Raw genomic sequence first — 115343 nt, 5'->3', positions numbered from 1 at the left:
CGCTCCAGCTCCTCGATGCGCTCGTCGATGCGCCGGGTCCAGGTGCGGGCGACGACGTTCCACTGGGCGGCGGTGGGCGCGCGGTCCTCCGGCAGGCGGCCCATGGCGCCGCGCGCCTCCTCCAGGGAGAGGCCGACGGCCTGGGCGGCGCGGACGAAGGCGACGCGGCGCAGCGTGGCGCGCGGGTAGCGGCGGCGGCCGCCGGGGGTGCGTTCGGAGCGGATCAGGCCGAGCTCCTCGTAGTAGCGCAGGGCGGACGCGGCGAGGCCGCTGCGGGCGGCCAGTTCGCCGATGGTCATGAGCTCCGTCGGGTCCGTCATGCCCGCAGAGCGTAGCGGTCCGGTCACCCTGGCGAGTGATCGCCCTTGACTTCAAGTCCCCTTGAAGTTGCAGCCTGATCCACATGACCTCGACTTCGGTGGACACCACATACACGTACGACGACCTCGCCGGTCTCATGAGCCTGATGACCGGCGACGAGAAGCACGGCTTCGCGGCGACGTCGACGCTCGACGTCCTGTGGGTCCTGTACGACCGGGTCCTGCGGGTCACCCCGGAGACCGTCGACGCTCCGGAGCGGGACCGCTTCCTGCTCTCGAAGGGCCACGGGCCCATGGCGTACTACGCCGTGCTGGCGGCCAAGGGCTTCCTGCCGGTCGACTGGCTGAGCGGCTTCGGCTCGTACGGCTCGCCGCTGGGCCACCACCCGGACCGGACGCTGGTGCCCGGCGTGGAGATCGCCAGCGGCTCGCTCGGGCACGGGCTGCCGCTCGCGGTCGGCACGGTGCACGGGCTGCGGGCCCGGGGGCTGACCGGGCCCCGGGTCTGGGTGCTGATCGGGGACGGCGAGCTGGACGAGGGCAGCAACCACGAGGCGATCGCCTACGCCGGCGCCACGGGCCTGGACCGGCTGCACACGGTGGTGATCGACAACGGCTCCGCCACCCACGGCTGGCCCGGCGGGATCGCCCCCCGGTTCGCCGCCGCCGGCTGGTCGGCGGTGACCGTGGACGGCCGGGACCACGAGGCGCTGTACGAGGCGTTCACCACGCCGCACCCGGGGCAGCCGCACGTGGTGGTGGCGCGGGTGGAGAAGGTCGCCAGCGTCGAGCCGGCCCGGCACTGAGCCCGCGTCCGGCGCGTCCCCGACCACCGGCCCCGGCCGCACGCCACAGTCAGCGAGCTAGAAAGGGAGGACCGTTCGTGGACACCATGCGCGAACGCTTCGCGACCACCGTCTCCGGAATCCTCGACGCGGACCCCCGCACCGCCGTCGTCCTGGCCGACATCGGCACCGCGGGCTTCGAGAAGGCCGGTGCCGCCCACCCGGACCGGGTGATCAACGTCGGCATCCGCGAACAGCTCCTGGTGGGCCTGGGCGGCGGCCTGGCCCTGGCCGGGCTGCGCCCGATCGTCCACACCTTCGCGAGCTTCCTGGTCGACCGCGCCTTCGAGCAGGTCAAACTGGACTTCGGCCACCAGGGCGTGGGCGGCGTGCTGGTCAGCGCCAACGCCTCGTACGACTGGCCGGCGGGCGGCATGACGCACATGTCACCGGGGGACGTCGCCCTCATCGACACCCTGGACGGCTGGACGCAGCACGTCCCCGGGCACCCCGACGAGGCCGAGACGCTGCTGCGCCGGGCGGTGGCCGCCGGCAACGACAAGGTGTACGTCCGGCTGTCGGCGCAGACCAACGCCGAGCCCCACCCGGTCACGTGCGGCGGCTTCCTGCCGGTGCGCGAGGGGCGCCGCGGGGTGGTGGTGGCCGTCGGCCCCATGCTCGACAACGTCCTCCACGCGGTCGAGGGACTCGACGTCTCCGTCCTCTACGCGACGACCGTCCGGCCGTTCGACGGCGCCGGCCTGCGCTCGGCGGTCGGGGCGGGACCGGCGGACGTCGTGCTCGTCGAGCCGTACCTCGCCGGCACGTCCACGTCCGCGGCGAACGACGCCCTGGGGCACATGCCGCACCGGATCCTCGGCCTCGGCGTCCCGCGCCAGGAGCTGCGCCGGTACGGCTCGCTCGACGAGCACCTGGCCGGGGTGGGCCTGGATCCCCGGTCGCTGCGCCGGCGGGTGACCTCCTTCCTCAACTGACCTTCGTCGAACGGGACTCCGCCAAACGGGACATCGTCAACCGGTCTCCTCGACCGGCCCGTCCTCGTCCCGGACCGCCCTCGGCCCGGCCCCGGCGGAACCGCCCCCGCCGCCGGGCCGAGGTGACCCGAGCGTCAGCGGGGTGTTGACCAATCCCCCACGCACCGTGAAGCATGATCCTTCGCGATGCCACCGTCGCGCCCCGCACAACTCCCTCACCACAGGAGGACAGTTGGACGTCCAGGGACCCCAGGGCACCCGTCCCGCCCACCCGGCACCGCTCAGCAGACGCAGATTCCTCCAGGCCACCGCGGGCACCGCCGCCGCCGTCGGCATGACGGGCACGCTCGCCGGGGAAGCGGCGGCGGCGACGGCCGGGGCGGCGCCCGCCGGAGGGGCGGCCGTCCTCTCCTTCACCGGCGCCACCAACGGCGCGGCCACGCTCTTCGGCGACCGCCTGGTGGCGGAGGTGCAGAACGTCCTGTGGTCGCTGCCGCGCAAGGGCGGCGAGGCCGTGGCGATCACCCCGCCGGACCTGGAGCCGACGCGGCCGGTGCACTCCCCCGACGGCCGGCTGCTGGCGGTCGCCGCGTACCGGGGCGGCGGCTTCCACATCTGGACGCTGCGGCCCGACGGTTCGGGCCTGCGGCAGCTGACCGACGGGCCGTGGGACGACCGGGGCCCGGCCTGGTCGCCCGACGGCACCCGGATCGCCTTCGCGTCGGAGCGGGACGGCGACCCGGTCAAGGGCAGTCCGTACCGGATCTGGACGGTGGACGTCCGCACCGGCGCCCTCACCCGGATCACCGGCCTGCCGGGGCAGGAGGGCCCCGGACAGGACGGCGCCTGGGAGGACTTCGACCCGGCCTGGTCGCCGGACGGCAAGCGGCTGGTGTTCGTCCGCGGCCGCGTGGCCGGCGGCAAGCTCGACGCCCGCACCGTGGCGTCCGTCCCCGCGGACGGGCGCGGCCCGGTCCGTACCGAACGCACCGACCCGACGGCGGCGGCGCAGGTCATGACGCCCGCCGTCGGACCGGGCGGCCGGCTGGCGCACCTGCGCACGACGCCCGCGCCCGCGGCCTCCTGCACCCTGGTCGTGGACGGGGAGCCGGTGGCGGTCGAGGGCGACGTCGAGCCCGTCCCGCCGCGCTGGGTCTCGAAGGACGAGCTGCTGCTCACCGTCGAGGGACAGTTCCGGATCGTGCACGTGGACGGCAGCCGCCGGGTGACGACGATCCCGTTCACCGCCGAGTTGCCGGTGGACCGGCCGCGGTACCGCGTCAAGCGCTACGACCTCGCCGTCGGCGGCTCCGGCACCGTCCGTGCCGTCCACCTGCCCGCGCTGTCCCCGGACGGCCGGAAGGTGGCCTTCGCCGCCCTCAACTCCCTCTGGACGATGGATGTTTCGGGCGGCAGGGCGCCGCGCCGGGTCGTCCGGGCGGACGCCACCCGCTACCTGCTCGCGCCGTCCTGGACGGCCGACGGCAAGGCCCTCGTCTACGCCGACGACCGTGACGGCCTGCTGGCCGTCCGCCGCCACGACCTGGACACCGGCGAGGAGACCGAGCTGGCCGGCGGCGGCCGGGTGAGCCCGGCCCTCTCCCCCGACGGCAAGCGGCTGGCCTGCCTCGACCTCTCCGGCAACCTGCTGGTGCGCGACCTGGAGGCGGGCACCGACCGGGTGCTGGCGGCGCCCATGGGCGGCGGCGGACTGCCCGGCCGGCCGAGCTGGTCGCCCGACGGCCGCCACCTCGCCTACTGCGACCGCAACCGCCTCAACCAGCGCTTCCGCGAGGGCTACAACCTCATCCGCGTCGTGGACACCAGCGACGGCACGTCCCGGCTGCACGCCCTCGCCCCGCACGCCTCCGTCTCCGACCGCTACGACTCGGGCCCGGTCTGGTCCCCCGACGGCCGGTCGATGGCGGTGATCAGCGAGTCCGCGCTGTGGCTGCTGCCCGTCGGGCCCGACGGGACGCCGACGGGCGCGCCGCGCCGGCTCACCGACGAGGCGGCCGACCACCCGTCCTGGTCCGCCGACTCCCGCCACCTCCTCTACCTCTCCGCGGGCCGGCTGCGGCTGCTGGACGTCGAGGGCGGGCGGACCCGCACCGTTCCGGTCCCGCTCGGCTACCGGCGTCCTGCGCCCGCCGACACGGTCGTGCACGCCGGGCGGTTCTGGGACGGCACGGGCGACACGGTCCGCGAGGACGTGGACGTCGTGGTGCGCGACGGCCGGATCGCCGCCGTCGAACCGCACCGGGCGCGGCGCGCGGCCGAGCACCGGATCGACGCGTCGCGGCGCACGGTGATCCCGGGCCTGTGGGACGCGCACACGCACCCCTGGCAGATCACCTACGGCGGCCGGCAGACCGCCCTCCAGCTCGCGTACGGGATCACCACCGCCGTCTCGCTCGGCGGCGCGGCCTACGAACAGGCCCGGATCCGCGAGGCGGTGGCCGCCGGGGAGCTGGCCGGACCACGCCTGCTGACCTGCGGGGAGCTGCTCGACGGGGCGCGCGTGGCGTACAGCATGGGCCGGGCGCACCGCACCCGGGAGGGCCTGCGCCGCTCGCTGTCCCGGGCGGAGGCGCTGGACTGGGACTTCGTGAAGACCTACGTCCGGGCGCCCGGCTGGATCATGGCGGAGTCGGCGCGGTTCGCCCACGAGAAGCTGGGGGTGCGCACCGGTTCCCACCTGTGCTCGCCGGGCGTCCAGCTCGGCCAGGACCTGACGACCCATCTCCAGGCCACGCAGCGGCTGGAGTTCGGGCACGCGACGACGGCGACGGGGCGGGCCTTCGAGGACGTGCGGGAGATCTACACCCGTACGGACTTCCACATGATCGCCACGATCTTCACCTCCGTCCCGCTGCTGGGCGCCGCGCCGGCCCTGGCGGAGGACCCGCGGGTGACGCGGCTGATGCCGCCGTGGGACGTGGAGCTGGTCCGCAAGACGGCCGGCGAGCGGCCCACGGAGGACCAACTGGCCACGCTGCGGCGGGAGGTGGAGGTCTACCGCCGGATCCTGTCCGGCGGCGGCCTGGTCGCCCTCGGCACGGACGCCCCGCTGGTCCCGGTGGGCCTCTCCCTGCACATGGGCCTGCGGGCGCTGCACCGCCACGGCCTCTCGGCGGCCGAGGCGCTGCGCACGGCGACGCTGGTGCCCGCCCGGGTCTTCGGCGCCGAGCGCGACCTGGGCACGCTGGAGCCCGGCAAGCTCGCGGACCTGACGGTGGTCGACGGCGACCCCTTCGAGGACTTCGACGCGCTGGTGCGGACGGAGTCGGTGCTGCGGGCCGGAGTGCCGTTCCGCCAGGCGGAGTTGGTGGCCGCCTACGGCGGGGAGAAGGCGTCCGCCCTGCGCGGCGGAAGCACGACGCACGGCGAGGACTGGCGGGAGGTGGGCCGCAGGCTGCGCCGGGACTCCTGCTGCGACCTGGAGCACTGACCGCTGCGCCGGGCGTCCGGCGGGTCGTCGGCGGGGGCGCCGTGGCCGGTCGCGGCGCCTGCCGCGGGAGCGGCGGGCGCCCCGGCCCCGCGCGTCACCCCTCGGTGACCAGGGCCGGGGCGGCGGCGTCCGCCAGGGGCGGCAGCGCCGGCCAGCCCCCGGCGGGCGTCGCGGCCGCCTCCCGCCACCACGCGTCCGGCGCCAGGCCGTCCGCCGGCTCGAAGGGCTGCCCGGGCCGGGGCACCGCGTACCGGACTCCGGCCCGCCGGGCCGCCACGGCCGTGCGGTCGGCGGGCTCGGCCCAGGGGTGCGGGGCGAGGTTGAAGGTGCCCCAGTGGACGGGGAGCAGGATGCCGCGCCCGGGGTCGCCGCCCTGGAGGTCGAGGTGGGCCCGCAGCCCCTCCTCGGGTGTCATATGGATGTCGGGCCACATGTCCGCGTAGGCCCCGATCTGCACCATCGTGGCGTCGAACGGCCCGTACTGCTCCCCGATGTCCGCGAAGCCGGGGAAGTAGCCGGTGTCGCCGCTGTGGAAGATCCGGTGCTGCGGCCCCGCGACCACCCACGACGCCCACAGCGTGTGCTGGGTGTTGCGCAGCGCCCGCCCGCAGAAGTGCCGGGCGGGGGTGGCGGTGAGGGTGAGGCCGCCGACCAGGGTGGACTCGTGCCAGTCGAGTTCCGCGATCCGCCCGGCCGGGACGCCCCAGTGCTCCAGGTGCGCGCCCACCCCCAGCGGCACCACGAAGACCGCGCGGGTGCGGATCAGGGCGCGGATCGTGGGCATGTCCAGGTGGTCGTAGTGGTCGTGGGAGATCACGACGGCGTCCAGCGGGCCGGTCTCGGCCAGCGGGACGGGCACGGGGTGCAGCCGGCGCGGCCCCGCGAAGGCGAACGGCGAGCAGCGCTCGGACCAGACCGGGTCGAACAGGACGCGGTGGCCGTCGGTCTCGGCCAGCACGCTGGAGTGTCCGAGCCAGGTCAGCCGCAGCCCGGAGGCGGCGGGCCGGGCCAGGTCGGCGACGGTGGTGGGGTGCACGGGAATCGCGCGGGCCGGGGCGCGGCGGACGCGCTCCTCCTTGCGGAAATAGGTGCCGAGGAAGGCCGGCAAGGACCCGGACGGCGTCCCGGAGGCGGCGACGGGGTTGACGAACACCCCGTCCCGGAAGTTCGGCGACCGCCTGACGCGTGCCATCCGCTCCCCCGACGGGTCGGCCCCGAAGGCCGCGGGTCGCAGGGCGTCGAGCGGGGAACGGGGCGGGCGGAAGCCTGTCACGGCACCTCCAAGGCGTCAGCGGTTCCCCCCATTATCCGCCGTCCGTCCTGACGGGCCCGGTCACAGGCCGCTCACCCGCAGCGTCACGTTCAGCCGGCCGGTCAGGCCCAGCCCCGCGGGGGCGGTGCCGGGGAAGGTTCTGGGGACGCCGTGGTAGGCGAGGCGGGAGGGGCCGCCGAAGACGAACAGGTCGCCGCTGCGCAGCTCCACGTCCGTCCAGGGCCGGGTCCTGGTGCGGGGGTTGCCGAAGCGGAAGACGCAGCTGTCGCCCAGGCTGAGCGAGACGACCGGGGCGCCGGACTTCTCGTCGCTGTCGCGGTGCAGGCCCATCTTCGCGCCGGCGGCGTAGAAGTTGACCAGCGCGATGTCGTACGCCTCGTCCCCGCCGTCCGTGCCGTAGGCGCGGGCGACCGCGTCCCGGGCGAGGGTGTCCAGCCAGGCCGGGAACGGTTTGACGGGCGCGCCGTCGCCGTCGACGACGGTGCGGGCGTAGCCGTACGGATACCAGTGCCAGCCCAGGCAGACCGTACGGACGGACATCTCCCCGCCGCTGGGCATGCGGACGGTGCGCAGGCCCGCCGGCGGGCGGGCCCACTCGCGGCAGGCGTCCAGCAGCCGGCGCTGGGCGGGGAGGTCCAGCCAGCCGGGGACGTGCACGGCGCCCGGGGCGACCTCGGCCGACGGGCGGGGGAACAGCTCGTCGTCCATGTGGCCAGCGTAACCGGGCGCCGGAGGGCGCCGCCGGTTCAGTGCTTGACGCCCACCCCGCCGTAGAAGGCGACGCGGGCCAGCTCGGCCCGGGTGGGGGTCTCGCCGTCCGGCCGCCACAGCGGCACCTGGACGAGGCCCGGCTCCAGCAGCTCGTAGCCGTCGAAGAACGGCAGGATCTCCTCGTAGCCGCGCACGGTCAGCTGGGCCGTGGCGTTGCGGTACGCCTCGGCGGCGTCCCCCTCGATGTGCCGGTGGAAGTCGCCGGTGCCGTGGGTGAGGACGAGGTGACTGCCCTTGGGCAGCGCCTCGGTGAGGCGGCGGACGATCCCGGCCGGGTCCTCCTCGTCCTTGACGAAGTGCAGGACGGCGACGAGCAGCAGCGCCACCGGCTCCCCGAAATCGATCAACTCCCGTACGACGGGATGCTCCAGGATGGCCTCCGGCTCGCGTACGTCGGCGAGGACGAATCCGGCGTTCCCGGCGTTCGTCAGCTTCGCGCCCGCGTGGGTCGCCACGATCGGGTCGTTGTCGACGTACGCCACCCTGACGTCCGGCGCGATCTCCCGCGCCACCTCATGGGTGTTGGGGGACGTCGGGATGCCGGTGCCGATGTCGACGATCTGCCGGATGCCCCCGCGCACCACCTCGCGGACGGCCCGCAGCAGGAAGGCGCGGTTGGCGCGGGCGCTGGGCCGGGCGTCGGGGACCATCCCGATCACGCGTTCCGCGGCCTCGCGGTCCACCTCGTAGTTGTCCCAGCCGCCCAGGTAGTAGTCGTACATCCGCGCCGGGTGCGGCCGGCTCGTGTCGATCTGCTCGGGCGGGAAGCCCGTGCCGCCGGTGCCCTGCTCAGTCACGCCGTGTTCCTTTCGCCTTGCCCGTTGGTCCGTTTGATGGCCACCCCGCCGTACAGGCCGGCCCGTGCCGGGTCGTCCGCGGCCGGCGCCCGGCCGTCGGGGCGCCACAGCGGCACCTGGACGACGCCCGGTTCCAGCAGTTCGAACCCGTCGAAGAACGCCGTGATCTCCCGGTGTCCGCGCAGGGTCACCGAGGCCGTCGCGTCGCGGTACGCGGCGTCGGCGGAGCGCGCGGCCCCGCTGGTGAAGTCGCCGGTGCCGTGGGTGAGGACGAGGTGACTGCCCTTGGGCAGCGCCTCGGTGAGGCGGCGGACGATCCCGGCCGGGTCCTCCTCGTCCTTGACGAAGTGCAGGACGGCGACGAGCAGCAGCGCCACCGGCTCCCCGAAATCGATCAACTCCCGTACGACGGGATGCTCCAGGATGGCCTCCGGCTCGCGTACGTCGGCGAGGACGAATCCGGCGTTCCCGGCGTTCGTCAGCTTCGCGCCCGCGTGGGTCGCCACGATCGGGTCGTTGTCGACGTACGCCACCCTGACGTCCGGCGCGATCTCCCGCGCCACCTCATGGGTGTTGGGGGACGTCGGGATGCCGGTGCCGATGTCGACGATCTGCCGGATGCCGCCCCGCACCACCTCTCGGACGGCCCGTCGCAGGAAGGCGCGGTTGGCGCGGGCGGAGGGGCGGGTCTCGGGGGCGAGGGCGAGGAGCCGGTCGGCGGCCTCGCGGTCCACCTCGTAGTTGTCCCAGCCGCCCAGGTAGTAGTCGTACATCCGCGCCGGGTGCGGCCGGCTCGTGTCGATCTGTCCCGGAGTGAACCCCCCGTCGGAACGGCCCGCTCCACCGCTCACGTCCGCGGTCCGCCGTCCGCCCCGGCGAGCAGGAAGTCGGCCTGGCCGGCCTTCGCGCCCCGGATGAACGTCTCGATCTCGCTATGCGTGTAGATCAGCGCGGGGCCCTCGGGGTCCGTGGACTGGCGCAGCGCGACCCGGCCGTCCCTCAGGCGCATCACCTCGACGCAGCTGCCCCCGTTGCCGCCGCTCCACGGCTTGCTCCAGCCCTCGGTCCCGAGATCGGTGGCGGGCATGCCGTTGTAGATGCGATCCATGGTTCAGATCTCCTTACGAATGCCACCCAGGAATGCCTTGGTGGTGTGTGCGGGAGCGGCCTGCGCGCACAGCCGGTCCAGGGCCTCCAGGAAGGCCGAGACGTCGTCGCGCTGGTCGAAGTAGGAGGCGCCGATGAGGTTCTCGGCGTACGCGATGTCCGGAAGCTCCTCGATGGGGAACCGGAAGATGTGGAACGGGCCGTACATCGCCGGGTGCGGCCCGGCGGCGAACGGGATGATCTGGAGCCGTACGTGCGGCAGCGAGGTGACCTCGATCAGCCGCGCGATCTGGGCGCGCATCACCTCCGGGCCGCCGATGGGGCGCCGCAGGACGGTCTCGTCCATCACCACCCACAACAGGGGCGGCTTCTCGCGCGTCAGGAGGTGCTGCCGTTCCCGGCGCACGGCGACGGCGCGCTCGATCTCGGCCTCGGGGGCGTGCGGCTGGCCCGCGCGCAGCACCGCGCGGGCGTAGTCCTCGGTCTGCAACAGGCCCGGGACGTAGTGCGGTTCGTAGGCCCGGATGAGGTTCGCCTCGCCCTCCAGGCTGACGAAGGCGCTGAACCACTCGGGCAGGACGTCGCGGAAGCGGTGCCACCAGCCGGGGCGGTTGGCCTCGCGGGTGAGTGCGAGGAACGCCTCGACCTCGGCGGGGTCGTCCACGCCGTAGATCCGCAGCAGCTTCTCGACGTACGGGACCTTCAGGCCGACCTCGGCCTTCTCCATCCGGCGGATCGTGGCGTGCGTGACGTCCAGGGCGCGGCCCGCCTCCTGGAAGGACAGCCCGGCCGCCTCCCGGAGGTCGTGCAGCCGCTTGCCGAGGACGACGCGCAGCACGGTCGGGGCCCCTGCCGGCCGCGCTTCCCCCACTGGTCCCCTCCAACTGCCGCCCTGTGCGCTGCCCTACGCACCGTCATATGCCCAGCAGTGTGCCACGCGGTGCGCGAAGTCGACAGGTTGTGCTTCCGATTCTGCAAATTACAGACTGAAGCTTGCCACACCTGACTCACATCGCACATAGTTGCGGAGTGGTCCCCTCCCAAGACGCACCTTTGCTGGGGCGCCGCGGCGGCTGCTTCGGCGGGCGCCCGACGGACGCCTACGCCTTTCACTTCCCGGCCCTCAACGCCTCGGTGGCGGAGGCGCGAAGACGAGTCCTCGCCCGGCTGCGGGAGTGGGGTGTCGACGAAACCGCCTGCGAAGACGCGCAGTTGGTCGTCTCGGAGCTCTTCACGAACGCCGTGCGGCACACGGACAGCGACAAGGTCAGCTGCCGGGTGCGCTTCGGCCGCGCCGTCCTCCGGATAGAGGTCGCGGACCACGGCTGCGCCCCCACCGAGCCGCGGGCGCGCTGCAGCGGGGCGGACGAGGAGAGCGGGCGCGGCCTGCTCCTCGTCGGCGCCCTCTCCCAGGCCTGGGGCGTCCGACCCGACGACAACGGCGGCCACGGCCGCGTCGTCTGGGCCGACCTCCCCCACCACACGGCTCTCGCCTCGGGCGTGTAAACCCTGCCCCGGCCCTGCCCTTTCACCCTTTCTCACCACGCCACCGTGCGGGACGGGCCGCGGCTCCGCCACGTTCGTGCTCCGGCTCTCCCGCAGGGGGTGCCCCCTCTGGGGAGCCCGCGGGGCGGTGCTTAGGGGGCCTGGGGCGGAGCCTCGGTCAGAGACCCCGAGGGCGCAGCCCCGGCGGGGCTGGACCGGGCGAAGCCCCCGTGGAGTCCGGGGACGGAGCCCCGCTTGGCGAGCCAGGGGGCCTTGCCCTGGTCGGGGCCCGGGCAAGGCCCCGTTGGGATGCAGGAGGCAAAGCCCCCCAGCCAGGCCCGGGGCGAAGCCCCGATCCGGGGTCCAGGGGGCGAAGCCCCCGGTGGGGCGCAGGGGCGAAGCCCCGCCCCGCGGCGCCGGGATCCGCCCCAGCTTCTGGATCCAGACTGCGGAGCCCTGGTCGCAGGCCCAAGGAGCGCAGCCTCGGTCAGGCCCCCCGAGGGCGCAGCCCCGGTGGACCGCACCGGGCGAAGCCCCGATCCGGGGACCAGGGGGCGAAGCCCCCGGTGGGGCGCAGGGGCGAAGCCCCGCCCCGCGGTGCGGGGGCTCGGCCCCCCGCGCTCCCGTAGGCCCCGCGCGAAGCGCACCCCGCCCTCCCCCCGCACCCCCGCGCGGAGCGCACCCCCACACCCCCGCGCCGAGCGCGTCTCCCGCCCCCGCGCCGGGCGCGGCCCGGGGGGAGGGGCGGAGCCCCTGGGAAACGGGGAAAGGGCGGGGCGGGGAGGAGGAAGGGCTACAGCGGCAGAAGATCCGGCCGCTTCGGCTCGACGTTGTCCCCGGACGACTCCCCCCGAAGCCGCCGCCCGATCCACGGCACGAGATGCTCCCGAGCCCAGTGGATGTTGTCCCGCCGCACCTCCGCCGGCGTCCGCGGATCCTCCGCCGGCCACGGCTGGTCCGGATCGGCCGGCACGCTCAGCCCCAGCACCTGCGCCGCCCGCAGGGCGACCCGCGTGTGCCCGTCGGCCGACAGATGCAGCCGGTCCTCGCTCCAGGCCCGCCGGTCCTGCACGGCCCGCAGCGACCACAGGTCGAGCACGGGACACCCGTGCCGGTCCGCGATGGCCCGCACATGCGCCGTATACGTCGCGATCTTGCCCCGCAGATGCTTGAAGACCGGCATCCCCCGCGTGTCGAACCCGGTGCACACCAGCACCGTCCCCACGGACGCCACGAGATCCGCGACAGCGGCCTCGTACCGCTCGGCCACGTCGTCCGGATCCGACCCCGGCCGCAGGATGTCGTTGCCCCCCGCGCAGAACGTGACCAGGTCCGGCCCCAGCTCCTTCGCCCGCGGCACCTGCTCCTCGACGACCTGGTCGAGGAGCTTGCCGCGCACCGCCAGGTTGGCGTACCGGAAGGCGCCTTCCTCCCGCTCGTCCGCGTCGGCGAGGAGTACGGCCAGTCGGTCGGCCCAGCCGATGAACGAGTCGCCGGGCCCCGGATCGCCGACGCCCTCGGTGAAGCTGTCCCCGACGGCTGCGTACGACCCGATCGCGTTCTTGCCCAATGATTTCGAATCGTCTGCCACGTCAGCACATCATTCCTGCTCGCGAGTGACCTACGCCACCGTAACCAGGGGTTGACGGGCCGTGATGTATCCCACCCCGAAAAGAGAGCACCGCTCGGAATAGGCCACCGCCCATCGGCGTATGGTCCGTTCAACCGCAGGACGAGAACGACGAGAACGAAGACGAGAACGAAGGAGAGCCCGTGACCCAGACGCCGCAGGTCCACGCCGCCGAGCCCCTGCTGGCCAACGTCCTCAACTTCCGCGACCTGGGCGGCCTGCCGGCCGCGGACGGGCGACGGGTCAGGCCCGGCGCCCTGTTCCGCAGCGGCCATCTCGCCCATGCCACCGAGGAGGACGCGGCCTACCTCCACTCGCTGGGCCTGCACACCGTCCTGGACTTCCGCAACGCGGGCGACATCGCCCAGGAGGGCCCGGACGTCGCGCTGCCGGGTGTCCGGAACCTCAACATCCCGATGACGGACCCGGCGGACGGCACGGAGTTCTGGCGCATGGTCCGCGAGGGCGGCCCGGAGCTGCTGCGCACGGCCCTGGGCGAGGGCCGGGCCGCGGCCCGGATGGAGAACACCTACCGGGCGATGATCACGGGCAGGACGGCGGAGCACAGCAGGGTCGTGCACACCCTGGCCGAGGGCGCGGTGCCCGCGCTGATGCACTGCGCGGCGGGCAAGGACCGCGCGGGCCTGGCGATCGCGGTGACGCTGCTGGCGCTGGGCGTGCCGCGGGACGCCGTCGAGGCGGACTACCTGGAGTCCAACGCCCCGCACCGCCGCTACCGGCTGCAGCGCTCGGCCGAGACCTCCCCCGAGGTCCTGGAGCTGCTGTCCCCCCTCTTCGAGGCCCGCGCCGGCTACCTCGCCGCCGCGTTCGACGCCCTCGACGAGCGGTGGGGCTCGACCGAGCGCTACCTCGCGGAGGGACTGGGCCTCACCGACGCGACCCGGGAGCGGCTGCACGGCCTCCTGCTGACGGGCTGACGCACCGGCCGGGGACCGCCGCGCCGGCCGCGGTCCCCGGCCCGCCTCACCGGTTGGCCACGGCCTGCTTGACCAGCGTCCGCCCGAAGTCCCACATCAGCGAGCCGCCCCCGTGCGCGTCGTCCATGACGGCGGTGAAGGCGTCCACGAAGCGGTCGACCTCCCTCTCCCCCACGACCAGCGGCGGGATCAGCTTGATCACCTCCAGGTGGTCGCCCGAGACCTGGGTGAGGATGCGGTGCTTCTGCAGCAGCGGCACCACCACCATCTGCGCGAACAGCCCCTTGCGGGCGGCCTGGAGCATCGTCCAGCGGCCGCGCAGCCCCAGCGACCTGGGCTTCCCGAACTCGATGCCGATCATCAGCCCCCGGCCGCGCACGTCGTGCAGCAGCTCGTACTTGTCGACCAGCGCCGCGAGCCTGGAGCGCAGCAGGTCGCCGGTGACCCGGGCGTTCTCGACGAGCCGCTCGTCCTCCATGACGGCCAGCACCGCGAGCCCCGCCGCCATCGCCTGTGCGTTGGAGCCGAAGCTCGCGGAGTGGACGAGGACCCGGTCCATGGACGAGTAGACCTTCTTGAAGATCCAGTCCTTGCCGAGCGTGGCCCCGACCGGCACGTAGCCGCCGGAGAGCGTCTTGGCCACGCACACCAGGTCCGGCTCGACACCGCTCTCGTGCTGGTAGGCGAAGAACTCCCCGGTGCGCCCGAGGCCCGTCTGCACCTCGTCGGCGATGAGCAGCGCCTTGTGCCGGTGCAGCAGCTCCTGCGCGGCGCGCAGATAGCCGGGCGGCGCCTCGTGGACGCCCTTGCCCTGGACCGGTTCGACGATGAGCGCCGCGACGTCCCCCCGCCGCAACTCCCGTTCCAGCGCCTCCAGATCGCCGAGCGGGACGGCGGTGTCCGGCAGCAGCGGGGCGAAGCCGTCGCGGAAGCCGTCCTCGCCGTTGACGGAGAGCGACCCGGTGGTCAGCCCGTGGAAGGCGTGCACGCAGTACAGCACGCGCGGCTTCCCCGTGGCGTAGCGGGCGAACTTCAGCGCGGTCTCCACCGCCTCCGTCCCGCTGTTGCCGAAGAACACCCGGTCCAGGTGCGGCGTGTGGGCCAGCAGTCTCTCGGCGAGGAGGCCGGGCAGCGGCTGGCAGTCGAAGCGGGTCAGGTCGGCCAGCGAGGCGTCCAGCACGTCGTGCAGCGCCTTGCGGACGACCGGGTGGTGCCGGCCGACGCCCATCACCCCGAAGCCGGCGAGCATGTCGAGGTAGTCCTGCCCGTCGGCGTCCCAGAAGTAGGCGCCCTCGGCCCGCTCGTAGACCTTGTCGAAGCCGATCGTGTGCAGCATGCGCGGCAGTTGGTGGTTGAGGTGCCGGGCGTGCAGCTCGTACCGTTCGCCGCCGCGCTCGGCCAGCAGCCGGGCGAGGTCGAAGCCCTTGGTCTCGTCGGCCGTCGTGTCGTCGACGGTCATGCGTGGTTCTCCTCACATGCGGGGACGGCGGCGCCCCCGCCCTTCCTACGGGCCAGGACCGCGCTGATCCGGCCGGCGATCTCGGCGGGGGTGAGCCCCAGGTCCGCCAGGACCTCGCCGCGCTTGGCGTGCGGCAGGAACTGCTCGGGGATGCCCATCGCCTCCACCGGCAGGTCCACGTCCGCGTCGCGCAGCGCCTGCGCGACGGCCCAGCCGACGCCGCCCGTACGGCTGTTGTCCTCGACGACGGCCACCATCCGGTGCCCGGCGGCGAGCCGGGGCAGCTCCGGGTCGACCGGCTTGACCCAGCACGGGTCCACGACGGTGCAGCCGGTGCCGCGCGCCCGCAGCAACGAGGCCGCCTCCAGGGCGGCTTCGGCCATGGTGCCGACGGCGACCAGCAGCACGTCCGGCTCGTCGGCGCGCACGAGGACGTCCATGCCGCCGACCCGGTCCACGGCCGGGACGTCCTCGCCGACGGTCGCCTTGGGGAACCGTACGACCGTGGGGGCGTCGGAGACGTCCACGGCCTCGCGGAGCTGCGCGCGCAGCCGGGTCGCGTCGCGCGGGGCGGCGATCCGCAGGCCGGGGACGACCTGGAGGATCGACATGTCCCACATGCCGTTGTGGCTGGGCCCGTCCGTACCGGTGACGCCGGCCCGGTCGAGGACGAAGGTGACGCCGCACTTGTGCAGCGCCACGTCCATCAGGACCTGGTCGAACGCCCGGTTGAGGAAGGTCGCGTAGACGGCGAAGACCGGGTGCAGCCCGCCCGTCGCCAGGCCGGCCGCCGACACCGCCGCGTGCTGCTCGGCGATGCCCACGTCCCAGACCCGCTCCGGATACGCCTCGGCGAACTTGGTGAGGCCCACCGGGTGCAGCATCGCGGCGGTCAGCGCCACGACGTCCGGCCGCTCCGCGCCGATGCGCACCATCTCGTCGCCGAACACCGAGGTCCAGGAGGTGCCCGTGGAGGGCGTGAGCGGCTCCCCGGTCAGCGAGTTCATCACGCCGACGGTGTGGAAGCGGTCCGCGTCGTCGTCCAGCGCGGGCTTGTAGCCCCGGCCCTTCTCGGTGCGGCAGTGCACCAGCACCGGCCCGTGGAAGCGCTTGGCCCGGCGCAGCGCCGACTCGACGGCGGCCACGTCGTGCCCGTCTATCGGGCCGACGTACTTGAGCCCCAGGTCCTCGAACATGCCCTGCGGGGCGAAGGCGTCCTTGAAGCCCTTCTTCGCGCCGTGCAGCGACTCGTAGAGGGGCTTGCCCAGCAGCGGCAGCCGCTGGACGGCGTCCTTGCTCCGGGCGAGGAAGCGCTCGTAGCCGTCGGTGGTGCGCAGGGTGGCCAGGTGGTTGGCGAGGCCGCCGATGGTGGGCGCGTAGCTGCGCTCGTTGTCGTTGACGACGATGATCAGCTGCCGGTCCTTGGCGGCGGCGATGTTGTTGAGCGCCTCCCAGGCCATGCCGCCGGTGAGGGCGCCGTCGCCGATGACGGCGACGACGTGCCGGTTCCAGTGGCCGAGCACCTGGTTGGCCTTGGCCAGGCCGTCGGCCCAGCCGAGGACGGTCGAGGCGTGGCTGTTCTCGATGACGTCGTGCTCGGACTCCTCCCGCGAGGGGTAGCCCGAGAGCCCGCCCTTGCTGCGGAGCTTGGAGAAGTCCTGACGCCCCGTCAGGAGCTTGTGGACGTAGGACTGGTGTCCGGTGTCCCACAGGATCCGGTCGGAGGGCGAGTCGAAGGTGCGGTGCAGGGCGATGGTCAGCTCGACCACGCCCAGGTTGGGGCCGAGGTGGCCACCGGTCCGCGCCACGGCGTGGATCAGGAAGTGGCGGATCTCCTCGGCGAGTTCGTCGAGTTCCTCGGCGGCCAGCGCTTTCACGTCGCGCGGACCGCGGATGTTCTCCAGTAACGACACTCCGGCCCCCTCCTGGGCTCCGTCGGCCTTGCTCTGTCGGGCTGTGTTCAGGACCCGCTACGGGGCCACGGTGACGGCGGGTTCACCGGAGGCGACGCCGTCCTTCTCCAGGCGCGCGGCCAGCTTCTGCGCCTCCTCGATGAGGGTCTCGACGATCTTCGATTCGGGGACGGTCTTGATGACCTCGCCCTTCACGAAGATCTGCCCCTTGCCGTTGCCCGAGGCCACCCCGAGGTCCGCCTCGCGCGCCTCGCCCGGGCCGTTGACGACGCAGCCCATGACGGCCACGCGCAGCGGCACCTCCATGCCCTCCAGCCCGGCGGTGACCTCGTCGGCCAGCTTGTAGACGTCCACCTGGGCGCGGCCGCAGGACGGGCAGGAGACGATCTCCAGGCGGCGCTGGCGGAGGTTGAGCGACTCCAGGATCTGGATGCCGACCTTGACCTCCTCCGCCGGCGGGGCGGAGAGCGAGACGCGGATGGTGTCGCCGATGCCCTCCGACAGCAACGCCCCGAACGCCACGGCCGACTTGATCGTCCCCTGGAACGCCGGTCCGGCCTCGGTGACGCCCAGGTGCAGCGGGTAGTCGCACCGGGCGGCGAGCTGGCGGTAGGCGTTGACCATCACGACCGGGTCGTTGTGCTTGACCGAGATCTTGATGTCGCGGAAGCCGTGCTCCTCGAAGAGCGACGCCTCCCACAGCGCCGACTCGACGAGGGCCTCCGGGGTGGCCTTGCCGTACTTCCGCAGCAGGCGCTTGTCGAGGGAGCCGGCGTTCACGCCGATGCGGATCGGGGTGCCGGCCTCGGAGGCCGCCTTCGCGATCTCCTTGACCTTGTCGTCGAACTGCTTGATGTTCCCCGGGTTCACCCGGACCGCCGCGCAGCCCGCGTCGATCGCCGCGAACACGTACTTCGGCTGGAAGTGGATGTCCGCGATCACCGGGATCTGCGACTTCGCCGCGATCACCTTCAGCGCGTCCGCGTCGTCCTGCGTCGGACACGCCACCCGCACGATCTGGCAGCCCGACGCCGTCAGCTCCGCGATCTGCTGCAACGTCGCGCCGATGTCCGACGTCCGCGTCGTCGTCATGGACTGCACGGACACCGGCGCGCCCCCGCCGACGGGCACCGACCCGACCTGGATCCGCCGGCTGACCCTGCGGTCGGCGAGCTTGGCCGGGACGGACGGCACCCCCAACACCACTGGTTCCACGAGGGACATGGCCCGTCAGTCCTTGTTTCCCGCGACGGTCTCGCGCATCGCCCGCAGCGACTCCTTGAGGGAGCCCATGGTGGCCAGGACGGCGGTGGGCTCGTAGCCGCAGTGCGCCATGCAGTTGTCGCAGCGCGGGTCCTTGCCCCGGCCGTACTTGTCCCAGTCGGTCTCCTCGACCAGCTGCCGGTACGTCGGCACGTATCCGTCGCTCATCAGGTAGCAGGGCCGCTGCCAGCCGAAGAGCGAGTAGTTGGGGATGGCCCACGCGGTGCAGGGGAAGTCGGCCTTGCCCTCCAGGAAGTCCAGGAAGAGCGGACTGTGGTTGAGCCTCCAGCGCTTGCGGTTGCCGCCGGCGAAGGCCTTGGCGAACAGCTCCCGGGTCTCCTTGACGCCCAGGAAGTGGTCCTGGTCCGGGGCCTTCTCGTAGGCGTAGGCGGGCGAGATCATCATCTCGTCCACCTTCAGGTCGTCGTTGAGGTAGTTGAGGACCTCGATGATGGTCTGGGGGGTGTCGGTGTTGAAGAAGGTCGAGTTGGTGGTGACCCGGAAGCCGCGCCGCTTGGCCTCCTTGATGGCCGCCACCGCCTCGTCGAACACGCCCTCCTTGGCGACGGATTGGTCGTGCCGCTCCCGCAGGCCGTCGATGTGCACCGCGAACGCGAAGTACGGGGAGGGCTTGAATTTGTCGATCTTCTTACGGAGCAGCATGGCGTTGGTGCAGAGGAAGACGTACTTCCGCCTCGCCACCAACTGCCGCACGATCTCGTCGATCTGGGGGTGCATCAGCGGTTCGCCGCCGGCGATCGACACCATCGGCGCGCCGGACTCCAGGACCGCGCCCACGGCCTGGGCCACGGGCATCCGCTGCTTGAGGACGCCCGCCGGGTGCTGGATCTTGCCGCACCCCTCGCACTTGAGGTTGCACGCGAAGAGCGGTTCCAGTTCGACAATCAAGGGGAACTTGTCGCGCTTGCGCAGCCTTTGTTCGGCGAGATAGGTCCCTACGCGGATGGTCTGTCGGAGCGGCATTGCCATCTGGCTCACCTCCTGGGGAGCAGCAACGATCGGTGCCAAGCAAAAAAGGCCGGCAGGACGGTGCGCAGCACGCGGAATGCCGATATTCCTCCGCGCAGCGTCCCGATCCGGACAAGCTCATGTTCTGGAGCGTCCACGACCACCCGGACGGCCGCAACCGGGCGCGTGCCCGCCCGGACGGCGCTTCTGAGCGTGGCGGCGGACTCCATGTCCACCGCCAGGGCGCCCGCGGCGTGCAGGGCGGATCGTTCCGCCCCGCGCACCACGTGATCGGAACCTACCAGCGGCCCGGTGTGGATCACTCGCCTGGGTACCGCTCGTGCAAGCTCCTTCGCCAGCAGCTCCACGCCGACGCAGTCGGTGCGTCCCTCGCGGTCCCGGGTCTCGTCGGCGACGACGAGGTCCCCCGGGTGCATCCCGGGGGCGAGACCGGCGCAGAAGCCGGTGGCGATCACCGCGGCGTCGGAGAGGGCGGCGCCGCCGCCGTCCCCGCCGAGCGCGCGCGTCACGGCACGGTCCGCCGCCTGCGGGCCCATCCCGGTGCGCAGGATCGTCGCGGCGCCCTGGACACCGCGCAACCCGCCGCGCAGGGCGAGCCGTTCGATGCCGAGCGCACAGGCGATCAGCAGCGGTGCCGGCGGCGGTTCCGTGCCTGGGTCCATCAGCCCTCCAGGTGACCTGCTGCGACGGGGTCCCCGTGCAGGTAGCGGCCGAGGGCCGTGAGCGGGAACACCTGGCGGTACAGGTGGTAGTTGATGGAGAAGTCCCAGGGGAAGCCGGTGCCGGTGAAGTAGGGCTCGTCCCACGAACCGTCCTCGCGCTGGGTGCGGACGAGGTGGTCGATCCCGCGCCGGACGGCCTCGCCGTCCCGCTCGCCGGCGGCCAGCAGGGCCAGCAGGGCCCAGGCGGTCTGCGAGGGGGTGGAGGCGCCGCGGCCGATCCAGTCGCGGTCGCGGTAGGAGCGCAGGTCCTCGCCCCAGCCGCCGTCGTCGTTCTGGACGCTCTCCAGCCAGCCCACCGCGCGGCGGATGGCCGGGTGGGAGACGGGGAGTCCGGCCGTGACGAGGGCGGGGACGACGGCGCCGGTGCCGTAGAGGTAGTTGACGCCCCAGCGGCCGAACCAGGCGCCGTTCTCCTCCTGTTCGGCCAGCAGGTAGGCGATGCCGCGGCGGGCGCGCTCGCCGTGCTGCCGGCCGAGGACGGCCAGCGCCTCGACCACGTGGGCCGTCACGTCGGCGGAGGGCGGGTCGATGACCTCGCCGAAGTCGCAGAACGGCAGCCGGTTGGGGAAGGGGCTGGTGTTGTCCACGTCGAAGGCGCCCCAGGCGCCGTTGCGCGACTGCATGCCCTCGGTCCACCGCATGGCCCGCTCGACGGCGGCCTCGACGCGGCGCGGCTGCGGGTGGCGCACCCGCTTGAGCGCGAGGACCACCTCGGCGGTGTCGTCGATGTCCGGGTAGTTGTCGTTGTGGAACTCGAACGCCCAGCCACCGGAGGGGAGTTCGGGACGGCGCACGGACCAGTCACCGGGCCGGGTGATCTGCTCCTCCAGCATCCAGTCGGCCGCCTTGACCAGCGCCGGGTGGTCCGGCTCCAGCCCGGCGTCGGCGAGCGCGACGGTGGCCAGACAGGTGTCCCACACCGGGGACTGGCACGCCTCGACCATGCGGACGGGCTCGCCGTCCTCCGTCTTGTCCCACACGGTGAAACGGTCCAGCGACGCGAGCCCCGCGCGCAGCACCGGGTGGTCCAGGTCGTAGCCGAGCAGGTGCAGGGCGATGATGGAGTAGACCGCCGGGGGCTGGATGCCGCCCCAGGCGCCGTCGTTCTCCTGGCGCTCGATGATCCAGCGGGAGGCCGCGTTCATCGCCGCGCGGCGCAGCGGGCCGATGCTGACCTTGCGGTAGGCGCGCAGCACCTTGTCCAGGCGCTGGAAGAAGCCGTCCCAGGTGGCCGGGGAGGCCAGCGGGCGGGGCGGGTTGGGCCGGCGCGGGTCGGTGTGCAGCTCGTCGAGCGCGAACGGCGCGGGGCGCACGGGGCGGTGGGCGCCGACGACGGTGAGCGGCACGATGGTCTGCCGGGCCCAGCAGCCGAAGTCGTAGATGTTGAGCGGCAGCCACTTCGGCAAGTACATGATTTCCGGCGGCATTTCGGGGAGGTCGTCCCACCGCCACCAGCCGAAGAGGGCCAGCCAGATGCGGGTGAAGACCCGGCTGGCGGCGATCCCGCCCTGCTCGCGGACCCAGGCCGAGGCGGCGGCCATGTGGGCGTCCTCGGGGGCGTCGCCGGCCAGGCGCAGCGCCACGTACGCCTCGATGGTGGTGGACAGCTCGCCCGGGCCGCCGTGGAAGGTGGCCCAGGTGCCGTCGGGCCGCTGCTGCGCGCGGATGAAGCGGGCGGTGGCGCGGGTGATCCGCTCGTCCTGGATGCCCAGGAACTGACGGAGCAGCAGGTCCTCGGCGTCCATGGTGACGTTCGTCTCCAGGTCGCCCTTCCACCAGCCGCGCTCGTCCTGGCGGGACAACAGGTGCTCCACCGCGCGGGCGGTGGCCCGCTCGGCGGCCTCGCTCCCCGGGGGGCCGGTGAGCGCGGTCGTGCTGCGGCCGGTCGCGGCCGCTCGGGACGGCGCCGTCCCGGCGCCGTCGGTCGTCGCTGTCATGAATTCCCCTAATGCAGTGAGTTGCTTCTCTGCCGTACTGCCGTACCTGGGGTTTCCGTCGGCCGACGCGAGCTGGCGCCGGCCGGCGACCGCGATGGCTAGTGCGTACGAATAAACATCATCTCTTTCGTACTACAACGAAGTCGGACAGGGCGACGAGCTGCGCCCGGACGGCGGAGGGAATGTCAACTCCGTCCAGCGCCTCGATCGCCGTGGCGTGCTGCCGGCGGGCCTCCTGGGAGGTCCACTCCCGGCCGCCGGCCTCCTCGATCAACGCCGCCCGGCTGGCGAATTCTTCCTCGTCGAAGTCGGCCAGTTGGGCGTCGGTGAGCTTGGCGTCCTCGGCGAGGATGCGGGCGAGCCGCTCGGAGGCGGGGCCGCCGGCCGCCAGGGCCGCCACGACCGGGAGGGACTTCTTGCGCTGGCGCAGGTCGCTCCAGGTCTGCTTGCCGGTGGCCTCCGGGTCGCCCCAGATGCCCAGCAGGTCGTCCACCGCCTGGAAGGCGAGGCCCATGTGGTAGCCGTACGCCTCCAGGACGTCGGCCGTGCGGTCGTCGGCGCCGCCGAGGACGGCGCCGATGGAGGCGGCGCAGGCGAGGAGGGCGCCGGTCTTGTTGCCCTCCATCTCCAGGCACTCCGCCACCGTGACCCGCTCGCGGTGCTCGTAGGAGATGTCCTGGGCCTGGCCGTCGATCAGCTTGCGGGTCGCGGTGGTCAGCCGGCGGGTGGCCCGGCCGGCCTCGGCGGTGCCGAGCTCCAGCAGCAGTTCGTTCGCGAGCGCGAAGAGGGCGTCGCCGACGAGGATGGCCTGGGCCGGACCGTGCACCTTCCACACCGTGTCGCGGTGCCGGCGCTGCTCGTCGCCGTCCATCAAGTCGTCGTGCAGCAGCGAGAAGTTGTGCACGAGCTCGACGGCGACGGCCCCGGGCACACCGGTCTCGGGCGCGGCGCCGGCCGCCTCGGCCGACAGCAGGGCCAGGGCCGGGCGGACGGCCTTGCCGCTGTCGCCGTGGGCGGGCCGGCCGTCGGCGTCGATCCAGCCGAAGTGGTAGGCGGCGACGGTGTCCATGGGTGCCGCGAGCCGGTTCACGGCGGCACGCAACACCGGCGTGGCAAGCGTCCGTCCGCGCTCCAACAGGGCGCTGACGTCCCCGGTGTCGCATGCTGGGATCGCCGAAGTCACGGTCTCTCCTCTGGTGATCGTGCTCACGCGCGCCCCGTTCGGGTGACGCACGAATGGGTGGCTCGCTGGGTCAAACCGCCTCCCGCACGGGACGGTCGCCGGCCCGGCCGAGCCCGGAGAGGGCCGCGTCGGCGGCGCTGCGACCGCTGCGCACGGCGCCCTCCATCGTCGCGGGCCAGCCGGTGGCGGTCCACGCGCCGGCCAGAAAGAGGCCCGGCGCGTCGGTGCGGGCGCCCGGCCGCAGCCGGCCGACGCCCGGGGACGGGGCGAACGTCGCGGTCCGCTCCCGGGTCACGAAGAAGTCGCGCACGGCCGCGCCGCGGGCGGCGGGCAACAGCCGCTCCAGCTCGGGCAGATAGCGCGCCCGCAGCTCGGCCACGGGCCGGTCGATGTCGTCCTGCGCGGCCGACTGGGACACCGCCAGGTACTGGCCGTGCCCCGAGCGGGCCGCCAGCCCCGAGGAGTGCGTGCGGTCGAAGACCCACTGCACGGGGCTGCCGAGGGCCGTGAAGAACGGCCGCCGCAGCACCTTGCGGTCGTAGACGACGTGCAGGTTGAGGATCGGCGCGGTGCCGATCCCGAGCAGCCGCGACCGGTCGGCGAGGGCGCCCTCGGGCAGCAGGGCGTGGGCCTCGCGCTGGGGAACGGCGAGGACGACGGTGCCGGCGGCCAGCCGCCCGGCCTCGCCGGGCCCCGCCTCGGTGTCGACCTGCCAGGCCCCGTCCGCGTCCCGGGCGACCCCGGTGACGCGGGTGCGCAGCTCGACCCGTACGCCGGCCTTCTCCAGGGCCGCGCGGGCCCGGACGTCGTGCAGCTCGCCGAGCGGCACGGCCGCCCAGCCGATGTCGGCGGCGCCGGCCTCCGAGAGCAGGCCGGTCTTGAAGACCATGGCGGCCAGCCCCAGCGACGCCCGGTCGGCGGTGGCGTTCAGCGTGGCCACGCCGACGAGGTCCCACAGCGCCTCGACCGTACGGGCCGACTGGCCGTGCCGGTGCAGCCAGGTGGCGAAGTCCACGTCGTCCAGCGCCGGGTCGGCCGGGTCGAGCCCGCGCAGCGCGAGCGCGGCGCGCCCGACGGACGCGCGCTCGGCGGGCGACAGGTGCGGATACGTCGCCAGGCTCGCCGCCAGGTGCAGCGGGACGGGCAGCGCGGTGCGGCGCAGCCGGCCCAGGCGCGGACGGCCCGAGCGGTGCCCGACGTCGAGGACCGGCACGTCGAGCCGGTCCTGCAGGGTGACGAGGTGGTCCGCCGAGATCCGCTCCAGGAAGCCGCGGTAGGCCGTGCAGCAGCGCAGGAAGACGTGCTGGCCGTTGTCGACGGTCAGCTCGCCGCGGCGGAAGGAGAAGGCGAGGCCGCCCAGCCGGGGGCGCCCCTCCAGCAGGGTCACGCGCAGCCCGGCGTCGGCGAGCCGGAGCGCCGCCGTGACACCGGCGAGCCCGCCCCCGATCACCACCGCGGCCGTCCCCTCGGGACGGCCGCCGGCGTCCGCGGAGCGCTCGGTCATGCTCCCACCCCCTTGGTCGATGTCAGGGACGCGTCCATGGCGTGGAGGGTTGCGCCGCTCGTCACGCCGGGTGACCACGGATCCGCGGGGAGCCCGCCGCCGCGGGCCGGGGCCATCAAGCGCGCCCCCTGGCGGTCTGCCGGTGCACGCTGCGCGCGTCGTAACCGGACAGGCCGCGGACGGCCACCAGCGCCTTCTCCCGGCCGGGCAGCGACACCCGGCCGCGCAGGACCGCCTGCGGCGTCCCCGCGATGCGCTCCAGCAGCCGGCGGTAGATGCCGGACATGGCGGCGACGCAGGCGCCGCTGCGCCGGTCGAGCATCGGCAGCAGCCGCATGCCCTCGGCGAACAGCGCGCGGGCGCGCCGCACCTCGAAGGCCACGAGACCCGTGAAGTCGGCGCCGGGCGGCGGCACCGGCGAGCCGAAGCCGGCGGAGCAGCCGAACTTGGCGAGGTCGTCGGAGGGCAGATAGGTACGGCCGTTGGCCGCGTCCTCCCGCACGTCGCGCAGGATGTTGGTGAGCTGGAGCGCCAGGCCCAGCGTGTTGGCGTACTCCGCGGCACGTTCCGTGTCCCGCGCGCCGGGCACGGTGCCGAACACGCCCAGCGAGAGGCGCCCGATGGAGCCCGCGACGCACTGGCAGTAGACCGCCAGGTCGTCCCAGGTCTCGTAGGTCTGGCCGCGAACGTCCATCTGGACGCCGTCGATCAGTTCGTCCAGCGCGCCGAGTGGAAGGGGGAAGCGGCGCGCGGCGTGCGCCAGCGCGACGGCCACCGGGTCGGTGTCGTCCTCGTCGACCTCGCCGTTCCTGATCCTGCCGAGCACCGTGCGCGTCTCCTCCAGCCGGAGCCGCTTGGCCTCGTCGTCCAGCGGGCCGTCGCCGATGTCGTCCACCCGCCGCGAGAACGCGTAGAGCGCCGACATGGCCCGTCGCTTCGCGGTGGGCAGCAGCCTGATGCCGTAGCTGAAGTTGCCGGCCTGCCGTGCGGTGACGGCCTCGCAGTAGCTGTACGCGGCGAGTACCGGCGCGGACGCGTGCGGCGTTCCGGTCACGGTCCCGCTCACCCCTCTCATCGCAGTGTCGCCCCCACCTCGCGCAGCAGGCCGAGCCTGGTGGGCTTGGGCGGTCCGGGAAGTACGTCGTGTCCTGCGGCGGCGACCGCGCGGAGCGCGGCCCTCCCCCCGCCCACGAACCCCGCGAGCAACACCTTCAGCCTGCCTCGGACGCTACCCACCAGGGGGGTGCCTTCATTCAGCAGGTCGTGGGCGCGTTCCGCCTCGTACGCGACCAGGGCGCGCACCGACGCGCCGCCGGTGGGGCGGGCGAGGTCGGCCTCGGTCACCCGGAAGCGCTCCATGTCCTCGGCCGGGAGGTAGACGCGGTCGCGCCCGAGGTCCTCGGCCACGTCCTGGATGTGCTCGACGATCTGCAGCGCGGTGCAGATCGCGTCCGAGCGGCGGATCCGTTCGGGGGTCTCCGTGCCCGTGATGCCGAGGACGAGCCGGCCGACGGGGTTCGCCGACAGCTCGCAGTAGGCCAGGAGGTCCGCGTAGGTGGCGTAGCGGCGCACCTTCTGGTCCTGGCGGTTGGCCTCGATGAGGCCGAGGAAGGGCTCGGGGGTCAGGCCGCAGCGCCGGACGGTGGGCCGCAGTCCGCGCAGCAGCGGATGGCGGGGGCCGGTGCCGCCGTCGAAGACGCGCCGCAGGTCGGCCTCGAAGGCGTCGAGCATGGCGAGTCTGTCGTGCACCTGCTCGCGGTCGAGACCCAGGAGCTCGGCGTCGCGCCCGCCGGGGGCGAGGTCGCCGTCGCCGATGTCGTCGACGAGGCGGGCGTATCCGTAGACGGCCATCAGGTCGTCCCGCCAGCGGCGCGGCAGGAAGAAGGGGGCGACCGGGAAGTTCTCGTGCGCGGCCTTGTCGAGCACGGAACGCGCGTGCGTGTCCGTCCCCGCGGTCATCGCGGGCTGCCCGGACCGAAGACGACGGACGCGCCTCTGATCTGGAGAGGCCCCGCTGCCGATACAGCCATCGCCGTCACATCTCCCGTTCTACACTGCCGACCCAGAACATCCTATTTCGGACACGCCGCTGCGCGACCTCCCGCCCTGGCTCCCCCGGAAGCCGCCCCGGCACGTCATCACGGCGCACCACCCCCACGGTGCGGGGGCCGCCCGAGCACGGTACAGCGTACGCCGTACAGGAGTCCGGCCGTCGCCGAGGTCCGTGCTTGATCCATACAATGCCACGCCGCCCCCGACGCGACCCAGTCAATATGCCAGTTGGTGTCACTTCGCACATCAGGGGAAAATCCGGGGAAGGACCGAGGCCCCCGCCACCGGTGACGGCGGCGGGGGCCTCGGCCGGGACGGGACGCCCGAGGTCAGCGGGCGGTCTCCTTCTCGTACGCCCGGACCACCTCGTCCGTCGGGCCGTCCATCAGCAGCTCGCCGCGCTCCAGCCACAGGACGCGGTCACAAGTGTCGCGGATGGAGCGGTTGTTGTGGCTGACGAGGAAGACGGTGCCGGCCTCCTGGCGCAGCTCGCGCACCCGCGCCTCGGAGCGCTTCTGGAACGCGCGGTCGCCGGTGGCCAGCGCCTCGTCGATCATCAGCACGTCGTGGTCCTTGGCCGCGGCGATGGAGAAGCGCAGCCGGGCCGCCATGCCGGAGGAGTACGTCCGCATCGGCAGGGTGATGAAGTCGCCCTTCTCGTTGATGCCGGAGAAGTCGACGATGCCCTGGTAGCGGCTGCGGATCTCCTCGCGGGACATGCCCATGGCGAGGCCGCCGAGGATGACGTTCCGCTCGCCGGTCAGGTCGTTCATCATCGCGGCGTTGACGCCCAGCAGGGACGGCTGGCCGTCGGTGTAGACCTTGCCGCGCTCGGTGGGCAGCAGCCCGGCGATCGCCTTCAGCAGCGTCGACTTGCCGGAGCCGTTGGAGCCGATGAGGCCGATGGCCTGCCCGCGGTAGGCGGTGAAGCTCACGCCCTTGACCGCGTGCACCTCGCGGACGCCGGCGCCGGGCTTGCGCCGCACCAGGCGGTTGAGGGCGGCGGTCGCGCTGCCGCGGCCGGTGTTGCCGCCGTAGACGCGGTAGACGATGTGGACGTCGTCCGCGATGACGGTGGGGATGCGGGTGTCGTTCTGCTCAGCCACGGCCGTACTGCTCCTCAGCCTTCCAGAAGAACACGAAGCCCCCGACGCCGACGAGCAGCGCCCAGCCCACGCCCAGCGCCCACACGTGCTGCGGGAGGACGATGTGCTTGTGCGCCGCGTGGCCGCTGATCAGGGCGTCGCGCATCAGGTTGATGTAGACGGCGGCCGGGTTGGCGCTCAGCACGTCCACGAGCCAGCCGGGGGCGTGCGTCTTCTTCAGCGCCTCGACGAGGCTGTACATGACGCCGGACGCGTACATCCAGGTGCGCAGGATGAACGGCAGCAGCTGCGCCAGGTCGGGGGTCTTGCTGCCCAGCCGGGCCAGGATCATCGCCAGGCCGGTGTTGAAGACGAACTGGAGGGCCAGCACCGGGACGATCAGCAGCCAGGACGGCTTGGGCATGTGCCCGAACCCGAGCAGGAACGCGAAGAGCACGATCATCGAGAACAGCAGCTGCTGGAGCTGCTGGAGCGCGAAGGAGATCGGCAGCACCGCGCGCGGGAAGTGCAGGGCCCGCACCAGCCCCAGGTTGCCGGAGATGGCGCGCACGCCCGACAGCGCCGAGCTCTGGGTGAAGGTGAAGACGAACACACCCGTCACCAGGAACGGGATGTACGTCGGGATGCCCATGCCCTTGCTCTGCTGCATCAGCAGACCGAAGATCAGGAAGTACACGGTGGCGTTCAGCAGCGGGGTGGCCACCTGCCACACCTGGCCCAGCTTGGCCTGGCTGTACTGGGCCGTCATCTTCGCCCGGGAGAAGGCGACGACGAAGTGCCGCCGGTCCCACAGCTGCCGGGCGTACTCCGGCAGCGACGGACGGGCGCCGCTGACCGACAGGCCGTACTTCTTCGCCAGCTCGGCGGCCGACAGCCCGTCGTCGGGTGATGGTGCAGCACTCATGGCGACCGCACTGCCGTGCGTTGTCTCGCTCACTGTTGACACTTTCGTCCTCAAGGTGCGCTGCCGGGGGCGGTCCCCCGGCAGCGCCCGATGCTCTCAGACAAGAGCTTGTCAGATCACCGGCGGGCGACCCAGTCGGGTCAGTCGCCACACGGTACGCCACTTCATCGGCCGGCGCGGACCGCACGGCGTCGTCCAGCCCTCCTTGAAGCCGCCGAACCAGGCGCGCAGCGCCGGGCCCGAGGGCCTGCGGGCCAGGGTGAGCAGCAGCCACACCCCGAGGTAGACGGGGACCAGCACGGCGGGCAGGTTGCGGCGGGCCAGCCACACCCGGTTGCGGGCGACCATGCGGTGGTAGACCGCGTGCCGGCTGGGGGCGGTGGTCGGGTGGTGCAGGACCATGTCCGCCCGGTAGTCGATCATCCAGCCCGCGTCCAGCGCCCGCCAGGCGAGGTCGGTCTCCTCGTGGGCGTAGAAGAAGTCGTCCGGCAGCAGGCCGGCCTCGGCGAAGACCCGGGTGCGGGCCGCGTTGGCGCCGCCCAGGAAGGTCGTCACGCGCGAGGAGCGCAGCGGGTCGGAGGCGCGCAGCCGCGGGACGTGGCGGCGCTGGGTGACACCGGTGTCGGGATCGGCGATGCGGAAGCTGATGATCCCGAGCTTCGGGTCGGCCTCGAACGCCTCGCGGCACAGCTGGGCCGTGTCCTGGTGGGGCAGCAGCCCGTCGTCGTCGAGGAACAGCAGGACGTCCACGTCGCGGCCGGCCGGGCCGAACGCCTCGATGCCGACGTTGCGGCCCGCCGGGATGCCCACGTTCTCGGGCAGCTCGACGGTGCGGACGGTCAGCCCGGGGACGGACACCTCGGGCAGCGGGGAGCCGTTGCCGACGAGGACGACCTCGATCGGGTCGCCGGTCTGCTTGGCGACGGACTCCAGCAGCGCGCGCAGCTCGTCGGGGCGGTTGCCCATGGTGAGGACGACCGCGCCGACCTTCAGGCCCCCGGCGCTCATCGCAGCCTGCTCGAGGCGAGGATGGACACCAGGTGCAGCAGCGTCTGCAGGACCGCGATGCCGGCGAGGACGGCGGTGCCGAGGCGGGTGAAGAACAGGTCGCCCCGCGCCGCGTCCACCAGCGCGAGCAGCAGGATCAGCAGGGACGCCTCGATGCCGAGGATCAGCCGGTGGAACTTCAGGGCCGCGGCGGCCCTGCGGGCCAGCGCCACACCGGACGAACGCGGCTCGGCGGCCGACTCCTTGACCGGCGGCAGGCCCTGCTGGTGCCGGGCGACGCCGACGAGGTCGGTCTCCGCCTTGATCAGGACGGCGCCGAGCGCGGCGAGGGTGCCGAGGAAGGCCCACAGCCAGTCGATCCGGCCGCCGCCCCACAGGTCGGCGGCGCGCAGGCCCAGGCCGACGAGGACGGCGGCGTCGCACAGGTAGGCGCCGACCCGGTCCAGGTAGACCCCGGACATCGAGTACTGCTTCTTCCAGCGGGCGATCTCGCCGTCGACGCAGTCCAGCAGCAGGTAGAGCTGGACCGCGAGCACGCCGAGCACGGCGCCCGCGATCCCGGGCACCAGCAGGGCCGGGGCCGCGAGGACGCCCGCGACGGTCATCAGATAGGTGAGCTGGTTGGGCGTCACCCTGGTGTTCACCAGGTGCCGGTCCACCCGCAGCGAGATCTCCCGCATGTACAGGCGGCCGGCCCAGTGCTCACCGCTGCGCCGGTCCTTCACACCCACGGGGTGGACGACCGGGCGCAGTTCAGCGACTGACGGTTTCTGCATAGTCGGCGTATGCGTCCCTGATCTGGTCGGTGGAGAGGTCGAGGTGCTCCAGGATGGTGTACCGCCCCGGCCGGGTCTGCGGGGCGAACTCCACGGCGCGGACGAACTCGTCCTCGGTGAAGCCGATGTCGCCGGGCAGCACGGGCAGCTTGTGACGGCGCAGCGCCTCGACCATCAGCGCGGACTCCTCGCGGGCGCCGCGCAGGTGCATCGCGAAGGCGGCGCCGAGGCCGCACTGTTCGCCGTGCGGCGCGGCCCGCCGGGGGTAGAGCAGGTCGAAGGCGTGGTTGATCTCGTGGCAGGCGCCGGAGGCCGGGCGGCTGTCGCCGGCGACGGACATGGCGATGCCGGTGAGGACGAGGCCCTCGGCGAGCACCTGGAGGAAGCCGTCGTCGTCGACGGTGCCGGGGTGGCGCAGCACGGCCTCGCCGGCCTGCCGGGCCAGGGCCGCGGCCAGTCCGTCGATGTCCTCGCCGCGCTCGCGGGCGGCCAGCTCCCAGTCCGCGACGGCGGAGATGTTGGAGATGGCGTCGCCGATGCCGGAGCGCACGTAGCGGCCGGGGGCCCGGCGGATGACGTCCAGGTCGATGACGACGGCGATGGGGTTGGGCACGCCGTACGAGCCGCGGCCCGCGTCGTTGTCGAGGGTGGCGACCGGCGAGCAGAGGCCGTCGTGCGACAGGTTGGTCGCCACGGCGACCAGCGGCAGGCCGATGCGCGCGGCGGCGAACTTCGCACAGTCGATGATCTTGCCGCCGCCGAGGCCGACCACGGCGTCGTAATGGCCGGACTTCATGGCGTCGGCCAGCTTGATGGCGTCGTCCAGCGTGCCGCCGCCGACCTCGTACCACGAGGCGCCGGGCAACGCCGGGGCGAGCCGCTCGCGCAGCGCCGCCCCGGAGCCGCCGCTGATGGCGACGGCCAGCTTGCCGGAGCTGGAGATCCGCTGGTCCGCGAGGACGCTCGCGAGATCGTCCAGGGCTCCGGCGCGGATGTCGACGACGACCGGCGAGGGGATGAGCCTCGTCAGTACTGGCACGCGATCTCCCGGCCCTTGGCGAGGTCGTCGTGGTTGTCGATCTCGACCCACTTGACGTCGCCGATGGGGGCCACGTCGACGGTGAAGCCGCGGTTGACGAGCTCCTGGTAGCCGTCCTCGTAGTAGAGGTCCGGGTCCTTCTCGAAGGTGGCCTTGAGGGCGTCGGCCAGCTCGGCGGCGGCCTCGGGCTCGATGAGGGTGACGCCGATGTACTCGCCGGTGGCGGTCGCCGGGTCCATCAGCTTGGTGATCTTCTGGACGCCCTTGCCGTCCTCGACGACGACCTTCATCTCCTCGTCGGCGAGCTTCTTGACCGTGTCGAGGGCGAGGATGATCTTCTGGCCGTTGCCGCGGGCGGCCAGCAGGGTCTTCTCGACGGAGACCGGGTGGACGGTGTCGCCGTTGGCGAGGATCACGCCGCGGCCGAGGACGTCACGGGCGCACCACAGGGAGTAGGCGTTGTTCCACTCCTCGGCCTTGTCGTTGTCGATCAGGGTGAGCTTGAGGCCGTACTTCTCCTCCAGCGCGGCCTGACGCGCGTACACGGCCTCCTTGCGGTAGCCGACCACGATCGCGACCTCGGTGAGACCGACCTCGGCGAAGTTGGCCAGGGTGAGGTCGAGGACGGTGGTGTCGCCGTCGACCGGCACCAGGGCCTTGGGCAGGGTGTCGGTGTAGGGGCGCAGACGCCGTCCGGCGCCGGCCGCCAGCACGAGGCCGATCATGCGGGTTCTCCTGTTTCGTCGTGTACTGCGGGCGCCCCTGCGGACACCCAGAAGCGGATGCTCTCGATGAGCACCGCGAGCGCGATGAAGGCTGTGAGAGCCGTCAGCGCGATGGTGAAGCCTTGACCCTGCCACAGGACGGCGGCGACGGTGACCGCCAGGACCCGTCCCTCATGGCCACCGATCACCCGGACCAGCCAGTGCGGGGGCGCTCCGGTGCCGCCGCGGATGCGGTACACGGTGTCGTAGTGATGGTAGGCGACCGCGGCCACCAGGCCGAACGCGGCGGGGAGCGCACCGGGGGCGTCCGAGCGCGCGGCGAGCACGAGGACCGTCACGTATTCGGCGGCGCGCAGGACGGGCGGGACCAGCCAGTCGAGGGGGCCCTTGAGGGGCGCGGCGACGGCGAGGCCGGTGACGAGGGCGTAGGCCGCGGCGGCGACGGGCGTCAGCGGGCTGCCGGCGGGCAGCCACCCCAGGGGGACGAGCAGCGCGGCGGTGCCCAGGACGGCGAGGACCGGCGCGGTCACGGCGCCCTTGACGCGGGCGAAGCGGGCGACGGTCCCGGCGACCGGCCCGGAGTCGGTGAGGTCGTACAGCGCCTGCGCCGCCCGGTCGGTGCGGCGGGCCTTGCGGGTGACCGAGCGCAGGACACGGCCGGCGGTGGTGTAGCAGGCGGCGAAGGCGCAGCCGATCAGCAGCACCACGAAGACGACGCGCGGGGTGGTGAGCGCGGTGAGGACCGCTATGAGGGCCCAGCGTTCCCCGATCGGCAGGATGATCATGCGGCGGGCCCACACCGTCCAGCCGACGCTGTCGAGCCGGCCCGAAAGGGCGGCCGTGGGGCTGGTGTTGGCGGTGGCGTCGTGGTTGGCCTCGTTGAAGGCGAAGTCCACGACGTGCCGGCAGGTCTGGAGCACCATCGCGCCCAGGGCCAGCGCCCACACGTCGTGGCCGCCGCGGGCCGCGCCCAGGGCCAGGCCCGCGTAGTAGGCGTACTCCTTGGCCCGGTCGAAGGTGGCGTCGAGCCAGGCGCCGAGGGTGGAGTACTGGAGGGAGTAGCGGGCGAGCTGGCCGTCGGTGCAGTCGAGGACGAAGGACGCGATCAGCAGCAGTCCGGCGGCGACGAACCCGGGGCGGGTGCCGGTGGCCGCGCAGGCCGCGGCGATCAGCGCCGTCAGCAGGGACGCCGTCGTCACCTGATTGGGGGTGAGTCCGCGCCGGGCGCACCAGCGGGCGATGTAGCGCGAGTACGGGCTGATGCAGAAGGTGGTGAAGAACCCGTCGCGGGACTTCACGGCGCTGCGCAGCCGTACGGCCTCGTCGTCGGTGGCGGCGACGGCCGCGTGGGCGCGGGTGCGCGCCGCGGGGTCGGCGGGGACGTCGGCGACGAGGACGCCCAGGTCGGGGCGGTGGACGGCGACGCCCTCGGCCTCCAGGCCGGTGGCCAGGGCGTCCGGCAGGACGGGCACGGACCACGAGGGCGCGGCCGGCTGCGCGCCGACCAGGGCGTCCGCGTACCGGCCGTCGAGCGCGGCGGCGGCGCGCAGCAGCGCGGGCCGGGCCTCGGGCTGCGCGGTGACCGCTCCGTGCACGGCGGCGGCCGGGAAGCGGGGGTCGGTCAGCGCCAGGCGGAGGCTGTGGACGTGGCCCACGAAGCGGTGGTCGACCAGGGCGACGCGGTCGCCGGGGGGCAGGGCCGCCAGGGTGGCGGCCACCGCGGCGGCGCCGTCCGCCACGCGCACGTCGAAGCCCAGGGACCGCAGGTCGGCCTCCAGCGAGGAGCCGGCGGGCGGCAAACCGGTGAGGATGGCGGTCGACAGACGAACTCACTCCTTGGAAGCGGGCCTGGCCGCCTCGGGTGCGCAGGGGTCCGGGCAGCGGTGGTGCCGCGCGGGCCCCGGCGTCGGTGGCGAGCGGCACGTCCGGCAGAGGCTATCGGATCACCCGAAGGCGCCGTTCACCGCAGGTACACCCGGTGGGCCGTCGCCGTAAGGACGTCCGGGGACGCCCGTCCGGTTCCCGGCCGCGGGAGGAACCAGCATGGCGGAGGAGTCCCCTCCCGGACAAAACCGGTCCCCGCTGCCGACTGGTCTAGGGTGCCGTGCATGACATGGCTGATCACAGGCGGGGCCGGGTACATCGGGGCGCACGTCGCCCGGGCGATGACCGGGGCCGGCGAACGGGTGGCCGTCCTGGACGACCTGTCCAACGGCAGCGCGGAGCGCCTGCCCCCCGAGGTGCCCCTGGTGCGCGGCTCGGTCCTGGACCGGGCGGTGCTCGACCGGGCGCTGAAGGAGCTGGACGTCACCGGGGTGGTGCACCTGGCGGCGAAGAAGCAGGTCGGGGAGTCGGTCGAGAAGCCGCTGCTCTACTACCGGGAGAACGTGCACGGGCTGACCGTGCTCCTGGAGGCGGTGGTGGACGCGGGCGTGCGGAGCTTCGTCTTCTCCTCCTCCGCGGCCGTCTACGGCATGCCGGACGTCGACCTCGTCACCGAGGAGACGCCGTGCCTGCCGATCAACCCGTACGGCGAGACGAAGCTGGCGGGCGAGTGGCTCGTGCGGGCGGCGGGGGCCGCGCACGGGATCTCCACGGCCTGCCTGCGCTACTTCAACGTGGCGGGCGCGGCCCGGCCGGAGCTGGCGGACACCGGTGTGTTCAACATCATCCCGATGATGTTCGACCGGATCACCCGCGGGGAGCGTCCGCTGATCTTCGGTGACGACTACGCCACCCCCGACGGGACCTGTGTGCGCGACTACATCCACATCGAGGACCTGGCCACCGCCCACCTCGCCGCGGCCCGCGCGCTGGACGAGCGGCCGGGCCCGGGCGACCTCACGCTGAACGTCGGCACGGGCACCGGGGTGTCGGTGCGCGAGATGGCGGACCTGATCGGCGAGGTCACCGGCCGCGCCGACCTGGAGCCCGAGATCCGCCCGCGCCGCCCGGGCGACCCGGCGCGCGTCGTGGCGGCGAACGGCCTGATCGCCCGGCGGCTCGGCTGGAGCCCGCGGCACGACGTGCGGAGCATGGTCGAATCGGCCTGGGCGGGCTGGTGCCTGCACCATCCCGAGGCCCGCGGAGCCTGACCTCCGCCTCTGCGTCCCCGCAGGTCAGAGGGGATGACAACGGTGTTCGGTGTCGCGTTGCCCGGGACCTGCCGCCCGTAGTTCACTGAGGCTCCGGGCGGCACACGGGAGGCGACATGGGCGCAGGGCACCAGCACGGCCACTCGCACGAGCGGTCCCCGCGGACCGGCACCGCGGGCGCCGCCCACCGCGGCCGGCTGCGCGTCGCGCTGGGGATCACCGTGACCGTCCTCCTGGCGGAGATCGCGGGCAGCGCCCTGACCGGTTCGCTGGCGCTGCTGGCGGACGCCGGGCACATGGCGACGGACGCCGTGGGCGTCTCGATGGCGCTGGTGGCGATCCACTTCGCCAACCGGCCGCCCACCGGGCGGCGCACCTTCGGCTACGCCCGGGCCGAGATCCTCGCGGCGCTGCTCAACTGCCTGCTGCTGCTCGGGGTCGGCGGCTACATCCTCGTCGAGGCGGTCCGGCGGCTGGCCGAGCCGCAGCCGGTGCCGGGCGGGACGACGGTCGTCTTCGGCCTCGTGGGCGTGTTCGCGAATCTGGTGTCGCTGTCCCTGCTGATGCGCGGGCAGAAGGAGAGCCTGAACGTGCGCGGGGCGTTCCTGGAGGTGCTCTCCGACGCGCTCGGCTCGTTCGCCGTGGTGGTCGCCGCCCTGGTGATCATGGCGACCGGCTGGACCCGGGCCGACCCGGTGGCCTCGCTGGTGATCGGCCTGATGATCGTGCCCCGGACGCTGAAGCTGCTGCGCGAGGCGCTGGACGTCCTGCTGGAGGCGGCGCCCCGGAACGTCGACATGGACGAGGTCCGGGCGCACATCACGGCCCTGCCGGGGGTCCGGGGCGTCCACGACCTGCACGTATGGACCATCACCTCCGGGCTGCCGGTGCTCTCGGCCCACGTGGTGGTCGACCGGGCGGCGCTGGACGCGGCGGGGCACGAGCGGATGCTGCACGACCTGCGGGGGTGCCTGGGCACCCACTTCGCGGTGGAGCACTGCACGTTCCAGCTGGAGCCCGGCGGGTACGCGGAACACGAGGCCGGGCTCTGTCACTGACGGGCCGGCCTTCCGTTGGGACACGTCCGCCGTGGCGCCCCCGGCGCCGTACGGCAGACTGAAGACCGAAGACGACACCGAGGATGGTCAATGCCGATCACATCAGCCGAGGGCCGCTCCGCCGACTCCGCCGCAGTCCCCTCCTCCGCCGACGCCGCCGAACCGATCATGCTGGAGCTGGTCGACGAGGACGGCAGAACCATCGGCACGGCCGAGAAGCTGTCCGCCCACGTCTCCCCCGGCCGGCTGCACCGCGCCTTCTCGGTCTTCCTCTTCGACGACGCGGGCCGGCTGCTGCTCCAGCGCCGTGCGCTGGGCAAGTACCACTCCCCCGGGGTGTGGTCGAACACCTGCTGCGGGCACCCGTACCCGGGCGAGCGGCCGTTCGTGGCCGCCGCCCGCCGCACCGCCGAGGAGCTGGGCGTGGCGCCCGCGCTGCTGCGCGAGGCCGGGACCGTCCGCTACAACCATCCCGATCCGCTGTCGGGGCTGGTGGAGCAGGAGTACAACCACCTCTTCGTGGGCCTGGTGCGGGACGGGCTGGACCCGGATCCGGAGGAGGTCGAGGAGACGGCCTTCGTGACCCCCGCCGAGCTGGAGAAGCTCATGGGCGAGGTGACGTTCTCGGCGTGGTTCGCGACGGTCCTGGACGCGGCGCGGCCGGCGGTGCGCGAGCTCATCGGAACGGCGGCGGGCTGGTAGGGGCGGCGGCCTCCCCCGCGGCGCCCTCCCCCGCGGCGGGGCCGTAGGGGAGGGCGGCCCAGACGACCTTGCCGCCGCCGGGCGTGTGCTCGACGTCGCACCGGCCGTCGGCCTCGTCCACCACCGCCTGCACCAGCAACAGCCCCCGGCCGCCGGTGCGTTCCGCGTCGGCGGCCAGGGGCCGGGGCCGGAAGGGGTGGCCGTCCTCGACGGCCACCCGGACCCATCCGGGGGCGAGGGAGACCTCCACGGTGAGCTCCGGGGAGAGCACGGCGGCGTGCCGCACGGCGTTGGTGACCAGCTCGGAGACGATCAGCAGCAGGCCGTCGAGGAGGTCGGGGCACAGCGGCACCCGCTGACGGCGCATCAGGTCGTGGACGCCGTGGCGGGCGCGGGGCACCGAGGAGGGGAGCGCGGGAGCGGTGAACCGCCAGCTTCTGTCGTGCCCGGCGCACTCGGCGGGCTTGCGGGGCGCGGCCCGGCCCGGCTCGGGCGGGATGCCCCCGACGATCTCCATGTCCGATACCAACCCCTCGCCGTGGCTCCACCGCACACGCCGAGTGTTGGGAAGACCACCGTCCGCACCGGAGCGCTGATCAGAACTCGCCGTCAATCGACGCTATTTGACCGTGCGCGTATGCCGCAGTCACTCACGCGACTGTTCCTGGCCGCCCTGATCGCCACTTGACGAACGGTCCGGAACTCGGCCCTCCGGTCGGCGGCTCCCGCCGCCCGTCACCATGCGGACGACCTGGCGCCCGCCGACGCCCGTCGCGATCAGGCCCAGCCCGTCGAAGAGCAGCTCCAGCGAGAAGAACACACCGATGACGTACAGGCTGCTGCGCGGCCAGTCCGCCAGCACCAGGACGCCCAGCAGCAGCCCCAGGAGGCCCTGGAGCAGCATCCAGCCGAACTGCGGCCCGCGCACCACCAGGCTGCCCGCCAGCCGGAACAGCCCTCCGGTGAGGAAGAGCAGCGCGGCGAACATCGTCAGCGTCCCGGCCGCCGCCACAGGATGCCGCAGCACCACCACGCCCGCCGCGATGTTCAGCGCCGCGACGATCACGGCGAGCCAGAAGTAGCCGCTCTCCCGGGACTGCACGGCGTGCAGCAGACCGACGACGCCTCCGATCAGCAGCAGCCAGCCGAAGAGGACCATCGTGGTCAGCGTCGCGAACGCGGTGTAGACGAGACCGACCAGACCGGCGAGGACCAGGATCCCGCCCAGCAGGGCCAGGACGCCGAAGCCCCGGCTCAGCCGTTTCGGCGTGCTCTTGGCGCGTGTCATCAGGGCCTCCTCGCAGCGCCCCCGTCGCGGCCCCCTCCTCCCGAGCATAGGTTCGCCCGCTCCGGACGGCATCCCGCGCCGGGCTAGCATCCGTCGCATGGAGCCCGCACTGCACCTGGACCTCGACGGCGCCGGCACGGCGACGATCCGGATCGCCCACCCCGCCAAGCGCAACGCCATGACCCCCGCCATGTGGCGCTCCCTGCCGCCGCTGCTGGAGCGGTGCGCCGCCGATCCCGCCGTACGCGTGCTGGTGCTGACCGGGGAGGGCGACACGTTCTGCGCGGGCGCGGACATCTCCTCCCTGGCGGGGGCCGACGGGGACGACCCCCGGGACCTGTCCGTGGCCGCCGAGGAGGCGCTCGCGGCGTTCCCCAAGCCGACGCTGGCGGCGGTGCGGGGGCACTGCGTGGGCGGCGGGTGCCAGCTCGCCGCGGCCTGCGACCTGCGGTTCGCGGCGGACGGCGCGGTCTTCGGCGTCACCCCGGCCCGGCTGGGCATCGTCTACGCCGCCTCCTCCACGCGCCGGCTGACGCGGCTCGTGGGCCCCGCGACCGCCAAGTACCTCCTCTTCTCCGGCGAACTCATCGGCACCGAGCGGGCGTTGCGCACCGGACTGGTGGACGAGGTGTGGGCGCCGGACGCGTTGGCGGGGCGGGTGGCGCAGTTCGCCGCCACGCTGGCCTCGCGGTCGCTGCTGACGCAGGTGGCGGCGAAGGAGTTCGCGGACGGGGCCGCGGTGCCGCAGGAGCGCGTCGCGTACTGGGCGGAACAGGGCGGGGCGGAGCTGGCCGAGGGGCGGGCGGCGTTCCTGGAACGGCGCGCGCCCCGGTTCGCCTGGCGCGTGCCCACGTCGGGCTGAGCCCGCCGCCCGGGGCGGTGCGGCCCGCGCTGTCGGCGGCACCTGCCACAATGCAGTCCGCGGCCCGGAGAGCTCGAAGAGAAAGCGGAGCAGGATCGTGACGGCTAACGGTGCGTCGGTCGAAAGCAGGATCGCCGAGGAACTCGGCGTTCGGGAACGGCAGGTGAAGGCGGCCGTCGAGCTGCTCGACGGGGGCGCGACCGTGCCGTTCGTCGCCCGCTACCGCAAGGAGGCGACGGGCGCGCTCGACGACGCGCAGCTGCGCACCCTGGAGGAGCGGCTGCGGTACCTGCGCGAGCTGGAGGACCGCCGGGCGGCGGTCCTGGAGTCCGTGCGGTCGCAGGGCAAGCTGGACGCGGCGCTGGAGGCGCGGATCCGCGAGGCCGACTCCAAGGCCCGCCTGGAGGACATCTACCTGCCCTTCAAGCCCAAGCGGCGCACCAGGGCGCAGATCGCCCGCGAGGCGGGGCTGGAGCCGCTGGCCGACGGGCTGCTGGCCGACCCCGGCACGGAGCCGGCGGCCGCGGCCGCCGCCTTCGTCTCGGCGGACAAGGGGGTCGCCGACGCCGCCGACGCGCTGGAGGGCGCCCGGGCGATCCTCACCGAGCGCTTCGCGGAGGACGCGGACCTCATCGGCGAGCTGCGCGAGCGGATGTGGACGCGCGGGCGCCTCGTCGCGAAGGTGCGCGAGGGCAAGGAGGAGGCCGGCGCGAAGTTCGCCGACTACTTCGACTTCGCCGAGCCCTTCACCGAGCTGCCCTCGCACCGGGTGCTGGCGATGCTGCGCGGCGAGAAGGAGGACGTCCTCGACCTGGTGCTGGAGCCCGAGCAGCCCGGCCCGTCCGGGGAGGCGCCCGCCGGGCCGAGCGCCTACGAGCAGGCCATCGCCCGCCGCTTCGGCATCGCCGACCGGGGACGGCCGGGCGACGGGTGGCTGGCGGAGACGGTCCGCTGGGCCTGGCGCACCCGCGTCCTCGTCCACCTCGGCATCGACCTGCGGCTGCGGCTCCGGCAGGCCGCCGAGGACGAGGCGGTGCGCGTCTTCGCCGCCAACCTGCGGGACCTGCTGCTCGCCGCCCCCGCCGGCACCCGCGCGACGATGGGCCTCGACCCGGGCTTCCGCACGGGCGTGAAGGTCGCCGTCGTCGACGCCACCGGCAAGGTCGCCGCGACCGAGACCATCCACCCGCACGTCCCGCAGAACAAGTGGGACGCCTCGCTGGCCACCCTGGCGCGGCTCGCCCGCGAGCACCGCGTCGAGCTCGTCGCCATCGGCAACGGCACCGCCTCCCGCGAGACGGACCGGCTCGCCGCCGACCTGATGGCGCGCCACCCCGAGCTGGGCCTCACCAAGGTGGTCGTCTCCGAGGCCGGCGCCTCGGTCTACTCCGCCTCCGCCTTCGCCTCCCAGGAGCTGCCCGGGCTCGACGTCTCGCTGCGCGGCGCCGTCTCCATCGCCCGGCGGCTCCAGGACCCGCTGGCCGAGCTCGTCAAGATCGACCCCAAGTCGATCGGCGTCGGCCAGTACCAGCACGACCTGTCCGAGGTGAAGCTCTCCCGCTCCCTCGACGCGGTCGTCGAGGACTGCGTCAACGGCGTCGGCGTCGACGTCAACACCGCGTCCGCGCCGCTCCTTTCGCGCGTCTCCGGCATCAGCGGCACCGTCGCGGAGAACATCGTCGCCCACCGCGACGCCAACGGCCCCTTCCGCTCGCGGAAGGCCCTCAAGGACGTCCCGCGGCTCGGCCCCAAGGCGTACGAGCAGTGCGCCGGCTTCCTCCGCATCCGCGGCGGCGACGACCCGCTGGACGGGTCCAGCGTCCACCCCGAGGCGTATCCGGTGGTCCGGGCGATGGCCCAGCGGACCGGGGGCGACGTCGCCGCCCTCATCGGCGACACCGCCGTGCTGCGCTCCCTGCGCCCGGAGGACTTCGTCAGCGACTCCTTCGGCCTGCCGACCGTGACCGACATCCTGCGCGAGCTGGAGAAGCCGGGCCGCGACCCGCGTCCGGCCTTCCGCACGGCCGCCTTCAAGGAGGGCGTCGAGAAGATCGGCGACCTGGAGCCGGGGATGGTCCTGGAGGGCGTCGTGACGAACGTCGCGGCGTTCGGGGCGTTCGTCGACGTCGGGGTGCACCAGGACGGGCTCGTGCACGTGTCGGCGATGTCGCGGACGTTCGTGAAGGATCCGCGGGATGTGGTGAAGCCGGGGGACATCGTGCGGGTGAAGGTGCTGGAGGTGGATGTGCCTCGGAAGCGGATTTCCTTGACGTTGCGGCTGGATGACGAGGCGCGGGGTGCCCGGGAGTCCCGGGCTCCGCGCTCGCGGGCGCCCCGCCAGCGGCGGGAGGCGCCCTCGCCTGCGGCGGGGGGCGGCGGGGCGATGGCGGACGCGTTGCGGCGGGCCGGGCTCCGCTGAGTTTGTGACCCGAGCGCCGGACGGGCTGGTTCAGCCCGTCCGGCGCTCGAGGACAAACCGCGGCGGAGCCGCGCCAGAAACGGTGAAACGGGGGTGCCCCCTCTGGGGGAGGGGCTGGGGCAACCCCCTTACGCCGGCGCGTACTTCGGCACGCGCGGCTCGAAGAGCCACGGGCCGAGGACGTCCGCGACGTCACGCCCCGTGACCCGCGCGGCATGCGCGAGAAACGCGTCCGTGTCCGCGAACCCACCCCGCCGCGCCTCGTGCCACGTCCGCAGCACGCGGAAGAACCGCGTGTCGCCGACGGCGAGGCGGAGGGCGTGGAGGGCGCAGGCGCCGCGCACGTAGACGCGGTCGTCGAAGAGGTGCCGCCGGCCGGGGTCGGCGATGCGCAGGTTCTGCCGGCGGCCGGCCAGTTCGTCGCGGGCCCGCCGCGCGAGCGTGTCCGCGTCGTCCTCGTCGAGGTGCTCGGACCACAGCCACTCCGCGTAGGTGGCGAACCCCTCGTTGAGCCAGATGTGCTGCCAGTCGCCCAGGCCGACGCTGTTGCCGAACCACTGGTGCGCCGTCTCGTGGGCGACGAGCGTCTCCCAAGTCCGCCGGCCGTCCATGTGGTTGGTGCCGAAGACGGAGAGCGTCTGGTTCTCGACGGGCGCCGCCAGCTCCGCGTCCACGACGACGACCCCGTAGGACTCGAAGGGGTAGTCGCCGAAGAGGTCGGTGAAGACCCGGAGGATGCGCCCCTGGCGGGCCAGGTCGTGCCGGACCTCCTTCGCCGTCCCGGCCGGGCAGGCGATGTGCACCGGCACGGGGGCCCCGGTGTCACGGGGCGTCCAGGTCTCGCGCGCGAACCGCCCGGTGTAGACGGCGGCGAGGTAGCTGGCCATCGGCCCGGGGTGGTGGTAGGTCCAGCGCGCGGACGCGCCGTTCCGCCGGTGCTCGACCAACGAGCCGTTGGCCAGCGCCTGGTGGCCCACGGGGACGGTGATCCCGAAGGTGTAGGACGCCTTGTCGTCGGGCCGGTCGTTGCAGGGGAACCACGAGGGCGCGCCCACCGGCTGGGAGGCGACGAGCGTGCCGTCGTGGTCGTCGCCGGTGCGGTCCCAGCCGATGGGGCCGAACTGCGAGGGGACGGGCCGGGGCCGGCCGCCGTAGCGGATGTCGAGGGCGAAGGGCCGGCCGGCCTCCAGCGTCCGCGGCGTGCTGATCAGCAGCTTGCCGCCCTTGCGCCGGAAGGCGACGGGCCGGTCGTCGAGGCGGGCCTCGTGCACCTCCAGCCGGGCCAGGTCGAGTGCGACCCGGTCGACGGCGCCGTTGGCCACGGCCTCGATGCGGGCGTGGCCGTCGAGCCACCCCGCCCCGGGGTCGTAGCCGAGCTCCAGATCGTAGGCCACGGTCCGGTGGCCGTACGAGCCGTGCCCGGGGAAGTAGGGCTGCGGCCGCTCCCGCCGGGGCCGCCGCCGGGGACCGGAGGCGGCGGCCGCGGCGGCGGTCAACGGGAGCACCGCCCCCGCGAGGAGGGCGCGGCGGCTGCACGCGCTTCGTCCGCTCCCCATGTCACGCGGCGGCTTCCCGCTCCGCCGCGGACGCCGGGGCGGCCGCCGCCGGCCGCTGGCCGGCGATGGGGTTGCCGGCCCAGCGGGTGCCGGCCGGGACGGACTCCCCGCGCATGACGAGCGAGGAGGGGGCGACGGCGGTGTGCGCGCCGACGTGGGTGCCGGGGAGCACGATGCCGTGCGGGCCGAGGGAGGCTCCCTCGGCGAGGTGGACGGTGTCCATGCGCATGATCCGGTCGTGGAAGAGGTGGGTCTGGAGGACGCAGCCCCGGTTGACGCTGACCCCGTCGCCGAGGGAGATGAGGTCGGTCTCCGGCAGCCAGTGGGTGTCGCACCACACGCCCCGGCCGATCTTCACGCCCAGCGTGCGGAGCCACCAGTTGAGCACGGGGGTGCCGGTGAAGGGGCCCGCCAGCCAGGGGACGGCGAGGGATTCCACGAAGGTGTCGTACAGCTCGTTGCGCCACACGAAGGAGCTCCACAGCGGGTGCTCGCCCGTGCGGAAGCGGCCCATCAGCAGCCACTTGGCGGCGGTGGCCAGCAGGGCGGCGGCCACCGAGCAGACGACGAGCAGCGGGATGCCGACGAGCGCGGCGAGCCCCGGCCCGCCGGTGGTGAGGGCCTGCTGCTCGCCGATGAGGACCACGTCGGCGAGCGCGAGGCCGCACATCAGCGGCAGGAGGCGGCAGAGTTCGACGGCCGAGCGGGCCAGGACGAGGCGGCGCGGCGGCTCGAAGGTGCGGCCCGCGTCGGCGGTGGTGGGCACGCGCGGCAGCGGCATGGCGGGGCGGCCCAGCCAGGAGGTGCCGGGTTCGCTGTGCTCGGGGGCGTCGGACAGGACGCCGATCAGGGCGTGGTCGGGGACGGTACGGCCGGGGCCGACGATGCCGGAGTTGCCGACGAAGGCGCGCCGCCCGACCCGGGCGGTGCCCAGCCGCAGCCATCCGCTGCGCAGTTCGTAGGGCGCGACGAGGGTGTCGTCGGCGAGGAACGCCCCGTCGTCGACGGTCAGCAGGGACGGCAGCGGGAGCACGGTGGACAGTTCGGCGCGGCGGCCGACCCTGGCGCCCAGCATCCGCAGCCACACGGGGGTGGCGAGGCTGGCGTAGACGGGGAAGAGGGTGCGGCGGGCGCCGTCGAGCAGGCGGGTGACGAACCAGGCCCGCCAGGCGACGCCGCCGCAGGCCGGGTGGAGGCCCGGGGTGATGCCGCGGCCGAGGACGCGGACGGTGGCCGCGACGACGAGCATCCAGCACAGCGTGGTGACGACGGTGAGCGCCGGGACGGCGAGCAGCACGCGCAGGGCGACGGAGCCGAGGGTGCCGCTGTCCTTGATCAGGTAGTAGGTGGCGACGAGGGCGGGCGCGGCCGCGAGGAGCGGCAGCAGCGGCATGCCGGCCAGGGAGAGGGCGTAGGCGAGGGCCCAGCGGCGGGAGCGCCCGGCGCGGGGCTCGGGCCAGCCGTCGGACGGGCGGACGGGTCCGCCGGCGCGGTGGACGGCTGCGTCGGGACGGGCGGGCGAGCCGACCCAGGTCTGCCCGTCGGGCACGTGGCCGTCGAGGCAGGCGCCGGCGGCGAGTTCGGCGCCGGCGCCGAGGGAGGAGCCGGGCATGAGCATGCTGCGGTGGCCGGCGCGGGAGTCGGCGCCGAGCCGTACGGTGCCGACGTGCAGGGTCTCGCCGTCGATCCACCAGCCGGAGAGGTCGGCCTCGGGCTCGACGCTCGCGCCGTCGCCGAACTCGGCGAGGCCGGTGACGGGCGGCATGGCGTGCAGGGCCACGCCGCGGCCGGCCCGGCAGCCGAGGGCGCGCGCGTACCAGGGGGCCCACGGGGTGCCCATCAGGGAGGGGACGCCGAAGGAGGCGACGACGCGTTCCGCGGTCCACAGCCGCAGGTGCGTCCGGCCGCCGCGGGGGTGGGCGCCGGGGGTGACGCCGCGGGTGAGCAGGCGGGCGGCGGCCGCGCCGATCGCGAACCGGCCCGGGGCGCTGAACAGCAGTGCCCAGGAGGCGATCAGCAGCCACCAGGAGGTGTGGGGCGCCCAGCTGCGCGGGGCGAGGAGGCCGAGGATGTTGTCGGCGGTGGCGAGGCCGGTGAGGAGGCGCAGGCCCTGGACGCCGTAGAGGGCGGTCTGGACGAGGATCTGGGCGGCCCCGGTACGGCGGCGCACGGGCCGGACGGTCCGCCGGGGGCCGGGTTCGGCGGCGGGGGCGTCGAGGGAGTCGATGTGCTCGGCCATGTCGGCGAGGACGGTGTGCCGGTAGAGGCCCGCGACGGAGACGCCGGGGTGGTGCTCGCGCAGGGCCGAGGCCATGCGGGCGGCGGTCAGGCTGGTGCCGCCCATGGTGACGAAGTCGTCGTCCGGGCCTGGCCGGACGCCCAGCAGCTCCTCCCACAGGCCGGCGAGGCGGGCGGCGGTGCCGTGCAGCTCCTCGGTCCGCGCGGTGACGTCGTCGCCGGTGGCGGGCAGGGGCCAGGGCAGGGCGTTGCGGTCGACCTTGCCGGAGGTGCGGGTGGGCAGGCCGGCGACCTCGGCGAGGACGGGGACCAGGGCGGCGGGCAGCCGCTCGGCCAGCCGCTTTCTGGCGTCGGCCCGGTCGAAGCCGGGGCCGGGCACGAGGTAGCCGACGAGGAGCTGGGAGCCGGAGGGGGTGGTGCGCACCGCGGCGGCGGCGCCGCGCACGCCGGGGAGTTCGCCGAGCGCGGCGTCGATCTCGCCGAGCTCGATGCGCCGGCCGCCCAGTTTGACCTGGTCGTCGGCGCGGCCGGCGAAGACGAGACCGGCCTCGTCGGCGCGGACGAGGTCGCCCGTGCGGTAGGCGCGCTCGCTCTCCAGGGCGGCGCAGGGGCGGAAGCGCTCGGCGTCCTTGGCGGGGTCGAGGTAACGGCCGGTGCCGACGCCGGCGATGACCAGCTCGCCCTCGGCGCCGAAGGGGACGGGCTCGTCGTTCTCGTCGACGACGGCGAGGTCCCAGCCGTCGAGCGGCAGGCCGATGCGGACGGGCTCGCCGGGCAGCAGGCGGGCGGCGCAGGCGACGACGGTGGTCTCGGTGGGGCCGTAGGTGTTCCACATCTCGCGGCCGGGGACGGCGAAGCGCTCGACGAGGCCGGGCGGGCAGGCCTCGCCGCCGACGATCAGCAGCCGGACGCGGTCGAGCGACTCCCGGGGCCACAGGGCGGCGAGGGTGGGCACCGTGGAGACGACGGTCACCCCCCGCTCGATCAGCCAGGGGCCCAGCTCGTGGCCCGCGCGGACCAGCGAGCGCGGGGCCGGGACCAGGCAGGCGCCGTGCCGCCAGGCCAGCCACATCTCCTCGCAGGAGGCGTCGAAGGCGACGGACAGCCCGGCGAGGACCCGGTCGCCGGGGCCCAGCGGCTCGTCCCGCAGGAAGAGCGCGGCCTCGGCGTCGGCGAAGGCCGCGGCGCTGCGGTGGGACACCGCGACGCCCTTGGGGGCGCCCGTGGAGCCGGAGGTGAAGATGATCCAGGCGTCGTCCTCGGGCAGCGGGAGGCGGGGCGCGGCCGCCACCGGCGGGCGCTCCCCCGGCGCGAGCGAGCCGTCCGCGACGACGACCCCGCACACGTCCGCCTCGTGGAACACCGTGGCGGCGCGTTCCTCGGGGTCGTCGGCGTCCACGGGCACGTACGCGGCGGAGCAGCGCAGGACGGCGAGGATCGACAGGTAGAGCTCCGCGGTACCGGAGGGGACGCGGACGCCGACCCTGTCCCCCGGTCCGACCCCGGCGGCGCGCAGCCGCCCGGCGCGCTCCTCGACCGCCGCGCACAGCTCGCGGTAGGTGAGCACGCCGTCCTCGGTGTCGAGGGCGGGCGCCTCGGGGTGGGTGGCCGCCGTCGCGTCGAGGACGTCGATCAGGGTGCGTTCGCCGTGGGGCGGTGCGCCCGCATAACGCGCCCGCCCCACCGATGCTGCCAGTGGGGTGGGCGTGGAACTGGAAAGAGTCGGGGACATGGCCTTACGCCTCAATTCGACGTCGGAGATGCGGACGCCCCTCGGACGTCCGCACCCACAGACGTCTCTCCGCACCCACGGGTTCGTATGAAGAGGCCAATGTTCCGTAAACCGAACACCTGGCGGAGCTGCGTCGGGGCGGACTCCTTTCCCACCGTACGTGCCGTTCCTCCGGAAAACCACGGTTTTCCCGGCAGGGGACGGCCCCCGCTCCTTGACGAAGAGTTGACCTGCGGCTGAGGCTGTTTTCGGGAGGAGATTCGCCCGTTCGGGCCTCCAGGAGGAGGCTCCAGGGCCTCAGTGCTCGATAATGCGGCCCGCCTCGACCTCGATCCTGCGGGTGGTGTGCACGGCGTCGAGCATCCGCCGGTCGTGGGTGACGACGAGGAGCGTCCCGGTGTACGAGGCCAGGGCGGACTCCAGCTGCTCGATGGCCGGCAGGTCGAGGTGGTTGGTGGGCTCGTCGAGGACGAGCAGGTTCACGCCCCGCGCCTGGAGCAGGGCGAGCGCGGCCCGCGTCCGCTCGCCCGGCGAGAGCGTCGCGGCGGGGCGCAGCACGTGGCCGGCCTTGAGGCCGAACTTGGCCAGCAGCGTGCGGACGTCGGCGGGGACGAGCTCCGGGACCGCCGCCCCGAAGGCGTCGAGCAGCGTCTCCGTCCCCAGGAACAGCGCCCGGGCCTGGTCGACCTCGCCGACGACCACGCCGGGGCCGAGGGACGCGGTGCCCGCGTCCAGCGGGAGCCTGCCGAGCAGGGCGGCCAGCAGGGTCGACTTGCCCGAGCCGTTGGCGCCCGTCACCGCGACCCGGTCCGCCCAGTCGATCTGGAGGTCCACCGGGCCGAAGGCGAACGTGCCGCGGCGGGCCTCGGCGCCGCGCAGGGTCGCCACCACGGCGCCCGAGCGGGGCGCCGCGGCGATCTCCATCCGCAGCTCCCACTCCTTGCGCGGCTCCTCGACGGTCTCCAGCCGCTCGATCAGCCGCTCCGTCTGCCGGGCCTTCGCCGCCTGCTTCTCCGTGGCCTCCGCGCGGAACTTGCGGCCGATCTTGTCGTTGTCGGTCGACTTGCGGCGGGCGTTGCGGACGCCCTTCTCCATCCAGTTCCGCTGGGTGCGGGCGCGGGCCTCCAGGGCGGCGCGGGTGTCCGCGTACTCCTCGTACGCCTCGCGGGCGTGCCGGCGGGCCCGCGCGCGCTCCTCCAGGTACGCCGCGTAGCCGCCGCCGTAGAGCGTGACCTGCTGCTGCGCGAGGTCGAGCTCCAGCACCTTGTCGACGGTGCGGGTGAGGAACTCGCGGTCATGGCTGACCAGGACCGTGCCGGCGCGCAGCCCGGTGACGAACCGCTCCAGTCGGTCCAGGCCGTCCAGGTCGAGGTCGTTGGTCGGCTCGTCCAGGAGGAAGACGTCGTAGCGGCTGAGGAGGAGGGAGGCGAGGCCGGCGCGGGCGGCCTGGCCGCCGGACAGGCTCGTCATGGGGCGGTCCAGGCCGACGGTGAGGCCGAGTTCGGCGACGACCTCCTCGGCGCGGTCGTCGAGATCGGCGCCGCCGAGGGCCAGCCAGCGCTCCAGGGCCGTCGCGTACGCGTCGTCGGCGCCCTTCGCGCCCTCGACGAGCGCCTCCGTCGCGGCGTCCAGCGCCGCCTGGGCCTCGGCGACGCCGGTCCTGCGCGCCAGGAACGCGCCGACGCTCTCGCCCGGGCGGCGGTCCGGCTCCTGCGGGAGGTAGCCGATGGTGGCGGTGGGCGGGCTGAGGCGGAGGGTGCCGTCGTGTCCGGCGGTACCGCGGCTTGCGGCTCCGCTCGGGCCCGCGTGGGTGCTTTCGCCTTCGGCCGCCGCGGCGGCCGGCAGGCCCGGCCCGCTCGCGGCTGCTCCCGCGCCGGCGAGGAGGCGGAGGAGGGTGGACTTGCCCGCTCCGTTGGCCCCGACGAGGCCGATCACTTCGCCGGGGGCGACGACGAGGTCGAGCCCGGAGAAGAGGGTGCGGTCGCCGTGGCCGGCGGAGAGGTTCTTGGCGACGAGAGTGGCGTTCATGGCGGCCCCGAGCCTACCGGCCCGGCAGGGCCGCCCCCGAAGGGGTTTTCGCCCGGACCCGCCACCGCCACCAGCGAGCCGCCCCCACGAGCCCTGCGCACCGCACGGCGCGCCCCCGCCGCACCGCGGCCACCGGAAGACCACCCCGCACGCCCCCGGCCCCGCCCGCACGCCCCCGAGCCCGCGCCGGGCCCCGGGCAACGTCCCCAACTCCCCTCCCCGGCGGGTACCTTCGGGCCATGGCAAGCGATGTGATCGTGGTGGGATCGGGAGTGATCGGCCTGACCACCGCCGTCCTCCTGGCGGAGCGCGGGGCGCGGGTCGAGGTGTGGACCCGCGAGACGGCGGCGCAGACGACGTCGGCGGTGGCCGGAGGGCTGTGGTGGCCGTACCGGATCGAGCCCGCCGACCGCGTCGCCGCGTGGTCGCTCGCCTCCCTCGCCGTACTGACGGAGCTGGCGCGCGACCCCGGCGGGACGGGCGTCCGGCTGACGGACGGGACGGAGGCGGGTACCTCCGTGGCCGGACTGGGCGCCTGGGCCCGGCAGGTGCCCGGCCTGCGGGACGCCCCGCCGCGGGAGGTCCCCAAGGGCTGGGACCGCGCCGTCCGCGCCCGGCTGCCGCTCGTCGACATGCCCGCCCATCTGGGGTATCTGCAGCGGCGCCTGGGGGAGGCAGGCGGGACCGTCACCCTGCGCCCGGTCAACTCCCTCGCCGACGCGGGCCGGTCCGCGCCCGTCGTCGTCAACTGCGCCGGCCTGGGCGCCGGTCACCTCGCGGCGGACCCGCACGTCCACCCGGTGCAGGGGCAGCTGGTCGTCGTGGAGAACCCGGGCGTGACCGAGTGGTTCGCGGCCGCGACCGACGACCGGGCGGCCGACACGCTCTATCTCCTGCCCCAGCCGTACGGCCTCGTCCTCGGCGGCACGGCGCGCCCCCACGTCTGGGACCGGACGCCGTCACCGGCCGTGGCCCAGGCGCTGATCGCCCGCTGCGCCCGGGTGTGTCCGGGCCTGACGGCGTCCCGGGTGGTGGCGCACCGGGTGGGCCTGCGCCCGGCGCGCCACCGGGTCCGGCTGGAGCCGGACCCGCGACGGCTGCCGGGCGGCGCCCTGTTGGTGCACAACTACGGCCACGGCGGCGCGGGCGTCACGGCCTCCTGGGGCTGCGCGCGGGAGGCCGTGGAGCTCGTGCTCGGCGCTGGCGCCTGAGGGAGGGCCCAGCGCCCCGGGCCCGTACCCACGCCCTCAGGGAAGGCGCGTGAGCGACGGCACCGGCACCCGCACGCCGCGCGGGTGCTCCGGGGCGGGCGACGGCGCGACGGCGGCGCCCGAGGTGGCGCGGACGAAGGCCCGGTAGCCGCCGACGAGCGGCAGGCCGGCCGAGGTCGCGTGGAGGTCGACGGTCAACCGCGGTGTCGTGGAGGCGGGTTCGATCAGCCCGGCGTCCGTGCCCGCGACGATCAGCGCCAGCCGGTGCCCGGCCGGGACGACGTGGTCGGCGGCGGCCAGGTCGAGGGTGATGGTGTAGGGGCGGCCGGGGGTCACGGCCCGGCCGTGCCGGGCGGACGCCCAGTGACCGAGGTCCGCCCAGCCGCGGCTGAAGACGGTGTGGTCGACCCGCTTGACGTCCGCCTCGGTGCGCTGGAAGCAGCCGGTGTCACCCGCCGTGCCGGCGCCCCAGCAGGTGCGGTCGGGCAGGGTCCGGATGCCCTCCCCGTCCCCCGCGTAGTCGCGGACGGCGGCCGGGCCCAGGTCGACGAGAACGGCGGACAGACGGGCGGACGACGTGGACGGCGTCACGCGCAGCCGCACCGCCGACGAGCCGGACAGCCGCAGATCGCGGGTGAGCGGGCGGGTGACGAACCCGGCCTTGTCGGGCGTCGCCCGGTCGGCCGCCGCCGACCAGTCGGCCTCGCTCCGCCGCGGATCGTCGGTGAACCGCGCGGTCGTGCCCGGCGCGGCCTGGCCGAGGCCGAGCGTGCCGACACCGGCGACCGGTCCGGCGGCCGGCCGCAGGGTCGTCGTCCGGGTGCCGGCCGGCGGCCAGACGCGGTCGGTGGTCCACTGGTCGGGCGCGCGCTCGACGTCGGCCATCGGCTCGCGCTCGACGCCGTTGTCGTAGCCCATCAGGTAGTGGTCGAACCAGCGGTGCAGGGTGGGCACCCACGCCTCGCGGCGGAAGTCGAAGGGGTCCACGTGCCCGGCCGTCGACAGCCAGATCTTGCGCTCGACGCCGTGCGCGGCGAGCGCGTCCCACCACTGACCGAGGTGCTTGGTGCGGACGTTGAGGTCCTGCAGGCCGTGCACCGCGAAGACGCTCGCCTTCACCCGTCCCGCGTCGCGGACGTAGTCGCGCTCGCTCCACAGCGGCGTCCAGTCGCCGTTGCGTGGCGCGCCCTCCACGAGCCTGCGCTGGACCGCGGCACAGCGGGCGCGCGCCCCGTCGCTCTCGACGCGGGAGGCGAGCCCGTCGGGGCCGCTGCCGAAGAGGGCGGCTCCCTTGGCGAAGTAGTAGTCGTACCAGGAGGAGATGGCGCCGATCGGGACGATGGTCCGCAGCCCGTCCACGCCGGTGGCGGCCACCGCGTTGGCGACGGTGCCGTCGTAGCTCTTGCCGATCATGCCGACGGCGCCGGTCGACCACCCGGCCGTGACGGGTGTGTCGCCGGTGCGCGAACGGTAGCCGCGCGCCCGGCCGTTGAGCCAGTCGACGACGGCCTTGGCGGACTGGACGTCGGAGCGCCCGCCGACGTCGACGCAGCCGTCGGAGCGGTTGGTGCCGGCGAGGTCGACCAGGACGACGGCGTAGCCGCGGGGCACGAAGTAGTTGTCGTAGTAGAGGGGGAACTGGACGGGATCGCCGTGTTCGTCGTACGTCTTCTTCTGGCTCTCGTTGCCCCGGCCGCAGCACGCGTAGTACGGACTGGCGTCCATGATCACCGGTACGCGGCGGCCCTGTTGGGCGGGTTCGCGGGGCCGGACGATGTCCACGGCGACCCGGTCGGTGCGGCGGGCGGAGGTCCTGACCTCCACCCACACCGACTCGCGGACGGCGCGGTCGTAGGAGTGGACGGGTCTGCTCTCCCCGGCGCGCCCGGGGCCGGACGCGGCGTGCGCGGGACCGGGCGGCGGGAGGAGGACGGCCAGCAGGGCGGTCAGGGCCGTCGCGACGAGGGTGGCCCAGGGTATGCGGGTGTTCCGTGTGGGTTTCGGCACGGGCGGGACAGTACGCGGGCCGGCTCCGGCGCAGAAGGGGTGTGGCGGGAGTTCCGGGTCACGGCCCGCCGCGCGGGGTCAGCGCCGGCCGCCGGGCACGGTGGCGGAGGTGAGGAAGAACGTCACCGCGTAGGTGAAGCGGCCGGTCGCCGCGGCCTCGTCGAAGCGGCGGACGAAGCGGTCGGCGTCGGCCGGGGCGAGATGCCCCTGGTGGGCCGCGGTACGGGCCCAGTCGCGGATGCCGTGGACGTGGTCGACGGTGCGCGGGTCGCGGACGACCAGCGTGTGCGCCTCGGCCGCCACGTCGTCCAGGCCCCGTTCGACGAGCATGGCGGGCTGCTGGTGGGCGAGCGCCCCGCCGCGGACCCCGTCGTCGACGCGCAACGCGAGGACGCGGCGGGCGAGTTCGGGGTCGCCGATGTCGAGCACCTGGGTGCCGTAGTCGAGGGCGGCGAGGACGAGGCGTCCGCCGGGCAGCACGACGCGCAGCATCTCGTCGATGACCCGGCCGGGATCGGCCACGTGCTGGAGGACGAGGTCGGCCCACGCGCCGTCGAAAGTCCCGGCGCGGAACGGCAGATGGTGGGCGTCGGCCACCAGCGCCGCGCCGACGCCGCCCGCGCGGGCCGCTCCGGCCATGGCCAGGGAGAGGTCGGCGGCGACCGTGCGGGCCCCGGTCTCGGCGGCCAGCGCGAGCGCCGTCGTGCCGGGGCCGGCGCCCACGTCGAGGAACAGCCCGCCGGGGCGGGCGTGCAGCAGCGTGCGCAGCCGGCGTTTGTAGGAGGCGTGGAACGGCGAACGGGTGCGCCGCCGCAGGGTGGTGACCAGGTGGGCGGGGTCGGCACTGGCATCCACGTCCGACCAGGGGCGCGACAGCGTTTGTTGGGCCATGTCCGGTGATCGTAGGACTGACGGGCGGCGCGCGGGGCGGTCCCGGCGTCCGATCACCCCGACCGGTGACGGAACGGTCCGCCAGGGCCTTTCGGTGGCCGGATTCGTTCGCTCCATGGGGTGTCCGCCCTCCGCGATGACGGCCGGATGTCAGTCACATGTCCGGATTCGACATGGACATTCCCAGCGGCGCGATGAGTGCATAGGCTGCGAGCGATCTTCCTCTCCCGCGCGGCCGGCGCCACCGGCCGTCCACCCCCTATGAGTTGGAGTGTCCCGTGCGTCCCAGACTCCTCGTCCCCGGCGCCGCTGCCGCCGCCTTCCTGCTGCTCGGGGTCCCCGCCTCGGCGGCCGACGGCACCCCCGGCGCGCCGGGCCTCGGCGACTCCTACTACCCCGACGCCGGCAACGGCGGGTACGACGTCTCCCACTACGACCTGCGGCTGAAGTACCAGCCGGCGACGGACCGGCTGGAGGGCACGGCGACGCTGACCGCCACCACCACGCAGGCGCTGTCCCGCTTCAACCTGGACTTCCTGCTGGACGTCAACGAGGTCCTCGTCAACGGGAAGAAGGCCGCGTTCGCGAGGACCGGGGTCCACGAGCTGGAGATCACCCCGCCCGCCGCCCTGCCGCAGGGCAAACACCTCACCGTCGTGGTCCGTTACAGCGGGACGCCCTCCGCCGTCAAGGTCGGAAAATTCACCGCCTGGCAGCGCACCGCCGACGGCGGGGTCGTCGCCCAGGAGCCGGAGTCGGCCGCCTGGTGGTTCCCGAGCAACGACCACCCGCGCGACAAGGCCACCTTCGACGTCTCCGTCGCCGTCCCCGACGGCACCCAGGCCATCAGCAACGGCGTCCTCGCCTCCCAGACCTCCAAGCTCGGCTGGACGCGCTACAACTGGCGCTCCACGCAGCCCCAGGCGCCGTACCTGACCACGCTGGCCGTCGGCAAGTTCGAGATCACCACGGACACCACGAGCAACGGCCTGCCCGTCGTCAACGCCTACAGCAAGGACCTCGGCGACCTCCTCGCCCCGGCCAAGGCCAGTGTCGAGCGCACCTCCGAGGTCCTCGACTGGGAGAGCTCGGTCTTCGGCCCGTACCCCTTCACGGCGGCCGGCGGCTACGTCCCCAAGGTCCCCACGCGCTTCGCGCTGGAGACCCAGACGCGGCCGTTCTACAGCCCCGCGCCCTTCGCCAACGGCGCCAACGTCTCGCTCGTCGTGCACGAGCTGGCCCACCAGTGGTTCGGCGACAGCGTCTCGGTGAAGAACTGGCGGGACATCTGGGTCAACGAGGGCTTCGCCTCCTACGCGCAGTGGCTGTGGTCGGAGAAGGAGGGCGAGGGCACCGCACAGGAACTCGCCGACTACACCTACGCGCTGTACCCGGCGAACGACCCCTTCTGGACGGTCAGGCCCGGTGACCCGGGCGCGGACAAGCAGTTCGACGGCGCCGTCTACCAGCGCGGGGCCATCGCCCTCCAGGCGTTCCGCAACACCGTCGGCGACAAGGTCTTCTTCGAGACCCTGAAGGGCTGGACGGCGAAGAACCGCTACGGCAACGCGTCCGTCCAGGACTTCGTCGCCTACGCCGAGCAGGTCTCCGGCAAGAAGCTCAAGCCGCTCTTCGACACCTGGCTGTTCACGACGGTGAAGCCGAGTGCCGCGGAGGCGGCGAAGGCGGGCATCGGCAAGCCGGCGGCGAAGGCCCGCGCCCTCGCCGCGGGCAAGCCGGCGCAGCCCAGGTCCTGGAAGCAGATCCGGGACGCGCTCGCCGCGCACCAGCACTGACGCGCCCGCCCGGCCTTCCGGATCCGGTGGTACACCCCTACTGTTGAACACCGGATCCGGGAGAGCGAGGCACCGCGCATGGGCACGGCCACGGACGGCACCGGGCAGCCGGTGTCCCTCACCGTCGACGAACTGGCCGCCCGCGCCGGGGTCACGGTGCGCACCATCCGCTTCTACAGCACCCGCGGTCTCCTCCCGCCGCCCTGCATCGGCCCGCGCCGCGTGGGCCGTTACGGCCCCGCGCACCTCTCCCGGCTGGCGCTCATCGAGGAGTTGCAGCACCAGGGCCTCACGCTGGCCGCCATCGAGCGCTACCTGCACCGCCTGCCGGACGACCTCAGCGCCGACGACCTGGCCATCCACCGCGCCGTCGTGGCCTCCTGGCTGCCCGACGCGGCGGCGGAGGTCACCCGGGCGGATCTGGAGCGGCGCGCGGGCCGCCCGCTGACCGACGACGACGTCGACCGGCTCGTCGCGATGGACGTCCTCCGGCGCGAGGAGGGCGCCGGCGGGGAGGTCCGCTTCCAGGCGGACCCGGGACTGCTCGGCATCGGCGTCCAGTTGCTCGCCGTCCCGATGACGCTGGACACCCTGCACGCCGCCCGGGACGTCCTCCTCGCCCACGCCCGCTCGACGGCGCGCGAGCTCACGCGGCTCTTCCACGAGGAGGTGTGGGGGCCGTACGCGGCGGGCGCCACGGACCCCGGGGAGGTGGAGTCGATGAGGTCGCTCTCGGCCCACATGCCGCCGCTGGTGGTGCAGGCGCTGGTGACGGCGTTCCAGCGGTCCCTGAGGGAGGAGCTGCGGGCGACGTACGGGACGGGCGAGCCCGCCGGCTGAACGGCGCGGCCCTCCGGGCGGGTCCGGCGGGGGCGGTGGCACCACCGCCCGCGCGGAACCGGGGGTTTTCCCCATGGCGCGGCCTCCGCCCGCCCCCGTAGCGTTCCCGGTCGCCGGGCCCGGAGGCCCGGCCGCACACGCACCGCACTCCCCGGGGGAACATCCATGCACCGCACCGTCCGTCTTCTCTCCGCCCTCGCGGTCGCCGGTGCCGCCGTCGCGGGGCTGAGCGCCTGCGACGCGCTGACGCCGTCCCGGACCCTCGCGGACGACGCGACCGTGAGCGGGCGGATCACCTCGGTGCGGGTGGACAACGACTCCGGCGCCGTCCGCGTCCGCGGCACGGCGGGCCTCGGCAAGGTCACCGTCCACCGCGAGGTCGAATACCGCGACGGCCACAAGCCGGAGGGCGCCACGCACCGGGTCGAGAACGGCACGCTCGTGCTGGCTGACTGCGGGGACGAGTGCTCGGTGAGCTACACCGTGGACGTGCCGGCCGGGCTGCCGGTGACCGGGGAGAACAGCAGCGGTGAGGTCAGGCTGTCGAACGTCGGCGCGGTGCGGGTGAAGACCAGTTCCGGCGCCATCGACCTCGACGGGGTCGACGGGGACGTCACCGTCGAGGCGAGCAGCGGCAAGGTCACCGGCCGCGGCCTCAAGGGCGGCAGGACCCGGGCGACCACGTCCAGCGGGGAGATCTCCCTGACCTCCGCCGTCCCGCAGGACGTGACCGCGAAGACGTCCAGCGGGCGCCTCGTCCTCACCGTGCCGGACGCGCGGTACCGGGTGTCGGCCGAGACGACCAGCGGCGGCAAGGACATCGGGGTGTCCCAGGACCCGGCCGGCACGTACCGGCTCGACCTCACCACGACCAGCGGCGGGATCAAGGTCACGAAGAGCTGACGGCCCCGCCGCCCGCCGGGTCCGCGGCGCGGACGAGCTGGCGCAGCGCGCCGTGGAAGACCTCGTGGTCCGTGACGGCGGGGACGATCTCGGCGAGGTGTCCGGTCAGGACCGGGAACTCCGCGGGGTCGAGCGCGGCCAGCGCGGTCCGGGTCACCGCCCGGGCGGCCTCGGGCTCACGGTGGTCGACGAAGGTGGCGCTGCCCAGGGTGAGCAGGTACATCCGCCGGTAGGCGGCGATCGCCTCCGCCGGGCTCATCCCGGCCGCGAGGCTGTCCGCCAGCTGCGGTTCCACCAGCCGCTTCAGCAGCTCGGGGCCGAGCCAGGGGCGGCTGCCGCGCAGGGCCACCAGTCCCGGGTGGGCGGTCAGCACCTCGTACAGCGCCGTGAACCGGGCCTCGGTGGCCGCCGCCCAGTCCGTGCCGGGCGGGATCTCGGGCAGGGCGGCGGCGAGGTGGTCGGTGACCAGGTCGAGCAGCCCGGCCAGGTCGGTGCAGCGGCGCTGGAGCGTGGCGTGCGGGACGCCGAGGCGCGCGGCGAGCGAGCGGAAGCTGAGGGCGCCGGGGCCCTGTTCGTCGACGATCGCGAGGGCGGCCGCGGCGATCCGACCGGGTACCGCGGGGTCCGGGGAGGCCGGGGGTCGGGGCATGCGGGCCAGTGTACGGTACGGTGTATCGGAACACTCGATACGCTGTATCACCCTCGTCCCGGGAGCACCGCAGTGGACCAGCTCACGTACGCCGACGTCACGACCGCGGCGCGCCGGATCGCCGGGCGCGTCCGCCCGGTCGTCCTCGCGCCCCACGATCTGCCGGACGTGCGGCTGGCGTTGGAGTTCCTCCAGTTCACGGGCTCCTTCAAGGCACGCGGCGCACAGAACTTCCTCCGCGCGCACCGCGAGGCGGGCGCCCTGCCCGACACGGGCGTGACCATCGCCTCCGGCGGGAACGCGGGCCTCGCGTGCGCCTGGGCGGCCCGGCAGGAGGGCGTGCCCGCCACGGTGTTCGTGCCCGCCACCGCCCCCGCGGTGAAGGTCGCGGGGCTGCGCGCCCTCGGCGCGGACGTGCGGCAGACCGGCTCGGAGTACGCCGAAGCGCAGGCCGCCTGCGCGGAGTTCGCCGCGGCGACCGGCGCGCTGGCCTCCCACGCGTACGACCACCCGCTGATCGCCGCCGGGGCCGGGACGCTGCTGGACGAGATCCGCGCCGGGTTCCCCGGGCTGGACACGGTGATCGTCGCGGTGGGCGGCGGCGGCCTGTTCGCCGGGGTGGCCACGGCCGCGCGCGAGCACGGCGTCCGCACCGTGGCGGTCGAGCCGGAGGGCTCCCGCGCGCTCCACGCCGCGGTGGAGGCCGGCCGTCCGGTCCCCGTCCCGGTGGACTCGGTCGCGGCCGACGCCCTCGGCGCGCGGCAGGTCTCCGCCGTGGCCCTGGCCGCGGCCGGGCAGGGCGACGTACGCCATGTCCTGGTACCGGACGCCGAGATCGTCCGGGCCCGCCGCCGGCTCTGGACCGGCCACCGCATCGCCGTCGAACCCGCCGGTGCCACCGCCCTGGCCGGGCTCGCCGCCTACCGCCCCGCTCCCGGCGAGCGCGTGGCGGTCGTGCTGTGCGGGGCGAACACGGACCCGGGGGACCTGGTGCGCTGACCCGCCGGACGGGACGGGCGCGCCCCGGCCCACGGGCCGTTCGGGGCCTGGGCCCGGTGCGTTCGGGACCGGATCCCGGTCCGCTCAGGGACAGGTCCAGTCCGTCCCGGGCCGGGCCTCCGCCCGTCCGGGCCCCGCCCCGGAGCCGGAAGCCCCGCCCCCGGCCCCGAAGCGGCCCTAGTCCAGGAAGGGTTCCCCCTTCGCCGCCTTCTCCCGCAGCAGCGGGGACGGCTCGAACCGCTCGCCGTACGCCGCCCGCAGCTCCTCCGCGCGGGCGAGGAAGCCGGCGGGGCCGCCGGTGTAGCCGTTGATGTACTGGAGGGCGCCGCCGGTCCAGCCGGGGAAGCCGATGCCCAGCAGGGAGCCGACGTTGGCGTCGGCGACGGAGGTGAGGACGCCCTCCTCCAGGCAGCGCACCGTGTCCAGCGCCTCGACGAAGAGCATGCGCTCCTTCAGGTCCTCGAACGGGATCTCGCCGGGGGCGAGTCGCTTGCCGAAGTGCTCCGCCAGCCCCGGCCAGAGCCCGGCCCGCTCGCCGTCCACGTAGTCGTAGAAGCCCGCGCCGCCGCTGCGGCCCGTGCGGCCGAACTCCTCGACCATGCGGTCGATCACGGCGTCCGCGGGGTGCGGGGTCCAGGTGCCGCCGGCCGCCTCGGTGGCGCGCCGGGTCTCCTCGCGGATCTTCCGGGGGAGGGTGAGGGTGAGCTCGTCCATGAGCGAGAGCACCTTGGCCGGGTATCCGGCCTGCGCGGCGGCCTGTTCGACGGACGCGGCGGGGATGCCCTCGCCGACCATCGCGACGCCCTCGGTGATGAAGCGGCCGATGACCCGCGAGGTGAAGAAGCCGCGGGAGTCGTTGACGACGATGGGCGTCTTGCGGATCTGCCGCACCAGGTCGAAGGCGCGGGCCAGGGCCTCGTCCCCCGTCCGCTCCCCCTTGATGATCTCCACCAGCGGCATCTTGTCGACGGGCGAGAAGAAGTGCAGGCCGACGAAGCCGTCGGGCCGTTCGACGCCCTCGGCGAGCAGGGTGATGGGGAGGGTGGAGGTGTTGGAGCAGAGCAGCGCGTCCGGCGCCACGACGTGCTGGACCTCCTGGAACACCCGCTGCTTGAGCTCAGGGTCCTCGAAGACCGCCTCGATGACGGCGTCGCAGCCGGCGAGGTCGGCGAGGTCGGCGGTGGGCGTGATGCGGGCGAGGAGTTCGTCCCGCCGGGCCTCGGTCGTCCGTCCCTTGGCCAGCGCCTTGGCGAGCAGTCCCGCCGAATACTCCTTGCCCTTGCGGGCGTTCTCGTCCGAGACGTCCTTGAGGACGACCTCGATGCCCGCCTTGGCGCAGGCGTACGCGATGCCGGCGCCCATCATGCCGGCGCCGAGGACCGCCACCTTGCGCACGGTGCGCGGCGCGTGCCCGGAGGGCCGGCTGCGGCCGGCGTTGACGGCCTGGAGGTCGAAGAAGAAGCCCTGGATCATGTTCTTGGCGGTCTGCCCCGTCGCCAGCTCGATGAAGTACCGCGACTCGACCGTCGACGCGGTCTCGAAGTCGAGCGACGCGCCCTCGACGGCGGCGGCGAGCACGGCGCGCGGCGCGGGGTAGGGGGCGCCCGCGGTCTGCTTGCGCACCGTGGCCGGGAAGGCGGGGAGGCTGGCCGCGAGCGCGGGATGGGAGGGGGTGCCGCCCGGCATCCGGTAGCCCTCCGTGTCCCAGGGCTGCCGGGACACGGGGTGGGCGTCGATGAACGCACGCGCCTTCACGAGGAGTTCGTCCGGCGTGCCGGCGACCTCGTGCACGAGCCCGGCCTCCAGGGCGGCCCTCGGGGGGTACTGCGTGCCCTGGACGAGGACCTTCAGCAGCGCGTCGGTGACGCCGAGGAGGCGGACGGTGCGGGTGACGCCGCCCCCGCCCGGGAGCAGTCCGAGGGTGACCTCGGGCAGGCCGATCTTCGAGCCCTCGGCGTCGAGGGCCACGCGGTGGTGGCAGGCGAGGGCGATCTCGTAACCGCCGCCGAGGGCGGAGCCGTTGATCGCGGCGACGACGGGCTTGCCGAGGGTCTCGATGCGGCGCAGGTCGCGCTTGAGCGCCTCGACGGCGGTGAACGCGCTCTCCGCGTCCTCCGGGCGGATCGCGATCAGCTCCCGCAGATCGCCGCCGGCGAAGAAGGTCTTCTTGGCGGAGGTGATGACGACGCCCCGGATGTCCTCCTGCTCGGCGACGAGCCGGTCGGCCACGGCGGCCAGGGACGTCTGGAAGTCCCGGTTCATGGTGTTGGCGGACTGGCGGGGGTCGTCGAGGGTGAGGGTGACGACGCCTGTGTCGTCCTGGGTCCAGCGGATGGTGCCGGTCATGCTCGTGTCCTCCGTGAGGTGGTGGGTGAGAGGGAGAGGCCCCGGACCCTCCCCCGGAGGGGGCACCACCGTCTCACCGCTTCCCGCCGGGCTCCGCCCGGACCCTGCGGCGAAGCCGCGTCGCCCCCGCGCGGAGCGCAGGGAAACGGTGACAGTGGGGGTGCCCCTCTGGGGGCAGAGGGGCGGGGAGAGGAAACCGCCGCCTCCGGCGACTACACGCGCTCCACGACCGTCGCCACCCCCATCCCCCCGCCCACGCACAGCGTGACCAGCCCGAACCGCCCGCCGGTCCGCTCCAGTTCGTCGATCACCGTGCCGAGCAGCATCGCCCCGGTCGCCCCCAGCGGATGCCCCAGCGCGATGGCGCCGCCGTTCACGTTGACGCGGTCCATGTCCACCCCCATCTCGTCCACGAACCGCAGCACCACCGCCGCGAACGCCTCGTTGACCTCGACGAGGTCGATGTCGTCGATGGTCAGGCCCGCCTTCGCGAGCGCCTTGCGCGTCGCCGGCGCCGGCCCGGTGAGCATGATGGTCGGCTCGGAGCCGGAGACGGCGGCGGAGACGATCCGGGCCCGCGGCACGAGCCCGTACCGCTCCCCCACCTCCCGGCTGCCGATCGCGACGAGCGACGCGCCGTCCACGATCCCGGAGGAGTTCCCCGCGTGGTGCACGTGGTCGATCCTCTCCACCCAGTGGTACTTCTGGAGCGCGACCGCGTCGAAGCCCCCCGCCTCCCCGATCGCCGCGAACGACGGCTTGAGCGAGGCCAGCGTCTCGGGCGTCGTCCCGGGCCGCAGGTGCTCGTCGCGGTCGAGGACGACGAGTCCGGCCCGGTCCCGCACCGGGACGACGGAGCGGTCGAAGCGCCCCTCCTTCCAGGCCGCCGCCGCCCGCTCCTGCGACCGCGCCGCGAAGACGTCGACGTCGTGCCGGCCGAACCCGCCGAGCGTGGCGATGAGATCGGCCCCGATGCCCTGCGGGACGAAGCCCGTCGCGAAGTTGGTCAGGGGGTCGCCGAACCACGCGCCGCCGTCGGACGCCATCGGCACCCGCGACATCGACTCGACGCCCCCGGCGAGCACCAGGTCCTCCCAGCCCGAACGGACCTTCGCGGCCGCCAGGTTGACCGCCTCCAGACCCGACGCACAGAAGCGGTTCTCCTGGACGCCGGCGACGGTGTCGGGGAGCCCGGCCGCGACGGCGGCGATGCGCGCGATGTCGGAGCCCTGCTCGCCGACGGGGCTGACGACGCCGAGGACGATGTCGTCGATCGCCGCCGGGTCCAGCCCGGGGAACCGGCGGAGCAGCTCGTGGATCAGTCCGACGACGAGGTCGATGGGCTTGGTCCCGTGCAGGGACCCGTTCGCCTTGCCGCGCCCGCGCGGGGTGCGGATGGCGTCGTAGACGTACGCTTCGGTGCTCAACTCGGCAGCCTTCCTGGTGAAGAGGGGGGGTCAGGCCAGCAGGGCACGGCCGATGATCTCCTTCATGATCTCGGTCGTGCCACCGTAGATCGTCTGGACCCGGCCGTCGGTGAACGCCCGGGCGACCGGGTACTCGGCCATGTACCCGTACCCCCCGTGCAGTTGCAGACAGCGGTCGGCCACCCGCTTGAACAGCTCGGTGGCCCACCACTTGGCCATCGAGGCGTGGACGGCGTCGAGTTCGCCGGCGTTGTGGTCGACGACGCAGCGGTCGACGAACGTCCGGGTGACCGCGCACTCCGTGGCCATCTCGGCGATCTCGAAGCGGATGTGCTGGAAGCGCGCGATCGGCCCGCCGAACGCCTCGCGCTCCTTGACGTAGCGCCGGGTCTCCGCGAGCAGGTGTTCGGCCGCGGCGGCCGCGCCCACCGCGATGGTCAGCCGCTCCTGGGGCAGGTTGGCCATCAGGTGCCCGAACGCGCCGTGCAGGTCGCCCAGCAGGTTCTCCTTGGGCACGCGGACGTCGTGGAAGAACAGCTCGGCGGTGTCCTGGGCCTTCTGCCCGATCTTGACGAGGTTGCGGCCGCGCTCGAACCCCTCGGCACCGCGCTCGACGACGAACAGGCTCAGCCCCTTGGCCCCGCCCTCCGGGGTGGTCCGGGCGACGACGATCACCAGGTCGGCGAGGATGCCGTTGGAGATGAACGTCTTGGAGCCGTTGAGGACCCAGTGGTCGCCCTTGTCGGCGGCGGACGTCCGGATGCCCTGGAGGTCCGAGCCCGCGCCCGGTTCGGTCATGGCGACGGCGCAGACCGTCCCGCCGTCGCAGAAGCCGGGCAGCCAGCGCCGCTTCTGCTCCTCGGTCGCCAGGGAGGTGAGGTACGGGCCGATGATGTCGTTGTGCAGCGGGACGGCGAACCCGGACGCGCCCGCCCGGGCGAACTCCTCGGCCAGGACGGCGGCGTGGCGGTAGTCGGTGGTGCCCCCGCCGCCGTACTCCCCGGGCACGGCCAGGCCGAGCAGTCCCTGCCGGCCGGCGGCCCGCCACGCCTCGCGCGAGACGACCCCGTCCCGCTCCCACTGCTCGCGGTGCGGGACGAACTCCCGCTCCAGGAACGTCCGCACGGTCGCCCGGAAGGCTTCGTGACCGTCGTCGAAGAGCTGACGCCTCATGACCGGGGCCCTTTCTGGTCGTCCGTGTGATCGCCGTCCTGGTGGTCGCCGAGGCGGGGCACGTCCCAGTCGCGGGCCACCTCCGCCGTGTGCGCTCCCGGCCTCGCGGGCGGCCGCCGCACGCCCGCCGGGGTGGCGGAGAAGCGCGGCGCGGGAGCGGGCTGGACGGTGCCGTCGTGGCGGGTGAAGGTGGCGCGGGCGGCGAGGTGCGGGTGATCCGGGGCCTCGCGGAGCGACAGCACGGGCGCCACACAGGCGTCCGAACCCTCGAACACCTCCGTCCACTCGGCGCGGGTGCGCCGGCGGAAGCGGTCCGCGACGGCGGCCCGCAGCCCCTCCCAGCGGGCGGGGTCCTCCCGCGCGGCGGCCGCCTCCTCCGGCAGCCCCAGCAGCCGCGCGAACTCGGCGTAGAAGCGCGGCTCCAGGGCCCCGACGGCCATGTGCCCGCCGTCGGCGGTGGCGTACGTGCCGTAGAACGGCGCCCCTCCGTCCAGCAGGTTGGACCCGCGCCGGTCCTGCCAGCTCCCGGCCGCCAGCATGCCGTGGAGCATCGCCGTCAGGTGCGCGGTGCCGTCGACGATCGCCGCGTCGACCACCTGCCCCCGGCCCGTGGCCCGGGCGTGCCACAGGGCGGCCAGGACCCCGGTGACGAGGTAGAGGGAGCCGCCCGCGTAGTCGCCCAGCAGGTTCGCGGGGGCGTACGGCGGGCCGTCGGCCGCCCCCGCGAGGCCGAGCGCGCCGGTGACGGCGATGTAACCGATGTCGTGCCCGGCGGTCCCGGCCAGCGGACCCTCCTGCCCCCAGCCGGTCATCCGGCCGTACACCAGGCGGGGGTTGCGCTCCAGACACGCCTCGGGCCCGACCCCGAGCCGCTCGGCGACTCCGGGCCGGTAGCCCTCCAGGAGCACGTCCGCCCGCGCGGCCAGGTCGAGGACGGTCTGCGGGCCGCCGTCCGCCTTGAGGTCCACGAGGACGGAGCGCTTGTTGCGGTTGGTGAGGTCGTGACGCGGCTCGATCCCCAGCCCCGGCCCCCCGGGCCGGTCCACCCGCACGACGTCCGCCCCCAGGTCGCCGAGGAGCATCGCGGCGAACGGGCCGGGCCCGATGCCGGCCAGTTCGACGACACGCAGCCCCGTGAGCGGCCCGCCGGCCCCGCTGTTCCCCATGGTCACCCCTGTGTGACAAGGCCGCTGCGACACCCGCGATGCTAAGAACACGTTCCAGTTTCCACAAGCCCCGCTCAGCCCGCGGGATTTGACGGCCCGCCGTCCAGCACCGCGACCAGTCCCCTGGGGGCGATCGTGCGGTAGCTCTCCTCGACCCAGTCGCAGAGCAGCTCCACGGGGGTGTCGCCCGTGCCCAGCGGCACGGACACCCAGCCGTGCCGCCCGAGCCCGTACCGCGTGGGCGCGGCACCCGGCACGGCGAGGGCGTGACCGCGGGCCTCGTCATCCGCGAGCTTGACCGAGATGCCCTCGTCCCCCAGGAAGACGAAGATCTTCTTGTTGACCTTGACGACGGGGCGGTCGCCCCAGGGGAACTCCTCGACGGCGCCGGGGAGGGAGAGCGCGAAGGAGCGGATTCTGTCACGGGTGGTGGCGCTGTTGTGCATGCGTCACACGGTAAGGGGTGGCGGCTCCGGGGAAGGCGACCCGATCAGGGGGTCAGGGGGCCCTCCGGCACGGCGACGGCGGCCACGAAGCCGCCCCAGGAGGCTTCCGTGAAGGCTATGGGCTTGCGACCGATGTCTTTCGAGTCGCGGACCGGTACGAGGCCGGGAATCTTCCGGGCGGGGACTTCTACGCAGCCCCCGCCGGCTTGGCTGTATGAGCTTTTGCGCCAGCTTCCTATAGAGAGATCACGCTGGACCGACATGGATACAACTCCCCAACTACCTTGGCAATAAAAGACCTTGTCGCATCTTGATCGAGAGCGATCCGATGCAGGTGATCATAGAGGTGGCTGAGGATGGCGATGTCCGCTCGGCCGGCAACGAACAATCCGAAGGCATCGCCCCGAGGGCGCCACGCCCCCATACGACCGTTCGGCTCCTCCCACATGGTCACGAACCCGGCATCCTGAATGTGAGGCCCCACCCCGAAGGGCAACACGCGGACTTCGACGTTCGGGTCGTGCGATCGATCGATCAGGTGGAGCAGTTGTTCCCGCATGACGCGCTCGTTGCCGATCGTTTCGTGCAGGACGGCTTCTCGGAGGACGACGCGGAGTTCCGGAGCGTTCGCCCTCTGCGTGATGGCCCGGAGCTCCCGGCGATAGACCACCTTGTCTTCCAGGCTTCCGCCTCGCTCAGGCATGCCCGCTTCGAGGGACAACCGGGTGTACTCCTCGGTTTCCAGCATCGGAGGCATCCAGTGGGAACAGATCTGCTTGATCTTGACTGCTCGTGAGTGTTTGACCAGGTACTTCCTGACGCGCTCGGAGTCGGGGTTGTCGTCGAGCCCGTCACGGAGCTTGAAGATGCGCCCACGCGCCTCAAGGGCGCTATCGATGCGACGTACAACGTCGCGCCGGGGCACATGACCACCCTTCTCGAAGTGCGCGATCGCCGTATGGTCCATCGCCACCGCCCTGCCGAGCTCGGCCTGAGTCCACCCCTTCGCGAGCCGGTGTTCCCTGATGACCGCGCCGAGCTCCGCTACACGCTGCTGATACAGATCAAGTGGCGCCGGCCCAGGCATAGTCGCGTCCCCCACTTGCCTCTTCGTGATACGCACGTCCTGAACGGGGTTGAGCATAGAGGTGAGGGCAGATGGCAAGCCGGCGGAACCGGGCGCCCGAATCCGCACGGCTGACGCTGTGTTCGATTACTGCTGTCGTGATGCCCGCCCTCTGACGTCACACACGCCGGCGGGCGCGCACATCCGGCCAACCTGGCAGGCCGGTCCACCTCGCAGGGCGGCAGCCCTCAAACCCGTCGCCGGACGGGGAGAGCGAAGGCCCCTCAGAGAAGCCCCGCCTCCACCAGCAACTCCCGCACCGCCCGCTCCCCTTCCTCGCCCAGCGCCCCCAGCGACGGTGCCGTCGCCGCGCAGTCGATGACCCCGAGCAGCCGCAGCGCCGTCTTGAAGCCGCCGATCGCGGACGCCGTCCAGCTCACCCCCTTCCCCGCTTCGACCAGCGCGAACAGGCGTGCCAGCCGGTCCTGTTCGGCCACGGCCGCGTCCCAGCGCCCGGCCCGGGCCTGCCGGTACACCCGCGCGTACCCGGCCGGATCCACGTTCCCCAGCCCCGCCACCACCCCGTCCGCGCCCATCAGCAGCGCCGCGTCGACGGTCAGTTCGGAACCGGTGAGAACCGAGAAGGCGGACTCCAGCCCGCGGCGGCGGCGTTCGACGAGCAGCCGGCGGAGGGCGTTGGTGTCGCCGCTGCTGTCCTTGAGACCGGCGAGAGTGCCCTCCGCGGCAAGGGACAGCAGGACGTCGCCGGGGAGTTTGCTGTGCACGCAGGACGGAATGTCGTAGGCGAGCAGCGGCAGCCCGGACCCGGCGCGGATCCGCCGGTAGTGTTCGGCGGTCTCACCGGGGTGGACGCCGGTGTAGAACGGGGCGGTGGCGACGAGGACGTCCGCGCCCGCCTCCGCCGCGTCCCGCGCGTGCTCCAGCACGCGGGGCGCGGTCATGTCGATGACGCCGGCGAGCACGGGCACCCGCCCGTCCGCCGCCTCGACGACGGTCCGCAGTACCGTCCGCCGCTGCCCGGCGGTCAGATGGGCGGCCTCCCCGCTGGTGCCGAGGGCGAAGAGCGCGGAGGCGCCGCCCGCGAGCAGGTGCTCGACGAGGCGGCGCAGGGAGCCGGTGTCCACGTCACCGCCGGCGGTGAAGGGGGTGCACAGGGGCGGGACGAAACCGGAGAGCCGCACGGGAACCTCCATAGGACAGGGGCAGGGGACGCCCCCCGTTCCTACCGGCCCGCCACCGCGTCCGCCAGGGCCCGGCGGCAGAGTGCGTCCGCCCGCCGCGTCGTCTCCGGCAGCCGGAAGTCCCGCGCCAGCGCCAGGACGTGGGCGCAGGCCCGGTCCAGCCCCACCCGGTGGCCCACGGAGACGAACACCGGCTTGACGCCGGCCCGGGTGCGCAGGGCCCGGCCCACCTCCTCGTCCCCGTCCAGCAGGGGGGAGGAGTCGCCCCGGGCGGGTCCGGGTGGCTCGTAGCGGAAGGTGAAGGGGTTCTTGGCGACGCCGATCGTGGGCAGCCCGGTCAGCACGCCCAAGTGCGCGGCGAGCCCGAAGCGGCGCGGGTGGGCGAGCCCGTAGCCGTCGCAGACCACCAGGCCGGGGTCGGTGTCGAGGCGGCGCAGCGCGGCGAGGACGGTGGGGATCTCGCGGAAGGCGAGCAGGCCGGGCACGTAGGGGAAGGCGATCCGGCCGACGGCGGTGGCCTCGGCCACGACGTCGAGGGTGCGGGCGTCGAGCGCGACGGCGGCCGCGGCGACGAGGTCGCGTTCGTCGTCGTAGGCGACGTCGACGCCGACGGCGGTCAGCGGCGCGCCGGGCGGCGGCCCGGGCTCGTCGAGGACGACGCGTGTGCGCAGTTCGAGCTGGACCGCGAGCGCCTGCGCCTCGGTGGTGGGCCAGTCGGGGGGCAGTTCATGGGACGTGTGGTTCATGACGCGGCCACGGTACGGGACGGGCGCGGCGGGCCCGTAGCCTGTCGATCATGTTCGTTCTGGAGCTGACCTACATCGCGCCCCTCGAGCGCGTGGAAGCCGCGCACGCGGAGCACGTCGCCTGGCTGGACGCGCACTACGCGTCCGGTCTGTTCCTCGCCTCCGGCCGGAAGGTGCCGCGCGACGGCGGGGTGATCCTCGCGACCGGCGTCGACCGGGCGAAGATCGAGGAGATCACGCGCAGCGACCCGTTCTCGGTGGCGGGGGTCTGCGAGTACACGATCACCGAGTTCGTGCCGACGAAGACGGCCCCGGCCCTGGACGCGTACCGCGAGGAGCGGCCCCCGGCCTGACGTCCGAGGTGCCACGTCGGTGGCGTGGCCGTCCTTTGCCCGAGGTGCCCGTCGGGCGTCGCGTGGCCGTCCAGGTGCGGGCCGCCGACCCGGTCATCCTGTGCGGGCCGCCGGCGCGGTCCTGTGAGGGCCGCCGACGCGGTCCCCGTGAGGGCCGCCGGCGCGGCACCGCACCGGCGCGCGGAGGGCCGGCACCCCGCGGTGGCCCGCTCCGGCGGCCGGCGGAGCCGGACACCGCATCGGCGCGCGACGAGTGCCACGACGCGCCCGCCGCGCCTCGGCGCGCCCCCCGGGCCCGGCGGAGGGCCGCGACCGGCGGTTCGCCGACGGCCTGGCAGGTACCGGGGAGCCGGGAGGGACCGGCGGTGCCGCCGGTGCGCCGGCCGGGCGGCACAACTGCGCTTGCGCGAGGCGCGCGTTGGGCAGGAGCACGGCATGGGCGGACGGGCCGCGCGGGGCCGCCGCGACAGGAGGACGGCTATGCCATGAACCCATGCCTCTTGGCGGGATTGCTTCACTTCCGTAGGCACAGAGGCCAAATGCCGGGATTTCTCAAGGGCAGTGACGCATCTCACTCCCGAATCAAGCACTGAGCCCCTCGATCCACCGTCTCCCCCTGCGAAGAGCCACGGGTCCCACCGCCCGTCAGTCAACCAACCGCAAGGGAGCAGGCGTTGTCCCCTGTCATCGACCAGGCCGTCCAGGCACAGCTCATCGCGTCCTCGCCCCGCCCCCGCCCGATCCCCGCGCACCTGCGCTACGCGCCCGCCGACCCCTTCGCCGTGCACATCGCCTTCCCGCCGGCCGCCTCGCTCGACGGCGCCGCGGTCGAGTGGGCGTTCGCGCGCGACCTGCTCGCCGGCGGGCTGCTGTCGCCCTCGGGCGGCGGGGACGTCCGGGTGTGGCCGTGCGGTCCGGACCGCACCGTCCTGGAGTTCCACGCCCCCGAGGGGGTCGCGATGATCCAGATCGGGACCGAGGAGCTGCGGGACTTCCTGGCCCGCTCGTACGCGCTGGTGCCGGTGGGGGGTGAGACCGGGTTCCTGGACCTCGACGGCGGCGTCGAGGCGCTCCTGCGGCAGATCTGAATACCGACCGGTCGGAAGGGAGTTCAGCGGGTGGACGGCAGGGGGACGTACGCGAGCCAGTCGGTGCCCGGGAGACGGTGGGGTCTCCAGTTACGGGCGTACGGCGGCAGATAGGGGTCGCGGGGGTCGTAGAGCAGGGCGACGGGCCGGCGCGCGGCGGCGCGGACGATGTCGGCGGTGGTGGCGGAGCGGTTGTTGCCCATGGTCTGGGCCGAGGCGCAGCCCGCCTCGTAGCCGATGGGCTGGGCGCGCGGCCCGGTGACCAGGCAGGGGGCGGAGAGTCCGAGGCGGCCGAGCTCCCGGGCGGCCCGGCGGTAGCGCACGGTGGTGTCCCGGGCGTCCGCCGCGTTCGCCCGCAACTCCTTCACCTGGACGACGAGGTGGCCGGCGAAGGCGGCGCACAGCAGCAGGGCGACGGCCCGGCGGGGCACGGGCGGCCGGGCCGTCCGCGCGGCGCGGACGGCGAGGTCGGCGACGGGCAGGGCGAGGAGCGCGTAGGAGGGCAGCAGGAAGCGGGGGGCCGCGTAGTCCAGCAGCAGGAGGTAGGGGGCGGCGAGCAGGAGCGCGCAGGCGACGGGGAGGTGGACGGCGGCGGCGCCGGTGCGGCGGCGGGCGGCCAGGGCGCAGGCGACGGCGGCGAGGACGGGGAGCAGCAGCCACCACAGCGTGTGGGAGACCGGCGGGGCGGCGATGTGGCAGGGGCGGCAGAGCTGGGGGCCGTCGAGGCTGCGGTAGGCGGCCCGCAGGCCGCCGCCGAGGTGGGCGCCGCCCAGGCCGCCCTCGGTGTCCCCGGCGACGCGGAGCCGCTGCCCGATGCCGCCGAACCGCGCGTACGCCTCGACCGCCCACTGGACGCCGCCGAGGGCGAGCCCTCCGAGGACGGCGGCGACCGTGCCGGGCCGCCGCCAGGCGGGCACGGCCGCGCAGGCGGCCAGCATCGGCAGGGCGAGCCAGACGCCGTCGTGCGCCCGGAAGAGGGTGGCGGCGGCGAGGGTGCAGGTGAGCCCGGTGAGGGCGGCACGGCGCGCGTCCGGCGCGCGGCGGGCGCGCCGCAGGCGCCTTGTCGGCGCCCGCCGCCGGGTCGGTGCCGTGCCGTGTGCCTCCGGCTCCCTTTCCCCGCGGGCGGACGCCGTCGCGCCGTCCCCCGGCTCCCCTTCCCGGCGGGTGGACGGCGTCGCCTCGTCCCCCGGCTCCCGGCGGGCGCGCAGGAACCAGCCGACGGCGGCGACCGCGGCCAGCGCGACCCAGAGGTTGGGCATGGCCTGCGGCCCGTAGAGCACGGTGGTCCACAGGGTGCAGAAGAGGAGCGCCGCGAGGGCGGCGCGGCCCCGGGAGAGCAGCGGCTCCCAGACCCGGTAGGCGGCGAGGAGCCCGGCGGAGGAGAGCAGCGCGAGCACCACGCGCAGCACCGGCACCGAGGAGGTGAGCGCGACGACGGGTGCGGCGAGCAGGCTGATGCCGCGCGACCTGGGCGCGCTGAAGAAGGCGGCGGGCCGGTGCGGATCGGTCTGCGAGAGGTAGACGGTCTCGTCCCAGCCGAGGTCCATGTGCACGACGGCGTAGCACAGTTGGAGCGCGGCGAAGGCGAGGGCGACGGCGGGGAGGTACGCGCGGGCGGGACGGCCGGAGGGCATGGGCCGTTCTACCGCATCCGGCACCGGGAGCGTCCGCCACGGCCGCGTCCCCCGTCACGCACGGGCTCTGTCCCGGGAGGCGGCGATCTCCGCCTCGGCGGCCGCCCGGTCGGCCCAGCAGGCGCCCTCCACCGACTTGCCGGGTTCCAGCTCCTTGTAGACCTCGAAGAAGTGCTGGATCTCCAGCCGGTCGAACCGCGGGAGGTGCCGCAGGTCGCGCAGGTGCTCGTGGCGCGGGTCGCCGGCGGGGACGCAGAGCACCTTCGCGTCCTCGCCCGCCTCGTCGCGCATCCGGAACATGCCGATCGCCCGGCAGCGGATCACCACGCCGGGGAACGTGGCCTCGCCGGCGAGGACCAGGGCGTCCAGCGGCTCGCCGTCGGCGCCGAGCGTTCCGTCGACGTAGCCGTAGTCGGCCGGGTAGCGGGTGGAGGTGAAGAGCAGCCGGTCCAGCCGGATGCGGCCGAGGGCGTGGTCCATCTCGTACTTGTTGCGGCTGCCTTGCGGGATTTCCACGACGACGTCGAAGTCCACGAGGGCTCCTCGCTGGGTAGTTGACGCGCCGTCACCTTTGACGGGCGCCGCCACCCCATGGTGACGCGATGTGCCCCCGGGCACCACGGTGCGTGCGCTCCGGGAGGGGCTCCGCCCCGGCCCTCCCCCGGGCTCTCCCCAGGGGGCACCGCGCCCGCCCCCGGCCGCCGTCCGGTGGGGCCGCCGCCACCGCGGCGCGGGCGCGCGGCACGGAGCCCGCGGCGGCCGCGGGAGGCTCCTCGGCCGCACTCGCCCCGCGGAGCGTCAGCAGCACCACCCCGGTCCCCGCGACGATCCCCGCGGCCCCTGCCAGCACCCCGCCCGCCGCTCCGTACCGGAAGCCCTCCCCGAGCGCCGCGACGCCGACGGCCGCGGCGACGACCGGGTTGACGACGGTGACCGTGGCCAGCGGGGCGGCCAGCCCCGCGCCGCGGTAGGAGGCCTGGGAGAGCAGCATGCCAGCCGAGGCCAGCACCGCGACGACGGCCAGGGTGGGCACGAGCGCGGCCGTCCGGCCGCGCAGCACGTCCTCCGCGGCGGCCTTGGTGAGGACCGAGGCCATGCCGAAGGCGGCCCCGGCCGCCCCGGCCAGGGCGACCCCGCGCACCACCGGGCGGCGCGCCCGGCGCGCGGCGAGCGTCAGCAGCGCGCCGGCGGCGAGCACGGCGCCCGCCAGGACGGGCCGTTGGCCGGCCGGGAGGAACTCGGTGCGCGGCGGCCCGGTCAGGGCGAGCAGCCCGGCGAGGCCCGCGGTGGCCAGCAGCGCGCCCCGCCGGCCGGCCGCGCCGACCGGCCGGCGGGTGAGGAGGGCGGCCATCGGGAGGGCGAAGACGATGGTGAGGGCGCCCATCGGCTGCACCAGGCTCAACGGCCCGCCGGCCAGCGCCAGGACGTGCAGCCCCGCCCCGAGCCCGGTGAGCGCCACGGCGCACCACCAGGGAGCGCTGCGCAGGGGCCCGCGCAGGCCGCCGGCGCCGGGGGCCGACGCGGCCACCTTCTCCTGCACGATCGCCGCGGCGGCGTAGCAGAGGGCGGACACCAGGCAGAGCAGCACGGGGAGCGCGGGCGCGCTCACCGAGCGCCTCCGCGGCCCGCGGGGTGCGCACGGCTCCTGCGGTCGTCGTCCATGCCCCCAACGATGCCCCGTTCCGTGCGCCGGGACGTCCTCCCCCGGAACGGGACCGGTCCTACTGCCGGGGGAGTACGGCCCGGGGGTGCGGGCCCGACGGTCCGGAAGCAGTCCTTCCGCCGTAGGGCCACCGCGCGGTCCGGATTGTCCGCCGTCGTCCCCGGACGCCCTTGCCGCGCATACGCAAGACGTAATTCCCCTACGCCGTTTCCTCTTGACCTGCCGGGCGGCACCAAAGCCCCTCTTGTCCGGAAAAAGCGTTGCGCACCGGGGAACCGCGTGCCATTCCTTGGAGTCGCAAACGGGAAATAGCCGAACATTTACGGGGGGAAACTCAATGTCCGGCACACCGGAACTTTGGCATGTGCACGAATTCGACCGAGTCGAACGGAAACGGCCGTACGTCCTGGTCATCGGCGCGGGCATAGCCGGCCTCACCGCCGCCTACGAACTGGAGCGCCGGCAGTTCCGCGTCGACATACTCGAAAGCAACAGCCGTATCGGCGGCCGCATCCACACCCACCGTTTCGGCACGGGCCCCGGTGCTCCGTCCGTCGAACTCGGCGCGATGCGCATCCCCGACCGGCACCGCCTCACCCTGGAATACATCGACCGCATGGGGCTCACCGGAAAACTGCGCACCTTCAGCACCCTGCTCTCCGAGGAGAACGCCTTTCTCCACACCGACGGCGGTTTCGTGCGCATCCGCGACGCCTCGGCCCCACTCTTCGCCGCCTTCCGCGCGAGCCTCTCCCCGCGGGATCCCGGACACCCCGGATACCCCGGGCATTCTGGACACCTCGGGCACCCCGGGCCCTCCGGGTACCCCACAGGCCCCGCACACCCCTCACACCTCGCACACCCCGCCCCCGGCGAGCACGACCCCGTCGTCGTCTTCGGCGCCTGGCTGACCGCCATCGTCGACGCCATCGCCCCGCCCGACCTGCGCGAGGCCCTCCGCGCGGACCTGCGCCACCAACTGCTGGACCTGGTCGCGCGGATCGACCCCGCGCCGCACCTGCGCGGCGCCGCCCGCGACCGGATCGACCTGCACTCCCTCTTCTCCGCCCACCCCGGCATCCGCTCCGGGTGCAGCGGCCGCCTCAACAGCTTCCTCGACGACATCCTCACCGAGACCAGCCCCGCGCTCCTGCGCCTCGACGGCGGCATGGACCAGCTCCCGGGCCGGATCGCCGCCCGGCTCAGGGGCCGGATCCTGTGCGGCCGGCGCGTCACCGGCATCGAGGTGCGCGACGACGAGGTGCTCGTCCGGGCGCGCGGCGCCGCCCATGTCACCGTCCGGCGGGCGGATTTCGTCGTGTGCACGGCACCGTTCCCGGCCCTGCGGCGCATGCGCCTGCGCGGTCTCGACGACGACAAGCGCGCGGTCCTGGACGACGTGGTCTACTGCCCGGCGACGAAGGTCGCCCTCCACTGCCGGGAGCCCTTCTGGCAGGACGAGGGCATCCGCGGCGGTGCGTCGTTCACCGGAGGGCTGATCCGCCAGACGTACTACCCGCCCGTGGACGGCGCCCCGGGCCGCGGCGCCGCGCTGCTGGCCAGCTACACCATCGGCGACGAGGCCGAGCTGCTCGGCCGGCTGCCGGCCCGCCGCCGCCACCGGACCGTCCTCGCCGAACTCGCCGAGGCACACCCGCAGTTGCGCTCCCCCGGCATGGTGCTGGGCGCCACCAGCGCGGCCTGGGGCAGCTCCCGCCGGTCCGTCGGCTGCGCCACCCGCTGGGGCAAGTCGCCCGCCGCGTGCGAGGAGGAGCGGCGCCGCGCGGCCCGCCCGGTGGGGCGGCTGTTCTTCGCGGGCGAGCACTGCTCGGCGGCGCCCGCCTGGATCGAGGGCGCGATCGCCTCCGCGCTCGACGCCGTCAACGCGCTCGTCCACTACGTCCCGCGGCCGCGCCCGCCCCGGATACCGGCCGGGCGCGGCCGGGCCGAGGAGGTCGTGGGATGAGCGTCTTCGACCTGCCCCGGCTGCACTTCGCGGGGGTGGCGACCACCCGTCTGCCCACCGGGCCGCGCAGCGGGCTCAACGACCTGGCGGCCAACGCCGCCCTCACGGACGACGGGCCGGTCCCCGTGCCGTTCCCCGCCGACCGGCCGGCCGCCGAGTACCACGCGTGGCTGCACCGCCGCGGCCCGCGCTTCGACGGCGCCGGACGGCCGTGCGCGGACGGCCGGTTCAGCGCCGCGACGGGCTGGAACTTCGACGGCAACGGGCACTTCCTGGTCGACGCCCGCGTCACCGCCGCCGAGGGGCCGGACGGGCGGCTCGACACCGCGGACCCGCTCGTCGGCCGCGCCGTGGACGTCTGGGGCCACTACAACCCCTATCTGCGCACCACCGTCAACCGGGCCCGGGTCTTCGACCTGGACCCGGCCTCGCGGTGGACCATGACGCTGATGTGCGGCCGCTTCTGCTTCGGCCGGCTCGGCCGCTCGCACGACGACGGCTATCTCTTCACCGGCGGCGTCACCGGCTTCCAGCCGCCCCGCTGGACGTCGTTCGCGCGCATCGGGGACGTCGGCGAGCACGTCCTCGCGGACTGGCTGCGCTACAGCGCCGTCCACCAGTTCGTGGTCACCCGCGACGAGGCACAGTGGCTGGACGGCATCGCCTCGCCCGCGGCGGACGCCCTGCGCGCCGCCGCGGAGGACGGCGCGGACGGCGTCGTCGTCCGCCTCGCGCTGGACAACATGGCCTCCCCCACCGTCCCCGACACCCCCGCCCGGTGGCGCGTGCGCGGCACCGTCGCGCCGTGGCACGCCGGGGAGCTGCGCACCTACCCGGCCGGCCGGCTCCTCGTGCCGGTGCCCGGCTCGCCGCTGCGCCACCTCACGGCGGACGTCCGGGAGGGCCGCGCCGCCCTCGACATGATCACGGCGGTGCCGGTCACCGGCCGGGCCGCCGAGGCCGGTCCGGGCCCGCTGCACCGGCTCGGCCCGCCACTCTGCCCGGGCCCGCTGGAACTGCGCACCGCCGGCGGGGCGTTGGTCGCCCGCGTGCCCGCCGGCGCGTACCCCTCGGACGCGACGAGCGGCCTCGTCACCGTGCCCGCGCCCGGCTGGCGGGCGGCGGCCGGCGCGGCGCTGTGCCTGACCCGGACCGGTGCCGACGGCCGTCCCGAGACGCTGCTCACCGAGCGGGAGGCCGTCGTCCAGTCGGACGACGCGGTGGTGGTGCTCCACCACCGCGACCGCGCGCGCGGCGAGGACCACGCCGTCCGCGTCCCGGTGCGCTCCTTCGTGCGCGGGCGCCCGGCGGCCGTGTGGGTGCGCGTCCGCCAATACCACAACCCCCGCGCGCTGCCCGCCGATCCGGTGGCCGGCGCGCCCGGCGCCCGCTGCGGCGACGCGGTCGTCCTGGGGGTGCGCACGCCGGACGGGGAGACGTACGCGCCGGAGTGCGCGCTCGCCACCGACGAGCGGGGGCACGGCGTGCTCGTGCTGCGCGGCGAACGGGCGGGCACCTGCCGGGTCCTGTTCTCCGCGGGCCCGGCGGACGTCCCGGGCACCGACCCCCGGGCCCCCGGCTCGGCCCGCGCCGCCTACGACGACGAGGACGCGCTCGGCTACTGGGCGGGCGCGGGCGCGCTGGCCGTGCGCGTGCTGCCCGACGACTGGCACCTGGACCGGATCCCGCGCGAGAAGGTCGACTTCGAGCTGCTGCACCGGGAGGTCTTCGCCTACTACGAGCAGATCTCGACCTTCATGCGCTCCGAGGTCTTCAGCCTCGCCGACCGCTGCAAGGTCGAGACCTACGCCGAACTCGCCTGGCAGATGTGCGACCCGCGCAACAAGGACCGCACGTACTACATGCCGCCCACCCGCGACCTCACCGACCCCAAGGCCCGCCTCCTGCTGGCCTATCTGCGCAACCGGCAGGCCCTCGCCCGGCCCCCGGTCCCCGTCGCGGCCGCCCCCGGGGCACCGCCGCCGATCACCACCCGGGGCCGGCTGCACGCCGTCCTGCGGCAGGCCGCGACCCTCGAACTGGCCGTCATGCTCCAGTACTTGTACGCGGCGTTCTCCGTCCCGACCCACGGCGCAGGCCTGTCGTACGTGCGCGCCGGGCGCTGGACGGCCCGGCAGCTGGAGCTGGCCTGCGGCCGGGGCGGCGCGACGCTCGACGACGGGATCCGCGGCGCCCTGCTGAACGTCGCCCGCGAGGAGATGATCCACTTCCTGCTGGTCAACAACATCCTCATGGCCACGGGCGAGCCCTTCCACGTCCCCGCGATCGACTTCGGCACGCTCAACGGGCTGCTGCCCGTGCCCCTCGACTTCGCCCTGGAGGGGCTGAGCATCGGCAGCGTCCAGCGCTACATCGCCGTCGAACAGCCCGCGGGCCTCACCCCGGAGCTCCGCCGCCCGGACGCCGGACCGCGCCCGGCCGCGCCGCGCACCGCCGCCTGGGGTTCGGTCAGCGAGCTGTACGCGGCCGTCCGCGAGGGGCTGCGGACCGTCCCCGACCTCTTCCTGGTGGACAAGGGACGCGGCGGCGGCGAACACCACGTCTTCATGCGGGAGTCCGTCAACACCACCCACCCCGACTACCAGTTGGAGGTGGACGACCTCTCCAGCGCCCTGTTCGCCGTCGACTTCATCACCGAGCAGGGCGAGGGCGGGGTGCTGGGGGACGCCGCGCCCTCCGACTCCTCGCACTTCGAGACGTTCCTGCGCATCGGCGAACTGCTCACCACCGAGCGGGTTCCCGGCCCGCACGGGCGGCTGCTGCCCTGGGAGCCGGCGTACCCGGTGCTGCGCAACCCCACCCTCGGCCCGTCCGACGCGGCCAAGGACCCGATCACCGACCCGGAGGCCCGCGAGGTCGCCCGGCTCTTCAACCGCTCGTACGCGCTGATGCTGCACCTGATGGTCCAGCACTTCGGCACCGGGCCCGACACCAGCCTGCGCCGCTCGAAGCTGATGAACGCCTCCATCGACGTCATGACGGGCATGATGCGGCCGCTCGCCGAGCTGCTGGTCACCCTCGACTCGGGCCGGCGCGGCCGCACCGCCGGGCCCACCTTCGAGCTGGAGGACGTGCCCGCGCCCGTCCCGCGCCCGGACGTGGCGCGCCGCGCGCTGGCGCTGCGCTGCGCGCACCTGGCCGCCGCGGCGCGCGCCTGTGCGCCGGTGCCCGGACAGGTCGCCGACATCGCGGCGTTCTACGCCGGATTCTTCGCGGAGGGGACCGCCCACGGATGAGGCGGAGGAAACCGCCCTGGACGAGGCGGAGAAGACGCCACGGACGAGGCGGAGAAGACGCCACGGACGAGGCGGAGGAGACGCCACGGATGAGGGAGGACGGCGGATGAACCGTTCCGAGACGCGCCGGCTGGAGACGGACGTACTGATCGTCGGCGCCGGGCCGGTCGGCCTGGCGCTGGCCCTCGACCTGAGATACCGGGGCGTTCCCTTCCTGCTGCTGGACGAGGGGGACGGACGGGTCGGGCATCCCAAGGTCGGCACGGTGGGCCCGCGTTCGATGGAGCTGTTCCGGCGCTGGGGCGTGGCCGGGGAGATCCGCGCCGCGGGCTGGCCCGGCGACCACCCCCTCGACATCGCCTGGGCGACGGCCGTCGGCGGCCACGAGATCCACCGGCTGCCGATGGGCACGGCCGCCTCCCGCCCGGCGCCGCCGTGGACGCCCGAGCCCGAACAGGTCTGCCCGCAGCACTGGCTGATCCCGCTGCTCGTCCGCGAGCTGGGGACGCGCCCCGCCGGGCCGCTGCTGCCGGGCCACCGGCTGGAGCGCTTCGTCCAGGACGACGACGGGGTCACCGTCTCGGCCACCCGCCTCGCCGACGGCGCCGCGCTGACGCTGCGCGCCGGCTGGCTCGTCGGCTGCGACGGCGCCTTCTCCCCCGTCCGCAAGGCGCTCGGGATCCCGGCCCCCGCCCGCCACCGCACCCGCACCTTCCGCAACATCCTCTTCCGGGCGCCGGAGCTGGGCGGACTGCTGGGCCCGCGCCGGGCCCTCGTGCACTTCCTCACCCGGCCCCCCGCCCTGCGCTACCCGCTGCGCTCGATGGACGGCCGCGCGCTCTACCGGCTGACCGTCACCGCGGAGGCGCAGCGCCACGAGGACGCGATGACGCTGCTGCGCACGGCCGTCGCCCCGGACACCCCGCTGGAGCTGGTCTCCGAGCACGTCTGGCACCTGACGCACCGGGTCGCCGACCGCTACCGCGCCGGCCGGGTGCTGCTGGCCGGGGACGCGGCGCACACCCTCTCACCGTCCGGCGGCTTCGGCATGAACACCGGCATCTGCGACGCCGCCGACCTCGGCTGGAAGCTCGCCGCCGAGCTGGCCGGCTGGGCGGGGCCGGCGCTCCTCGACGGCTACACCGCCGAGCGCCGCCCGGTCGCCGAGCGGAGCCTCGCCGAGGCCCACACCCATCTGCGGCGCACCCTCGACCGCGAGCTGCCCGAGGAGATCCTGCGCGACGACGCGGCGGGGGCCCGCGCCCGCGCGGCCCTGGCCGAGCGGCTCGAACGCGAGGGTGTGGGCGCCGAGTTCGACGCCCCCGACACGCACTTCGGCTTCCGCTACGCCTCCCCGCTGATCGTCAGCGACCCCGACGGCGACGACGGCGACTGGCGCAGCCGGGCGCTGCCCGGGGCCCGCGCCCCGCACGCCCCGCTCGGCGACGGCACCTCCACCCTCGACCTGTTCGGCCCCGCCTTCCGGCTGCTGTGCTTCGCCGACCCGGCGCCCCTGGCCCCCGTCGCGCGCGCCTTCGCCGGCCGGGGTGTCCCCCTCCTCGTCACCCGCTGCCCCGACCGGGCGGCGGCCCGGCTCTACGGCCGTCCGTACGTCCTCGTCCGCCCCGACGGCCACGTCGCCTGGCGCGGGACGCGGCCACCGCTGGACCCGCTGCTGCTGGCGGACACGGTACGGGGCGCGCGCTGAGCACCGGTGACCACCGCAACCCACGGAGGAACTCCCATGCCCCTCGGCCCCTTCCGCACCTCCGACGTCCACCTGCCCGACCCGTACCCCCTCTACCGGCGCTACCGCGACGACGACCCCGTGCACGAGACGGAGAACGGCTGGTACGTCTTCCGCCACGAGGACGTGGCGCGCGTCCTGTCCGACCGCCGCTACGGGCGCGGCGCGCTGCCCGCCCCGCTGCCCGCGAGCTGCCCGCACCTGCGCCGCACCGCCGCCAACTGGATGGTCTTCATGGACCCTCCGCGCCACACCCTGGTCCGCGCCCTGGTCGCCCGGAGCTTCACCCCGCGCGTGGTGGACGGCCTGCGCCCGCGCATCCGCGAGATCGCCGCCCGGCTGGCGGCGGCGCTGGCCGAGGAGGCGCGGGCGGACCTCGTGGACCGCTTCGCCGCGCCCTTCCCCATCCTGGTCATCAGCGAACTGCTCGGCGTCCGCGCCGACGACCGCCCCTGGTTCCGGGCCCGCGCCGTCGACCTCCAGCAGGCCACCAGCGCCCGCGCCGCCCGCCGCCCCGACGCCTACGCGGTCGCGGACGCGGCCGCCGCCGAACTGGACACGTACTTCCGCACCGAACTGACCCGCCGCCGGACGTCCACCGCCCCCGAACCCCCCGACCTGATCGACCTGATGCTCCGCTCCTCCGGCGAACCCGGCCTGGACGACGACGTCTTGGTGGGCACCTGCGTCCACCTCCTCACCGCGGGCCACGAGACCACCACCAACCTCCTCACCAAGTCCCTCCTGGCCCTCCTCGCCCACCCCTACCAGCTCGGCCTGCTCCGCGCCCGCCCCGAATTCCTCCCGGGCGCCGTCGAGGAACTGGTCCGCTACGACTCCCCGGTCCAGATGATCAGCCGCATCGCCCACGAGGACGCCGAACTCGGCGGCCGCCGCATCCCCCGCGGCGCCAAGGTCACCCTCGTCCTCGGCTCCGCCAACCGCGACCCCCGCCGCTTCCCGCACCCCGACCGGCTCGACGTCCGCCGCGACGCCCGCCGCCACTGCGGCTTCGGCCTCGGCCTCCACTACTGCCTGGGCGCCCCCCTCGCCCGCGCCGAAGCCGAATCCGGCCTCACCGCCCTCCTCACCCTCCCCGGCCTCCGCCTAGCCCCCTCCCCCGACGGCCCCGTCCGCTACGCCGACGACCTGGTCTTCCACGGGCCGGAGAGGATGCTGGTGCGGACGGCGTGAGGGGCGTGACACGGGCAGGGCGGACGCGGTCAGCGCGCCCGGTTCCGTCCCGCCCGAACGCGGGCCAGGCCTCCCCACCCCTCGCCCACACCGCGCGTCCCGGGCGTCAACAGCGCTGTGAACAAAGTAAATGTGCGTCGTAGTAGCCTGCCAGGGAAATGGGATGCTCCGGCACCGGTGTACCCCTCACCGAGGTCAGGAGCGGCCCCGGTCCGCCCGGAGTCCAGCCAGGGAGATCTCGATGGCTTCAGCGCGTACCCCGGCATCCGCGCGCACCGTCCCTGTAACCCTCGCGGAGATCGCCCGCATCGCCGGGGTCGGACGGGCGGCGGTCAGTAACTGGCGGCGTCGCCACGACTCGTTCCCCGAGCGCATCGGCGGTTCCGACGCGAGCCCTCACTTCTCCCTGTCGGAAGTGGAGGAGTGGCTGCGGGCGAAGGACAAACTCAAGGAAGCCGGGGACCGCGAGTTGTTGTGGCCTCGCTTCGAGGCGCTCAGCAGCCGGGCCGAGTCCGGTCTGGCGATCGCCGAGGCGGGCCGGCGCATGCGGGGCGGACGCGAACGGCCAGCCCCGTCGCTCTCCACGGAGGCCCAGGAACTGGTGGCCGAGGCCGTGCGCCTCGGACGACGCGACGGTTCCCGGCAGACCTTCGAATTCCTGCTGCGACGCTGGCTCGACACCAATGTGCGTCAAGTCAGCACGACGCCCCCACCACTCGCGTCCCTCATGACGACGGTGGCCTTGTGCGCCCGCCCAAAGCGTACGGGCGGACCACTGACCGTGCTCGACCCGGCATGCGGGACCGGCCACTTGCTCACCGCGGTCACCACGACGTATGGGCAAGGGCCCACGCGGCTCGTCGGGTGCGACCGGGAACCCGCGCTGGCGGCCCTGGCCGCCGCCCGGCTCCGCTTCCTCCTCGAGCCCCAGGGGCCCAGACCGTGCATCGCGGTGGGGGACTCTTTGCGGTCCGATCCTCACCCGGGCGTGCGTGCGGACATCGTGCTCTGCAACCCCCCTTTCAGTGAACGTGAGTGGGGCCACGAGGAGCTGGCCACCGACTCCCGCTGGGCGCATGGCCTTCCGCCACGCACGGAACCCGAGCTCGCCTGGGTACAGCACTGCTTGGCCCGGCTGCGGCCGGGCGGTACAGCGGTGCTGCTGCTCCCGCCCGCCGTGGCCTCTCGCCGGGCGGGACGCAGGATCCGCAGTTCTCTGCTGCGGACCGGGCATGTGAAGGCCGTCATCGCACTGCCCCCTGGATGCGCACAACCGCATGGCGTCTCCCTGCACCTCTGGGTGCTGCGCGCGCCGACGCATCAGGGAGGCTCGGAGAGCACGGACGATGTCCTGCTGGTCGATGCCACGGAACAGGATGGGCGCGGCGCTCGGGACGGGAGGCCTGACTGGGACGGCCTGCATGCCTTCATCCGCCAGGCGGTCGCCCTCCTTCACCACCCGGGGGGGATCCTCCCGGAGGGGGTCGCGCGGTTGGCCGTCCTCGACCTGCTGGACGACGACGTCAATCTCACCCCCGGCCGGCACACGGCGCCCCCGTCACCTGCAGACGCAGTCCGACTCGCCAGCACCTGGGGGCGGTTCGGTCTGCTCGCAGAGTCTCTCCGGGAGACAAGCACGGTGCTGGCTGGGCTCGACCTGACGGGTGCCAAGCGCCCTACGACTACCGTCGGCGAACTGGCCCGAGCCGGAGCCCTCCTGCTGCGCGGCGGCCACCAACCCATGAACGATTCTCCCGCAAAGGCCAGGTGTTCGGAGGCCAGCGTTCCCCTCTTGACGATCGCGGACCTACCCAACGGCGGGAGAACCGGCGGACGGCCGACGCTCGCCGCCCGGCCGGACTTGGTGCTGGCGGAGCCCGGGGACGTCGTCGTGGCGGGAGTCGTCCGAGTCTTCGACGCGTGGGTGCACGAAGGGCCGCCCATCGCCTTGGGCCCTCAGCTGTACGCGTTGCGCGTCGTCCCTGAACGGCTCGACGCCCGGTTCTTGGCGGGCTGCCTCCGCGCCCCCTCCAACGGCCGCCAGGCAGGCACTCATGCGTCCAGTTCCGCACGAGTGGACATTCGTAAACTTCAGGTCCTGCAACTGCCCTTGAAGGAACAACGGCACTACGGGGAGACGTTCGGGCATATGGTCGCCCTCATGACCCTGCTGGACGAACTCGGCGGCGTGGGAAGGGACTTGCTCAACGAGCTGAGCGAGGGGCTCGTGGCAGGACGCCTCGTGACAGGTGCATGAGCCACCGTAGACGGTGCACCTATTGACCACTCAACTGGTGCCCGCCGGCGGATCGCAGCGCTCGTTCACGTCGAGCTGCAACTCCTGCCGTACGGCCTCGACCCTCTCGGCGAGTTCCGGCGGCAGCTCCCCGGCACACGCCTCCGTGTCGGCGAGGACTGCGAGCGCTCCACCGAGGTCGTAGTCGACCAGCCGGCATTCGGCTGCGCGCAGCCGGGCGACGGCCCGGTCGGCACGGTCCTTGGGTCCTTCGCCCCGCACGAGGTCCTCGGCGATCCCGTCGTAGAGCTCGGCCGCTGCCCCGCACTTACCGGCGATGCGAAGGCCTTCCGCGGCCAGGTTCCAGACCTGACGGACGAGGGCCGAGCGGAAACCCCACTCCTTGCGCACCCGAGGTGCCAGCTCCGCAAGCTCACCGACCGCCGCGCCGGGATCTCCCTCGTCGATCTCCTCGCGCGCCGTGCGGCAGGTCCGCTCGATCATCCGCCGGTCGAGCCACTCCTCGACAGCCTTGGCGGGCGGCCGCACCCGCTCTGCCGGACGGCCGTCTCCAGGGCGTCGGAACGGCAGCGTAAGATCGGGGTGCGTCAGAGGCCGGGGTTCGGGATCACCGGGCGATGGCGTCAACGGACTCAATACCGCCAGCACTTCATCGATGTCGGGGCGCTCGTTCTGCCCCTTGGCGAGCATCCGCAGCACCAGGTCGTCGACCTCCGCGGGAACACCTGCGACGCGCGATCGCAGCGGCGACGGAGCAGCGTACAGGTGCAAGTCCTGCAGCGCTCGGAGGCTTCCTTCGAGGCTGATGAAGGGAGCACGACCGGTGAGCATTTTGTAGCAGACGCATCCCAAGGAGTAGATGTCGCTCCGGGTGCTCACCTTCCTCGACAGGATCTGCTCGGGAGCCTGATATCCCCCACTGCCCAGCGTCGAACCGCGTCGGGTGTACTGGGTGGCTTCACCGGACAGCGGCTTGGCGATCCCGAAGTCGAGCAGGACGACGGTCCCGTCCTCGGCAATCATGATGTTGTAGGGCTTGAGGTCGCGGTGGACCACCAGATGAGCGTGCGCACAGGCAAGGGCGCGGGCCACCTGGACGGCACAGGAGAGGGCCACGGGCAAGGCCAGCGCCCCCTGGCGCTTCAGGAAGTCGTGGAGAGTTACCCCCTCGACCAGCCGCATCACGAAGTACGGCAGGTCCCCCAGCATCCCCTGTGCGATGAGCTCGGTGATGCCGGGATGGACGAACTGCCCCAGAAGCGCGGCCTCCCTACGAAACCGCCCCCTGAACTCCCTTTCTGCCTCTCGCCGTTCCCGCAGGTCGAGGTGCTGGAATTCTTCGGTGTCCATGCGCAGGAACTTGACCGCGACACGACGTCCCGTCGCCCGGTCGACGGCACGCCACACGCGGGCCATGCCACCCTTACCGATGGACTCCTCAAGTTCGAAGCGGCCCTGGAGGACGACACCGGCCCCCAGTTGAACCGAGCTCTCGTCCAATCCTCACCCCTCCGGCACGCCGAGCCCCGCCCTCCGCAGCGTAGCGGATCGCGTGAAGAGGAAGTGCGCCAATCCGTACGTGCACTGAGTTAACAGCAGGTAGGGTTCCGGCCCAGAGAGCCCTGCGCGGCCGCGGCAGGGCCGCGGCCCCTGCACGCCCACACCGTTCCCCCAGGGAGTGGCCATGCCATACTCCGCACCCGACGACACCGAGGACGCCTCCTGGCTCATCAGGGTGAGCACGACGGCTGCCCGCCCGGACCCCAATGGCTGCCGGCTCCACCGGAGCCTCGCCGTACGTCCGTTGATCACGCCCGACCCGCCCCTTCCCTTCCGTCCGCAGCCGCTGGAAGAGTTCGCGGCCGCTCCATTGTTCGCCGCACTCGATCTGATCGAGCACCAGGCCTGGCCCCTCGCGCGGGTACTCCGTGAACTCCATGAAACGAAAGGGGTGTTCCAGCGCAGGACCGCGCCCGCCCACAGCGCGTTGCTGCATTGGACGGCCGAAGCACTGGAACGGTACCTGGACGCACGCGCCGACGAGCAGGAGGCGGCGCGCGCGGAGGGCCTGCCGGCCACCACCCCCGTCCGCCTCGAGTGGATCGCCCGCACCGCGAAGCGGCCACAGCGTGACCAACGCGGCGCGCTTCAGTACGAACACACGGTCTGGGGACGCCGCTACGCCTCGGCGGACGGGCGCGTCCGAGACCTGTGGATCCCGTCCTTCGGACGGGCAAAGGCGGACCGCTCCGAAGCGGAGAAGACCGCCATAGCGCACGTCCTCGCCCATGGGGCCCCCGGTCCAAGGCCCCGCTGGGCGACGGCGCCCCCCGTCACCGCCGCAATGGCGGACCCGGTCCCCGAGCGCGTGCGCGTCTTCGCGTTCGGATGCGCCGACGGCTCCGTCCAGACCGTTCTCGACTGGGATGCGCAGGAGGTGCCCCGGCGTTTCGCGGAACACGCCGCCCCCGCCTTCCACGACGCCGCCACGGGCATCGAGCGCCGCCCCGGGGCGGACTGCGTCTCGTGCAAGGTGATCGGACACTGCTCCGATCTCCGCCGGACGCCTTCCCTATGGGGCGGCGTTCCGACCACGCCGACGCGCCGCCGTCGCTCGTTGTCCGTCTGGGACCTCCGGCTCCACAAGGACTGCCCCGCTCAGTACCACCTCACCAGACGGTTACGGCTGGCTTCCCTTCAGGAGGAGGACCGTGCCACCCTGCGGGGCCGGGCCGTTGACGCCTGGCTCAATGAGCGGCATGGAGCGTGCCCTAGGACGAGCTGTCGTGAACTACCGGGTCCTCAGGACGTGGAGAACTGGTCCGCAGGCGGATTCGACCTGCACGGTGAACAGGCCCGCGAGGCCGCCGCCATGCTGGGGGAGCACCGTTCCCTGTGCCCGCTCTCCGGGCTTGCCCCCCAGGAAGAGGTTCTCGTGCAGCACCAGGTGACCACGTACGTACCCGAGTTGGACGTCGTCGTCATCGCCACCCCGGACCTGCTCCACACCCGCGCGGGCGGCTGGATATGGCGCGAGACAAAGACGTCCTCCCACCACCTCTGGGAGCGCGAGCCATTGCTGCTCCGGTACCCCCAGCTCGCCCTGGGGGTACTCATGTTGAACGCCGGGGTATTGGGTGCCGATCCCGGACGTTCGTGGGTCGAATTCGAGCTGCTGGGCGATGGGCACTCCGTGCTGGAACGCATTGATCCAAGTCGCCCAGAGGTCGTGGACGAAGCCCGCGAGGTCATCGCCGGCATGGCACAACCACTGCTCGACGACACGACGTACGAGCCGCGGCCCGGCAGGCACTGCGCCAGCTGCCGGGCACGGCCCTGGTGCACCACCGGCACCTCCTACGTCGATGAACGCCCCTCCCATGGCTGAGGAACGCACCGTGACCGAATCCTCGTTCTCCCACGGCCTGCTCGGCCATCCCGACCTGCGGCTGCTCCGGGACATCGCCACGGCTGTCGTGCGGCTCGAAGCCGTCGACGACCTGGACTCCTTCCGTCTGCCCTACCCCCGAGAGGCCCAACGGGCACTGAACGCCTTGGTCTTGGAGTGTCTGCGCAACGACGCAAGCCCTCCATCGAGCCTCCCCGACCTCCTGCGATGGTGCCTCAGCCGCCCTGTGTCGAGCTGGCCTCTCGAGTTGCCCGACGACATCTTCTCGGAGCAGGACTGGCTGATCGACAGAGAGTCGGGGAAACCGACTCAGTTCTGTCATGAACTGGCCCTCAAAGGCCATACGGACAGCACCGCCGAGCAGTACGACCGGCTCGTGATCAACGAAGCCCTGCGCGCCTGCCGCGAGGACGGCTCCCCCGAGTCCTACGCAGCCTTCCGCCGGCTGCTGGTCACCCGCCCCGTGCTGACCGAGGCGGACTGGTTCGACGTGACCACCGACCTGTACCTCGACCCGGTACGGGATTTGATCGACGAGATCTACGACTCGGTGCCTGACGGCCATCTTCGAGACGGCTCTTACACCCCTTGCGGCCGGTGCCTCACCCTTCTCACCCCGCTGGCGGACGGCGGCTGGTGGTGCGAACGGGACCAGTGCCGCCATCAGGGAGCACCACCGACGGGAATCCCGATCGACGCCACCACCGCCGGCGAGGTGCGACAGTTGCGCCGGCCGCTGCGGCAGTTCGTCACGGGCCCGGGCCGGGCCGAGACGGACCTCGAAGGGCTCCTCCGCCGTCTCGGCCTCGCCGTCGAGATGTGGCCGGGCTACGACGCGTACGACCTGAGGATCACCTTTCCCGACGGCCACGTCTGGGCGGTCGACGTCAAGGACTGGGCACATCCCGGGCTGCTGGGCCGGGCCGCCGAACCCCCGGCCTGCAACCCGCACTACGACGAGGCGTGCTGGGTCGTGCCTCGGTTTCGGGTCGAGCACCGCAAGGACTACATCGAGGTGTACGAGCGCGAGCGCGGGGAACGGGCCCGCGGCCTCCGCCTCTTCACGGATGATCAGTTGAGAGACGCAGCGGCGGCGCGGCTCCAGGGGCAGCATGGCCCCGCGGTCCGCATCGGGCCCCCGACGCCGGAGGACCGCCGAGGAGGGGGAACCGGGCATGCGTGATCGCAGTGGCTGGTACCGGCGACTGGCCCAGGACCTGGGCCCCTGGCCGGAGTCTCAAGCCGGGACCCGGCCGGGCCTACTCTGCCAGGTCGAGCTGGGACTGCGGCTCATGGAGACCCTGGATCCGGACCGATCCGCCGAGGGCGTCTGGACCCTGCTCAGCGGATACCCGTTCGCCCGGGCCACCGGCATCGCCCCGGGACCCGCCGAACGGCTCGCGCTCACCTCGGCCCGCCACCTGCTCTGGCCCATGAGGAGGCGCCGGATGTGGCTGCAGAGCCTGGAAACCTACGCCGGCTTCCCCGAACGCTTACGCGGCTACCGTCTGCCGGAGAGCGGCAGGGGGCCCGCGCGCCGCGTCGATCCCCCAGTGGCCTCGCATCGGTTCTCGATCTACGACGCCGCCCTCAGCGCGGTGCCGGCGTTCGCCACGAACCCCCTCCCCTGGGCGGGGGAAGGCTCTCATCGTTTCCTGGAACGGCGCCGACAGGCCTCCGTGACCATTCCCCCCGAGCTGGTCGCGGCCCCTCCCGCGGGCCACGATCTCGAAGCCGGCCGCCCCGGCGCGTCCCGTCCCATCGACGTGCCGATCGCCGAACTCCTCGAAACCGCTCGGTGGATGGACGAGGAGGAGCACCGCAGGAACCTGCCGCCGGGCAACTGGCGGAACCGTCTGGCGGACCTGCGCCTGGACGCCCGTACCGCGGACAGGACGGGCTTCGAGCCCGCCGCCCGGCTGCATCTCGACGGACTGACGCACATGGTCGGCATGGTCGGATCGGGCAAGTCCACCCTCATGACGCTCATCGCCGTCTGGGCTCATCACCGGAATCTGCGTACCACACTCATCGTCGGCGATGTGGCGGAACAGCTCACCCTGACCGAGATGTTCACGGGGCTCGGCCTGGACGCCGCGCCCGTACAGGGTGCGACGACGCGCGAGCAGCACGCCCAACGCCTCCATCGGCGCCTCGCCGCTCGCGGCGCCCGTTCCTTGCTGGCCCACACCGACCGGGCGTTCCGGCATCTGAGTACGGCCTGTCCGCTCGACGCACAGCGAGGGATGGAGGCCATCGAGCCGCTGCGCTATGCCGATGCCCCCTGCGGCGGGCTGCGCCCCGGCCGACGGGCCGCGGGGCAAACGGACGAATCGGCCGCCGCCAAGGCCAGGCAGGCACTGAGGCGCGCCCGGGGGGAACTCGACGCGGATGGTCTCAGCGGCCAGGAGGAGGAATCCGGTCCGCCGCACGCGTGCCCTCTGTGGGGCATGTGCCCTCGTCATGGAGCAGCTCGAGATCTCGTCGACGCACTGATCTGGGTGGCCAATCCCGCGAGCCTGGTGAACACGGCCGTACCGCGGCAGCTGAACGCCGAGCGCCTGCGCTATCTGGAACTGGCCGCCCTGCGCAGCGATATCGTGATCGTCGACGAAGCGGATCGCGTCCAGATGCAACTCGACCGGGCGTTCGCGCCGTCGGCGACGCTCGTGACGAAGGGGCCCGAGTCGTGGCTCGACCAACTGCAAACGCATGAGATCGACGAACTGTCCCGACAGGGGCGGCTGCCCCTGACGGATCCCGACGTGGAGCGCTGGTCCTCGGCCCTGGACGTCGTCGGTGCGGCGACCGACCGCCTTTACGCCATGCTGATCGGCAGCAAGGACTTGCGCGACTGGGTGCAGGTCGACTACTTCAGCGCATGGACGCTCCAGGAGCGTCTCCTGCACGAGTGGTACCCCCCTGCGGAACCACCGCCGGAAGACTTCGTTGAGAACGAGGGCGAACTCTTCCGCGACGAGGAGGAGCTGGACCCGGACGGGCTGTCCGCCGCCGTGCGGCGGCCCCATGATACCTACGCATCCCGCCGTGCCGAGGTGACGGAACTGCTCGACGCCTTCCGTGACGACCCGCTCGGCGACCGGGGTCCGTATGGCACCGATACCGACGGCCTGACCCGGCTCACCCATGACCTACTGCACACCCTGAACGGGACGCGGACCCGCCGGCGGGTCCGCGTCCTGCTCGAACGCCTCCTCCGCGGTGCCCCGGGCCCGGAGGAGCGGCCGAAACCACGGAGCTGGCACGGCGGGGCCGTGACCGAAGCTCCGCCGTTGAGCGACGCATGGTTCGAACGCAGTGCCCAGCGGCTCGAGTTCACCTTGATCCTCGCCGCGCTGCACCAGCGGCTCGACCGCGTCACGTTCCTGTGGCCCCAGGTGGAGGCGGCCCTGCACCTGGACACCACCGACAACGACCTCGTGCGACGGCCTCCGCTCGACTACGCGCCCCTCGTACCCGAGTCCCCGATGGGCAATGTCCTGGGGTTCCAGTACTTGGTGGACAGCCGGGGTCCGGAGGGTGCCGCCGACGGGAGAACCACCGGGACACTGCGCTTCTTCCGGTGCGCGGGTGTCGGCCGGGAACTGCTACTGACGCTTCCACGGCTGGGAGCCGACCCGGCGCGGCGGTTGCCCGGCCCACACGTCCTGCTGATGTCCGCGACCAGCTGGGCCGGCACGTCGACCCGCGCGCATGTCCTCGCCCCGGTCGAAGCCGTGCTCAAGCCCGGCGAGCAAGCCTTGCGGGCCATTCGAGAAACGGTATTCACCACCTTGTTTCTGTATGACCAGGAGGGACGGCCGATCCGGTTGTCCGGGACGCGTCCGGACGACCGATCCGCCGTCCTCCGCACGATGGTGGACAAGCTCGCGAAGCCGGGCCCAGGCGGCGACAACAGCCATCTCCAACAGGAGCTCAACCGGATCCCCGACGACCGCAGGCGCAGGGCCCTGCTCCTCGTCGGCAGTTACCGTGAGGCGGCCTCGGCCGCCGCCCGGTTGGACGAGATCCCCCGGTGGCAGGGCAAGGTCCGGGTACTTGTCGCGGACGACGCCGAGCTCGGCGACGGTTCGCCCTCCGACGTCCCGGCCGCCGGACAGGCGAGCCGGCCCGGGGCAGTACGCCGAGGGGATCTGGCCTCGTTCGCGGACGACGTGGAAGCGGAGCTGCTCGTCGCACCGTTGCTCGCCATCGAACGGGGGCACAACATCCTCACGGTGCCCCAACTGCCCGGGGAAACCAGGGTGGCCGCATTCGGCACGGTGTTCTTCCTCGCACGCCCCCATCCTGTGCCGGACGACCTGTCTCTCGCGGTCTTCGGCATCAACGACTGGGCCACCCGGTTCCTCAGGTCCCAGCCGGGCCTGCCCGAGGGAACCTTCGCCGGCCTCGTCTCGTCGGCCGACGAACTGGACGACGCCGGGCGAGCCTTCAGGGCCACGGCGCGGCGGGTGTGGCGGCGTCTGCTGTCACGCCCGTACATCTATTCGGCGCTCTCGGACGCCGAGCAGCAGTCGTTCGCCTGGGACCAGCTCGTGGCCATCTGGCAGGTCATCGGACGACTGGTCCGGGGCGGGGTGCCGGCGCGGGTCGTCTTCGTGGACGCGGCCTTCGCCCCGGCGCTGGCCGCTGCCCGGAGCTCGTCGCTGCCGGGGGACGCCCTTCCCCGCTGGCTCGGGGAGCAAGGGCTGCTCTGGCAACTGCGAGAGGTCCTGGCCCCGTACTTCGCCGACCGGCCCGCACTCCGCGGCTTCCATGACCCCGCCGACCCCGCCCTGGTGCGGATGCTCTACCAGCCGCTGTACGAGGCGCTGTGCCGCCTCGACGCTCCGGCGGCGATCACGCCCTGACCGCCCGCGCCACCTGACGACGCCACGACCTACGGAGAACCGTGTACGGATCGATCCGACGAGCCGCTTACGCCCTATCCCCGGACGCCGAGCCCTGGACCGACGACTACCGCGCCCTGCCCCGTCCGGACGTCTGGCACGACGGGCCGCTGCAACTGTGCAACTACGGCCGCGAGGAGTCCCAGCACCTCAAGTCGGCCCCGACACGGCGTTTCGACGGCATCCTGCAGACCCTGGCGCCCGACCTCATCGTCCGCCCGCGCCCCGGCCACGGTGCCCTGAACGGTGAAACACCCGGCGGCCACTGGCTCTACGCACCATGGGACGTCCCCGACCCCCTTCCCGGCACAGTCCTCAGCCAGCTCCTGAACGCCTGGTTGCGAACCCTCGGTCCCAAGGACGCCGCGAAGGACCCGGGATTCCGGGCGCTGATGATGCGCGTCAGCGAGGAGCTCAAGGAGGCCGCGCCGACCTGGGAACACGTCGCGGATCTGGATCTGCTGGGTGCCGGCCTGCCACCCGGCCGGGGCGGAACCGCGGCACCCCGGCCGTGGCAGTTCCAGCTGGCCACCGACGCACTGGCACGAAGGATCCTCGCCCTGGAGCCCTACGAGTTCGAAGGCGGTTCCCTCCGTTTCCGCGCGGTTCCCCGCGGGCCCAGGGAACAGGGCGCGGAGCTGATGTCCCAGCCCCTGTCCCGGGACATCAAGCGCAAGCAATGGTGGTTCTCGATCACCCTCAACGTCTCGCTGCACACCGTCCCCTTCGATCCCCGTCCTCGGTTGCACCTCCACTGGGGCGTACGGCGCTGGGCCACACACCCGAGATCCGACACGGGCGCACTGAACCTCCCCTATGGCCGGGCGACTTCGGTCTACCTCCAGCCGAAGATCCCCTGGCTGCCGGGCGCTCCCGCCAGTGACCGGTTCGCCCGGGCCAGACTCGTGCGCGACCGCAGGCGGGAAACCTTCGACTGGATGCACAACGACCCTGCCGGCATGCTGAGGCACCTCAGCCTCCAAGGTCACTTCCCGTCGCCCGAGGCACTGCTCACCAGCCCACTGGACTGGATGGGGGAGCGCCTGGGCGTGCGCGCCCTCGTGGTCCACAGCACGCGCATGGGCACGCACGAGGTGGGCCCGGGCCTCATGCCGCACCAGCGTTCCGAACTCACAGAGTGGGCGGAGGAGGCGTTGCCCAGCGGTGTGGTACGCGTGCCCGACCTGGTGCGCCGCGGGACCGGCATCGCGGCACCGGCTAACCGTCGGGCCAAACCGTCGGGTGACGCGGCGAAGAAGGCCGAGCAACTGCGGGCTGCGGCCGCCCGGCGCACGGCGCTCGCGACAGCCTCCCGACTCGACCGGGGGACGGCCGGACCGGTCACCCCGGTGGTTGAGGCCCGTCTACTGTGGCAGACAGCCGAACTGCGCCATGCGGCCGTCACCGCCTTCGCCGAGGTTCTCGGTCTTGACGGCGACGGCGGAATGTCGGACGTGTCCGACCGGGAATTCGACGATGCCCGCCCGGGGACACCAGTGCTGCTGGAATGGCGGACCGACGAACTGACACTGCGGCTGCGGTGCCTGCCCCTGTCCGGCGGGCTCAGCGACCGGCTCGTCCTCGACCCTTCCGTAGCGGGGCAAGGGGCGAGACTCGCCGATGCCATCGGCGAGCGCCGCCGAGCTCTGCGCGCCTGGCTGGCCGACGACGGAGCCGATACCGGCCGCCCGGAGCTGGCTCTGGTGGAGATTGCGCATCCCACTGCCTTCCGGCCCGCCGGCACCGACCCCAAGTTCGCCGTGCGGCTCGGCTGCGCGGACGCGGGCGTGCTCACCCAATTCGCGGTGACGCCCTCCGGGGACCGCCGGATCCAGAACGCGGACAACCTCGGTCACCGTGCACACAACGCCTGGTTGGACGGACTGCGCCAGCTCGGCGTGCGCGTCCTGCCGGAGCACACGCTCGGAGGCGACCTTCCCGATCACCTCCGCTACGCCGCCCTGTGGATGGTCAAACGACGCAAGGACGGCCCCACACGGCTGCCCGCGCACCTTCCCGTGGCCGTCCTCGTCACTCCGCTGCCGGGCGCGTCCGGACTGGCGCGGGTGGAGGGATGGGACTCCTCCACCAGGACCTGGATCCCCTACCCTGCGTTCCTCCTTCGCCTGGTGAAGGAGGCGGAGATCGACGCCACCGTCGGTGCCGCGGAACCACGGCCGACCGACCGGCGCCCTGGCTCGGTCACATCCCGGCCTTGGCAGGCCGACCTGGAGCAACAGCGCCGGGAAACCTCCGGCTTCCTCCAGCGGATGTTGCACTCGCTGCGGGGACACCCCACCGTTCTGATCACCCATGCCCAGAACAGCAGGCTCCACTGGCCATGGTTGCAGGACGGGCTCGTCCAACGGGACCTGCTCAAGGACGGTCATGCGCCCGAGCGACGGCTGGACGACGAATTGAGGCTGGTACGGGTGCGGGGGCGGGCCGGCCGGGAGACTGCCCAGTGGTGGGGCGTAGCCCACGCCGGCAAGCCGAACGGCCAGCCGGCGGGATTCTGGTCCCTCCCTCCGGGCGACGACGGCCTGCTCCCGGCGGAGGAACGCGTCTTCTACAGCACGACGGACAGGCCTCGGACCCACGCCATATCCCCGTCCCTCGACCGTCTCACGACCCGGGTCAACGCGGCCGGCAGGCTCACGTCCCAGGCCGGCACGGCTGCGTGGAACCCAGCCCTCGTGGAAATCGCGGTGCTGGGCTGCCACCCGGAGGGCGACGCCGGGGGACACCGGGACCGGCCCGAGGCGATCGCCATGGCCATGCACCAGCTGCGGCAGGCCCCCGACTACCCGGACGCGCTGTCACTGCCGCTGCCGCTGCACCTGGCCGGCCTGGCGCAGGCATACGTACTGCCGACGTTCACCGAAGAGGTGGACGAGGAGGACGACACCGCGACAGCCGGCGAGGAGGCGGAGCGGGACGTCTCCGCGGCGGAACAGGACGGTTCCACCGCCCGCGAGGATCCGGCGAGCGATCTCGACCCCGATCTCGCCGAGGCCGCAGGCCTCGCCGGTGCCCCCGAGCCGGCGGAGCAGCTCCCGCTGTTCTGAAGCCGCGGCCACACTTCGGCATGCTCCGGCGGGTGTGCGGGGCGACTGACCGTCGCCCCGCACACCCGCCGGCTCAGGCCCGCGACCAGCACGCGCGCAGGACAGGCTCCGCCCTCAGCCGCGTCCCCTCCCGCTCGAAGGCCTGGAACGCCTCCAGGCAGGCGAAGACCCACCGGGCCTCCTGCTCCTCCAGCCCTTCCAGCTCCATGGCGGTCACAAGGACGTCCTCCGTGACCCAGTCACCACCGAACTCCCTGAGCACCGCCCGATTTCCCATCGCGATACATGGGTCCGCATCGATCCCCGACGCCTCGACCAGCCGCGCCGCCGGGCCGGCCTCCTCCAACTCGTCCGCGAGCCTGCGCAGTACCTGGGATTCGTCACGACATGAACGGTGCAGCTCGACGGCGCGGTCCAGCAACACAGGCCAGCCGCCGGTCACTTCGAGGACACCCGCTCTCCCTTCCTCGGTGTCGAACAGGCCGCTGCTCTGGGTCCACGACTTAAGACTGCGTCGGTCGTGACGACGCAGCACGACCACGAGGGACGCCGCGGCCTCGTCATCCGTCAGGACCTGACGCCAGAGACCGAGCTGGCCGGGGCCCGCGAGGAAGACGACGGCCCGGGTGACACCGGGCCGTTCGGGGAACAGGCTCTGGGCCAACTCCAGCGATTCCCGGCACGTGTCCTCGTTCACCTTCCGGAGATCGCTGACGACGACGCAGCGCTCACCGGGACGGCCGTCGGTCAGCCTCTGCCTGAAGGCGCGGTTCTTCTCGGCGGGGTACACGCTCCAGCCCGCCACGCGTCCGGTGACGGCGTGCAGGGTCTCCGCAACATCGCCGATGCCCGTGGCGGGGGTACCGAGGACGACGCGCGTCTGGTTGGTGTGATCGCCGAGTAGGTCGTCGACCTGGGTGACCGTGAGGGGGGCGGCCCGGCCGTCGGCCAGTTCGGGCCGACCCTGGAGGATCACCGTCTCACGCAGTTCGCATTCGCTCTTAGCCCTCTCAAGCTGGGTCACCACTTCCTGCGCAGTGCCGATCATGCGCAGGGCATTCGGGCCGCGAACGTGCCAGCCCCTGCCGTCGTGGTTGGGCGCCAGCACGCCGAGCCCGACCATCTCCTGGAGGTAGGTACGGAAGGCCTCGCTGTCGAGCTGCTCGAAGCCCGCAGGCCACCAGTCGGCACACTCGTCACGCAACTCCACGTCGGAGAGCCGGGTTTCGAGGCCGTACTCCCGCGCGTACCAGGCGAGCACATTGGCGATCACGCTGTACCGGTCGTCCAGGGTCAGGGTCTCTTTGAACGCCTTGGTGATGCCCTCCCTCAGCAGAGGATCAGATTCCACGACCTCGACCTCGGCCGCCCCGATGCGGTAAGGCGGGCCGCCCAGGTCACCGCGGGCCCGCCGGCGCTGCATCACCTCGACCAGCCTGCTGCCGAACATCTGCAGCAGGAAGGGCTGGTACGAGCAGTATCCGAGCACACGGTGCACGAGATCGACGTCGGCGAACTCGAAACCCAACGCCCGCATGGGCAACAGCAGCAGATCGGCTGCGAATTGCGGGGCGAGCGGCCCGATGACCGTAGGCGTCTGCGCCAGATGACGGAACGGTCCATTGCGGGCAAGGCGGGTGAACCGTTGCACAGAGTGCAGACCGGCGAAGACGACCTTCAGACGGTTCGGATGGTCGACACACAGTCCTTTGAGGCGCTGCGTCTGGGTACAGTGCGGAACGTCGGCCTCGAAGAAGAGGTCGCATTCGTCCATAAGGATCAGCATGCGACGCCTGGCGTCACCGGCCAGCCACTCCTTGATTCCGGAACGCACCCGCTCGTACGGGCCCGTCGTAGTGGCCTTGCGCCGTTGCTGACGCGGCAAGACACCCAGCTCGGTCAGTTCCTGGTCCAGCACGCTCCAGATGTCCTCCGCGCCCAGCGCACGGCCCTGGCCGATGCTGTGCCGGCTCAGGTCCAGGTGGAACGGGACGTGGTAACCCGGTTGCTGTTCGGCGAAGCGTTCTCCGGCGTCCTTGAGCAGCGCCGACTTCCCCAGACCGCGGCCACCGAAGATGATCTGCGTGCCGTCCGGGTCGATGATGCTCTTGCGCTCGGCATCACGCCCGTAGAACATCTCCCGCCCGATTCCGCCCCGCTTCTCCTTAATGTAGGGGTTCACGCCGGAGAACGGCAGCAACGTCTCGGTCGTCACGCTCACCTGGCGGTTGCCGTGCGCGGCCAGATAGGCGAGGGCCGCGTCGTCCACCACCATCAGGGGGCCGTCGGAGGCCGCTGCGAGTTCCGCCCGCGCCTCTGGGCCCAGCGTTCCGAAATACGCCACCAACAGGCTTCCCCGGCTGGGATCCTTCTCGACGCGGCTGAGCAACAGCCGCGCCGAGGGCTGACCCCAGACCATGAGAACGCGCATCCTGCCGCCCTGCTCAAGTATCTTCGTGCCGAAGGCGGGCACCCAGGCCCGGCCGTTGATCTCGATCTCGCTGACGTCCAAGAAGCGGTACTCGTTGCTGCGCGGCAGCTCGTTCAAGAACCGCACCCGCTTGGCCTCGTACCCGAGGAGCTATAGGGATTCCATCAGCATCGTGCGCACGTTGGTGCTCTGCCGCTCCTTGGGAGCGGTGTCGGCGACGTCCTTCCACAGGCTCATGGCGTGAGCGGCCTTCGAGGCTTCGTCGGCCGACAGGCGCGTGAAATCCAGGGCCGGGAGGACCGGGTGCTTCTGGGCCTCGCGGACCATGCGGATCAGTTCCCCAGTGATGCCGTCGGCCAACCCCTGCGGCACCGCGGGGTAGAAGTGCCCGAGGTGCGACTCGTCCGACTCGATCTCGGGGACGGGCTCGCCCAGTTCAAGGAAGTAGACGAGGTCCGCGGCCGTAGCGAACCCTCCCGTCTCCAGGTTGCGCAAAACCTGCGCCCGGTCGTCGTCGGTGACGTCCGGCAGAGCTGCCAGACGCGCCCGCAGCCGGTCCGCGGCCTCCTCTCGGTACCGAGGCAGCAGCTCCGCCACTTCGTCGAGGATGCGCCTCACCCTGCTCAGCTCGCGTGAGGCCCCGTCCTCCGCCGTCGGCCGGGCGTCCGCCAGCAGTTCCTGGAGCCGCACGTCCTGATCGTCGGAGAGGGCACCGTCGGCCTGTGCCCGCCGGAGTTCGGCGACGAGCTCCTCGTGACGCCGACCCAACTCCAAGCGCCGGCGCGCCTCGCTTTCCTCCACCCGAGTGCGCACCGCCGCGTCGAACCGGAATCCTCGAGAGTCCGGCAGTCGGCCCTGGTCCGCGAGATCGAGGATGTGGTACGCGGCGCCGAAGGCATCTTGTCCCACCTGGATTTCCAGGGCCTCGTCCCATGTGCGGTTCACCGCGGCCAGCAGGTCCGCCAGCGGCGGCCTGCCATCCTGGGCGACCGGAATCTTGAGCAGTTCCGCGTCGACCAACTGATGGGCGTCGGGCTCCGCGGCCGACCGCCGGGCCGCCGCACCGTGGCCGAGTTCCTGGAAGACCGCCACGAGCGAGTCACGGGCGGCCGTCGCCGCGGCGACGGAGAGCAGACCGGACCGGCCCATGGCCGACTCAAGCTCGGCGAAGACGCCGGACTGCAGGTCGAGCACCTCCTGCCGCATGGCCGCGATCTCCTGCACGGCCCATTCGTCGGCCGCCTTGCCCCGCGCCAGGGTGCCGGTGACGTCGAGCCACGTCTTCACACAGTCCACCACCCGCTCGACGAGGTGGACGAGGTCCTGACGTCCGGACCCCTGCAGCGGGGTGCCGCTGGAGCCCCGGAACTCCCGGTCGACCCGGTCGATCTCGCTCTGGATCTCCGACAGGCGCCCGAGTCGTTCGACCATGGCGCGGGCTCCGGCATCGGCTCCCGGCCTGCCGTCGGCGATGTTCCGCAGCAGGCCGCCGAGCACCCCGTCCTCGGCCAGCCACCGCTTGGCCATGCGCGTCGCCCGGTTGAACCGCAGGCGCGGCGGTTTGAGCATCGCTCTGCACTGTTCCGTGATCTCCCGCAGCCTGGCCTCGGATTCGGACACATCCGCGATGACGGCCAGCGGGGGAGCCAGCGACAGGGCATTGCTCAGCGCCCGGTCGGCGACGGCGATGGCGACGCCAGCGAGGCTCTCGGGCAGGCGCGGAGCCAGCGCCTTCAACTGGGCTCCGGTCACATGCTCGCCGGTGACCAGGGCGGCGCGCACCAGCGCGGGCAGCAGGAGGAGTTCGGTTCCTTCCGCGTCACGGGCGTCCAGAGCGCCCCACTGAAGGAGCGCTTCGCCAACGATGCGGGCGCCGTCGGCGGCTCCCGGACGCAGTACGGCGGCCGCCGCGGCCAGGCGCAGAGCGGCGGACTCGGCCTCGGGGCGCCGCGCTGCGCCCGACACGTGGGCAGCAAGGCCGAAGCGGCCCTCTGCAATCAGCCGGGCAAGCTCCGTCTCGACGGTGGTGGGCACGGGAGCGGACGGCACGACGACCTCGGGGACCGGCCCGGGAGCCTCAACCGCCGGCTCCTTCGTCGCTGCGCCGGACGGGATGAATTCTTCTCCCGGCAGGGCGACGGGCAGCGGGGGAGGTCCAGGAGCGGGGTCTGGCACCTCATCTTCCTGCGACGACGCCGCCGTCGACGCTCCGTCGGCCGTGCCGGCCGGAGCTTCCACGTCGTGCGGGTCTGCCTCCTCCAGAGCTTCGGCGACGGGCACCGGTGCGACGGTGGCCGGGGCCGCGGCGGGTGCCGTCGGCGGCTCACCGGTCGGCACGGTGTGCTCCAGTTTCGGCGTGCGGTCAACTTCCACCGTACCGGCTTCAGGCTCCGGCAGGGACAACTCCCGGTACCATAGGGCCGCTTCGGTGCACTCGGGCAGGACCTGCACAACCTTCAGCTGCAGGGCCGCGATCCGGGGCTGGGCATCGGCCTGGGAGGCCAGCTGGACCGTCTCCACCAGGGCGGCGAGCGCCGATGCCCGTACCCGTTCCTCCTCGTCCCACACGGATGTGTCCAGAAGGAGGCCGGCCAGTTCGTGCGCTGCTGTCACGGCAGTCGCGGCAGCGCTGTCCGCCGGGGACCGGATGGTCAGGAGAGTCTGGAGCGCCCTACGCGCGGCACGGTCACGGTCACGTTCCGCACCGTGCGCCGCCGCGGCGCGGCCGATGTCCTCCAGCCGATACGGCACGTCGGTCCTGCCGACGGCCGCCAGCGCTTCCACGGCCTGGGCGAAGGCCGGGGGCAGGGCGGAGATCCGCGTCAGGTCCTCTCCGGCCGGCGGGCGACCGTCGTCGAGGGCGTCGACGACGTTCCCCGCTGCGGTACGGGCGGTGGTGAGAGCCTCCTTGACCGCTTCGTAGGCTCTGCCCACCTCGTCCTCGGGGGACGAGGAGCGGGCCGCGTCCGGACGGTCGGCATCGGGAGACGATGCGGGCTGGAGCGTCTCGGGCCTTCGGTCCTGCACATCGTCAAGGCCGGGCGTCGGCTCAGCGGCAGCAGCGGCCACTGCGTCGGCGGCCACCCGGACAGCCTCAAGCTCCTTGACACCGGAGCCGAGTCCGAGCCAGTCCTGTTCCGCCGCCCAGAGGTAGATCGCCGCATCCTGGACCGAGGCATGGCACCAGCTGAACACTGTTACTTTGACGAGCGCCGCGCCCCAACGGGTGACCGGGTCCACTGCGGCAGCGTCCCCGGGCAGGGAGGCCCGGACCACGTCTTCCAGGACGCGCGGCGTCAGCCCCTGGGCGGCACAGCTGCACGCGTGCTGTCGCGCCTCGCGGCGCAGCCGCGCGAGGATGTCGCGGCAGAGGGACTTACTGGCCCGCCGCGGCGCGGCGAGGTTGATGCCGAGCCGGTGCAGGAGTCCTTGCCGCTCCTGCGGCGAAGTGGAGTTGAACGCCAGTCCCACCGCTTCCGGAGTCAGCTCGTCCAGTGCGTCGGCGACAGGCGTTCCGACGGCGTTGAGCGCATCCGCCAATGCCGTGAGCAGGTCGACCGGGAATCCCGGCGGAGACAGCGGAGGTTCCAGCTTGACGCTGTATCGGTCGTGCATGTGTGGCTCCGTTCATCGTGCAACGGGGTTCGGCACGGGATCAGTGCCCCCGGGTGTATTGGGTGACGAAGGTGTATCCGCGGGGGAGGTCCCACCCATCGGCCTTGCCGAATCGGCGGCAATGCTCACGGAACGCAGCGCGCTGCTGGTCACTTGGTGTGTGGCCCGGCCGCAGGCGCCGCAAGTGGCCGAAGACGTAGTGGAGCGGGGCCGCCTGCTGCGTGGCCCGCCCGGGGAGGTCGCGGGCCGCGCCCGTGCGTGCCGCGGGGACGGGATCCGGGTCGTACCCGATCAACGGGATCCTCGATTCGTCGTCTCGTGCGGGATAGTGGGGGACTCCCTCGGCGTCACGGCTACCGGTGGCGGCGTACAACCGTCCATGCGCGAGGAGTTCGTGGATTGCTGCCTCCAGGGCGGTCACCTGCGAGGCTCCCGGGGACGGGCCGTGGACGACTGTCGGCAGTCCTTCCCTGTCCAGCAGTGCGTGGCCATCGGGGGTGAGCCGCCCGCAGCGGCGCACGGCCCGCATCACCAACTCGCAAGGGGTCAGCCCGGCCGCGGAGTCACCGCTGCGCGTGCTGCCGGGGGCGTTCTCACGGGTGAGGATCGCGGCTTCATACCGGTGCCCGATCACGCGTCCGTCCACCATGACCGGAACCTCCAGCGGGACGGTTGTCGCCCGGACAACGCGGCCGCCGCGGGGCCACTGGAGGCGAAGTTCAAGCCCGGGGAAGAAGTCCAGTGGCCACTCCACGCCCGAGAGCCTTCCTGCTTCCGCGGGGCCCTCGGCGTCGAACAGCGTGTCCTGCACCGCCTCGGACTCGTCGAGCTCTCCACCGGGATGCGCCAGTTCCAGGCGGATGGGGAGCTTGCCTCTGGTGAGGTCCCGCAGCTCATCGGCGATGACCACGCGCAACGGCAGGAAGCCGTCCATGATGTGGGAGAGTCTCAGTGGCATTTTCCATGCCACTTCACTGTCGCTGATCCGGAGCAGTTGTCCCGCCGCCAGGCCGGATTCGTCCAAGGGCCCGTCCACGAGCGCGGTCGTAGCGGAACCGGTGGCCGCCGGCGTGGGTGATGTCGGTTCCCTCTCGGTCTCCGCCGATGCCGCGGCAGGACCTTCGAAGACTTTCGCCGGTTGAATCGCCGTGCGCCAGCCGAGCCCGGCTGCAGCCAACGGATCGTCCGTCGGCTCCCCTCCGCCAGGGTGGCACGACCGCCACACTCCGCCTCCCTCGAACGCGTCGTCGAGGGTGACCCGGGTTCCGTTGTCGAAGAGCCCGTTCTCGCTCTCGCCGCGCAGCACATCGGCGAGTGCCACGTTGGCGCGGCACACGGCCATCGCATATCCCGTGCCGGTCAGGAGCGGTTCGGCGCCGGGGAAGTCGTACAGCCGCGGCCCCACCGCGGTGTACACGGTCACCGGGGACAACATGCCGTACCGGCGTTTGGCGACGGGCTGGGCAGCCCTCCGCAAGGCGGAAGCGAGCGCACCCATGTCGTCGCCCCCGAGCGGCCCCTGGTCCCTCCAGCACGCGGCGAGGTCCTCGAGCCTCATGGCATAGGGACCCCACATCCGCAGGGCGTCGCTCGACTCGAGTACGTGCCTGACGACATCGAGGAGACACAACAGCGTCCCGTGCAGCAGGTCTTCGCCCTGACCACCGGCCAGCTCCGTCAATGGTGCGGGGAGGAGAGGGCTGAAAAGCTGCTGTCTGGCCGTGGTCATGAGGTGGTCGGCATAGGCCGTCAATTCGTCCACGCCCGCCGCTTCCCGTGACAAGTGGACGGCGTCGACCAGCACGTGCCCGTGCCGGTCGATCCATCGTGCGTGATCACGCAGCCGGTTGAGCTGAACCGCGCTCAGGCTCAGTCCGGGGCCGAACGCGCACGGATCGGGAACGAGGAGTTCGCGACGCGTGGGAGGGTCACAGTTCGGCAGCCCCGGGCCGGACGCGCCGACCGGCGCCCCCGAAACCCAGGCCGGTACGTCGCCCAGGGCGCTGGTCGCCGGGTGGCGCCCCTCCTTGTACACGATCTCCGCGTAGAGCGGCTGGGACCCGGTGGCTATGTGGACCATGGCTCCGACAGGCAGGGCGGGGGCCGTCTCGCCGAACGTCACTACAGGGAACGCGTCCAAGTCGAGCGCCCCTGCCCCGTAGCCTTCGCCTGTGAGGTCATAGCCGAAGTAGGCGGCGTTGAAGGCGACCGCCACGTGAACGGGAGCCCGGCGGGCCGCGACGAGCTCCTCCAAATAGCACCGCAGCCGGTCCAGTTCCGTGGCGGGCACGGCATCGTATCCGCCGGCCATGGCGGGGGTCAGCAGAGGTTCATCGTAGTGAGGCCGCCACGGCCCCCCTGGGTCGTCCGGCTTTCCGGTCATCGCATCCCACCTTCTTCTCGTCTTTCCTTCCGGATCCGGGAATGGTCGACAGCGGGGGCACGACGAGCGTGCCATCGGCCGTCCTCGGTCATCGCCACGGCACCGGTCTCGGCCAGCCGCAGCAGGCTCTTCTCGACTTCCGCGTACGGAAGACCGGCGCGTCCACCGAAGTTCCGGCTGTCGCGCAACGTCCTGGGCAACGGCACCCTCTGCCTGCGCACCGGGTGGTAGGGCGCCTCGTCCCCGCGCAGGGCGTGCCACAGCATGCGCGGATGGATCCCCCGCCGCATCAGCCGAGTGAGGCGGTGGACCTGCTGGTCGAGGCGCTGCGAGCGGAGAGCACCGTCGGCGCTGCCGCCGCTGCGGGGGTCCGGGTTCTCGAAGGCCCGGGCGACATCGGGTCGCCGCTCATGCAAGGGCCAGTCGGGCACGGCCCAGCACGCCGAACACCGGCAGCGAGCGGTGGCGCAGCAGCCTGCGGGGAGGTCCGCGATGCCGAAGTAGTCCGCGAACTTCCGTTGGGCGCAGGTCATGCTGTCCTCGAAGAAGTCCTTGAGTAGCGCCAGTTCCTCGACGGCACGGGACGTCCGACGGGCGAGCCGGGGCAGGAGGACGCCGGGCAGTTGCCGTTGGTGAACGATCAGCCCCGTGACGAGCCGCCGGCTGGGAGCCGCGGAGACGTCCAGCAGCCCACGGTCGTGGAAATCGGCGAGGATCTCCCAAGTACCCGCCGGGCCGTCCGCTAGGTCGTGGTAGCCCTCGACGGTGCGGACGAGGTCGGAGTGGAGCTGATCGACACGCAGGCGGGTGCGGGCCGGCTGGGCGAGTACCGCGTCTATGATCCTCCGCTCCTCGCCCGTGTCCGGCCCGAGTACCGTGTTCTCCCCGGGCTTGACGATGCACAGGGGCGGATAGTCACCGAGGTCTGTCACGGCTCCGAGATCAGCAAGTGTGCTGAAGACACGCATGATCCCCGTGCGATACCGGTCTACCGTGTGGCCGTTGCGGAGTTCACTCTCGTCCAAGCTGCCCGCGGCGACGTCCTCGGCCAGGAACTCCTCGGCCAGCGCGACGGCGTCCAGGCTGCCCCTTGCGTCCAGTACCGCCCGGCCCATGCGGCGCAGTACGGGGACGGGCAGATCCTGGCCGGTCATGAAGCGCACGGTGCGCAGACCGCTCCCGGTCGCCAGGGCCAAGGCGGTATTGACCGGACCGTCGTCCGTCGCAGACGGTGCGCTCCCGTCCCGGCCCGCCCGCCCCATTTGCTGGTGGAGGGCGCCCAGATCGGTGGGCGGGGAGACGCAGAACACCGTCCGGATGTCCGGCCGGTTGACTCCGAGGCCGAACGCCGACGTGGCAACCGTGACGACCGGGACGAATCCCTCCGTTCCCTTCCGGGGCGCCTCCCGGAACTCTGTCATGGCGGCGGCCTTCTCCGCCTCGGTGAGCCGACCGTGGAACCGCAGCACGCGCACGCCAGTGTTCCCTGTGTACTCGACCAAGTGGGCGTACAGGGTGTTGACTTCCTTAACTGTGAGGCAGTACAGGATCGCGTGTCCGTCGAGGGCGTCCACAACACGTTCGACCAGACCGGCCACTCCTCCGGGCCCGAGCCTTTTCAATGAGCGGCGGTAAATGGCTAGTTCCGGGCGGACCGGGTTCTCCCGCACCGTCACAAGTCCGCCCCGCACACCGGGACAGGCCGCCTCCGCACGTTCCCGCGCCGATCCGGCGGCCGGTGGTTCGGGCGTGACGCCGAACAGTCCCTCCCTCAGTGCGGCGTGGACGGAACGGTTGGCCGTGGCGGTGACGGCGGTCACAGGGAGGTCGAACTCGTCCCGCAGCTCGGCAAGGTAGCGGCCGACCCTCCGCATGCTGGGACGGAAGTCCTCCCACTGGGCCACGGTGTGCGCCTCGTCCACGGCGATGCGGGTGACGGTGCCCCGGGCCACAGCGCGGCGCACGAGTTCACGGAAGCGGCGCTGACACAGCCGCTCAGGACTGACGTAGACCAGTCTTATGCCGTGGTCCCGCCGGCCCTGGAGTTGGTCGGCGACCTCCGTCTTCCCGACGCGACTGCTGGATTCACGCAGCGGGGAGATCAACGCCCGGACCGCTCCCCCGATGGAGCGGTTGAGCTCCAGTGCCTGGTCATGCATCAACGCCACGAGTGGGCTGACCACGATGGTCACACCGGGCAGGACGAGGGCCGGCAGCTGGAAGGTGAAGCTCTTGCCGAATCCGGTGGGCAGCAGCCCAAGGACGTTGCGCCCTTCGGCGGCCGCACGGATCACCGTTCGTTGTGCGGGCTTGAGGTCGACCGGTGAGTCGGCCAGGCCGAGGAGTCCGCCGATCCGTGCGGCACGTTCCAAGACCTCCTGGGCCAGCCTGCCCTCGGCACGCAACTGCCGGACCTCTTCCCGTGTCAGCGCGAGGTCGCGAATGCGCCGCGTGTGGGGCAGTAGCGTGTGGCAGTCCAGGGCGTGGTCTGTGCACAGTTCGGCGGCCCGATCGGCCGGTAGGAGCCTTTGCCGGGCCATGAACTGCCATATGCGGCGCCAACCGCTCGCCATCGTGGTCACGTTGCCACCGCCGTGCTCCCCCGTGACGGGGTCGGTACGCAGCAGTCCTTCCTCGAGGCTGCCGAGGAACGCCCGGCGGTAGGCGCGGCGCAGGGCCGTGTGACCGCCGAGCTTGCGGTCGCTGATGACGATGACGCCCCGGTGTCGTTCGGAACGGATGAGACGACCGACCGCCTGGCGCAGCTGAAGCGCCGCCAGCGGGAGGTAATACCCCTCCGTGGCCGCTCCATCCGGGTCGGGATGGCCGGCGATCTCGGCTCGTTCCCGCACCGCTGCACGTCGGGCCTCGATGACCGGAGCGGCGAAGGGAGCGAAGGGCAGCTTGTTGATCCACACCAGGCGGAGCCTCCGCTCGTCGCGGACGTCGACGCCCTGCCACAGCCCCTTCGTGCCGACCAGGAAGCCGCCGCCGTGTGCGGCACGGGAGAACTCGGTGAAGGCCCGGCTGTTGCCGAGAGCGAGGGCGTGGTGGACGGGGGCACTGAGCGAACGCGCGCGCAGTTCGCGTTCCAACAGGTCGCCGATGCCGGCCGCGGTGACACGAGCGGTGGTGAGCACCATGGCTCCGCCATCGTGTCCGGTTCCGTCCGGGCGTGCTCGTGTCATTTCCTCGGCATATCCGGCGAGTTGGTGGGCCATCGTTCGCATAGCCCCCTCCTCCTGCTCCGCCCAGGAGGGGAAGTCGGAGAAGCACACCAGTTCGGCTTGGTGCGCCAAGTCGAACGGCGAGGGCAGGGCCAGGGCGGGGAGCGTGTTCGGGAGCCCCAGCCGCTCACGCATGAAACTCCACTCGCGGCTGACCCTGAGCGTCGCGGAGACGTAGTGGACGCGCTTGAAGGACTTCAGGTACCGCTGCCATTCCGGGTCGGCCGGCAGGTCAACCGGGCTTGAGGCGATACGGAAGCGGTAGGAACGCAGGCCCGATTCGGGCTCGCCCAGCTCCTCCAGATAGACCACCCGCGACGGCATCGCGGGGGTCCGCTCATCGTCGAGCGTGTCGGCGACGGGACCCAGGAGGGTGTCGACATCGGCGGTGAGCCGGTCGAGGGACGCAACGCAGTCGTCGGCGCGTCGGCCAAGACGTCGGGCGCGTTCCTGGACGAGGACGTCGGCGTCCGCCGCATGCTCGGCCAAGTACCGGGCGAACGCTGCGGCAACAGCGCTGATCGCACGCGAGATAGTGGTCAACAGCCGCTGGATTCGGCGCACCTGCTGGCTTCCGGAGGTCCCGGAGAAGGGACTGGCAAGCACGGCGGTGCGGTTGCCCACACGAACACCGACACCCTTGGCTCTTGCGTCGAAGGCCCTGGCGGCGAGGCGGGGCAGGCGCTCGTCGTCGAAGAGCTCCTCCAGCTCGGCGAGGGCCCCGGCGAGCCTGTCCCGGGAGGGCCCCTTGCGGGCGTCGGCTAACCAGGAACGGCACTCGGCAAGCAACTCTTCCATGTCGTGGTAGTCGGCCGTCACGCTCAGCGCCGAGGTTGCAGCGTTCTCCAGTTCGTGAGCCTCGTCAACGATGATCAGGGTCTGCGGCCCGAGCGCGCCGAGATCATCGAGATGTGCCAGGACGAGTGCGTGGTTGGCCAGCACGAGCCGGTGGCCGGTGATGGCCTCCCTGACGGTGTTGGTGTACGGACTGAGGGGGCTATCCGCTCCGGGCCGATAGTCACCGTCCCGTTGGGAGAGCGTCTGCAGCCACAGGGGCAGTGTCGGACCCACGTAGTCCGCAAAGAACACGGGGAGATCCACGGGATCGACGGACCTCGCCATCCAGGACTGCGGGGCCTCGGTGCAGGCCAGCAGACGCGCCAGGAGGTAGACGGCGAGCTCGCGGAACCGGAGCCGGTCCACGGCGCGGGCTCCTCCGCGGCCCTTGGTACGCAGGCGGGCCGCCTCGGTAAGCGCCGTAGCCAGAGCCGCCAAGGACAGCCGGTTGCTGCGTCCCTTGACCAGGTCGGCGACGCCGAGGACCCCGGGCAGGGTGCGTTCGAGGTCCTTAAGGTCGGCGGCCATCTGGCTCTGGAGCTGCTTGGTGAACGTGGCGATGACGGCAGTGCGGTCCGGGGAGCTCGCCAGCCATTCGAGCGCTGCGGCGAGCACGGCGTAGCTCTTGCCGATCCCGGTCGGCGCCTCGAGCAGCCCTGAGACGCCCTGCTCCGTCCATGCGTGCAAGGTGTCGGCCATCTCCTGTTGGGCGGGCCGCGGCTCGGCCATGGCCCCGTGCACGGCGGCTGCGAGGAGAGCCGGGTCCACCCGTCCGTCCGCGCCGCGCATCGCCCGGGGCACCGAGACGACGGCCCTCTTCACGCGGTCTGAGGCCGCCGGCCGCCGCGGCCTGTGTCGGGACCGCATCAGCTCCCCGAGCAGCCGCGACACGCGCTGCCCGTCCCAGTCGGTCTCCTCTGCACCGACATCGGACACGCCCCGAGCAAGCTCTACCACCATCTGCCAGGCCGGGGAGTCGGCGCAGACGTCGGCTGCCAATCGCGCCAGTTCGGGTGCCCACGAGGCCACCTCGGCAGATGCCTTCCGCACCATCCGGACCAGCAACTCGGCATCGTCGGCGGCCGAGTGTGCTCGCAGGTCCGACGTGACGACGCCCTTGCTCTCGGCCAGAACATGGAGCCGGTGTGAGGGCGCCGTCGGCCAGACCACATGGGCGATATAGAGGGTGTCAGCGAGAGCTCGGCCGTCCAGCGGGTCCTCGCATCCGGCTCTTGCCGCGGCTTCGCGCACCACGGGGAAGTCGAGGCCGGTGCCGTTGTAGGCGACGACCACATCCGCCCCGGAGAGGTATTCGGCCAGCTCGGCCCATGCCCTCCCAGGCTCCACTCCGTGCTCGCGCACACAACGCCGAACGGTCGCGTTACGTACCTCCTCGTCATCACAGGTGAGGCGTATGTGCCGCTCCCAGGTCGGTTCGGCACGGACCCAGTCCTCGTCCGTGCCGAACCGGACAGCTGCCGCCTGGTACACGTGCCGCTCCACGTAGGGATCCGTGGACATGGGCAGGACGACGCTCTCGACGTCGATGGCGACGAATCGCCTGCCTCGGCGACTGGGAGGCGCGGAGTCGACCGTGCCACCGCCCTCTGCGGGCAGAGCCGACGCGGTCAGCCGACCGTCCATGGACTCATCCAACAGTCCTGCGTCCACCGCCTGCTTGACCAGCTTCAGCAGCCGAGCCTCAGGCAAGTGAGGGTACTGCTCCCGTGCCACGGCACCCAGAGCGGCGCGAGTAACGCCCCCGGGACACTCCCGGACCATCTCGGCAATCTTCCTGACCGCCACAGGAATCCGCACTTCCACAACCATGGGCACCCCTCCCGCCCCGTGGGTCTCCACCACCACACAGACGGTGATTACCGCAGGCTACGCCCCACTCCCCCTGTCGCGAGCACGCTTCGCACACATTGCCTTCGGAGACTACGACACACGATCCGTTGGCAACTGGCTGTTGCCGTAGGCCGCGACGGCGTACCGGCACTCTCCGGCCGGACCGTCAGCCGCTTGCCGCCTGGGAGAGCGCAGCTCAGCAGCCTTCGTGACCAGGTCAGTTGACCACAGCAGCGACCGGACGACCCTGCTACTTTGGGGCCGGCGAAGTGATCCTGGTGGGGTGATCCGCCGACCGGGTGAGCAGGAGAGAGAGTGCGTATTTCCCAGATTCTGGACAAGGTCGACTCCGGCGACATCGCGCTTCCGGAGTTTCAGCGCGGCTACGTGTGGACGCGCGATCAAGTGCGCGGATTCTTCCAGTCCTTGTACCGCGGTTATCCGATCGGCGGGTTCCTCACCTGGAGCACGAGGTCCGACCGTACACACATCCGAGGAGACAGGTCCGGGAAGGGGGGCCCGATCCACTTGTTGCTGGACGGGCAGCAGCGGGTGACCACCCTGTACGGAGTGACCCGCGGCCAACCACCTCAATTCTTCGAGGGAAACCCCGAGGTGTTGTCAGGTCTCCATTTCCATTTGCGCACCGAGGCGTTCGAGTTCTACGCACCGGCGAAGATGCGGGACAATCCCGTGTGGGTGGACGTCACCGCGCTCTTCCAGGATGGGCTGGGGCCGCAGTTGCCGACAGTGACTCGGCTGGCGGAGGGGGACGCAGGCGTACAGGCCGCCCTCTTCAACCGGTTGAACCGCATAACCCAGATCAAGGACCGGGAGGTTCACATCGACGAGGTCACGGGCGAAGACAAGACCATCGACGTCGTTGCTGAAATCTTCAACAGGGTGAACTCCGGCGGCACCAAGCTCTCCAAAGGTGACTTGGCCCTCGCCGCGATCTGCGCCTCTTGGCCGGACGCGCGCCCGATGATGAACAAAGCTCTGGCTACCTGGTCAGCGGCAGGGTTCGACTTCAAGCTCGACTGGTTGCTGCGGAACGTCAACGCAGTGGTCACCGGGGAGGCCCAGTTCTCAAAGCTCGCCGACGTCGACCTACCCACGTTCCAGGGTGGATTGAAGGAGACGATCGATTCCATCTCCTAACCTACTCAACGCGCTCGACGGCCGGTTGGGGCTTGATCACGGACGAGCGCTCAGCGGCCGCGGCGCGTTCCCGGTCATGAGCCGTCTGCTCCATCACCACGGCGGCCGGTTCCCCGACGCGATGACTCGTGACCGGCTCTTCTACTGGTATGTGCACAGCTTTTTGTGGGGCCGCCACACCGGTGCGACGGAAACCGCGTTGAACCAGGACCTCCGTGCTCTTGACGAAGGCGGAGTCGACCTGTTGATCGAGGTTCTGCGCAGAAGCCGTGGCGGTCAACTCGAAGTGCGGCCCGACGACTTCGTCGGTTCCAGCAAGGGGGCACGCTTCTACCCCCTGCTCTACATGCTCACACGAGTGCACGGCGCGCAGGACATGGTCAGCGGCGTCCCCCTTCGTGAGGGGATGCTGGGCCGCCTGAACTCGCTGCAAGTGCACCATATCTTTCCGAAGTCACGCCTGCGTGCGCAGGGTTACAACCCGGCAGAGATCAACGCCATTGCGAACTTCTGCTTCCTCACCCAGGACACCAACCTCCGCATCGGATCCAGGCGTCCGGCGGACTACTTGCCCGAGACGGCAATGAACGTACCCGATGCGCTCGCGTCCCAGTGGATTCCTATGAATCCCAAGCTGTGGCACACCGATAAGTACCTGGACTTCCTCGCCGCTCGGCGCGAGCTCCTGGCCGGTGCCGCGAACGACTTTCTGGAGAGACTCCACGACGGTCCGTCCCCCGTGGGACTCGCCCCCTCCCCTGATTCCCTCCTCCCGCATTCCGGCCCGGTGGTCGACGAGCCGGCACCGGAGGACGAGGTTCCCGGACTGGCGGCACTCTTGCGGGAACTCGGGCAGGCCGGATACGCGAGCCCGGAGCTGGACAGCGAGGTGACCGACCCACACAACGGCGCGGCGATCACCGTGGCCGCCGCCTACTGGCCGCATGGCCTTCAAGCGGAGTCCGGAGCCCCGGTCGTCCTGACACTGGACCCCACACCCGAGGAGCAGGCGGCACTCGAAGCGAGCGACTACCGAGTCTTCCACAGCGCGGATGCGCTGCGACGGTACATCGGCAACCTCCGCGCCAGCCAAGCACCGGAGTGATCGGAAAAATCCCCCCGACCTCTGAAAGGCCGGGGGGATCACGGGTGTCCGAGCGGGGACTTGAACGCTCCCCTTGGGCGTCAGGCCGAGAACCTGGCCCACGGTCCGTTGACTGCCGCCTGGCCCGGCTCCGTGCCCTCACACCGATCTGGTGCCTTCGATGACCGGGAGGGCCGCCCAGCTGGGCGGTCCAGGCGGAGCAGTGGGTCAGTTGTGGGTGGAGCCGGTCCCTGCCTGTGCGGCGGCCTTGCCGTAGGGGCGGGTCCCGGTCACCGTCTCGGCCTCGGGTGCGTTCCAGGTGGCCGGGTCGCCGAAGACGAACTCGCCGCCGTGACGCGGCGGGCGAACCATGGTGTGTAGTTCGCACGGCAGGGCGGCCCGGCGCAGGACGCGGTCCGAGCGCATCTGTCCGAGCACCTGCACGGGCAGGTCTTTGAGGAGGAAGGCCAGGCGAGGCACTTCGTAGCCGGCGTCGACCACGATGAGAATGTCCGGGTCATTCTGGCGCCATTGCCCGGCCTCGATGAGGCGCTCGACGAGCTCGCGCATCTGCCGCGCGGTCACCGGGGCGCCGTCATCACCCGGAGACGACCGCAGCGCGTCCAGCGGCGCGGTCCACGAGCTGCGGCCCGTCTCCAGCGCGCAGATCACCGAGTACGGCCGGCCCGGAAGCGTGACAATTCCGTGAACGGCTCCACCGGAGCAGCGTTGTGCAACAGATTCATCCCACGGTCTTCGTGCTGAGCATGTGTATCCTTGGTCGGAGCAAATGATCGACCGAAGGCCGCCCGCACGTACGGGAGTTACCGCCACGAGTGATCAAGTTCGCGGCCATATCCGACCTTCGACCTAAAGACCAAGCTGGCTCGATCAGCTCCTCCGCCAACACGGCTTCGGCTTCCTTCGCGGCCCGCTCCGCTGCCTCCGTGGCTCGGCGCTCGACTCACCTCTTCTGCCGCTCCTGGGCCTTCCGGCGGGCCGTCGCCAGCCACGGAGGCATCTCCTTGTCACGGAGGCGTCTCCTTGTAGAGCGCCCTCGCCTTCGCCACGGTCAGCGAGAAATCCCGGCCCTTGAGCTTTATCGGGTCCCGGACGGGCAACCCAAGGGCCTCGGGTACCCGCGGAGGTGCCCTCGCCGAGGTCGAGTTGTCGCTCCCTCGCCCTCAGCAGCTCGTCCAGGGAGGGGTAGAGCATGGGCCAGCCGGGGCGGAGGTCGGCCAAGCAGTTACCGCATCAGTTACAAGGCAACCACGCGTAGTATGGCGGGCTAGCCGAAGCTGACGGAGTGTCCTCCCACTCGGGCGGCGAGGGGACACCACGCATGACGAGGGGGGACTTCCGGCCGGTCGTGGATGAAGGGGTGCAGTGGCAGACTGGTCCCATGAGCGACTACGAGGGCGGTCGGGACACGCCATCAGAATACGCGCGACGCCATCACGGTGGAGATCGCGTATGCCGTGGTCGCTGGTGCTCTCGTTGCCGCCCTCCTGTTCTTCGCCGTAGCTGTGCCTGCCTGGACGCTCACCAATGAGCCCCTCAAACACCACCTGCTGACCGCGGCTGCGCGGCCGGCTTCACAGTCAGGGTCGTGACCATCCTGCTGCGACTTCGCTCAGCACTCCATGAGGAAGGCAACCGCCTATAGTCCTGCGGATGGTCAGCCCAGTGACGAGGCGTTATGCCTCCCGGCGACGGTTGTACCCGCAGTATTCCTTCATGCCGTTCGAACCGGACTTCAGGCAAACCTCAGGGTCAGCCGGATGCCCTCCGACAGGTTGATGTCAGCCCGCTCGGCGCAGTTCCCGTTGGCGCCGTCGGTGTCTTCAACCCAGCGGAAATGGCTACCCGATGAGTCGTTTCAGTAGATCGTCGCGATGACACGTATCCCATTGGCCTGGCTATCGCAGGCCAGGAGCCGGTCCCCCTGGTCCAGCCAGTGAGCGCGGCCGCCCTTGGGTCCGCCGTCGGTGGTGTGGGCCTTGACTGTGTTGCCCAGCACTCCTGTGGCCACCCCCTTCGGGGTGGACTCCTTGGGAAGATCACTGCCACTGACCATACGCACGTGACCGGAGGACGGCGCACCGGGGTCAGTGTGGGCCGAACCCACCCTGTTGCCAGGGGGACGGTGCAGAAGCAGCGACAGGACGCCGAGCGGCAACGCCTCGGGCCCGCCTGGGTGGATCGCGACCTGGTGTTCGCCCGGAACGGCTTAGGCTCTACCGAGGCGAGGCCGGGGGCCCTCAAGGCCCGGAGAAGGTTTCCGCCCGATGGAGGACCGTACGGAGGCGGCTGCATCTCCACGAGCTCTTCCGCCCGCACGACTGGCGAGCCAGCAAGATCACCCATGATCTCGCCGCGCACGAGTCTCCCGTAGAGGTCTCGGCGAACGCCCGGCACCACTCCCGGGGCTGCACGATGGAGCGCTACGGCCGTCGTCGCTCGGACGCCGCGAAGAAGCTGGCGTCTGCCGGTGCGATCCGGATCGGCCTCGCTGTCGTGTGGGGCCTCAGGAGATAGGTGACAGAAGAGTCTCGGGAGATCCTTGACGGGCGTCTCGGGACATTCTTGACGGTGGCTCGGCTGCTCCTCGATCATGAGTTGCTGTGGCAGAGGGGGATGAGTCCGGAGAGCACGGCCCTGCATGGCTCGTCGAGCAGCGGTACCGGGCGGTACTTGAGGTGCTCGACGGTTCGCCGGTCAGCGAGGTGGCCGTCCGGTACGGCGTGTCACGCCAGGCGATCTATACGTGGAAGGCGAAGTACGAGGCCGAGGGGCTGGAAGGGCTGCGGGAGAAGTCCCGGCGCCCGCGAACCAGCCCGACCCGGCTTCCCGCCGAGGTGGAGGCCCTGGCGTGTGAGATGCGCCGGGCAAATCCGCGCTGGGGTGCCCGGCGGATCGCCTACGAGATCGCGAAGGCCGGCTCTGCCGGTGCACCATCGCGGGCGACGGTGCACCGCGTCCTTGAACGCAACGGGCTCATCCGGCACCAGAAGCAGCAGCACCGCCGCAAGTACAAACGGTGGCAGCGCGAGACGCCGATGCACCTGTGGCAGATGGACCTGGTCGGCGGGATATACCTGGCCGACGGCCGCGAGTGCAAGATGCTCACCGGGATCGACGACCACTCCCGGTTCGTCGTCATCTCCACCGTCCTGGCGGTGCCCTCCGGCCGGGCCGTCGCCGACGGGTTCGTGCGTGCGATGCGCACTTACGGGGTGCCGGCCGAGGTCCTCACGGACAACGGCAAGCAGTTCACCGGGCGGTTCACCAAGCCCCGGCCGGCCGAGGTGTTGTTCGAGCGTGTCTGCCGGGAGAACGGTGTCACGGCCAAGCTGATCAAGCCGTACTCGCCGACCACGACGGGGAAGATCGAGCGTTGGCATCAGACGCTGCGGAGGGAACTGCTGGACGTCTCCGGCCCGTTCGCCGACCTGCCCGCGGCACAGGCCGCGGTCGACGCGTGGGTCCACACCTACAACACCGCCCGGCCCCACCAGGCCCTGGACATGGCCACACCCGCCAGCCGGTTCCGGCCCAACCCCCAGCCAGAACCAACGATCGTCGCCTCTCCGGCGCCTGCCGAGGAACCAGTCGTCGCGGCAGGGCCGCCGGGACCGCCCACCCTGCTCGTGCCGACGTCGGCGCCGGCCGTGGAGTTCGAGACCGTCGTCGCCGCCACGGGCCATGTCGGAGTCCTGCCGCGCGTGCAGCGCGTCAAGCTCAGCAAGGACTACGCAGGCCGCCGGGCGCGGGTGTGGGCCGACGAGCACACCGTCCACATCACCATCGACGGCGAACTGGTCCGAAGCGCCGCATCGTGCCTGGACGCCGGGAACCTGCGCGAGCTCTCGATGCGCGGGGCCGTGCCTGCCGGACCACCGCCGGCTGCCCCGGCCGCAGCCCGGGCAGGACGTCTGGAGCCCGGCACGGTGATCGAGGTCGACCGGAACATCGACCAGAGCGGCATCGCCAGCCTCGGCAAGGTCCCGGTGACGATCGGCTACGAACTGGCCAGCCGACGCGTCACGTTGCGCCTGGACGGCCACCTGCTGCACGTCGTTCACGACGGCGTGCTCGCCAAGACCCTGCCCGCCCCCATCGACGCCGACCAACGCGCTGGGCTCCGCGGAGCCAGAATCGTCACCGGCGAGCTTCCCCCATCCGCCACCGGGGCAATTCACGTCGAACGCAAGGTCCCCACCGACGGC

The 115343-nt window shown here is 72.8% G+C and carries 79 protein-coding genes and 2 pseudogenes (2 of these 81 running past the window's edge); 30 read left to right on the top strand and 51 right to left on the bottom strand.

Annotated elements, in window-relative coordinates; all coding sequences use genetic code 11:
* Positions 1-320, bottom strand: the 5' portion of a protein-coding gene (soxR, locus tag AC230_RS03420; protein WP_049714410.1) for a redox-sensitive transcriptional activator SoxR. It extends 193 nt beyond the left edge of the window; 320 of the gene's 513 nt are visible here — the first part of the coding sequence; the start codon lies at positions 318-320; its stop codon lies beyond the left edge, outside the window.
* Between the two features lie 83 nt (positions 321-403).
* On the opposite strand from soxR, the gene AC230_RS03415 reads away from it, so the two are divergent.
* The 3 genes from AC230_RS03415 (at position 404) to AC230_RS03405 (ending at position 5551) form a co-directional block, all read left to right on the top strand.
* Positions 404-1126 (top strand): transketolase, encoded by a 723-nt coding sequence (locus tag AC230_RS03415; RefSeq protein ID WP_049714409.1) that lies wholly within the window; start codon positions 404-406, stop codon positions 1124-1126.
* 77 nt (positions 1127-1203) lie between these two features.
* Positions 1204-2100: a transketolase family protein gene (locus AC230_RS03410; RefSeq protein ID WP_049714408.1), complete on the top strand. Its 897-nt coding sequence runs from the start codon at positions 1204-1206 to the stop codon at positions 2098-2100.
* Positions 2101-2332: 232 nt separating this feature from the next.
* Complete coding sequence (locus AC230_RS03405) at positions 2333-5551, top strand: amidohydrolase family protein (RefSeq protein ID WP_049714407.1); 3219 nt, start codon at positions 2333-2335, stop codon at positions 5549-5551.
* A gap of 94 nt (positions 5552-5645) precedes the next feature.
* Here AC230_RS03405 and AC230_RS03400 read toward each other — a convergent pair whose 3' ends face one another.
* The 6 genes from AC230_RS03400 to AC230_RS03375 form a co-directional block, all read right to left on the bottom strand.
* Positions 5646-6824 (bottom strand): MBL fold metallo-hydrolase, encoded by a 1179-nt coding sequence (locus AC230_RS03400; RefSeq protein ID WP_049714406.1) that lies wholly within the window; start codon positions 6822-6824, stop codon positions 5646-5648.
* A gap of 60 nt (positions 6825-6884) precedes the next feature.
* Complete coding sequence (locus AC230_RS03395) at positions 6885-7532, bottom strand: alpha-ketoglutarate-dependent dioxygenase AlkB family protein (protein ID WP_049714405.1); 648 nt, start codon at positions 7530-7532, stop codon at positions 6885-6887.
* Positions 7533-7570: 38 nt separating this feature from the next.
* Entirely contained in the window at positions 7571-8317 is a 747-nt protein-coding gene (locus AC230_RS03390; RefSeq protein WP_422125557.1) for an SAM-dependent methyltransferase, read from the bottom strand.
* A gap of 71 nt (positions 8318-8388) precedes the next feature.
* Complete coding sequence (locus AC230_RS03385) at positions 8389-9243, bottom strand: SAM-dependent methyltransferase (RefSeq protein ID WP_049714403.1); 855 nt, start codon at positions 9241-9243, stop codon at positions 8389-8391.
* Complete coding sequence (locus AC230_RS03380; protein WP_049714402.1) at positions 9240-9500, bottom strand: DUF397 domain-containing protein; 261 nt, start codon at positions 9498-9500, stop codon at positions 9240-9242. Before AC230_RS03380 ends, AC230_RS03385 begins: the two co-directional genes overlap by 4 nt.
* 3 nt (positions 9501-9503) lie before the next feature.
* Positions 9504-10370, bottom strand: a complete 867-nt coding sequence (locus AC230_RS03375; protein WP_049714401.1) for a helix-turn-helix domain-containing protein — start codon at positions 10368-10370, stop codon at positions 9504-9506.
* Positions 10371-10528: 158 nt separating this feature from the next.
* Here AC230_RS03375 and AC230_RS03370 point away from each other — a divergent pair, with 158 nt between their 5' ends.
* Positions 10529-11005, top strand: a complete 477-nt coding sequence (locus AC230_RS03370; protein WP_241833058.1) for an ATP-binding protein — start codon at positions 10529-10531, stop codon at positions 11003-11005.
* A 772-nt stretch (positions 11006-11777) separates the two neighbouring features.
* Here the strand turns inward: AC230_RS03370 and AC230_RS03365 are convergent.
* Positions 11778-12575, bottom strand: coding sequence for an SGNH/GDSL hydrolase family protein (locus AC230_RS03365; protein ID WP_049714400.1), 798 nt, complete (start codon positions 12573-12575; stop codon positions 11778-11780).
* A gap of 182 nt (positions 12576-12757) precedes the next feature.
* Between AC230_RS03365 and AC230_RS03360 the strand changes: the two genes are divergently transcribed.
* On the top strand, positions 12758-13552 hold the full coding sequence (locus AC230_RS03360; protein ID WP_049714399.1) for a tyrosine-protein phosphatase: 795 nt from the start codon (positions 12758-12760) through the stop codon (positions 13550-13552).
* Positions 13553-13598: 46 nt separating this feature from the next.
* Here the strand turns inward: AC230_RS03360 and AC230_RS03355 are convergent, their stop codons facing one another.
* From AC230_RS03355 to AC230_RS03275, 17 genes are all read right to left on the bottom strand, one after another.
* Positions 13599-15011 (bottom strand): aspartate aminotransferase family protein, encoded by a 1413-nt coding sequence (locus AC230_RS03355; protein ID WP_049714398.1) that lies wholly within the window; start codon positions 15009-15011, stop codon positions 13599-13601.
* Positions 15008-16924: a 1-deoxy-D-xylulose-5-phosphate synthase gene (gene dxs / locus AC230_RS03350; protein ID WP_049714397.1), complete on the bottom strand. Its 1917-nt coding sequence runs from the start codon at positions 16922-16924 to the stop codon at positions 15008-15010. The genes AC230_RS03355 and dxs overlap by 4 nt, the downstream gene beginning before the upstream one ends.
* A 57-nt stretch (positions 16925-16981) precedes the next feature.
* Positions 16982-18148 carry a flavodoxin-dependent (E)-4-hydroxy-3-methylbut-2-enyl-diphosphate synthase gene (gene ispG / locus AC230_RS03345; RefSeq protein ID WP_049714396.1) on the bottom strand — a complete coding sequence of 389 codons (1167 nt, stop codon included), beginning with the start codon at positions 18146-18148 and terminating at the stop codon, positions 16982-16984.
* A gap of 6 nt (positions 18149-18154) precedes the next feature.
* Positions 18155-19177: an adenosyl-hopene transferase HpnH gene (gene hpnH, locus AC230_RS03340; RefSeq protein ID WP_049714395.1), complete on the bottom strand. Its 1023-nt coding sequence runs from the start codon at positions 19175-19177 to the stop codon at positions 18155-18157.
* Positions 19178-19182: 5 nt separating this feature from the next.
* Complete coding sequence (locus tag AC230_RS03335; RefSeq protein WP_049714394.1) at positions 19183-19839, bottom strand: phosphorylase family protein; 657 nt, start codon at positions 19837-19839, stop codon at positions 19183-19185.
* A complete protein-coding gene (gene shc / locus AC230_RS03330) occupies positions 19839-21836 on the bottom strand; it encodes a squalene--hopene cyclase (RefSeq protein ID WP_049714393.1) in 1998 nt (665 codons plus the stop codon). The genes AC230_RS03335 and shc overlap by 1 nt, the downstream gene beginning before the upstream one ends.
* A gap of 118 nt (positions 21837-21954) precedes the next feature.
* Positions 21955-23019, bottom strand: a complete 1065-nt coding sequence (locus AC230_RS03325) for a polyprenyl synthetase family protein (RefSeq protein ID WP_049714392.1) — start codon at positions 23017-23019, stop codon at positions 21955-21957.
* Between the two features lie 70 nt (positions 23020-23089).
* Positions 23090-24523, bottom strand: a complete 1434-nt coding sequence (gene hpnE, locus AC230_RS03320; RefSeq protein WP_049714391.1) for a hydroxysqualene dehydroxylase HpnE — start codon at positions 24521-24523, stop codon at positions 23090-23092.
* A 115-nt stretch (positions 24524-24638) separates the two neighbouring features.
* Positions 24639-25598, bottom strand: coding sequence for a presqualene diphosphate synthase HpnD (gene hpnD, locus AC230_RS03315; RefSeq protein ID WP_078870919.1), 960 nt, complete (start codon positions 25596-25598; stop codon positions 24639-24641).
* Positions 25595-26482, bottom strand: coding sequence for a squalene synthase HpnC (gene hpnC, locus AC230_RS03310; protein WP_198535400.1), 888 nt, complete (start codon positions 26480-26482; stop codon positions 25595-25597). Before hpnC ends, hpnD begins: the two co-directional genes overlap by 4 nt.
* 422 nt (positions 26483-26904) lie before the next feature.
* Positions 26905-27681 carry an ABC transporter ATP-binding protein gene (locus tag AC230_RS03305; RefSeq protein ID WP_241833057.1) on the bottom strand — a complete coding sequence of 259 codons (777 nt, stop codon included), beginning with the start codon at positions 27679-27681 and terminating at the stop codon, positions 26905-26907.
* Positions 27674-28618 (bottom strand): ABC transporter permease, encoded by a 945-nt coding sequence (locus tag AC230_RS03300; protein WP_078870918.1) that lies wholly within the window; start codon positions 28616-28618, stop codon positions 27674-27676. Before AC230_RS03300 ends, AC230_RS03305 begins: the two co-directional genes overlap by 8 nt.
* Positions 28619-28696: 78 nt before the next feature.
* Positions 28697-29593 carry a glycosyltransferase family 2 protein gene (locus AC230_RS03295; protein ID WP_049714388.1) on the bottom strand — a complete coding sequence of 299 codons (897 nt, stop codon included), beginning with the start codon at positions 29591-29593 and terminating at the stop codon, positions 28697-28699.
* Positions 29590-30369: a CDP-alcohol phosphatidyltransferase family protein gene (locus tag AC230_RS03290; RefSeq protein WP_078870917.1), complete on the bottom strand. Its 780-nt coding sequence runs from the start codon at positions 30367-30369 to the stop codon at positions 29590-29592. Before AC230_RS03290 ends, AC230_RS03295 begins: the two co-directional genes overlap by 4 nt.
* Positions 30347-31408, bottom strand: coding sequence for an iron-containing alcohol dehydrogenase family protein (locus AC230_RS03285; protein WP_049714386.1), 1062 nt, complete (start codon positions 31406-31408; stop codon positions 30347-30349). Before AC230_RS03285 ends, AC230_RS03290 begins: the two co-directional genes overlap by 23 nt.
* The gene (locus tag AC230_RS03280; RefSeq protein WP_049714385.1) at positions 31396-32133 is read right to left on the bottom strand and encodes a phosphocholine cytidylyltransferase family protein; all 738 of its coding nucleotides are present in this window, start codon (positions 32131-32133) and stop codon (positions 31396-31398) included. The genes AC230_RS03285 and AC230_RS03280 overlap by 13 nt, the downstream gene beginning before the upstream one ends.
* Positions 32130-33956 carry a DUF5941 domain-containing protein gene (locus AC230_RS03275; RefSeq protein WP_049714384.1) on the bottom strand — a complete coding sequence of 609 codons (1827 nt, stop codon included), beginning with the start codon at positions 33954-33956 and terminating at the stop codon, positions 32130-32132. The genes AC230_RS03280 and AC230_RS03275 overlap by 4 nt, the downstream gene beginning before the upstream one ends.
* A gap of 285 nt (positions 33957-34241) precedes the next feature.
* Here AC230_RS03275 and galE point away from each other — a divergent pair, with 285 nt between their 5' ends.
* The 3 genes from galE (at position 34242) to idi (ending at position 36988) form a co-directional block, all read left to right on the top strand.
* Positions 34242-35228 carry a UDP-glucose 4-epimerase GalE gene (gene galE, locus AC230_RS03270; RefSeq protein WP_049714383.1) on the top strand — a complete coding sequence of 329 codons (987 nt, stop codon included), beginning with the start codon at positions 34242-34244 and terminating at the stop codon, positions 35226-35228.
* Positions 35229-35344: 116 nt separating this feature from the next.
* Positions 35345-36286, top strand: a complete 942-nt coding sequence (locus tag AC230_RS03265) for a cation diffusion facilitator family transporter (RefSeq protein ID WP_049714382.1) — start codon at positions 35345-35347, stop codon at positions 36284-36286.
* Positions 36287-36376: 90 nt separating this feature from the next.
* On the top strand, positions 36377-36988 hold the full coding sequence (gene idi / locus AC230_RS03260; RefSeq protein WP_049714381.1) for an isopentenyl-diphosphate Delta-isomerase: 612 nt from the start codon (positions 36377-36379) through the stop codon (positions 36986-36988).
* Here idi and AC230_RS03255 read toward each other — a convergent pair.
* Positions 36963-37505, bottom strand: coding sequence for an ATP-binding protein (locus AC230_RS03255; RefSeq protein WP_078870916.1), 543 nt, complete (start codon positions 37503-37505; stop codon positions 36963-36965). The genes idi and AC230_RS03255 overlap by 26 nt on opposite strands.
* A gap of 129 nt (positions 37506-37634) precedes the next feature.
* Positions 37635-38276 carry an HdeD family acid-resistance protein gene (locus AC230_RS03250; RefSeq protein WP_049714380.1) on the bottom strand — a complete coding sequence of 214 codons (642 nt, stop codon included), beginning with the start codon at positions 38274-38276 and terminating at the stop codon, positions 37635-37637.
* A 97-nt stretch (positions 38277-38373) separates the two neighbouring features.
* Between AC230_RS03250 and AC230_RS03245 the strand changes: the two genes are divergently transcribed.
* Together AC230_RS03245 and AC230_RS03240 are read left to right on the top strand one after the other, a co-directional pair.
* Positions 38374-39138, top strand: coding sequence for an enoyl-CoA hydratase/isomerase family protein (locus AC230_RS03245; RefSeq protein WP_049714379.1), 765 nt, complete (start codon positions 38374-38376; stop codon positions 39136-39138).
* A 97-nt stretch (positions 39139-39235) separates the two neighbouring features.
* Positions 39236-41557 (top strand): Tex family protein, encoded by a 2322-nt coding sequence (locus tag AC230_RS03240; protein WP_049714378.1) that lies wholly within the window; start codon positions 39236-39238, stop codon positions 41555-41557.
* A gap of 128 nt (positions 41558-41685) precedes the next feature.
* Here the strand turns inward: AC230_RS03240 and AC230_RS03235 are convergent, their stop codons facing one another.
* From AC230_RS03235 to AC230_RS03225, 3 genes are all read right to left on the bottom strand, one after another.
* Positions 41686-43113: a M1 family metallopeptidase gene (locus tag AC230_RS03235; protein WP_049714377.1), complete on the bottom strand. Its 1428-nt coding sequence runs from the start codon at positions 43111-43113 to the stop codon at positions 41686-41688.
* Position 43114: 1 nt separating this feature from the next.
* Positions 43115-47083, bottom strand: coding sequence for a Pls/PosA family non-ribosomal peptide synthetase (locus AC230_RS03230; RefSeq protein ID WP_078870915.1), 3969 nt, complete (start codon positions 47081-47083; stop codon positions 43115-43117).
* Positions 47084-47380: 297 nt separating this feature from the next.
* A complete protein-coding gene (locus AC230_RS03225; RefSeq protein WP_049714376.1) occupies positions 47381-49111 on the bottom strand; it encodes an ABC-F family ATP-binding cassette domain-containing protein in 1731 nt (576 codons plus the stop codon).
* Between the two features lie 239 nt (positions 49112-49350).
* Here AC230_RS03225 and AC230_RS03220 point away from each other — a divergent pair, with 239 nt between their 5' ends.
* On the top strand, positions 49351-50322 hold the full coding sequence (locus AC230_RS03220; RefSeq protein ID WP_049714375.1) for an NAD(P)/FAD-dependent oxidoreductase: 972 nt from the start codon (positions 49351-49353) through the stop codon (positions 50320-50322).
* A 36-nt stretch (positions 50323-50358) separates the two neighbouring features.
* Here AC230_RS03220 and AC230_RS03215 read toward each other — a convergent pair whose 3' ends face one another.
* Positions 50359-52329 (bottom strand): Xaa-Pro dipeptidyl-peptidase, encoded by a 1971-nt coding sequence (locus AC230_RS03215; protein ID WP_049714374.1) that lies wholly within the window; start codon positions 52327-52329, stop codon positions 50359-50361.
* 78 nt (positions 52330-52407) lie between these two features.
* Positions 52408-53220 (bottom strand): methyltransferase domain-containing protein, encoded by an 813-nt coding sequence (locus AC230_RS03210; RefSeq protein ID WP_049714373.1) that lies wholly within the window; start codon positions 53218-53220, stop codon positions 52408-52410.
* 278 nt (positions 53221-53498) lie between these two features.
* Between AC230_RS03210 and AC230_RS03205 the strand changes: the two genes are divergently transcribed.
* The 3 genes from AC230_RS03205 (at position 53499) to AC230_RS03195 (ending at position 56759) form a co-directional block, all read left to right on the top strand.
* Entirely contained in the window at positions 53499-55016 is a 1518-nt protein-coding gene (locus AC230_RS03205; protein WP_049714372.1) for a M1 family metallopeptidase, read from the top strand.
* 78 nt (positions 55017-55094) lie between these two features.
* A complete protein-coding gene (locus tag AC230_RS03200) occupies positions 55095-55856 on the top strand; it encodes a MerR family transcriptional regulator (protein WP_049714371.1) in 762 nt (253 codons plus the stop codon).
* Positions 55857-56021: 165 nt separating this feature from the next.
* Positions 56022-56759: a DUF4097 family beta strand repeat-containing protein gene (locus AC230_RS03195; RefSeq protein ID WP_049714370.1), complete on the top strand. Its 738-nt coding sequence runs from the start codon at positions 56022-56024 to the stop codon at positions 56757-56759.
* Here AC230_RS03195 and AC230_RS03190 read toward each other — a convergent pair.
* Positions 56746-57408 carry a TetR/AcrR family transcriptional regulator gene (locus AC230_RS03190; RefSeq protein WP_049714369.1) on the bottom strand — a complete coding sequence of 221 codons (663 nt, stop codon included), beginning with the start codon at positions 57406-57408 and terminating at the stop codon, positions 56746-56748. The two genes, AC230_RS03195 and AC230_RS03190, sit on opposite strands and share 14 nt — an antisense overlap.
* 72 nt (positions 57409-57480) lie before the next feature.
* Here AC230_RS03190 and AC230_RS03185 point away from each other — a divergent pair, with 72 nt between their 5' ends.
* Positions 57481-58407: a serine/threonine dehydratase gene (locus AC230_RS03185; protein ID WP_049714368.1), complete on the top strand. Its 927-nt coding sequence runs from the start codon at positions 57481-57483 to the stop codon at positions 58405-58407.
* A 177-nt stretch (positions 58408-58584) separates the two neighbouring features.
* On the opposite strand, the gene AC230_RS03180 is transcribed toward AC230_RS03185, so the two are convergent.
* The 9 genes from AC230_RS03180 to AC230_RS03145 all read right to left on the bottom strand — a co-directional run bounded on the left by AC230_RS03180 (position 58585) and on the right by AC230_RS03145 (position 67979).
* On the bottom strand, positions 58585-60753 hold the full coding sequence (locus tag AC230_RS03180) for a 3-hydroxyacyl-CoA dehydrogenase NAD-binding domain-containing protein (RefSeq protein ID WP_049714367.1): 2169 nt from the start codon (positions 60751-60753) through the stop codon (positions 58585-58587).
* Positions 60754-60965: 212 nt separating this feature from the next.
* A complete protein-coding gene (locus AC230_RS03175) occupies positions 60966-62180 on the bottom strand; it encodes an acetyl-CoA C-acetyltransferase (RefSeq protein ID WP_049714366.1) in 1215 nt (404 codons plus the stop codon).
* A 30-nt stretch (positions 62181-62210) separates the two neighbouring features.
* Positions 62211-63353, bottom strand: a complete 1143-nt coding sequence (locus AC230_RS03170; protein ID WP_049714365.1) for an acyl-CoA dehydrogenase family protein — start codon at positions 63351-63353, stop codon at positions 62211-62213.
* On the bottom strand, positions 63350-64519 hold the full coding sequence (locus tag AC230_RS03165) for a CaiB/BaiF CoA transferase family protein (protein ID WP_049714364.1): 1170 nt from the start codon (positions 64517-64519) through the stop codon (positions 63350-63352). The genes AC230_RS03170 and AC230_RS03165 overlap by 4 nt, the downstream gene beginning before the upstream one ends.
* A gap of 74 nt (positions 64520-64593) precedes the next feature.
* Entirely contained in the window at positions 64594-64965 is a 372-nt protein-coding gene (locus AC230_RS03160; RefSeq protein WP_049714363.1) for an MmcQ/YjbR family DNA-binding protein, read from the bottom strand.
* Between the two features lie 44 nt (positions 64966-65009).
* Positions 65010-65228, bottom strand: a complete 219-nt coding sequence (locus tag AC230_RS30685; RefSeq protein ID WP_078870913.1) for a DUF397 domain-containing protein — start codon at positions 65226-65228, stop codon at positions 65010-65012.
* On the bottom strand, positions 65201-66109 hold the full coding sequence (locus tag AC230_RS03155; protein WP_078870912.1) for a helix-turn-helix domain-containing protein: 909 nt from the start codon (positions 66107-66109) through the stop codon (positions 65201-65203). Before AC230_RS03155 ends, AC230_RS30685 begins: the two co-directional genes overlap by 28 nt.
* Positions 66110-66315: 206 nt before the next feature.
* Positions 66316-67245: a dihydrodipicolinate synthase family protein gene (locus AC230_RS03150; RefSeq protein ID WP_049714361.1), complete on the bottom strand. Its 930-nt coding sequence runs from the start codon at positions 67243-67245 to the stop codon at positions 66316-66318.
* Positions 67246-67274: 29 nt separating this feature from the next.
* A complete protein-coding gene (locus AC230_RS03145) occupies positions 67275-67979 on the bottom strand; it encodes an endonuclease V (RefSeq protein WP_049714360.1) in 705 nt (234 codons plus the stop codon).
* Between the two features lie 50 nt (positions 67980-68029).
* On the opposite strand from AC230_RS03145, the gene AC230_RS03140 reads away from it, so the two are divergent.
* Together AC230_RS03140 and ssgD are read left to right on the top strand one after the other, a co-directional pair.
* Positions 68030-68332, top strand: coding sequence for a YciI family protein (locus AC230_RS03140; RefSeq protein WP_049714359.1), 303 nt, complete (start codon positions 68030-68032; stop codon positions 68330-68332).
* 674 nt (positions 68333-69006) lie between these two features.
* Positions 69007-69420: a spore wall synthesis regulator SsgD gene (ssgD, locus tag AC230_RS03135; RefSeq protein WP_049714358.1), complete on the top strand. Its 414-nt coding sequence runs from the start codon at positions 69007-69009 to the stop codon at positions 69418-69420.
* 23 nt (positions 69421-69443) lie between these two features.
* On the opposite strand, the gene AC230_RS32870 is transcribed toward ssgD, so the two are convergent.
* Genes AC230_RS32870 through AC230_RS03120 form a run of 3 tightly spaced genes read right to left on the bottom strand, consistent with a single transcriptional unit; the run spans position 69444 to position 72663 of the window.
* Complete coding sequence (locus tag AC230_RS32870) at positions 69444-71054, bottom strand: hypothetical protein (protein ID WP_049714357.1); 1611 nt, start codon at positions 71052-71054, stop codon at positions 69444-69446.
* Positions 71055-71108: 54 nt separating this feature from the next.
* Entirely contained in the window at positions 71109-71588 is a 480-nt protein-coding gene (locus AC230_RS03125) for an inorganic diphosphatase (RefSeq protein ID WP_049714356.1), read from the bottom strand.
* A 31-nt stretch (positions 71589-71619) separates the two neighbouring features.
* On the bottom strand, positions 71620-72663 hold the full coding sequence (locus tag AC230_RS03120; RefSeq protein ID WP_053160974.1) for a DMT family transporter: 1044 nt from the start codon (positions 72661-72663) through the stop codon (positions 71620-71622).
* 418 nt (positions 72664-73081) lie between these two features.
* On the opposite strand from AC230_RS03120, the gene AC230_RS03115 reads away from it, so the two are divergent.
* The 5 genes from AC230_RS03115 (at position 73082) to AC230_RS03095 (ending at position 83138) form a co-directional block, all read left to right on the top strand.
* Positions 73082-74683 (top strand): flavin monoamine oxidase family protein, encoded by a 1602-nt coding sequence (locus tag AC230_RS03115; protein ID WP_049714355.1) that lies wholly within the window; start codon positions 73082-73084, stop codon positions 74681-74683.
* On the top strand, positions 74680-77940 hold the full coding sequence (locus AC230_RS03110; protein ID WP_049714354.1) for a ferritin-like domain-containing protein: 3261 nt from the start codon (positions 74680-74682) through the stop codon (positions 77938-77940). The genes AC230_RS03115 and AC230_RS03110 overlap by 4 nt, the downstream gene beginning before the upstream one ends.
* A gap of 106 nt (positions 77941-78046) precedes the next feature.
* On the top strand, positions 78047-79648 hold the full coding sequence (locus tag AC230_RS03105; protein WP_049714353.1) for an FAD-dependent monooxygenase: 1602 nt from the start codon (positions 78047-78049) through the stop codon (positions 79646-79648).
* A gap of 36 nt (positions 79649-79684) precedes the next feature.
* Positions 79685-80881 carry a cytochrome P450 gene (locus tag AC230_RS34225; protein ID WP_049714352.1) on the top strand — a complete coding sequence of 399 codons (1197 nt, stop codon included), beginning with the start codon at positions 79685-79687 and terminating at the stop codon, positions 80879-80881.
* 241 nt (positions 80882-81122) lie between these two features.
* On the top strand, positions 81123-83138 hold the full coding sequence (locus AC230_RS03095; protein WP_049714351.1) for an N-6 DNA methylase: 2016 nt from the start codon (positions 81123-81125) through the stop codon (positions 83136-83138).
* A gap of 30 nt (positions 83139-83168) precedes the next feature.
* Here AC230_RS03095 and AC230_RS03090 read toward each other — a convergent pair whose 3' ends face one another.
* A complete protein-coding gene (locus tag AC230_RS03090; protein ID WP_049714350.1) occupies positions 83169-84638 on the bottom strand; it encodes a serine/threonine-protein kinase in 1470 nt (489 codons plus the stop codon).
* Positions 84639-84822: 184 nt separating this feature from the next.
* Here AC230_RS03090 and AC230_RS03085 point away from each other — a divergent pair, with 184 nt between their 5' ends.
* The 4 genes from AC230_RS03085 to AC230_RS03070 are packed head-to-tail and all read left to right on the top strand — an operon-like array spanning position 84823 to position 94525.
* A complete protein-coding gene (locus tag AC230_RS03085; RefSeq protein ID WP_078870911.1) occupies positions 84823-86526 on the top strand; it encodes a PD-(D/E)XK nuclease family protein in 1704 nt (567 codons plus the stop codon).
* Positions 86527-86536: 10 nt separating this feature from the next.
* Positions 86537-87730, top strand: a complete 1194-nt coding sequence (locus AC230_RS03080) for a pPIWI_RE_Y domain-containing protein (RefSeq protein WP_049714976.1) — start codon at positions 86537-86539, stop codon at positions 87728-87730.
* Positions 87723-91418: a pPIWI_RE_Z domain-containing protein gene (locus AC230_RS03075; RefSeq protein ID WP_049714975.1), complete on the top strand. Its 3696-nt coding sequence runs from the start codon at positions 87723-87725 to the stop codon at positions 91416-91418. Before AC230_RS03080 ends, AC230_RS03075 begins: the two co-directional genes overlap by 8 nt.
* 41 nt (positions 91419-91459) lie before the next feature.
* Positions 91460-94525 carry a pPIWI_RE module domain-containing protein gene (locus AC230_RS03070; RefSeq protein WP_049714349.1) on the top strand — a complete coding sequence of 1022 codons (3066 nt, stop codon included), beginning with the start codon at positions 91460-91462 and terminating at the stop codon, positions 94523-94525.
* Positions 94526-94598: 73 nt separating this feature from the next.
* On the opposite strand, the gene AC230_RS33400 is transcribed toward AC230_RS03070, so the two are convergent.
* Genes AC230_RS33400 through AC230_RS03055 form a run of 4 tightly spaced genes read right to left on the bottom strand, consistent with a single transcriptional unit; the run spans position 94599 to position 108662 of the window.
* On the bottom strand, positions 94599-97073 hold the full coding sequence (locus tag AC230_RS33400) for an ATP-binding protein (RefSeq protein WP_241833056.1): 2475 nt from the start codon (positions 97071-97073) through the stop codon (positions 94599-94601).
* A gap of 33 nt (positions 97074-97106) precedes the next feature.
* Positions 97107-100571, bottom strand: a complete 3465-nt coding sequence (locus AC230_RS33395; RefSeq protein WP_078870909.1) for a hypothetical protein — start codon at positions 100569-100571, stop codon at positions 97107-97109.
* A 40-nt stretch (positions 100572-100611) separates the two neighbouring features.
* A complete protein-coding gene (locus AC230_RS03060) occupies positions 100612-102954 on the bottom strand; it encodes a hypothetical protein (RefSeq protein ID WP_049714348.1) in 2343 nt (780 codons plus the stop codon).
* Positions 102951-108662, bottom strand: coding sequence for a DEAD/DEAH box helicase (locus AC230_RS03055; RefSeq protein ID WP_198535399.1), 5712 nt, complete (start codon positions 108660-108662; stop codon positions 102951-102953). Before AC230_RS03055 ends, AC230_RS03060 begins: the two co-directional genes overlap by 4 nt.
* Before the next feature lie 522 nt (positions 108663-109184).
* On the opposite strand from AC230_RS03055, the gene AC230_RS30210 reads away from it, so the two are divergent.
* Positions 109185-110030: a DUF262 domain-containing protein gene (locus AC230_RS30210; protein WP_053160972.1), complete on the top strand. Its 846-nt coding sequence runs from the start codon at positions 109185-109187 to the stop codon at positions 110028-110030.
* Between the two features lie 76 nt (positions 110031-110106).
* A complete protein-coding gene (locus AC230_RS30205; RefSeq protein WP_053160969.1) occupies positions 110107-111135 on the top strand; it encodes a hypothetical protein in 1029 nt (342 codons plus the stop codon).
* 150 nt (positions 111136-111285) lie between these two features.
* Here the strand turns inward: AC230_RS30205 and AC230_RS03045 are convergent.
* Positions 111286-111807, bottom strand: a pseudogene (locus AC230_RS03045) (transposase); the annotation flags it as partial.
* Between the two features lie 746 nt (positions 111808-112553).
* On the opposite strand from AC230_RS03045, the pseudogene AC230_RS33390 reads away from it, so the two are divergent.
* Both AC230_RS33390 and AC230_RS03040 read left to right on the top strand, forming a co-directional pair.
* Positions 112554-112727, top strand: a pseudogene (locus tag AC230_RS33390) (DUF6332 family protein); the annotation flags it as partial.
* 1011 nt (positions 112728-113738) lie between these two features.
* A protein-coding gene (locus AC230_RS03040) for an IS481 family transposase (protein WP_049714346.1) crosses the window boundary here: on the top strand, positions 113739-115343 show its 5' portion. It continues 186 nt past the right edge of the window; only the first 1605 of its 1791 coding nucleotides appear in the window; it begins with the start codon at positions 113739-113741; its stop codon lies beyond the right edge, outside the window.

This window comes from Streptomyces caatingaensis, from assembly GCF_001187435.1.
GTDB classification, from domain to species: domain Bacteria; phylum Actinomycetota; class Actinomycetes; order Streptomycetales; family Streptomycetaceae; genus Streptomyces; species Streptomyces caatingaensis.
Note: the sequence above shows the minus strand (reverse complement) of the source record. Positions and strands in the feature narration are given on the sequence as shown.

Bases quoted from the DNA above. Each gene is read 5' to 3' on its own strand.
- AC230_RS03290 (WP_078870917.1), bottom strand. From the start codon at position 30,369: ATGCAGAAACCGTCAGTCGCTGAACTGCGCCCGGTCGTCCACCCCGTG.
- ispG (WP_049714396.1), bottom strand. From the start codon at position 18,148: ATGTCCCTCGTGGAACCAGTGGTGTTGGGGGTGCCGTCCGTCCCGGCC.
- AC230_RS03415 (WP_049714409.1), top strand. From the start codon at position 404: ATGACCTCGACTTCGGTGGACACCACATACACGTACGACGACCTCGCC.
- shc (WP_049714393.1), bottom strand. From the start codon at position 21,836: ATGACAGCGACGACCGACGGCGCCGGGACGGCGCCGTCCCGAGCGGCC.
- AC230_RS03235 (WP_049714377.1), bottom strand. From the start codon at position 43,113: ATGGGGAGCGGACGAAGCGCGTGCAGCCGCCGCGCCCTCCTCGCGGGG.
- AC230_RS03245 (WP_049714379.1), top strand. From the start codon at position 38,374: ATGGAGCCCGCACTGCACCTGGACCTCGACGGCGCCGGCACGGCGACG.
- AC230_RS32870 (WP_049714357.1), bottom strand. From the start codon at position 71,054: ATGCCCTCCGGCCGTCCCGCCCGCGCGTACCTCCCCGCCGTCGCCCTC.
- AC230_RS03280 (WP_049714385.1), bottom strand. From the start codon at position 32,133: ATGATCGGCCTCGTGCTGGCGGCCGGCGCCGGACGGCGTCTGCGCCCC.
- AC230_RS03265 (WP_049714382.1), top strand. From the start codon at position 35,345: ATGGGCGCAGGGCACCAGCACGGCCACTCGCACGAGCGGTCCCCGCGG.
- hpnC (WP_198535400.1), bottom strand. From the start codon at position 26,482: ATGACCGCGGGGACGGACACGCACGCGCGTTCCGTGCTCGACAAGGCC.
- AC230_RS03165 (WP_049714364.1), bottom strand. From the start codon at position 64,519: ATGGGGAACAGCGGGGCCGGCGGGCCGCTCACGGGGCTGCGTGTCGTC.
- hpnE (WP_049714391.1), bottom strand. From the start codon at position 24,523: ATGACCGAGCGCTCCGCGGACGCCGGCGGCCGTCCCGAGGGGACGGCC.
- AC230_RS30205 (WP_053160969.1), top strand. From the start codon at position 110,107: ATGAGCCGTCTGCTCCATCACCACGGCGGCCGGTTCCCCGACGCGATG.
- AC230_RS03110 (WP_049714354.1), top strand. From the start codon at position 74,680: ATGAGCGTCTTCGACCTGCCCCGGCTGCACTTCGCGGGGGTGGCGACC.
- AC230_RS03155 (WP_078870912.1), bottom strand. From the start codon at position 66,109: ATGCTCAACCCCGTTCAGGACGTGCGTATCACGAAGAGGCAAGTGGGG.
- AC230_RS34225 (WP_049714352.1), top strand. From the start codon at position 79,685: ATGCCCCTCGGCCCCTTCCGCACCTCCGACGTCCACCTGCCCGACCCG.
- AC230_RS03355 (WP_049714398.1), bottom strand. From the start codon at position 15,011: ATGACCGTCGACGACACGACGGCCGACGAGACCAAGGGCTTCGACCTC.
- AC230_RS03210 (WP_049714373.1), bottom strand. From the start codon at position 53,220: ATGGCCCAACAAACGCTGTCGCGCCCCTGGTCGGACGTGGATGCCAGT.
- AC230_RS33395 (WP_078870909.1), bottom strand. From the start codon at position 100,571: ATGCACGACCGATACAGCGTCAAGCTGGAACCTCCGCTGTCTCCGCCG.
- AC230_RS03295 (WP_049714388.1), bottom strand. From the start codon at position 29,593: ATGAGCGCCGGGGGCCTGAAGGTCGGCGCGGTCGTCCTCACCATGGGC.
- AC230_RS03200 (WP_049714371.1), top strand. From the start codon at position 55,095: ATGGGCACGGCCACGGACGGCACCGGGCAGCCGGTGTCCCTCACCGTC.
- AC230_RS03055 (WP_198535399.1), bottom strand. From the start codon at position 108,662: ATGGACGGTCGGCTGACCGCGTCGGCTCTGCCCGCAGAGGGCGGTGGC.
- AC230_RS03220 (WP_049714375.1), top strand. From the start codon at position 49,351: ATGGCAAGCGATGTGATCGTGGTGGGATCGGGAGTGATCGGCCTGACC.
- AC230_RS03170 (WP_049714365.1), bottom strand. From the start codon at position 63,353: ATGAGGCGTCAGCTCTTCGACGACGGTCACGAAGCCTTCCGGGCGACC.
- AC230_RS03380 (WP_049714402.1), bottom strand. From the start codon at position 9,500: ATGGATCGCATCTACAACGGCATGCCCGCCACCGATCTCGGGACCGAG.
- AC230_RS30685 (WP_078870913.1), bottom strand. From the start codon at position 65,228: ATGTCGGTCCAGCGTGATCTCTCTATAGGAAGCTGGCGCAAAAGCTCA.
- AC230_RS03250 (WP_049714380.1), bottom strand. From the start codon at position 38,276: ATGACACGCGCCAAGAGCACGCCGAAACGGCTGAGCCGGGGCTTCGGC.
- AC230_RS03105 (WP_049714353.1), top strand. From the start codon at position 78,047: ATGAACCGTTCCGAGACGCGCCGGCTGGAGACGGACGTACTGATCGTC.
- AC230_RS03190 (WP_049714369.1), bottom strand. From the start codon at position 57,408: ATGCCCCGACCCCCGGCCTCCCCGGACCCCGCGGTACCCGGTCGGATC.
- AC230_RS03230 (WP_078870915.1), bottom strand. From the start codon at position 47,083: ATGTCCCCGACTCTTTCCAGTTCCACGCCCACCCCACTGGCAGCATCG.
- AC230_RS03395 (WP_049714405.1), bottom strand. From the start codon at position 7,532: ATGGACGACGAGCTGTTCCCCCGCCCGTCGGCCGAGGTCGCCCCGGGC.
- AC230_RS03140 (WP_049714359.1), top strand. From the start codon at position 68,030: ATGTTCGTTCTGGAGCTGACCTACATCGCGCCCCTCGAGCGCGTGGAA.
- AC230_RS03390 (WP_422125557.1), bottom strand. From the start codon at position 8,317: ATGTACGACTACTACCTGGGCGGCTGGGACAACTACGAGGTGGACCGC.
- AC230_RS03180 (WP_049714367.1), bottom strand. From the start codon at position 60,753: ATGACCGGCACCATCCGCTGGACCCAGGACGACACAGGCGTCGTCACC.
- AC230_RS03335 (WP_049714394.1), bottom strand. From the start codon at position 19,839: ATGGACCCAGGCACGGAACCGCCGCCGGCACCGCTGCTGATCGCCTGT.
- AC230_RS03085 (WP_078870911.1), top strand. From the start codon at position 84,823: ATGCCATACTCCGCACCCGACGACACCGAGGACGCCTCCTGGCTCATC.
- AC230_RS03150 (WP_049714361.1), bottom strand. From the start codon at position 67,245: ATGGAGGTTCCCGTGCGGCTCTCCGGTTTCGTCCCGCCCCTGTGCACC.
- hpnD (WP_078870919.1), bottom strand. From the start codon at position 25,598: ATGAGAGGGGTGAGCGGGACCGTGACCGGAACGCCGCACGCGTCCGCG.
- AC230_RS03145 (WP_049714360.1), bottom strand. From the start codon at position 67,979: ATGAACCACACGTCCCATGAACTGCCCCCCGACTGGCCCACCACCGAG.
- AC230_RS03225 (WP_049714376.1), bottom strand. From the start codon at position 49,111: ATGAACGCCACTCTCGTCGCCAAGAACCTCTCCGCCGGCCACGGCGAC.
- galE (WP_049714383.1), top strand. From the start codon at position 34,242: ATGACATGGCTGATCACAGGCGGGGCCGGGTACATCGGGGCGCACGTC.
- AC230_RS03095 (WP_049714351.1), top strand. From the start codon at position 81,123: ATGGCTTCAGCGCGTACCCCGGCATCCGCGCGCACCGTCCCTGTAACC.
- AC230_RS03075 (WP_049714975.1), top strand. From the start codon at position 87,723: ATGCGTGATCGCAGTGGCTGGTACCGGCGACTGGCCCAGGACCTGGGC.
- hpnH (WP_049714395.1), bottom strand. From the start codon at position 19,177: ATGGCAATGCCGCTCCGACAGACCATCCGCGTAGGGACCTATCTCGCC.
- AC230_RS03060 (WP_049714348.1), bottom strand. From the start codon at position 102,954: ATGACCGGAAAGCCGGACGACCCAGGGGGGCCGTGGCGGCCTCACTAC.
- AC230_RS03160 (WP_049714363.1), bottom strand. From the start codon at position 64,965: ATGCACAACAGCGCCACCACCCGTGACAGAATCCGCTCCTTCGCGCTC.
- AC230_RS03255 (WP_078870916.1), bottom strand. From the start codon at position 37,505: ATGGAGATCGTCGGGGGCATCCCGCCCGAGCCGGGCCGGGCCGCGCCC.
- AC230_RS03195 (WP_049714370.1), top strand. From the start codon at position 56,022: ATGCACCGCACCGTCCGTCTTCTCTCCGCCCTCGCGGTCGCCGGTGCC.
- idi (WP_049714381.1), top strand. From the start codon at position 36,377: ATGCCGATCACATCAGCCGAGGGCCGCTCCGCCGACTCCGCCGCAGTC.